Here is a 112,129-nt window from a genome sequence, read left to right on the forward strand (position 1 = left end):
ACTTCCCCCCCCGGTTATTCAACCCCCCCACGCGTGCCCCCCCCCCCCCGGGGGCGCCCCCCCCGGCGCCCCCCGGGGGGGGCGCGGCGGGGCACGACTCGGGGTATGGGAGGGGCACGGGGGCTCTGCCCGTCGCCGGATGTGATGAAGTGGTTCGGTGAACGATCCCGACCTGACCCCGGCCCTCGACGGAACCGTCTCGGCGTTCACGGTCGGCTCCGCGACCCTGATCGCGGAACGGGCCGGATCCGGGTCCGAGGTGTTCCTGCTCCTGCACGGGCTGGGCATGGGGCGCAGCGTCTTCGTCGAGCTGGCCCGGCGACTGGACGGCACCGTCCTGGCCGTGGACCTGCCGGGCTTCGGCGCCGCACCGGAGCCCGACCTCCCGCTCACCATGCCCGAGCACGCCGACCTCGTCGCAGCGCACCTGACCGCCGAGGGGCTGCCCGCGGTCACGGTCGTCGGGCACTCGATGGGGAGCCAGGTCGCAGCGGAACTCGCCGTCCGTCACCCCGACAAGGTCCGCGCCGTCGTGCTCGCCGCGCCCACCGTCGACGCCGGCGCCCGGCGCGTGGCGCGGCAGGCCCTGCGATTCCTGCACGACACCGCCTCGATCGACCCGCGCGTCGTGGTCCGCGGCGTGCGCGAGTACCTCCGCGCCGGCCCGCAGCTCGTCCGCAAGATCCGAGCCACGGTCGCGCACCGCCCCGAGGACCTCTATCCGCGGATCGCCGTGCCGACGCTCGTGCTGCGCGGCTCGCGGGATCCGGTGTGCCCGTCGGTCTGGACCCGCGCGGTCACGGAGGCGATCCCGCGCGCGGAGCTCGCGGAGATCCCCGGATGCGGCCACGAGACGATGATCCGGGACGCCGCCCCTGCCGCATCCCGCATCGCGGACTTCCTCTCGCGCACCTGACGCCCTCGCACGCCAGACGCCGGATCCCGCGCATCGGCAGCAGCCCGACGAGCAGCAATCTCCCCTGTCACACGGGATCCGAGTCCGGATTCTCCGCCCTGTATGCCGCCGCAAGGATCACCGGCAGCCGCCACGCCGCCCCGCGCACGATCCGCCGGCGCTCCTGTCGAGCATCGGACGGCACCTCGTCTTCCGCGATCTCGGAAGCGCCACTTTCAGGAACAGGATCCGGCGTCGGGCGGTCGCTGCTCATGTTCGACACCACGGTCTCCTTCCTAGGAGGACTCCCCGCTAAGGGACCGGGCGCGGGGAGCCCTCCCGGCTATCGTGCGGAGAACATCCGGCCACAGCGAACTCGCCGGGAATATCGGAATTCGGTCGCCAAATCTCTTTACTTTCCGGTTCGTACGGACTTGCCTCCGAGCCGGACTGCCACATCCCGTCGGGCTTTCGGACCTGCCCAAAGCGCCGTGACATAGTGAAATGCAGACGTGCCTCGCACCGAGAGGAAGGGGAGCGGTCCGCCGTCCAACACCATGCGCATCGACTACGCACTGGACACACAGGGCGCAGCCGCACGCGCCGTCCTGGCCAGCATCAACTGGACTGTCGACGACCCTGCCGCCCCGCTGAGGCTCGGAGGCGACATCCTCGTGACCGACAGCTTCGTCCTATCTCGCCTGTGGCATACGCCGACGCGTTCCCATCGCAATGCCCCGAACGAACAGGATGAAACCGGCCGCTTCGTCGCGACGCTCATCGTCGAGGGCACCGGCGTCTACACGATCGCCGGCGAAGGACACGCTTTCGAGCCCGGGATCCTCCTGATCTACGATCCGACGCTACCGGCCGCGTTCGAGTCCGCCGTGCCGGTCGCCGCGATCCACGTGTCGCACCGATGGACGGACATCCTGCCCGCCGGCCTGCGGCGCGAGGACGTCCCCGTCGTCAGCACTCCTCCCGAAGAGCTCGCGGGGCTCTTCACCACAATGGTGAACGCCACGTTCGAACAGCGCCTCGACGAGTGCGACCTCGGTTTCGCCGCCTGGCTCGCTTCGATCGACTCGGCCGTGTCCTCTCTGCTGCACAACACACTGCGCGCCTGCTACGGCCTCGCACACCCCACGACGCTCTACGAGCGCGCTCTCCACATCATCGACGAACAGCACACGGACCCGACGTTCACCGTCGCCGGGCTCGCGGGACACCTCGGCGTGTCCAAGGCGTGGCTGCACCGAGCGTTCGCGGAACGCGGCACGTCACCACGCCACGCGCTCCAGGACGCCCGAATCGCCCACGCCCGCACCCAGCTGCCTCGGCTGCCGACGCCTCAGGAGATCGCCGCCGCCGCCGCCGCCGAAGCATCCGGATTCGCCACCAGCCGCGCACTGCGCCGAGCCTTGCGATCTGACGAAAGCCGCCCGCCGTCGGCCGACGTCAGCTGAGTCCGCCGCGACGCTGTCTGGACAACGCCGCCTGCATCGCTGCCGCCGAGGAGAAGCCGCAGGCGCGGGCCACCGCCACGAGATCGACCTGAGGCCCGCCCAGCTCGATCCGCTCACGCGATGCTGCGACGCGCAGACGACTCAGCTCGGCCCGCGGCGTCGTCCCGGCGGCGCCGAACGCACGGAACAGACTGGATGCCGACGCGAAGGCCCCTTCACTGATCTGAGCGATCGACAGATCCGCACGATGGTAGTTCCGCCCCATGAACCGCAGAGCGTTCCGATAGAGCTCGGCATTCGCCGGCGACAATCCGGATGGAACCCAGCTCCCCCCTGATTGAGCGAGGTACGCCACGGCATGCTCGACTGTGCGCCAATACGTGTCGAAGGCCGAGTCGTCTGGGCCGAGCTCCGCCGCGATCCCCTGGCCGAGCACCGAGCTGAACATCGACATCGCCGCCGGCGACGGCCTGAGCACGCGCGCAGGCGAGCCGGCAGGGCCGAAGCCCGCGGCGACGCGCTCATGCCAGGGCCCCGAGGCGGAAAGGAGCGCGGTGGAACCGCTGCTGCGGAACTCGAGCTCATCGAGGGCATCGATCAGCACCTCCCCCTCGCGCAGGTGGGTGCGGTGGTCGCCGTAACGGAACTCGGCTTCTCCCCCGGCCACCAGAATCGCCCGCCAGCGCGGCTCTTCGCGGCGCGGATGGGACCATCGTGCCGTCAGCGAGGCCGTGCGGATCCTGGTCGCAAACGCCATCGGTCCGCCAACCGTCTCGACATGGATCCGCGGCGGCGGCGCCACCTGGAGGATGTCCCACCCGACCTCGCTCGCCGTCGCGCGGAGGCTCGCGACATCCCGCCATTCCCCGACGACGACATGCCCGCCGTCGTCGGCTGTCTCCCTACACACGGTGAACACAGCCCTTTCCCTCTCGCCCTCCCCAGGGCAGACACGGTTGCCGCGCCGAATCTCGAAACGCCGTCACGCATCGGGGTGCCGCCGGCCTTTACACTCAAGCGCATTCTCAGGAGGATCGGGTTAACGCACGGTAAATCCCGCCTCGCGCGTCATCCCGAGCGCCTGCGCCGGTCCCCGGGCGTGGCTATGGAGGTGAGTGTCGGAGATGCTGCCGGAACCAGGACAGAGCAGCTGCCGATGCGGCGTCGAACTCCGCCTCATACGGTGCGAAGTGACCACCGCGCACCAACGTGAGACCTTTGGGCGGACGGCTGGACTCATAGGCGTCGAGGCCTAGGTCGGTCAGCGTGACGGTGTCATGGGTTGCCACGATGAAGTGCAGAGGCGTGGGCGAAACGCGCGGCGCCCAGATACCGGGTTCGTAGAGTCGTGCGGCGCGATTCGACCTCACGGTCACGGCGTTGTTCCAGACGCCCGCAGCCGACGGCATCCCATAGAAATCGGCGGCTTCCCGAGTCCGGTAGGCGGCAGGGGATCCGTCCGAAGCAGCGACGGTGACCGTATCGGGCTGATGACCGTGCACGAGTCGCCGATCCTCCTCGACGAAGTCGCGCTCGAGTTCGAGCGTGGCATCGGGGGTGACCCGTCGCAGCCCCTGTTCGAAGCCGCTGATCGTCGGAACCTGCGACACCACGCACCGCACTCGAGGATCGGTGGCTCCCAGAACCAGCGCATGCCCGCCTGCGTAGCTCGTCCCCCAGATGCCGATTCGGTCTTCCTGTACGCGATCGTGCTGCTCCAGAAAGGTGATCGCGTCGCGCCAGTCGGCGATCTGCTGCCAGGGGTCGATATGGTCGCGCGGCAACCCGTCGCTGCTGCCGAATCCGCGATGGTCGTGGACGAGCACGACGAAACCCGACTCGCAGAACAACGATGCGAACCGATCCAGCCCGTGCTCCTTGACCGCCGCGAAACCATGCGCCATGGATATCGCGGGGGCTGCAGCATTTCCGACCGGCAGATACAGCCACCCCCGCACGGTGATGCCGTCGCTCGTCCCGAAACAGACGTCCTGACGCTGCATGGCTCAGTGCACCTGCCCCAGAGTGCTGAGAGCCGTCGCGATGATCTCATTGCGCCAGAATGAGGCGTTATCGGATCTGCGCGCCTCCAAGGCGAGGATTCCAAGGGCGACGAGGGCTCCGGTGACGCGGATGTGACGAGCATCCGCCGGCGCGACGTCATCGAAGGCTTCCAGAAGCAGGCCTCCGAGGAGATCGATGTGGTCGGTGTCGTCGTTTCCCGTGGGGACGATCGCGCTCAGCAGCATGCTGACGAGACCTGGCCGCGACAGTGCCAGATCGACGAGCAGCTCGACAGCCCGACGATCCCTTTCCGGGCCCACAGGAAGATCAGCGACGCGGTCCTTGACACGGACTGTCTCGGTGTGGGACTCCTCGAGGACCGCTGCATAGACAGCCAGCTTTGTGGGGAAATGATGAAGTAGACCCGCTTTTGAATATCCGGTGGCGTCGGCGATCGCCTGGATCGAGGTGCGCTCGAATCCGAAGCGTGCGAAGAGCGTCGCCGCGGCATCGACGATGACGGTCCTGCTGGTCGACATGGTCCTCTTCCCCTAGTGGGCGATTGATTCGCGGTTCGGGTCCTTCTCGACGGCCCCGCGGCGAAACAACAGTATCGAGACGAGCGCTGCCAGGCTCTGGAGCACGACAGCGGCCCAGAGCGCGGTCCGATAGCTCTCGACGGTGACGGCGGCACCCAGAGTCGCGCCGTGCGACGCAGCCGCGACGACGGAGGCCGCCGCAGCAGCAGCCAACGAGCTGACCAGCGCCGTCCCGGCCGCGCCGCCGACCTCCTGGCTGGTATTGATCATCGCCGACGCCACCCCGACATCGCGAGATTCTGCGTAGGCCGTGGCAGCCTCCTGCAGCCGACCGAACACGAGACCGAGACCGAGGCCGTAGACGATGAGCCCCGGCAGGAGATCGCGGAAGAACTCGCTGTCCGTGCCCGCGCCCGTCAGCAGCGCCAGGCCCAGACCGGCCACGACGCACCCCGCGGTGATGATCGACTTGGGACCGAACCGCGAGGCGAACCCCGATCCGGCCAGAGCCGAGGTGACGATGATCCCCAGCACGACAGGCACGAAACTCATCCCGGTCCGCATCGGCGAATAGCCCAGCGCTTCGGAGAGGAAGTACGTGCTGAAGAGGAAGACGGCGAAGAGCGCGCCGTTCACCAGGAGAGCGACGATGTTCGCCGCCCCGCGATTGCGGTCGGTGATCACTCTCAGCGGCAGAAGCGGAGCCGGCGCCTGACGCTCGATCAGGACGAACGCCGCGAGCAGCAAGATCCCCAGCGCCAACGGGCCGAACGTCACGGGGCTACCCCACCCGTTGCGCTCGGCCATCGCCAGCCCGAAGACCAATGCCACCATTCCGGCGACCGATGTGAGGGAACCCGGAATATCGAGCGTGGCGCGCTGCGGCGCCGTCTGCTTCGCAATGAGTCCCATGCCGGCCAGCGCGATGAGCGCGATCGGAAGGTTGACGAACATGCACCACCTCCAGGTGAGGTACTCCGTCAACACTCCCCCGAGAAGGAGGCCGATCGCGCCGCCCGCGGAGGACACCGCGCCGAAGACGGCGAAGGCGCGCAACCGACTCCCCCGGTCCTCGAACGTCGTCGAGACCAGCGAAAGCGCGGCCGGTGCCAGCAGGGCCCCGAAGACCCCTTGCAGAACACGAGCGGCCAGAAGGGTGCCGAAGGCGTCGGCGAAACCGCCGAGAGCTGACGCGAGCGCGAAACCCGCCAGTCCGATGGCGAGCATGCGCCGCCTGCCGAAATAGTCGCTCAGCCGTCCACCGATGAGCAAGAGGCTTCCGAAGGCAAGGGCATAGCCGGTGACAAGCCAATGCCGCCCTTCGTCGGGGAACTCCAGCTCCGACTGTGCCGAGGGGAGGGCGATGTTCACGATCGTGACGTCGAGGACCACCATCAACTGGGACAGGGTGAGAACGCCGAGCGCCCACCAGCGTCGCCGTTGGGTCGGGGTGTCAGCCGTTGTCATGTCGCGCCTCCTCCTCTGGCACCTGCCGGGAATGCAGGCGGCACGACGAGTGTACACAAGATACCGACCATTCTGGTTGGTAGCCCGACCAGCATGGTCTGGCTACCCGACTCGACATCTGACGCATGCGGCTCACAGCGCCGCCACGATCGCGCACATCGGCGCCGCACCTGCGGCGATGATCGCCCGACCGAGCGCACGCTACTGAGCTTCACCTGCGTGACAACCGCTGATCGCACCGGCGCCGACCGTCGCGGACCGCACCCGCGGTCCGGCCCCGCTCTACGCTGGGGTCGTGGAGCGGACGGCGGTCGAGGGCGTGCGGATCGCGTGGGCGCGCACCGCGCCGCACGATCGACGCGAGACCGGTCGCGCCCTCATCCGGGCGCTGGCCTCCGAGCTCGCCCCGGGTGCGAATCTGCGGATCCAGCAGCGCTGCCCGGTCTGCGGCGGGCCGCACGGACGACCACTGCTGCCGTACGCACCGCTGCTCGCGAGCGCCGCGTACGCGCACCCCTGGGTCGTCGTCGCCGTCGCCCGTGAGCAGGAGGCGGACGCGATCGGCATCGACGTCGAGCTCGAAGGATCGGCGCCCGACCTCGCTCTCCTGTTCGCACCGGCGGATCCCCCGGACCTCCGCGGCTGGACCGCGATCGAGGCGGCGCTCAAGGCCGACGGACGCGGGCTGATGGTGCCTCCGGACCAAGTGCGCCTCTCCCCCGCCGGACACGCGACGGTCCCGGACGGCGGCGCATTCCGAATCCTCCCGGTCGCCGCCGCGCCCGGGACGATCGTCACGCTCGCGCTGAGGCGTCCTGGCCCAGAGCCGACGCCCACGCGTCGACCGTGACCACGTCGGCCTGACGCGGGAACACCTTCTCGAGCAGCACCCTGTGCACTCCGGGATCCTGATCCGCGCACGCGTCCGCGAGAACCGTGAGCCCGAAGTCGTAGTCGGCGGCGTGACGGATCGTGCTCAGCACGACGCCGCTCGTGGAGACGCCGGCGAGCACGAGGTCGGTCGTACCGAGTCCGCGCAGCACCGCGTCGAGGTCGGAAGCGAACGCGCCGATCCGCCGCTTGACGACCACGGGCTCCCCCGGAAGCGGGGCGAGGTCGGCGACGATCTGGGTGCCCTCCGACTCCTCCCCCATGTGCGGCGCCAGGGGCGACTGCGCGATCGCGCCGAAGGACTTGTTGCGCGCGGCCGCCTCGGGGAAGCCCTCGCGGAACGCGACGCGGACGAAGACGACGGGGACCCCCGCGGCGCGGGCGGCGGCGAGGGCGCGCTGGGCGTTCACGATCACATCGGAGCCCCCTTCGGCGTAGCGCCCGGCGATGCCGTTCTGGAAGTCCATGAGCAGGAGTGCGGTGGTCATGCGACGCATCCTCGCACACATTAGACAGTTTTACCTGTGCAGTTTAGACTGTCGATATGATCGAGACCCCGCCTGAGACGCCCCTCGCCCCGAGCCCCGCGCAGACGGCGCTCGATCTGCGGACCGTCGTGGCCCGCCTACTGCGGCGCTTCCGCGAGGCGGGCGCCGATGATGCGCTGACCCCGTCGCAGGCCTCGGCCCTCGCCCGGCTGGGCAAAGGCGGCGTCTCCACTGTGAGTGCGCTGGCCTCCGCCGAGCGCGTGCGGCCGCAGTCGATGGCCACGACCGTCGAGGCGCTGGAGGGAGCGGGCTTCGTGACCCGCAGTCAGGATCCGAGCGACGGCCGGCGCCAGATCATCGATCTCACCGATGCCGGCCGGGCACGCATCGAAGGTCAGAAGGACGCCGCGGCGGCCTGGCTCGAGCACGCTCTCACCGACCTCGACCCCGCGGACCTCCGCACGGTCTCCGCCGCGATGGCCGTGCTGGAGAGGATGCTGCCCTGATGCGCCTCCTCTCGCCGATCGGAGGACCCGCCCCCGCCGGACGCTTCGACAGGCGGCTCCTCGCGCCGATGATGATCGGGGCGATCCTCAATCCGATCAACACCGCGATCATCGCCGTGGCGCTCACGCCGATCGGACTCGCCCTCGGCGCCCCTGCGAGCGAGACCGTGTGGCTGGTGTCGAGCCTCTACCTGGCGACCGCGATCGGACAGCCGCTCGTGGGCCGGCTCGTCGACGTGTTCGGCGTGCGGACGCTGTTCCTGCTGGGCGCGGTGCTCGTGGCCGTCGCGGGCGCGATCGGCCTGCTCGCCCCCGAGAACCGCGACAGCATCTGGTGGCTCGTCGCGGCCCGGGTGATCCTGGGCCTGGGAACCTGCGCCGGCTACCCCGCCGCGATGCATCTGATCAGGGCGGAGGGCGTGCGCACCGGCCTCGCGTCCCCCGCGGGTATCCTGACGCTGCTCTCGGTGACCACGCAGACCATCGCGGTCATCGCGCCCGCGCTCGGCGGTCTGCTCATCGGCGCCTGGGGCTGGCGTGCCACGTTCGCGGTGAACCTGCCTCTGGGGCTCGCCACGCTGCTCCTCGGCGCCCTCTTCCTCCCCCGTCGGACGGGACTCGAACCCGCCGTGCAGGATCGGCCGCGGATCGACGGGATCGGGATCCTGCTGTTCGCCGTCGCGATGCTCGCCCTGCTCGTCTTCCTGCAGAACATCGCGCCTGCGCTGATCTGGCTGCTCGTGATCGCGCTCGTCACGGGAGCCGCGTTCGTGTGGTGGGAGCGACGGTTCCCGGACCCCTTCATCGACGTGCGCGTGCTCTCCGGCAACGCTCCTCTGCTGCTCAGCTACGTCCGCTCCCTGCTGACCGCGACCATCTCGTACACCTTCGTCTACGGCTTCACGCAGTGGCTCGAGGACGGCCGCGGCCTCACCCCGACCGTCGCCGGACTCGTGCTGCTGCCGGTGTTCGCGGCCGGCATCGCCGTCGCCGTCGCCTTCGGGCGCCGCCCCGAGGTCGTCCAGAAGCTGCTGGTCGGATCCGCCGCGCAGCTGGTCGCCGGGATCCTCGTGCTCCTCATGACGGGATCCTCGCCGATCTGGTTCCTCGTGCTCGCGATGCTGGTGCTCGGCATCCCGCAGGGCCTCAACAACCTCGCGATCCAGAACGCCCTGTACTACCAGGCCGAGCCGGACCGCATCGCCTCCTCCGCGGGGCTGCTGCGCACGTTCTTCTATCTCGGTGCGATCGTGTCATCCGTGATCTACGGCAACGTCTACGGCGCACGGGCCACGACGGAGGGGCTGCACGTCCTGGGCTGGGTCGTGGTCGGGATCTCGACGGTGTTCCTGCTCCTCACGGTGTTCGACCGGTCGCTCGCACGGATCGGCCGGGAGGACCCGCCGGCCGACGACTGACGCTCGGCGCGACCCGGCCCGACGCCAAACGACCCCGGCGGCCCCCCAGGGGCGGTCAGGGCAGGCGGGCGATGCCGCTCCGGCGGAGCCGTGCGGTCGCGGCGCTGTCGATGCTCACCCTGACCTGGCCGATCCCATCGATCGCCGCCCAGAACAGGAACGGCAGGAAGACGGTGCGGATCAGCATCGCCCACCCCGCCTTCGCGAGTCCGACCGGGCTCCCGTCCTTCATCCGCACCACCTGGGTGCCGGTCAGCAGTCCGCCCAGGGCGCGGCCGTTGCGGAAGGCCCAGCCGTAGACGAAGGGCAGCACGACGATCAGCGCAAGGCCGATGATGACGGCGCCGACCGCACGGTCGGGGTCGTCGGATGTCGTGCCGTAGCCGATCGCCACGGCGACCGCGACCGCATACAGGAGGACGCTGTCGACCAGCCAGGCCAGGAGCGCCCCCGACATGGTCGAGTCGACGTAGAGCGTGCCGTCCTCGAAGGCGCGGACTCGCTTCGCCTCCGCGGTGCCGAGTTCGGAAGCGAGCCGGGCACGGACGTCGGCCAGCGCGGCTCTGCGCTCAGCGGGCGCGACCGCCCCGGGCCCCGGCGTGTCCTCGGTCATCGGATCCCCTCCACGACGCGCGGGACGACGTTCAGGGCCTGGGTCACCGGTGCCGGCTCCACCGCGGCGCCCGCCGCCGCTTCGGGCAGCGGCGGCAGTGCCTCGGCATCGAGCCAGGCGTCGAAGAACGCCTCCAGCCGGCGGCCCGCGACGGAGGCGGCGAGCGTGCGGAAATCCTCTGTCGTCGCGGTGGCGCCCGCGTGGCGTGAGGTCCACGTCCGAAGGATCCGGAAGAACGCATCGTCGCCCACCGTCAGCCGCAGCGCGTGCAGGACGAGCGCGCCGCGCTTGTAGACCCGGTCATCGAACATGACCTCGGGCCCTGGATCCGACAGCACGAGATCCTGCGGCTCGGCCGCGAGCGCCGTCCAGTGACCGAGCGCCTTCGCGTGCGCGCTGTGCCCGCCGCTGCGCTCGGACCAGATCCACTCCGCATAGCAGGCGAACCCCTCGTTCAGCCAGATGTCCCGCCACCGCGCAAGGCCCACGCTGTTTCCGAACCACTGGTGCGCGAGCTCGTGCGCGATGAGGCGCTCGAGGCTGCCCCGGCCGTCGATGTGGTTCGCACCGAAGACGCCCATGCCCTGCGCCTCGAGCGGGATCTCCAGATCGTCCGCCGTCACCACGAGCCGGTAGGAGGGCAGCGGGTACGGACCGAACGCCTCGGCGAAAACGGCCATCATCTGCGGCAGCGGGGCCAGATCCGCCTCGACGCGGGCCCGCAGTCCCACCGGATGCAGCACCTGTCCCTCGACGCCCGAGAGATCCATGCCTCGGGAGACATATTTTCCGATCTGCACGGTCGCGAGGTAGCTGGGCGTCGGCATGGTGCGCTCGAAGACCCAGGTCGTGCGCCCGCCCTTGGTCGTCGTGGACACCGGCTCGGCGGCCGCGACCGCGTATCCGGGATCCGTCGTGATCGAGAGCCGGTAGGTCGCCTTGTCGGAGGGGTGGTCGTTGCAGGGGAACCACGTCGGTGCGCCGACGGGCTGCGAGGCGACGATCGCACCGTCCTCCAGTTCCTCCCAGCCGAGCGTGCCCCAGCGGGTCCGCCGCGGACGGGGAGCCCCGCCGTAGGAGATCGTGAGCTCGAACGGATCCCCCGCCGCGAGTTCGCGGCCGAGTGCGACCTTGACCTTGCGGTCGGTCTGCGTGAAGCCGATGCGTCCGCCGAGGTCGCTGCGCACCTTGGTCGCGCGGAGCCCCGAGAGGTCCAGTGAGATCGCCTTGGTCGCCTCGACCGCACGCCCGCGCACGACGGCGACGCCGTCCAGCCGGTTGCTGCCGAGCCGGTAGTCGATCGTCAGGTCGTAGTGCTCGACGCGGTAGCGGCGATCTCCGGAATGCGGGGTGTAGTCGTCGGGGCTCACAGTTCCATGCTCACAGATCCGGGGGTTCGATGCGCAACGCCTATTCCACCGCCTGGTAGCTGCGCACCTTCACCACGCGCCAGGGGCCGATCGGGTTACCGCTCCAGCGGCTGCCGACCGGCACGCTCTCGCCCCGCATGACGAGCGAGGCCGGGCCGACCGTCGCATCGGATCCGATCGTCGCGGCGGGCAGGATCACGCTGTGCGGGCCGAGGGTCGCGCCGGCTTCGAGCGTGACGGTGTCGATGCTCATCACGCGGTCGTGGAAGAGGTGCGTCTGCACGACGCACCCGCGGTTGACCGTGGCGCCGTCGCCGAGCGTGACCAGATCCGGCTCCGGCAGCCAGTAGCTGTCGGTCCAGACGCCCTTCCCGATCGTCGCGCCAAGCGAGCGCAGCCACACGGCGAGTGCGGGTGTGCCCGCCGCCGCGTTGGCGAACCAGGGCGCGGCCATCATCTCGGTGAACGTGTCGGCGACCTCGGTGCGCCACACGAAGCTCGACCAGAGCGGGTGCTCGCCGGGACGGATCGGCCCGACGAACGCCCACTTCGCGGCGGTCGCGAACGCGGCGGCGACCGCGCCGGCGGCCAGCAGGACGAAGCCGGAGAGCACGACGGTCCATGCCAGCCCGATACCCGTGGCCAGCGCGGCGAGCGTCAGCAGGACGGCCAGCCCGAGCGCGCAGGAGAGGATGACCGGCACGATGCGGCACAGCTCCCACAAGCCGCGGGCGACCCGCAGCGCCGTGCGAGGTCGGTAGGTGCGCTCAAGATCCGACTCGTTCACGACTCGGCGCAGACGCACCGGCGGGGATCCGAGCCAGGAGGATCCGGCCTTCGCCTTGTCCGGCGCGGCCGAGAGCACGGCGACCAGGCCGTCCTTGGGAACCTTGTGCCCGGCCCCGGCCATCCCGGAGTTGCCGAGGAACGCACGCTTGCCGATGCGCGCCGCGGCCAGACGCATCCACCCGCCGCCGAGCTCGTAGGACGCGACCATGGTGTCGTCGGCGAGGAAGGCGCCGTCGTCGATCGTCGCCATCGAGGGGATCAGCAGCACGGTGGAGATCTCCACCTCCTTGCCGACCTTCGCCCCGAGAAGCCGCAGCCAGGTGGGGGTGAACAGGCTCGCGTAGAGGGGGAAGAGCAGCGTGCGCGCGGAGTCGAGCAGGCGCTCGGTGGTCCACGCCTGCCAGGCGATCCGGCCGCGGACGGGATGGATCCCCTCGCGCAGTCCGATCGACAGCAGCCGGGTCGCCGCCACGACGAGCACGGCGAACACGAATCCGGTCACCAGCACGGACGGCACGAGCCAGATCGCCAGCCCCGGGATCGCGGCGGCGAGCGAGGCGGCGCCGCGCCCCCCCTGCACGAGCACGAGCGCACCGAGGGCGAAAGCGAGCACGGGCAGGAGCCCCAGACCCATGCTCGATGCGGCATATGCCCACAACCAGCGCCGCGGAGCCGGCGGACGCTCCGGCGCGAGCGGAGCGGACTTGCCGCCGACGCGCACTGCGGGGGAACCCGCCCAGCGCTGCCCGGCACGCACACGGCCGAACACGGCGGATCCGGGGGCCACCTCGGCGGCGCGGCCGATCCTGGTGCCGGGAGCGAGCGTGCTGCGCGCGCCGACCACCGCGCCCGCGCCGATGCGTATTCCGCCGATGCGCACGGTGTCGCCGTCGATCCAGTGGCCGGAGAGGTCGACCTCGGGCTCGATCGCGGCGCCGGCCCCGATGTCGAGCATGCCGGTCACAGGCGGGAGCGTGTGCAGGTCGACGCCGGGCCCGATCCTCGCGCCGAGCGCCCTGGCGTAGTAGCTCACCCACGGGGCGCCCGCGAAGCCGACGGGGTCGATCTGGTGGCTGACCTGCTCCGCGAGCCAGAGCCGCAGGTGCACGCCGCCGCCGCGGGGGTAGTCGCCCGCGCGCACCCCGGCGAGCAGGACGCGTGCGGCGGCCGCGGCGATCGCCATCCGACCGAACGGCGTCGCGAACACCACGAGCCCGGCGATCAGCAGCCACAGCGGCGCCGTCGGCAGCCAGTCGAACCCCGGGACGAGGTGCAGGATCGCGCTGCCGGTGAGCAGCCACAGCACCCACCTGATGCCGCCGAGGACGAACAGCGGCACCCCCAGGATCGTCTGGATCCACTGCATGCGCCGCGGCGTGGGCCGGGACTCGTGGAAGTCTGCAGACTCCGACTCCTCGTCGCCCGCCTCCGCTTCGACGGCGTCGGCCATCCGCCGCAGGCGCGGCAGGTCGTACACGTCGGCCATCGTGAACTCGGGGGCGCGGGACCGGATCCTGCTCACCAGCTGCGCGGCGGCGAGGGATCCGCCGCCGAGCTGGAAGAAGTCGGCGTCCTCGTCGAGCGGCCGCGTGCCGAGCACGGCGAACCACTGCTCTGCGAGCCAGGCCGCGGTGCCGGTGAGGGTGGAGTCGTCGGCGTCCGGATCCGTCAGCGGCCATGGCAGCGCCGCCTTGTCGACCTTGCCCGAGGTGCGCACGGGCAGGTCGTCCATGATCGCGAGCAGCGGGATGAGCGGGGCGGGGAGCGTCTCGGCGAGCTCCGCGCGCGCCGTCTGCCGGTCGAAGCCCTCGGTCGGCACCACGTAGCCGACGAGCAGCGGGATCCCGCCCTCGCTGCGCTGCACCACGACGGTCGCCGCCGTGACCGCGGTGAGGTTCTGCAGCGCGGTCTCGACCTCGCCGAGCTCGATGCGCCGGCCGCCGATCTTGACCTGGTCGTCGGCGCGGCCCTGGAATACGAGGCCCGCCTCCTCGTAGCGCACGAGATCGCCGGAGCGGTAAGCGCGATCCCAACCCAGGGACGGCATCGGCGCGTACTTCTCCGCATCCTTGGCCGCATCGAGGTACCGCGCGAGGCCGACGCCGCCGATCACGAGCTCGCCGACCTCGCGCTCGGCGACGCGATGACCCTCGGCATCGACGACCGCGAGCTCCCAGCCGTCCAGCGGCAGGCCGATCCGTACCGGCTCCCCTGCGCGCAGCGCCTCGCCGTCCATCAGGGCCGCGCACGCGACGACCGTGGCCTCGGTGGGGCCGTACGTGTTCCAGACCTCGCGGTCCTCCCCCACCAGCCGCGCCGCGAGCTCGGGCGGCAGCGCCTCGCCGCCGAAGATGAGCAGGCGCAGGTTCTCGATCGCGTCCTGAGGCCAGAGCGCGGCGAGCGTCGGCACGGTCGACACCGCGGTGATCCCGTGCCCGAGCAGCCAGGGGCCGAGGTCCTCGCCGGAGCGGACGAGCGCGCGCGGCGCCGGCACGAGGCAGGCGCCGTAACGCCAGGCCAGCCACATCTCCTCGCACGAGGCATCGAACGCGACGGAGAGCCCCGCCAGCACGCGGTCACCCGGCCCGAGCGGCGCATCCTGGAGGAAGAGATGCGCCTCGGCGTCGACGAATGCCGCCGCCGAGCGATGCGTCACGGCGACGCCCTTGGGCACCCCGGTCGAGCCGGAGGTGAAGATGATCCAGGCGTCGTCCAGAGGCATCGGATGCGGCACGGTCGTGATCGAGACCGAGCTCGGGTGCGGATCCTCGCCGTCGAACAGTCCGGATCCGGTCTGTTCCCCCTGGGCCGTCCCGGCGGTCCCGGGCCCCGACGGGGAAGCTGTCCCCCGGAACACCCCTCCGGCGCCGATCACGCCGCGCACCTTCGCCTCGCCGAAGACCAGGTCGGCCCGTTCCTGCGGGTCGTCCGCGTCGACCGGGACGTATGCCGCCCCCGCCGCCAGCGTGCCGAGGATCGCGATGTAGAGCTCGCGCCCGCCCGAGGGCATCCTGATGCCGACCCTGTCGCCGCGCATGACCCCGTGCTCGCGGAGCCGGGCGGCCGTGCGCCAGACCTGGGCCAGCAGCTCGCCGTAGCTGAGCGCGCCCGCCGCGTCCTCGATCGCGGAGGCATCGGGGTGCCGGCGCGCGGTGTCGACGAGGATGTCGATCAGCGTGCGCGGTGTCGCGGCGAGCGCGGCGCGGTCGAGGATGTCTTGCATCGGGTTCCGTTCGAGCTGCTGTCACGCCGGGGCGCGTGCGCGCTCAGGGTACCGCGGCCGGGGAAACAGCAGGTGAAGCGGATCCGGGCGACCCGCCGAGATGGAAAACGTCGCTCGCAGGTCCTTCCCCACGACGAAATCCATCTCGCGGCCGCGCATCCGCCCTCGGCGAGATGGAAAACGCCGCTGGCAACGTCCCGCGAGCCACAAAAAGCATCTCGCAGCGGCGCCGGCGGGCGACGCCCGGCCCGGGCGACGCAGGCTACGGCGGCGCGGGGCGCGCTGAACGCTGCAGCCTCCGTGCATGCCGCTGGCCGGCTCGCCGGGCGCCGTCGAGGCTCAGCCCGCGCCGGGCGGAGTGCGCTTCGAGTCGGCGAGCTCGTCGACCACGAGGGAGCGCTCGTCGATCGTGCCGTTGCGGTAGGCCTGACGGCCGACCATATGCGCGGACAGCGGGGCGGTCGCGAACTGCATGAGCACGACGGGGGTGACCAGCAGCAGTCCCAGCACCACGCCGATCACGGAGCGCTGCGAGAGCGCGATCGCCAGGCAGATCAGCAGCAGTCCGAGGACCTGCGGCTTGGTGGCGGCGTGCAGCCGGTTCGGCACATCGCGCAGGCGCAGCAGGCCGATCGCGGCGATGAGGCACAGCAGCGCGCCGATCAGCACGAGCACCCAGACGGCCGTGTCCACGACGACATCGGGGATGCGCAGCTCGAAGACGTTCATCGCCCTCCCCCGTCCCTGCAAGTCGGGTGGGCGAAGGCCTGGTGCATGGTGGCGGCGTTCATGACGGCGTGTTGTCCCTCCGCGCGACGTAGCGGGCGACCGAGATGGATCCGAACACGCCCACCGCGGCGACGACGATCAGCACCGGCAGCGTGCGGGTGTGGTGATTGATCGCCATATCGGCGCCGAGCACGCACATGACCTCGGTGAGGAGCACATCGGCGGCCACCGCCCGGTCCAGGATCGAGGGTCCGATGACGATGCGGATCACCGCGAGCACGGCGGCGACCGCGAACACGATCATGATGACGAGCAGCAGCGGATTCATCGACGACCCTCCTCGGATCCCTGCGCCGGGCCGGATCCGGTCGCCGGGCCGGATCCCTTCGGCCGGTGCGGCTTCGGCGAACTCCCGGCCACCGTACCCCCGAGACGGTCCTCCTCGGCGCGCTCGTCGGCACGCAGCCGCGCCGCCTGCGCGGGCGAGCCGAGTGCGCGGACGATGCGGCGCTCCCAGCGCAGCACGCCGGCGCGCTGGCGCTCGACGTCCTCCAGCGAGCGCACGCCGATCACGTGCAGGTACAGGGTGCGGGTGTCGCGCTCGGCCTCGACCACGAGGGATCCGGGGATGAGCGAGGACGTCACCGCGACGTGCGTCATGACGAGGTCGTCGGCGTAGCGCAGCGGCACCGCGATGATCGCGGCGCCTGGCGCGCGCCGGGGGTTCAGCACCTGCGCGGCGACGCTGAGCGAGCCGTGCACGACGGCCGCCAGGAACTGCACCACGAGCAGCGCGGCCCACCACAGGTTGATCCGCCCGGAGAGCTCGATCGTGGGCAGCCGGAACACGCGCGTCACGAACAGCGCGACCGCGACGCCGGTCACGGCCGACAGCACCGTGAACTGGCCCCAGAGCAGCACCCACAGCACGACGAGCCAGAGCAGGAACGGCAGCTGCAGGCCGATCTCGCGCCAGAGTCCGCGCTTCACGTCGGGGCTCATGAGGAAGCCTCGTCCCCGTCGAGCGTGTCGAGGTGCACGGGCTGCAGCAGGTTCGCGCCGATCCGCTCGCAGAGCCCGTAGATCGGCCCGGCGAACACGGTCAGAGCGAGGGTGATCGCCACCATGCCACCGGTCGCGAACGTCATGATCGTCGGGATCCGGCGGCGCTCCTGCTGCTCGTCCGCCGCCGGAGCGCTGCCGAGATGGGCGATGCGCTCGTTGTCCTGCTCCTCCGGCGTCTCATCCTTGCTCCGCCAGAACGCGAGGTTCCACGCGCGCATGAGCGCGTAGAGCGTGAGCAGAGAGGTGAGCACACCGCCCACGATCAGCACCCAGATCAGCGGCGTGGCGACCTGGGCCGCCGCCTGGAACAGCGCGAACTTGCCGATGAATCCCGAGAACGGCGGCAGGCCGCCGAGGTTGATCGCCGGCACGAAGTAGAGCACGGCGATGAGCGGCGCCGCCTTCATGAGCCCGCGCACCTTGAGGATCGACGTGCTGCCCGCCCGGCGTTCGACGAGCCCCACCGCGAGGAACAGGGTGGTCTGCACGATGATGTGGTGCACGATGTAGTACACGGTGGCACCGATCGCGGTGGGCGTGGCGATCGCGAGTCCGAACACCATGTAGCCGACGTGGCTCACCAGTGTGAAGGACAGGATCCTCTTCAGCTCCGCCTGCGCGACCGCGCCGAGTATTCCGATCACCATCGTCGCGAGCGCCACGATCATGAGCAGCGTGTTGATGCTCGACACGTTGAACAGCTGCGTCTCGGTGCGGATCAGCGCGTACACGCCGACCTTCGTCAGCAGGCCGGCGAACACCGCCGTGACCGGTGCAGGTGCCGTCGGGTACGAGTCCGGCAGCCAGAACGACATCGGGAACACGGCCGCCTTGATGCCGAACGCGACCACGAGCATGAGGTGCAGCATGAGCTGCGTACTGGGCGGGATCTCGCCGATCCGTTCTGCGATCTGCGCCATGTTCACGGTGCCGAGCGCCGCGTAGATGAGCGCGATCGCGACGAGGAACAGCACCGAGGACACGAGCGACACGACGATGTAGACCGCGCCGGTGCGGATGCGCGACTCGGTGCTCCCCAGCGTGATGAGCACGTAGGACGCGACCAGCAGGATCTCGAAGCCGACGTAGAGGTTGAACAGGTCGCCCGCGATGAACGCGTTGAAGATTCCGGCGGCCAGGATCAGGTACGACGGGTTGAAGATCGAGATCGGGGTCTCCTCGGCCCCGTCCGCCGCCCCCTGGCCCACCGAGAACAGCAGGACCGCGACCAGCACGATGCTCGACACGAGCACGAGCAGGGCGGCGAGCCGGTCGACGTACAGCACGATCCCGAACGGGGCGGGCCAGCCGCCCACCATGACGGCGATGGGCTTGGTCTGATCCACCACCACGAGCAGGGTCGCCGCGATCACCGAGACCGCGGCGAGGGTGGCGACCGTGACGATGACCTGCACGCGGGTGTTGCGGCCGAAGACGAGCGTGATCGCGGCGCCCAGCAGCGGCAGGGCGACGAGCAGCGGGACGAGGGCGTTCATCGCGGCTCCTCCCCCGGGGTGCGGTCGTCATCGTTCTCGGCCGGGTGCGCTCCCCCGGGGTCGTTGAGCGAGGACGCCGAAGGCGACCGAGACGAAACGCCGTCCACCGAGGCGGGCCGTGGATCCGGCCGGTCGACCGGCGCGTCGTCCACAAGGCCGTCCAGGTCCTTGGCGTGCAGCACGCGGATCGGGGAGGTCGCGACGCCCACGAAGTCCGTCGTGGCGTCCTCGTCCTCGAGATCGACCTCGTCGTCCATGAGGTCTTCCTCGATCTCCGTGCGCTCGCGCAGGGCGATGTCGGTCTCGTCGTCCTCGACCGTGTCCGCCTTGCCCAGCTGCCAGGAGCGGTAGATGAGCGCGAGCAGGAAGGCGGAGACGGCGAACGTGATCACGATCGCGGTCAGCGTGAGCGCCTGCGGCAGCGGATCGCTCACGTCGCCGTCGACGCCGTAGAACGGCGCGCGTCCCGGCCTGCCCATCACGATGAGTAGCAGCAGGTTCACAGCGTTGCCGAGCAGCAGGAAGCCGATCAGCACGCGGGTCAGGCTGCGCTCGAGCATCGCGTACACGCCGCAGCCGAAGAGCACCGCCATGACGATGATCAGCACGAGAGAGACGTCCATCAGATGTCCACCCCCCGCGCGCGCATCTCGAGCGTCTGCCGGTCGACCTCGGCGCCGAGGCTGCGCAGCACGTCGAGCACGAGCCCGATCACGACGAGGTAGACGCCGATGTCGAAGAAGGTCGAGCTGACGAACTCGATGTGTCCGACCACGGGGATCTCGGCCTCCCACACGGCGCTGGAGAGCGGCGCGAGGCCGAAGAACAACGGCACCACGGCCGATCCGACCGCGAGGATGAGCCCCGCCCCGAGCAGTCGGCCGGCATCGGTGGGCGCGGCGGCGCCGAGTTCCCAGCGTCCGCCCGCGATGTAGCGCATGACCAGGGCCATGCCTGCGACGAGCCCGCCCGCGAAGCCGCCGCCCGGGGCGTTGTGGCCCGCGAAGAGCAGGTAGATCGACACCACGATGATCGTGTGGAACAGGATCCGCACGATCACCTCGAGCAGGATCGAGCGGTTCTCCGGCTTGACGTTGCCGCCGGCGACGAGCCACGCCCGCGGCGCCGTGTCGCCGGCCGTCTGCACCCGCACTCCCTCGGTCGTCTCCACGAGCGGTCGGCGGCGCGACTGCCTCGGGCCTTCCGGAAGAGCCCTCGTGGCGGAGAGCCGATCGGCGCGATGCGTGACGAACACGAGGGACGCGACGCCGGTGGCCGCGAGCACGAGCACCGAGAGCTCCCCCATCGTGTCCCAGCCGCGCAGGTCGACCAGGGCCACGTTCACGACGTTCTTGCCGTGGCCCAGCTCGTACGCGAGCTTCGGGAACGCCTCGGAGATGGGATCGGCGACCCGGGATCCGGTCGCGACGATCGCCAGGAGCGCCATCATCACGCCCGCGGCGATGCCGAGGATCGCGCGCGGCACCCGCCCGACCGACGCGTTGTGCTCCCCCATCCGCGCCGGCAGGCGCCGCAGCACCAGGGCGAACGTGACGAGCGTCACGGTCTCGACGAGGATCTGCGTGAGCGCGAGGTCAGGAGCGCCGCTCGTGCCGAACAGCACGACCATGCCGAGTCCCGTGACGGAGACCAGCACGACGCCGGTGTAGCGCTTCCGCGCCCGGATCGCGAGCAGGCCCGCGAAGATCATGATCGGCGCGACCACGAGCTGCACCGGCGTGTGCCAAGCGCTCAGCTGCGCGTTCGCAGGGCCGCCCGCGATGAGCGCGGTGGCCTCCGCTGCGATCACCACGACGAAGATCGTGCCGACGTAGACCGGCAGCGAACCGCGCTGCGTGAGAGACGTCGTGAACACCGAGAGCCGGTCGACGCTGCGCATCGCGAGGTAGTACGCGTCCTGCGCGGTGAACGGCAGCAGGCGCGGGCGGCGGTCCCAGCCCAGACGGCGCGTGAGCGGGAACAGGACGAGGCCGAGCAGCACCGCCCCGAGCGACAGGAACAGCGCCGGCGCCAGACCGTGCCAGAGCGCGAGGTACCCGGGTTCCAGGGGCGAGCCGTCGTACCCGGGCGCCGTCGCGTCGTCCGCGTAGCCGTAGAGCACCACGGTGACGGCCGAGGCGAGCGGGCCGAGCACGAGCGTGCCGAAGGCGAGGATCACCGGCGAAACCAGGAAGCCGAAGGGAGGCGAGGGCCATTCCGTGTCAGGCATGAAGGCGCCCGCGGCATCCTTCTTCCGCCAGAAAGCCCCCCAGAGGAACCGCGCACCGTATGCCGCAGTGAGAATGGATCCGAGGATCACGCCCACGAGCGCGACGATCCCCCAGGGGGATCCGCGCTGGGACTCGTCGAAGAGCGCCGCGAGCGTGGACTCCTTGGCGGCGAAGCCGATCGTCGGGGGGATCCCCATCATGGATCCGACCGCGATGAATCCTGAGATCGCGAGCAGCGGAGCCCGACGACCGACGCCGCTGATCTCGGTGACGTCGCGGGTGGAGAGCTGGCGGTCGATGACCCCGACGATGAGGAACAGCGACGACTTGAACAGGGCGTGGCTGATCACGAGCGCGAGCCCTGCGAGCATCGCATCCGGCGTTCCGTAGCCCAGCACGACGGTGAAGAAGCCCAGCTGGCTCACGGTGCCGAACGCGAGGATGCGCTTGAGGTCGGTCTCGCGCAGCGCCTGCACGCCGCCGAGCAGCATCGTGAACACACCCAGCGCGATCGTGATCGGACGCCACGGTCCGGAGAGGGCGAACACCGGGGCGAACCGTGCGATGAGGTAGATGCCCGCCTTCACCATCGCCGCGGCGTGCAGGTAGGCGCTCACCGGGGTGGGCGCGGCCATGGCGCCCGGCAGCCAGAAGTGGAACGGGAAGATCGCGGACTTGCTGAGCGCCCCGACCAGAAGCAGCACGATCGCGGCGTCGACGAGCGGACCGGTCGGCGCGCTCGCCAGGATCCGCGACATGCTCGAGGTGCCGGCGTCCACGGCCAGGAACACCACGCCGATGAACATCGCGAGGCCCCCGAGCGTGGTCACCAGCAGCGCCTGCAGGGCGGCACGACGGCTCGCACCGCGGCGGTGGTAATGCCCGATCAGCAGGTAGGAGAGGATGCTGGTCAGCTCCCAGAACATGACCAGCAGCACGAGGTCGTCGGTGGTCACCAAGCCGTACATGGCGCCGGCGAAGGCCAGCAGCACCGCGGCGAACTGCCCGATGCCCTCTTTCGACCCGCGGAAGTACCACCGGCAGTAGAGCAGCACGAGTGCGCCGACGCCGGTGACGATGAGGGCGAGCAGCCAGCTCAGCTCGTCGAGCCGGAAGGAGAGCGACAGTCCGAGCTGCGGGATCCAGTCGATCGACTCGCGCGGGACGAAGGCGGGATCCGCGGATCCGGCCAGCACCTGCGGCGTGAGCACCACCAGGTGCACGAAGGCAGCAGCGGGGACGAGCGCCGCGACGGCGAACGCGCGCGCTCCGATCCAGGAGACCAGCAGCGGGAGAAGCAGAGACGCCACGGCGAACACGGCGAGGAGTGTCAGCACGGCGGTCTCCTCTGGCTCGTCGGTCTCTGCGGGCTCAACGCGTGAGCGTGCAGGTCGACACAGGCGGGCGGGTTCGGATCCAGTTTACGTGCCGGACCCGGCATCCACCGCCGCGATCGTCACGGAAGGGGCTGCGCGACGGGGGCCGGCCCCGTCGTCGTGCCCTCGCGGAACGTGCAGGTGAACCGGATCGATGCGGCCTGCTCCCCCGCCAGCATCCGCGCGACAGCATCTCCCGCGGCGCGCCCCTTCTCGACCGCGGGCTGCACGGCGGTGGTGAGCACATGCTCACCCAGGCCGTCCACCGCGATGCCGTCGAAGCCCGCCACGCTGACGTCCTCCGGCACGCGCAGGCCCGCCTCCTCCGCCGCGCGGATCACCCCCGCGGCGAGGAGGTCGCTCTGCGCGATGACGGCGGTGGGCCGGGTCACGGGGTCCGCGAACAGCGTGCGCCCCGCGATGAGCCCCTCGTCGATGAGGCTGCCTGCGGCGGACACCACGCGCGCGTCGGGGAACACCGACAGCGTGCCGTCCAGGCGGGCGCTCGTGACGGGCGTCGTGATGGACGCGATGCGCTCGGGCGTCGCATCGCCGCGCACCTTCGCGCCGTCGAAGGGCAGCGTCACCACGGCGATGTTCCTGTGGCCGAGCGCGCGCACGTGGTGCGCGATCTGCGCCGCGGCCTCGCCGTTGTCGAGCTCCATCCGGGGCACGTCGTCGCCGGCGTCCCCCTCGATCACGACGACGGGCAGGCCCCGATTGCGCACGGCCTGCAGCGTCTCGCGCATGCGTCCGCTGCAGCCGATCAGCACCGCCGCGTCGATGGGCGCCGTGGCGAGGGTGGGCGCGTCGGACCCGGCCTCGGGATCGTCCCGCAGCAGGAGCACCCCGGCGCCGAGCTGGGCGAGCCCGTCGGTGAGACCGTCCATGGTCGCGGTCTTGATCGGATCCAGGAACGCCGTGCGCAGATGCTCCTCGAGCGCGACCGCGACGATGCCGCTGCGCCCCCGCCGCAGCGACGCCGCGCGCGGATCAGGACCGGTGTAGCCGAGCTCCGCCGCGACCGCGAGCACCCGCTCCCTGGTCGCGTCGGCGACGGGCGCCTTCCCGCTGAACACGACCGACGCCGTGGACGGGCTCACCCCCGCCGCGCGCGCCACATCCGCGATCGTCGCACGGCGGCGTACCGCCGAAGGATCCGGGTCCGAGCTCATGTCTCGACAATAACATCGCGGGGATCACTGAGATCGAATCGATTCGATACACTGTCCCGATGGACACCGCCCTCACTCGCTCCCAGTTCGTCCGCTGGCGCGCCGCGATCTTCGCGATCTTCCTCGCCAGCGGTCTGTCCATCGCCACCTGGGCCTCGCGCGTGCCCGATATCAAGGCCGCGCTGCACATCGAGAACGGCCAGATGGGCCTCCTGCTGCTGGGCATGGGGATCTCGTCGATCATCGGCATCTCGACCAGCCCGGCGGTCATGGCGCGCACCGGCGCGCGCCTCGGCATGCTCGTCACGATGCTGAGCTTCGCGGTCGGCGTCGGCCTCGTCGGGCTCGGCACGGACGTGCTCGGATCCCTCCCCGTGGTGGTCGCAGGGCTCGTGCTGTTCGGCTTCGGCAACGGATCGCTCGACGTGATGATGAACGTCGAGGCGACCGCGATCGAGCAGCAGATGGGCAAGACGATCCTGCCCGTGTTCCACGCCTTCTTCAGCTTCGGCACCGTGATCGGCGCGGGGATCGGCGCCCTTCTGGTGCACCTCGGCCTGAACGTCGCCGCGCACACCCTGCTCATCGCCGCGGTGATCGCCGTGCTCGCGGTCGTCTGCTGGGCAGGCGTGCCGAACCGCGAGGCGACACTCGATCCGCAGCCCGAGGAGAAGCCGCACTGGCGCGAGCGCATGCATGTCGCGCTCGAGGCCTGGCGGGAGCCCCGCACGTACTTCCTCGGCATCGTGATGCTGGGCATGTCGTTCGCCGAGGGCGGTGCGAACGACTGGCTCGCCCTCGGGGTCTCGGAGGACCACCAGGCGGGTCCCGCCCTGGGTGCCGCGGCTCTGGCGACGTTCTCCGTCGCGATGACCGTCGTGCGGCTGTTCGGCGGGCCGCTCGTCGACCGCTTCGGCCGGGTCATCGTGCTGCGCGTCCTCGCGATCACCGCCGCCGCCGGCATCCTGCTGTTCATCCTCGCGCCGAGCACGCCGCTGGTGTTCGCCGGTGCCGCGCTGTGGGGGATCGGGGCCTCGCTCGGCTTCCCCCTGGGGATGTCCGCCGCCGCCGACGACCCGGCCAAGGCCGCCGCCCGGGTGAGCGCGGCCGCCACGATCGGCTACATCGCCTTCCTCGGCGGCCCGCCCGTCCTCGGCTTCATCAGCGACCACATCGGCCTGCTCAACACGCTCTACGTCCTGGTCGTGCTGGCGGCGCTCTCCGGCCTCTTCTCGGGGGCGGCCCGGCCGCTCCGCGAGGAGGAGAAGGTCAGCGCCGGCTGAGCGCCGCACGGCGCAGCGGGCTAGGCTCTTCGGGTGCGTCTCGTCATCGCCCGCTGCGCCGTGGACTACTCCGGCCGGCTCAACGCCCACCTGCCCCTCGCCACGCGTCTGCTCGTGCACAAGGGGGACGGCAGCCTGCTCGTGCACTCCGACGGCGGCAGCTACAAGCCGCTGAACTGGATGAGCCCGCCGTGCCGCCTCGAGCCTGAGGAGCCGGGGGAGGAGGAGGCGTCCGCGGGCGTCACCGAGGTGTGGCGGGTCACCCATCAGAAGACGGGCGATGCGCTGCGCGTGCAGATCTACGAGATCCTGCACGACTCGGCCCACGAACTGGGCGTCGATCCCGGTCTGCAGAAGGACGGCGTCGAGGCGGATCTGCAGCGCCTGCTCGCCGAGCAGGTGGATCGGATCGCCGAGGGCGCGACCCTGGTGCGCCGCGAGTATCCGACCGCGATCGGACCGGTGGATCTCATGGTGCGCGACGCGGACGGCGCCGCGATCGCCGTCGAGATCAAGCGCCGCGGCGACATCGATGGCGTGGAGCAGCTCACCCGCTACCTCGAACTGCTCGGGCGGGATCCGCACCTCGCCCCGGTGCAGGGCGTCTTCGCCGCCCAGGAGATCAAGCCCCAGGCGCGCGTGCTCGCCGAGGACAGGGGGATCCGCTGCCTCGTCCTCGACTACGAGGACATGAAGGGCATCGAGTCCGGCATCCCGCGGTTGTTCTGATCCGTATACCTCGAGAGGCATGAACATGGCCGGATCCCCCTACACCTGCGTCCTCTGGGACGTCGACGGCACGATCGCCGACGCGTCGGCGGGAATCCTGCCGCGCCTCGTCGAGGTGTACGCCGCGTTCGGCCTGCCGGAGCCCGCGCAGAGCGAGCTGTCCCGCTGGATCGGGCCGCCGATGTTCGAGTCGTTCCGGGACCTGGCCGGTCTGTCCGAGGAGGACGCGCACCTCGCGGTGCGGAAGTACCGGGAACTGGCCATGCGCGACGGCTACGCCGCGAGCGTGCGGATCTATCCCGGCGTGCCCGAGGCGCTGCAGGCGGTCAAGGCGGCAGGCATCCCGCAGGCCACCGCGAGCTCGAAGCCGGAGAACCAGGTGCTCGCGATCCTCGAGCACTACGGTCTGATCGACGACTTCGTCATCGTCGCCGGAGCGCTGCCCGATGCCTCCGGTCTGCACGACGGCAAGGAGGCGGTCCTGCGCCGCGCCCTGCACCGGCTCACCGCAGCAGGTGTCGACGTCAGCCGCCCCGTCCTGATCGGCGACCGCCTGCACGACATCGAGGGCGCGGCGCCTCTGGGCGTGCCCGTGATCTTCGTCACCTGGGGCTTCGGCGAGCCGGGGGAGTCCGCCGGCGCCATCGCCGAGGTCGCGACCCCCGACGAGCTGCTGCAGCTCCTGCTCCCGCAGGCCTGACCTCTGCGGACACGCGGCCTCGCGCCCGTGAGAAACCACTTCTGACACGAGACACCACGTCTGACGTGGTGTCTCGTGCTGGATCTGGTTTCTCGCGCCGAGCTCACGAGCCACCCGGCCAAAAGGAGACTCCCCCGGTGCCGAGGCACCGGGGGAGTCAGAAGTCCGTGTCGCTCAGAGCGGACGGATGTTCTCGGCCTGCAGGCCCTTGGGGCCCTGCGCCACATCGAACTCGACGCGCTGGTTCTCGTCGAGCGAGCGGTAGCCGGAGGATGCAATGGCGGAGTAGTGCGCGAACACGTCAGCTCCACCGTCGTCGGGGGAGATGAAGCCGAAGCCCTTCTCCGAGTTGAACCACTTAACCGTGCCCTGAGTCATGTACTGCCTTCTTGCTTGGGCTTACGCCGGCGCAGACGCGTCGACGATGCTAACGCTATCCGAGTCGACCCGCATAGCAACACCCCGGATCACAAGGTGACGAAAATGTTGCAACAGGCGTCACGAGCGGGATCCGCTTCGGGAGCGGCCGGAGCACCTGAGGCTGCGGCATGTACGTCCGGGAAATGGAGCGGGTCCCCACCGCGGGGGGAGCGATGGGGACCCAGGACGACCGGAGGGTGCGTCTGAAAACAGCATAACCCATGTTCGCGACTTCTGTCCCCCAAAAGGGGGACAAAACTCGACGGCAGAGCTATCATCTCAATACATCGGAATACTGGGGACGAAGCGGCCCCCTCGGGGGATCCATTGGGGACTGGATGCGCCGAGGGGGCCATTGCACGCACTGGCCGCCGGTCTCTGGGGAAGACCTTCCGCCCTCGCTGGGGACGTCGGGCGGGAGCTGCCGTCTTCACGTGCGCGCGGTCCACACTAAGCGAGGGCGCGCACCCCTGTCCATACGCACGGGCGTGCCGATCGGAAAACGCTCTCAATCGGTCAGAGAGCGCCATTCCTCGGCAAGAAGCCCGTAGTTCATGCCGTCCATCCACTCTCCGCTGCGATGCAGCGCCGTGCGGCGGCTGTGCTCCTCGCGCCGCATGCCCAGGCGCTCCATCATCCGCCACGACGGCTCGTTCGCGGCGAAGCAGCCGGCGCTGACGCGACGAAGCCCGAGCTCGGCGAAGCAGGCGGCCATCACCGCGCGCACCGCCTCGGTCGCATACCCGCGGCCCTGCTGCGCGGGATCCATGGCCCAGCCCAGCTCCGCCTGCACGCCCTCGGCCTGCGGGCGCACCTCGGTCTGCGCCCACGCGTCCTCGACGCGCAGCATGATGTCTCCGATCACGCCGACACCGGGAAGCTCCACGAGCAGGGTGACGGCGAGCCGCTCCGGATCCGTGAAGTGCGCGCGGAAGGCCTCGGCGTCGGCGGGCGCCGTGCTCAACCAGCGGCCCACCTCATCGAGGCGCCGGTAGTTCCACACCGCGTCGGAGTCGGCCGCCGTGCTCGCACGCACGATGAGCCGCTCTGTACGCAGGGGGAGGGCGATCCGGTCGAACGCGGGGGAGGTCATGCCTCCAGGCTAGAGTCCGGATCCGACATCCGGGCACCGCGCACCTGGACGAGTCCGTCCAGGGCCTGCAGCAGGCGTGCAGCGCCTGGGCGGTCCGGCGTGGTGCGGGTGTGCACCAGCACGTTCATCGCGGCGAGCACGAGGGACACCGCACGCACGGCCTCGTCGTGATCGGCGGCACGGCGCTCGGCGAGTTCGATGAGCTGCTCCCGCACGGACCCCATCCACTGCGAGAACGCGGGCAGCAGCTCGGGCCGGCGCATGAGCAGCTGCTTGATGCGATGGCGATCCATGCCCTCGTCCATCGAGGAGCCGACCACGTCGCAGAGCGCGGGCACGAGCTCGCCCCTGGCGCGCAGGAAGCGCGCCACCACCTCGCCACCGGCGCCCGACTCCGGCAGCTTCAGAGCCGCGGCGGCCTTGGAGGGGAAGTAGTTGAAGAACGTGCGCGGAGAGACGTCGACGGCCTCGCAGATCTGCTCGATCGTGGTGCCGTCCAGCCCCTGCTCCTCGACCAGGCGCAACGCGGCCTCGTGCAGGGCCTGCCGGGTCTGCTGCTTCTTGCGCTCTCGCCGGCCCTCGCCGGCGGTGTTCGCGATGCTCATCTTCTTCTCCTCGTACGCGAAGCCGGGACGGGGCGTGCCCGCCCCGGCTGCATCGCTCAGGCGCTCTGGACCCTGATCGTACCGGTCTCGCTGACGCCGGCCTCATCGGCCTGCTCCTGCAGGGCCGAGCGGGTGCGCAGCGGCGGTGCCTTGAAGAACCAGCTCAGCACGAACGCGAGCATGAGCACCCCGAAGCCGACCCAGTAGATGATGTCGATCGCCTGGGTGAAGCCGACCATGAAGGGCTTGGTGAGCACGGGGTCGGCGCCGTTCAGGAAGGACGTGTCGCTGACCGAGCTGCTGGATCCGTTCGACGCCTTCGAGGTGCCCTTGTCGATCTCCTTGACGATGCTCGGCACCAGCTGGCCGACCCAGTACGTGCGCTGATCCTTGTTCGACCAGTCCACGACGACCTTGCCGTCCTGCACCGTCGCATGCGCCTTGTCGGCGACCGCCTGCAGTGCCGCGGCCTCGGCGGCCGGAGTCGCCTCCGCCACCTTCTGGTCGATCACGGTCTGCGCGGCGGCGGCCGGGACCTGACCGGCGGCGACGGCCTGGTTCACGCCGTCGGTGACCTTCTGCGTCACGGCCTGGCCCGCCGCGGCCTTCGCCGCGGTCGACCCCTCGTCGAGCTGCGTCTGGATGTTCTGCTCGAGCGGACCCGTGATCGGCGTCCACAGCTGCTTCATGACGCCCTTGTTCTGCTCCTTGCCCGCCACGGCGGGGTCCAGAGCCGCGTTCAGCGCGGCGGTCAGAGTGGGCTTGTCGGCCATGCTGTGCGTGATGTTCAGGGGAAGCAGCGTGAACAGGATCGAGAGCATGATCGCCGTACCCAGCGTTCCGCCGATCTGGCGGAAGAAGGTCGCGGCGCTCGTGGCGACACCCATGTCGGGCGCGGCCACCGCGTTCTGGCTCGCCATCGTGAGCGACTGCATGAGCTGGCCGAGCCCGAGACCCACCACGAACATGCCGATCATCATGAACCACACCGGGGTGCTGGAGGAGACGAACGTGAGCAGCAGGAAGCCGAGCGCGGTGCACAGCGTGCCCGTGCGCGGGAAGATGCCGTACTTCCCGGTCCGCGCCGTGATCTGGCCGGCGGCCATCGACGACGCCATGAGGCCGACGACCATCGGCAGCATCGCGAAGCCCGACTCGGTGGGGGTGAGGCCCGCGACGATCTGCATGTAGAGCGGGATGGTCATCATCGCGCCGAACATGCCGAAGCCCACGAGCACGCCGATGACGGTCGCCATCGAGAAGGTGTTGGAGTGGAACAGGCGGATCGGGATGATCGCGTCATCCTTCATCGCGATCTCGATCAGCACGAAGGCGATCGCGCCGAGGCCGCCGATCACGTAGCAGGCGATCGCGGCGAACGAGGACCAGCCCCACTCTCGGCCCTGCTCGGCGACGAGCAGCAGCGGCACGAGCGCCACGATCACGGCCGTCGCGCCCCACCAGTCGATGCGCGGGTTGGTGTGCTTCCCGACCTTCGGAAGGTGCAGGAACGCGATCACCATCGCGAGCGCGATGAGGCCGATCGGCAGGTTGATGAGGAACACCCAGCGCCATCCGGAGATCCAGAGGATCTCGTTCGCGCCGGCGAACAGCCCGCCGACCAGCGGGCCGATCAGCGAGGAGATGCCGAACACGGCGAAGAAGTAGCCCTGGTACTTGGCGCGTTCCCGCGGAGCGAGGATGTCGGCCATGATCGCGAGCGGGAGCGACATCAGCGCGCCGGCCCCGATGCCCTGGAACGCGCGGAAGCCGGCCAGCATCAGCATCGACGTCGAGAAGGTCGACAGCACGGATCCGAGGATGAAGACCGTGATGCCGAAGATGAACAGCGGCCGGCGACCGAAGATGTCGCTGAGCTTGCCGTAGATCGGCACCGAGATCGTCGAGGTGATCAGGTAGGCGGTGGTGACCCACGCCTGCTGATCGAGGCCGTGCAGGTCGTCGCCGATCGTGCGGATCGCGGTTCCCACGATCGTCTGGTCGAGCGACGAGAGGAACATGCCTGCCATGAGGCCGTAGATGACGAGCAGGATCTGCCTGTGCGTCATGATCGGGGCGTTCTGCTTGCGCTCCGTGCGCGTCGCCCCCGTGGTTGCTGTCGCGGTGGACATGGAGTCCCTTTCGAATGGATCAAGGACGCCGTCGCCCGTCGTCGACACCCGTCGCTTCGAGCGCCGACGTTGGCGGCAAGAATGTTGCAGCCATGCAAGATTACACGAAAGGAAAGGTTGCGCAAACGCAGATTCACTATGAGGTTGCTGGATCCCAGGATGGCTCCGAGCATTCATCAGGGGAGACAGGCGAGTCAGCGCGGGAGATGAGAGTGGAGATCCTTTGCTGGAGCCGACGCCCTTGCGCGCGCCGCGAAGCGTGAGGTCGGCGACTCGCGAGCGAGCCTAGGAGGTGACGATGCAGAGGATCCCAACGCCGACCATCACCGCGGTGAAGATCAGCATGGCCCACACCGGAGCTCCGGCTACCTCTCTCAGAATCCACGGAACGTCGTAGCCGGAATATCGGCGATGTCGGCGCACCACCCTGCTCATATGGTCCTCCCACTTTCCGCGATCCGGCATCGCTGCGCTAGCAGGTCCATGAGAGCGTGATCTGCCCAGGGACTCTGGTGCCGTAAGTGGTTCCGGGACGGTTCGAGACGACTGACGAAACCAGGGTGACGGCCGGGTCGACGTAGCTGGCACCGCCACCACCGCCTCCCGCCGCGAGCACCCGGGCCTGCACGGTGTTGCCAGCGGCGATGACGCCCCCGCTGCCGCCCCCCGCGTATCCGCCGCCCCCGCCGCCCGAGGTGCCGCCGGCCGAGTTCACACCGACGTCCGTGGAAGTGGGAGCCAAGTATGGATAGTTCTCCGCAACGCCATTCGCTCCTCCGCCCCCCGCGAGATGAGCGGCTCCCGCGAGGCCAGGCTTGCTGTCGAGCACCGTCGCACCGGTGATCGTTCCCGCCGCACCGCCGGCCCCAGGGCCACTGGTGGTACCCGCGCCACCGGCAGTGACCCGAACAGTGACGGAGGGGTTGGTGCGAGACCTCGTCGATACGAGGCCGCCGGCATCGCCGGCGGAGCCCGGCACCGAAGGCGTCGACCAGTTAGCGGCTTCCGAAGCGGAGATGGCTGTCCTGCCGCCGCCGCCTCCACCTCCGGCGACGATGAGCGGGACGGTGCCGCGCAAGATCGCGGATCCGCCTCCGCCGGAACCACCGGACTGCGCGAATCGCGTGGAAGTGTCGGTGCCGTAGTTCGTATTGACGGCCTGGGTGCTCCCGCCGGGTCCGTAGCCGCCGCCTCCCTGGCGCAGCGTGAATCGATCCGGGCTGTCGATCGCTTGGGTGTTGGCGTTGATCCCGCCCTGGCCGGTGATCAGGGTGAGCTTCTCGCCAGGGGTGACGGGCACGATCGCCGTCACCTCTCGGCCGGCCCCGCCTTGCGCGCTCGCTGCACCGCCGACAGCTCCCGTTCCCCCCGTCACGACGACGGTCAGCGACGTGACGCCAGCCGGAACGGTGAAGAACTCACTCGCACGATCGCTCAGCGACGGATTCGGAGCGGCCGCCATATAGTTCCCGGACACGCAACCTGATGCCGCCCGCGCCGGAACCGCAATGGCCGCCGCGATCACCGGTATGCTCCACGCCGCGCCTTTCACGATCGTGCGGCGTCGAACTCCGGGCCCCTTCCCGCGCGGGAGCGTCTCTCTTTCGGGACCACCGATTGTGTATTTCACGCGAATCTCCCCAAGTCAGTGCGCCTTTCCCGGCGCGGAACTGTGATCGATTTTCGCCCGTGCCAGGCCTCCGCGCCGCCTTCCGCTCATTACTTGGCCGGAGTTGGTGCGAGAGTGGCCTGGAATGGTCGCTCATTCCCATCAACGGACACCGGCTTCCCACGCTTCAAAGGGCGCAGACGAGACATGGTGACGTTGTGAGCGGGAAAGCGGCGGAGGGAAGAGGCAGTATGCACCGGGAGCCGAGCCCGCAAAAGGCGCAATACGACATTGGGAGCAACGAATAGGGCCTCGGTCCCGACGCGCATTGCCGCGACATTGATCGCGGCCTGGATGATGCCGCACATGCGTCATGGGCGAACAAGACGTCGCGGGCTGATGATTCGCTGACGCACAACGCGTCCCGATCGAAGAATTGGTCAGCATGCACGAAGCTCCCGCCGATCGTTCCTTCTCCGATCGGCGGGAGCTTTCGAGCGTGAGCTCAGCAGGTCCAGGTCAGGGTGACGTAGCCGGGTGAGCGCACGCTCGACTTGGGAGCGGCGCCGCCCGAGTTGTTCACTGTGCCCGCGACCCCGGGCGCGAGGTAGCTGGATCCGCCGGCGCCGGCGCCCGCGACGTTCTCATGAGCAAGTGGGGAGGCGATGTTCCGGTAGGCGATCGCTCCTGAGCCTCCCCCTGTGTAGCCACCGCCGCCCGCTCCGCTTCCGACGTACTCCATCGAGACTCCGTCCGCACCGAGGCGCCCCGCCACGACGCCGTTGGCGCCATTCCGGCCGGAGGCGGCCAGTCCCGGTGTCGTCTGCTGATAGGAGCCGGATGCCACGCCGCCGGCGCCGCTGGCCTGACCGCCACCCGCGACGACGGGGCCCGCGGTGAGAGCGCCGCCGTTCGCGCCGGCGTTGCCGCCCACCCCGCCCGACCTCGTGCTGTAGGCCCACCCCATGGAGCCGCCGCCGCCACCACCGCCTGCCACGACGAGAGGCGTGCCGTTCAACACGATGGCGGAGCCGCCGCCGCCACCTCCGCCGAGGTCCCAGTACACAGGCGACGACGAGAGCGTCGTTGACCCTCCGGAGCCGTAGCCGCCGCCTCCCGTGTCCTGAAGCGCGCCGCCTCGCCCGCCCTGGCCGACGTAGATGGTGAGGACGTCACCAGGGGTCACAGCAAGGGTGCCCGTGGTGAGAGCGCCCTTTCCGCCCGGCGTAGCGTCGAATCCCCCACCTGCGCCGCCTGCGACAGCGAAACTGACACTCGCGACGCCCGTCGGCACTGTCCAGTTCTGCACGCCGCCGGACGCCTGCGTGGGACTCGGCACGGAGAACGACGCCGACCCCGGGGCGCATCCCGACGCCGCGAACGCGGGCGCTGCGACCGTGGACGCGATCACCGGGACGGACCACGCTGCGGCCTTGACCACAGTGCGCCGCGGCACGCCAGAGGTTGACCGCTCTGGACTGTTGGATTTCAAATCGTGATTCATGATGTTTAGCAATCCCCTTTTGCTGACATGGATCGGTCAAGTACCCGTCGTGCGCACGTCTCACAACTTTCGGGTTCAGAGCGCGCGTTTCCAGCCTCGGGCTGACCTGTCGATTCAGTTTCCTTTGCGAACGACGCATACTCGCGCTCTCGTGCACAAACAGGCGCAAGATGCAGGGTGTGTGGCGCAACTTGGCCAGACGATGTTGGCGCCTAGGCACAGCGAACGCTCGGTGCGCGACTCAGAGGTCATGGCGCACGGTTCGCGAGTGTGCGGGGACGAGGTCGCGCCGCCGATAAAGGCACCATCGCCGACCTTCTGGTTCGCCATCTGCGTCCATCAACGAACGCGGATGCCTTTCCGGGCAGCGAAGATTGGCGATAAGCAGTGGGCTGACGGGCCCGCCGGCGTCACGAGGCGCTGAATTCCTCGGTTCCCTGATCTTCCTGATCTGGATCTGACCTGGATCCCTCTGGTGCGCCGAATCGCCGCTGCTTCGCTCGGAGGTCGCTAGGTGATGTTCCGTAGGCCTTCTTGAATGCGCGTGCCATCGTGGAAAGAGAGTTGAAACCGCTTGCTGCTGCCACCGTCTCGACCCCGATGGCGTGGTTCTCTGAGATCAACGCCATCGCGTTCTGCGTTCGCGTTCGCAAGATCTCCGCTGCCGCGTGGAGGTCATGCTTGGCGTAGATGCGATTGAGCGTGCGTCGGGAAACCCCGCATTGCGTGGCGAGCTGGTCGACGTCAAAGTCCGGATCGACTGCCTGTTCGTGGATGACACGCTGGGCATGCTGGAACACACCGTCGGAGCCCCAGTCACCCATCGCCGCGATCGCAACCGTCCGGGCGACGTCTTGAGTCAGCGCCCTGAGGATGCGGCTGTCCTTCTCATCCTCTTTGATCCGAGGCTGTTCGGTGACCGCTTGCAGATAGGCGTAGATCGCGCGGAAGGCCGTCGAGCGAGTCTTGGCTTCATCCATGTTGGTCGGACTAAGCACATAGGGGTCGATCTCGGCCTGGTCGAACGAGAAGACGACGAACTCGCTGGCCTCATCGATGTGCACGTCTACAGGGGTCCGTCCTGGGAAGATAAGACAGAGTCCGCCGCTCAGATTCGTCCAGACTCTTGAGTCGCCGTCAAAGCTGATCGCTCCTCGATTGACGAACATGAAGAGGTAGCGACGATGTGAATGAGGTCGGGTTCTCGTCCACTCGATCGCCATCGCCCCGGACTGCACCTGCGCAATCATGAACGCATTGAAGCGCAGGGCCCGGACCCGCATGAGCTGCGGGTCACCATTCAGCACGCGGAGCCCCGCACCGCGGAGAAACAGTGCCATCTGCCGGGGGTCTGCCCCGCTCTTCGGCGCATTCTCGAAGCGGGTGTGCCCCACCAAGTCCTTCCAACCGCGTCCCTCATCCGAGGGGAGCAGGGTCTCCCACCGTCCAGACATCAGGTCCTTTCACCATCGCGCCTGCGGCGGTGCCCCACCCGCGCAGTTCTCCCCACCCCGACCCGCGCCCCCGCCAGAAGATCACGTGGCAGGAGCTCGGCCGCACTCCCCATATGGACCGTCGGCGGGAATTATGTGCCATAGCTTCCCCGCAGTCGGTTGCGTGGTCGATGTTCGGGCATCGGCCCACACCTCGACATTATGTGTGGACGTGAGCCTGACCCCCGATCGAGTGTCGCGAAATGCCTCCTCTCTGACCGTCCATGATCACGGATGCCAATGTGCACTCGGGCTCGACCGGCATCGCCGTCGCCACGAGAAGCGCAGATGTAGTTTCTCGACCGAGTTCGATAAAAGATCCGAAGTCCGAGATCCAGTCAGGAATAGAGGAATGCAAAGGTGGCGCGCAGCCAAACCCGCGTGAGGCGTACCCAATCTACGGAACTACTGATTTCGGCGGATATCCGCACGCTGGCCCTCGTCGCGGCATGGCTCATCGGCACCCTGCTCGGATCCACCGGCGTCGTGTGACGGGCCAGGACAATTGCCGGCGCCGAGGTGGACCTGGGGCGCCTCAGGCGGCGTCGCGCAGCAGTGTGCCGCGAGCCGCCACCAGCTGTTCGACGGCCTCCAGCAGCCGCGCGGCGCCCGGTCGCTCGCCGCCGGCGGTGCCGTCGTGCACGAGCATGCTGAGCGCCGCCATGGTGAGGGCGACCGCGGCCATGGCCTCCGCGTCCTCCGCGCGTTCGCGCACCAGCGCGAAGTACTGCTCGCGGATGCCGCCCATCCACTGCGCGAAGGCGGGCATGAGTTCGGGACGGCGCACGACCAGCGCCTTCATGCGCTTGCGCTGCTGCGCGTCGTCCATCGAGGCGCCGATGAGCTCGCAGAGCGCCGGCACCAGTTCGCCCTCGGCGGCCCGGAACGCGTCCGCGCCCTCGGCGGAGATGCCGGAGTCCGGCAGGTCCAGGGCGGCCGCGGCCTTGGACGGGAAGTAGTTGAAGAAGGTGCGCGGCGAGACGTCCACGGCCTCGCAGATCTGCTCGACCGTCGTGCCGTCGAGGCCCTGCTCATCGACCAGGCTCAGCGCGGCCTCGTGCAGGGCCTGCCGGGTCTGCTGCTTCTTGCGCTCGCGCCGACCGCAGTTCTCCGCGTGCGGATCCGTCGCGGTCAGCGCCTCTGTGTTCGTCATCTCGCTCTCCTCGAGAGCCGGGGCGGGTCTCCCGCCCCGGCTCCGCTCAGGCCTTGTGGGTCCTGATGCTTCCGGTCTCGGTCATTCCTGCCTTGTCCGCCTGCTCCTGCAGCGCGGATCGGGCGCGCAGCGGCGGCACCTTGAAGAACCAGGTCAGCACGAAGGCGAGCAGGATCACGCCGAAGCCGACCCAGTACAGCGTCACGATCGAGTCGATGAAACCGACCATGAAGGGCTTCGACAGCTTGGGATCCGACCCCGTGAGGAAGGAGGTGTCGCTGATCGCGCTGCTGGAGGATCCGGACGCCGCCGAGTCCTTCTTCTTCATCTCGTCCTGCAGGGTCGGGACGAGCTGGTCGACCCAGTAGGTGCGCTGGTCGTGATCGGCCCAGTTCACCGCGACCCCATCGCCCTGAACGCCGGCGTGCGCCTTCTCGGCGACCGCCTTCAGCACCTGCTCGTGCGCGGCGGACTCGGCGGCGGGCATCGCCTCCGCGACCTTCTGCGCGATCACGGCGGGCGCGGCGTCGGCGGGCAGCTGGCCTGCGGCGACGGCCTGGTTCACGCCCTCGGTGACCTTCTGCGTCACGGCCTGGTCGGCCGCCGCCTTCGCCTGGGCGTCGCCCTCGGCCACGCCCTTGTCGAGCTGCTCCTGGATGTTCTTGCCGATCGGATCCACGATCGGCGTCCAGAGCTGCTTCATGATCGCCGCGTTCTCGGCCTTGCCGGCCTGCGCCGGGTCGAGCGCCGTGTCCAGGGCCGAGGTGAGAGTGGCCTTGTCCTCTGTGGCGTGCACGATGTTGGCCGGCAGCATGCCGAACAGCACCGAGATCATGATCGCCGTGCCCAGGGTTCCGCCGATCTGACGGAAGAAGGTGGCCGCACTCGAGGCGACGCCCATCTCATGGGGGTCGACCGCGTTCTGGCTCGCGAGCGTGAGCGGCTGCATGAGCTGGCCGAGCCCGAGGCCCAGCACGAACATGCCGAGGAAGATCTGCCACAGCGGCGTCTCGTAGCGGATGAGCGTGAGGGAGAAGAACCCGATGGCGGTGAACAGCGAGCCCAGCACGGGGAAGATGCGGTACCTGCCGGTGCGCGCGGTGATCTGACCCGAGGCCAGCGACGCGATCATGAGGCCGACGATGAGCGGCAGCATGGACAGGCCGGACTCGGTCGGGTTCATGCCGACGACGATCTGCATGTAGAGCGGGATGGTCATCATCGCGCCGAACATCGCGAAGCCGACGAGCACGCCGATGATCATGGCCATCGTGAAGGTGCCGGAGCGGAACAGCTTGAGCGGGATGATGGCGTCTTCCTTCATGACCGCCTCGATCACGATGAACGCGATCAGACCCACCGCACCGGTCACGTAGCAGGCGATCGACGCCGCAGAGGTCCAGCCCCAGGTGCGGCCCTGCTCGGCGACGAGCAGCAGCGGCACGAGCGTGACGACGACGGCCGCCGCGCCCCACCAGTCGATGCGCGGACCCTTGTGCCTGCCGACCTTGGGCAGGTGCAGGAATGTGATCACCATGAACAGGGCGAACAGGCCGAGCGGGATGTTGATGAGGAACACCCAGCGCCAGCCGTCGATCCACAGGATCTCGTTCGCGCCGGCGAACAGTCCGCCGACCAGCGGGCCGATGACGGTCGCGATGCCGAACACCGCGAAGAAGTAGCCCTGGTACTTGGCGCGCTCGCGCGGGGCGAGGATGTCGCCCATGATCGCGAGGGGCAGCGCCATGAGAGCGCCGGCGCCGATGCCCTGGAACGCGCGGAACGCGGCGAGCATCATCATCGAGGTCGAGAACGCGGAGAGCGTGGACCCCAGGATGAAGATCACGATGCCGAGGATGAACAGCGGCCGGCGACCGAAGATGTCGCTGAGCTTGCCGTAGATCGGCACGGCGATGGTCGACGTGATGAGGAACGCGGTGGTGACCCAGGCCTGCTGATCGAGGCCGTGCAGGTCGTCGCCGATCGTGCGGATCGCGGTGCCGAAGACGGTCTGTGCGAGCGACGACAGGAACATGCCGCTCATCAGGCCGTAGATCACCAGCATGATCTGCTTGTGCGTCATGATCGGCTTCGCAGCGAGCGGGGCGGACGCCTCGACCGTTGCGACGGTGTCGGTGGCGGTTGCCATAGAGGTCCTTCCAGGAGAACGGGGGATGGAGCGGTGGCGGACCCGCCCGCGGACTTCATCGATCGACGCGAGCGCCGACGCCGGCGCAAAACTTGCAACCCTGCAATGTTACACCCTTGCAAGCTTTCTCACACGCACGGATTTTCGATCCGCCTCGTGACAGCGTCGGAAGCATCCGTGACGATGGAGGCATGACGGACGGCTACGACCCCGGATTCCTCTCCCTCCCTGTCCCGCTGCCGCGCCCGGAGCGCGACATGCGCGAGCTCGCGTATCCGCGCTTCACCGTGCTGCTCGATCCCCGCCGCAGACTGGCCGCGGCGACGGGCGTGAACATCGACGGCACGACGCTGCGCGACCTGCCCCGCACCGGGGAATGGCGGCTCGACCCCCGGGTCGGAGAGGACGAGCAGAGCGGCCCCGCCGTGTACGCGCGCAACGACCTCGACCGCGGACACCTGGTGCGGCGGCGCGATCCGGGGTGGGGAGACGTCTCCGCGGCGCGCGCCGCGATGGAGGCCACCTTCGTCTACCCGAACGCCGCCCCTCAGGCGGCGCGCTTCAATCACGGCCCCGAGCTCTGGCTCGGGCTCGAGGACCATGTGCTGACCTATGCCGAGGCGACGGCGCAGCGCATCTCCGTGTTCACGGCGCCGGTGCTCGCCGACGACGACCCGCCCTACCGCGGCATCCTGATTCCTCTGCGTTTCTGGAAGGTCGCTGCTTGGGAGGCGGCCGGCTCACTCGCGGCCGCCGGATTCATCCTCGATCAGAGCGATCTCGTCGACACCGGGGATGGGCTGCTCGCCGCCGCGCCACTCGGCGGTTTCCGCACGTTCCAGGTGCCGATCGGCGAGATCGCGGCACTCTCCGGCGTCGACGTCGGGCCTCTCGCGGCGGCGGATGCGCTGACGACACGGGGGATCCGCCCGGTCGAATGGCGACCGCTCCGCAGCGCCGACGACATCGTGCTCTGAGCTGCGGCGGGATCCTCGGCCCGATCCTCCGCGGCTCAGCCGGCGGGGAGGCGGTCGCAGTCCGGGGTCGGGGCCTTGCCGTCCCAGCGGTCCAGGGTCCACTGCTCGAGCTGCGGGGGAGCGGGGAGTCCGGCCCGACGAGCTCGACGTGCCCGAGCCCGGGGTAGGTGCGGTAGTCGACGGGGATCCCGGCATCACAGCGGGCCTTCACCCACTCGTCCTGGATCGCGGGTTTCACGAGCGGATCCGCCAGTCCCTGCGCGACCAGCACGGGCGCGGGGAACGGCCCGGTGGGCTCCTGCTCCTTGAGCTTGTCGCCGAACGGGCCGTCGAGCAGCGCGTTCGGGAAGATCTGGTTCGGCACCTGACTGCCGCGCAGGATCGCGGCGAGGCCGTCGTGCCCGTTGAAGCAGAGTCCGCCGATGCGCTCGACCGGCCCGGCGGGGAGGCGCCGCTCGATCGCCTCCAGGCTAGACTCGCGCTGTGAAGATCGGGATGGTGCCGGACGCGATGCGCGGCACGAAGTGGAAGGGCTGCCCGACCGCCCCGTGATCCGCCTGTTCTCCTTCGCCCGATTTGGGAAAGGAGGTGGATGCATGGACGATCAGCTTCCCCGAGTCGGTGACACGATCACCGCGACGGTCACGAAGGCGCTGCCGTTCGGCGTGCTCGTGGAGTGCGCCGACGTTCCGGGCCTGGTGCGTGGCACGCACGAGGCGCCGGACGCACGGCTGACCCTGCGCGTGGTCGAGGTCGACGACGCCCAGGGTCGCTTCGCGGCCGAGCTCGCCTGAGCCGCCACGCCAGGCGGCTTCCACACAGAAACGAAGAAGGCCCGGATCTCTCGATCCGGGCCTTCTTCTCACTGTGCGCGAGGGGGGACTTGAACCCCCACGCCCTTGCAGGCACTGGCACCTGAAGCCAGCGCGTCTACCTATTCCGCCACTCGCGCATGTCGGTCCTCACGAACCAACCTCCCGAGAATATCACGCCTCGGCGCGCACTCCGAACCCGCGCTGCACCCGGCCGTGTCGAGTGCACGGTTCCCCGCCGAGTGCACGGCTTGTCCGCGCGAGCGCCCCGTGCACTCGACAGGATCCCGTCCACTCGGCGGCGAAGCCGTGAGCGCGCGCGGGCAGGCGCCGGATCACGCCGTCCGGGGGATCATTCAGGCCGTGTCGCTAACATGGCCCTACCGATCGGTGAGCCATGGGAGCCCAGTGGGACTACTAGACAGCTTTGAGAAGGGTCTCGAGCGCGCTGTGAACAGCGCGTTCGCGAAGACCTTCCGCAGCGGCATCCAGCCCGTGGAGATCGCTTCGGCACTGCGTCGCGAGATGGACACGAAGGCTGCTGTCGTCAGCCGCGACCGCATCATCGTGCCCAGCACCTTCCTCGTGCACCTGAGCGGCGAGGACGCGACGGCCATGCACGGACTCGGGTCCGCCCTCATCGACGAGCTGCACGTCCTGGTCAAGGAGCACGCCCGCGCGCAGGGATACAGCTTCTCCGGCCCCGTGGACATCGCCCTCGAAGCCGACGACAAGCTCGCCACGGGCACCGTGCGCGTCGAATCCGCCTCCACGCGCAGCAGCGGTCGCGTCACCTGGCAGGCCGTCGTCACCACGGGCGGCGCCCGCTACCCCGTCACCAAGGCGCGCACGGTCATCGGCCGCGGCAGCGACGCCGACATCACCATCAGCGATGCCGGATCCAGCCGCAAGCACGCCGAGGTGCTGTGGGACGGCGATCACGCCATGCTCCGCGACCTCGGCTCCACCAACGGCACCAAGCTCAACGGTCAGCGCGTGCGCGAGGCCCAGCTGGAGAGCGGCATGGTCATCACGATCGGCCGCACGGACCTGACGTTCGAGGTCGTGCCCGTCTCAGAGCCGGTCCGCGGCGGCCGCGGCGGCGACGCCACGCGCGCGTTCGGGGTCAATCCGTGAGCGCGGCCCGCGAAAGCGCGACGAGCGCCCCATCCGCGAGGAGCAGCCGCCATGAGTGAACTGACGCTCCTCCTCCTGCGCATCGGCTTCCTCGTGCTGATGTGGTTCTTCGTCTTCGCGGTCGTCTATTCGCTCCGCGCGGATCTGTTCGGCGTGCGCGTGCGCAAGCTGCCCCAGGCCGAGGCCGCAGCGAGCGCCCCCGCGGCGAAGCCGGCCCCTGCACCCGCGAAAGCCCCGGCCGCGCCGAGGAGCAGACCCGGCGGACCCGCCACCACGTCCACCGTCGCCAAGCTCGTCATCACGTCGGGCCCCAAGGCCGGCCTCGAGGTGCCGCTGGGATCCGAGCCGATGTCGATCGGCCGCTCGAGCGAATCCGGGCTGGTCATCCGCGACGACTACACGTCCAGCCATCACGCACGTCTGCTGCTGTGGGGCGACCAGTGGATGCTGCAGGATCTCGACTCCACGAACGGCACGTTCCTGAGCGGCGAGCGCGTCGGCGCCCCCGTCGCCGTGTCGATCGGCGCCCCCATCAAGGTGGGCGCCACGACCTTCGAGCTGCGGGCGTAACCGGCGGCCATGGTCTTCGAAGGCTCGAGCGCCGCGATCTCCCACACCGGGAAGGTCCGCTCCAACAATCAGGACTCCGGCTACGCCGGGGCGAACCTGTTCGTCGTCGCCGACGGCATGGGCGGCCACGCGGGCGGCGACGTCGCCAGCAGTCTCGCGATCCACCGGCTGCAGAACCTCGACCACGCCTACCCCTCGACCATGGACGCGGAGGCCTCGCTGCAGGCCGCCGCCACGACCGCCGCGGGCGACATGATCCGCGCCGTCAAGGACCGTCCGGAGCTCGCCGGCCTCGGCACCACGCTCGACGCGATCATCATGGTCGACGACTACGCCGTCATCGGCCACATCGGCGACTCCCGCATCTATCTCTACCGCGACGAGACGCTCACCCAGATCACCACCGACCACACGTTCGTGCAGCGCCTGGTCGACTCGGGCCGGATCACGCCGGAGGAGGCGCGGTACCACCCGCGCCGCTCCGTGCTCATGCGGGTGCTCAGCGACATGGACGCGGATCCCGAGCTCGACATGTTCGTCATGCCGACCCTGCCCGGCGATCGCTGGCTGCTGTGCTCCGACGGCCTCTCCGGCGTCGTCGACGAAGTGCACATGGAGAAGACGCTGCGGCTGGGCATGGCCCCCGGGCGCACCGCGGACGGCCTGCTGAAGTATGCGCTCGACGGCGGCGCCCCCGACAACGTCACGATCGTGATCGTCGACGTCGGCGGCCAGCACCCGGTGCTCTCCGGATCCGCGACCGTCGTCGGCGCCGCGGCGAACCCGCAGGGCATCATCGTGCCCGCCGCGCGCCCGGCACGCCCGAGCTGGCTGCACCCCGTGCGCCAGGCGGCGAACGAGCCGACGCACTTCGAGCCCGCCGCCGACTACCTCGAGGAGCTCATCGAGGAGGACCACCGCCGCTCGGTGCGCCGCAGGGTCGGATGGATCACCGGCCTCCTCGTGGTGATCGCGCTCATGGCTGCCGCGCTCTTCGGCGCCTACGCGTGGACGCAGACCCGCTACTTCGTGGGGGTCGACTCCGAGTCCGACACGGTCGCGGTGTTCCAGGGGATCCAGCAGGACCTCGGACCGATCTCGCTCTCCCACGTGTACGAGGACACCGGCATCAAGATGTCCGACCTGCCCAGCTTCAACCAGTCGCTCGTGCAGCAGACCATCACCGCACGCTCCCTCGACGACGCGACGGCCATCGTCGGGCGCCTCCGCGCCTCGGCCGGGACGGGGAAGACGCCATGACCGCCACCGCACCCGCCCCCCACGCCGGCGACGTCGCGGCCGACACGGCCGTGCTGCGCGCGCTGCGGAGGATCCGCGGCCCGCAGACGCAGCGCAACCGCGAGTTCTGGCTCCTGCTGTTCGCCGTGGTCGTCGCGGGCACGGCTCTCACCCTCGTGCAGCTCGGCGCCCTCGGCCGCATCGATCCGATGATCCTTCTCATCGGCGGCGGGCTCGCCGTGCTCGTATTCGCCCTGCACGTCGTGCTGCGCTTCGTCGCGAGCGATGCGGATCCGTTCGTGCTCCCGATCGCCACGCTCCTCACCGGCGTCGGAATCGCGGAGATCTACCGCATCGACATCGCCAACCACGCCACGGGCTGGAACGCGTCGTCCAACAAGCAGCTCATGTGGATGGCGATCTCCGTGGCCGGCGCGATCGCCCTCGTGATCTTCCTGCGCAACTACCGCGTGCTGTACAAGTACACGTACCTCTCCGGGCTGGCGGGCCTCGTGCTGCTGATCCTGCCCTTCATCCCCGGCCTCAAGGCCGACGCGAACGCCGACGTCTGGATCTCGATCGGCGGGCTCGGCTTCCAGCCGGGCGAGCTCTCGAAGATCTTCCTGGCGATCTTCTTCGCGGGCTACCTCGTGCGCACGAGGGAGAGCCTGTCGTCCGTGGGCAAGCGCTTCGCCGGCATCACCTGGCCGCGTATGCGCGAACTGGGGCCCGTGATCGTGGTCTGGCTGATCTCGCTCGCCATCATCGTCGCGCAGCACGACCTCGGCACCGGAGTGCTCATCTTCGGCATGTTCATCGTCATGCTCTACGTCGCGACCGGGAAGACGAGCTGGGTGCTCATCGGCGTCGTGGGCGTGGTGATCGGCGTCGCCGTGGTGTCGCAGTTCCTGACCTACGTGCAGAACCGCTTCAACACCTGGATCAACGCCTTCGACCCCGACCTCATGGAGGACCAGAGCTACCAGCTCACGCAGGGCATCTTCGGCCTCGCGCACGGCGGACTGATCGGCACGGGCCTCGGCCAGGGGCGCCCGCAGATCACGCCGGTCGCGGAGAGCGACTTCATCATCACCAGCCTGGGCGAGGAGATCGGCCTGATCGGCCTGTTCGCCGTCCTGTGCCTGTACATGGTGTTCGTCAGCCGGGGCCTGCGGATCGGCGTCGCAGGTCAGGACGACTTCGGCAAGCTGCTCGCGGTGGGCGTCTCGTTCACGATCGGCCTGCAGGTCTTCATCATGGTCGGCGGCGTCACCCGGGTGATCCCGCTGACCGGCCTCACCACGCCGTTCCTCGCGGCGGGAGGCTCGTCCCTCATCGCCAACTGGCTCATCGTCGGTCTGCTGCTGCGGATCTCCGACGGCGTGCGCCGCCAACCCAGGGTGGTGATCGGATGACGACCCTTCGTCTCGCTCCGCTCGCTCAGGGACCGATGAGCACGACACCCCAGGGGGTGCCGCATGACTAAAGAACTCCGGAGGATCAGCATCCTCGTGCTGGTCATGTTCCTCGCGCTGTTCGGCTCGGTGAGCTGGATCCAGGTCGTGCAGGCGGATGCGCTCGCGCAGAACGACGCCAACCGGCGCACCCGGCTGGACAGCTACGAGATCCAGCGCGGATCCATCCTCGCCGGCGACACGCCGATCGCGACCTCGACGCCGTCGGGTGACATGTACTCCTTCCAGCGGGTGTACACGGATCCGCAGATGTGGTCCGCCGTCACCGGCTACTACAACCCGGCGCTGGGCAGCGCGACCGGCATCGAGAAGGCCATGAACAGCGAGCTCAGCGGCACCGGGGGCTCGAACTTCCTCTCGTCGATCGAACGCATCGTCTCGGGCCAGCCGCAGAAGGGCGCCAACGTGCGCCTCAGCCTCGACCCAGTGGCCCAGAAGGCCGCCTACGACGCGCTGCAGGGCTACCAGGGCGCCGTCGTCGCGATCGAGCCGAAGACGGGCCGGATCCTCGCGATGGTCTCCACCCCCGGCTACGACACGAACAGCCTCGCCGTGCACGACTCGCAGGCCGCCAACGCCACCTACGACGGCCTCGTCGCCGACCCGAACAAGCCGCTGTCGAACCGCGCCATCGGCGGGAACATGAACCCGCCCGGCTCCACGTTCAAGCTCGTCGTGGCCGCCGCAGCGCTCGACTCCGGCAAGTTCACGATGCAGTCGACCTTCCCGAACCCCGCCTCTTTCACGCTGCCGGGCACCAGCACCGCGGTGCACAACTCATGGGGCGGGCCCTGCCCCGCCGGCGACGGGCAGACCGTGAGTCTCGCCGATGCCATCCGGTTCAGCTGCAACGTCCCGATGGCCGAGCTCGCCGTGCAGCTCGGAGACAAGGCGATCCGCACTTCCGCGGAGAAGTTCGGCTTCGACAAGGCGTTCTCGCTCCCGCTGGAGTCGACCGCGTCCACGTACCCGAAGAGCCTCTCGGCCGACAAGACCGGCCTCACGGGCTTCGGGCAGGGCGACGTGCGGGCGACCCCGCTGCAGATGGCAATGGTCTCGGCCGGCATCGCGAACAACGGCCTCGTGATGAACCCGCGCATGGTGGATCAGGTCCTCGGCGACGACCTGTCGGTGCTGAAGCAGATCGGGAACACCGAGTTCGGGCAGGCGATGAGCTCGGACCAGGCCGCGGCGATCACCGCCGCCATGCAGGCGTCGGTCTCAAGCGGCGCGGCGCAGGGTGCAAGAATAGACGGAGTCGACGTGGCCGGTAAGACGGGCACAGCGGAGAACGGTGACACGGACCCCTACACGCTGTGGTTCACCGGCTTCGCGCCCGCTTCGAACCCGGAGATCGCCGTTGCGGTCGTCGTCGAAGACGGCGGTGGGCAGGGACAATCCGGATCCGGTGATGCGATCGCATCACCGATTGCCAAGAAGGTCATGGAGGCGGTGCTGAAGAAATGAGGCCGACGCAGGGTGTGCATTTCGGCGGTCGCTACGAGCTGCAGTCTCGGATCGCCATCGGTGGCATGGGCGAGGTGTGGGAGGCGACCGACCACGTCATCGGCCGGACCGTCGCCATCAAGATCCTCAAGGACGAGTACATGGGGGATCCTGGCTTCCTCGAGCGCTTCCGCGCCGAGGCCCGCCACGCCGCCCTCGTGAACCACGAGGGCATCGCGAGCGTGTTCGACTACGGCGAGGAGAACGGCTCGGCCTACCTCGTCATGGAGCTCGTCCCCGGCGAGGCCCTCTCCACGATCATCGAGCGCGAGGGATCCCTCAGCGCCGACAAGACGCTCGACATCGTCGCGCAGACCGCCTCCGCGCTGCAGGCCGCGCACGCCGCGGGCCTCGTGCACCGCGACATCAAGCCGGGCAACCTGCTGATCACCCCGGACGGCCGGGTCAAGATCACCGACTTCGGCATCGCGCGCATCGCCGACCAGGTGCCGCTCACGGCCACCGGTCAGGTCATGGGCACCGTGCAGTACCTCTCGCCCGAGCAGGCCTCCGGTCACGCCGCATCGCCGGCCACCGACATCTACTCGCTCGGCATCGTCGCGTACGAGTGCCTGGCCGGGAAGCGCCCGTTCACGGGCGAGTCGCAGGTCGCGATCGCGATGGCGCAGATCAACGACACCCCGCCGCCGCTGCCGGCGACCGTGCCGCAGCCCGTGCAGAACCTCGTCATGGCCATGATCGCGAAGAAGCCGGCCGACCGGCCGAGCTCCGCGGCCACGGTCGCCCGCGCCGCCCAGGCGCTGCGCCGCGGCGACCTGAACTCGGCCGCGATCGCGGTGCCGGCGGTCATCGCCGGCGTCGTGGGCGCCGGTGCTGTCGCGGGAGCCGCCGGCGACGACGCCATGACGCAGCTCCTCGGCGCGACGCAGGGCGCGACGACGATCATGCCGACGACCGCGCAGATCCCGACCGAGGCCGACGAGGCCCCGGAGAAGAAGAAGAAGCGCAGCCCCTGGACCTGGCCGCTCATCGCACTCATCGCGCTGCTGATCATCGTGCTCGGCGGCACGGTGTGGGCGCTGCTGTCGAATCAGAAGGCGCCGGAGCCCGCTCCGTCGACGACGAGCTCGCAGACCACGCCCTCCAAGACGCCGAGCAAGACGCCGACGCCCACGCCCACTGCCGACACCGTCTCGCTCGGCACACTCGGCCTGATCGGGCAGACGTGCGACGCCGCCGTGCAGACCCTCAAGGGCGCGGGCCTCGACGGCACCTGTTCCACGGGCGACCACGCCCCGGCGCAGGACAAGGTGGGCACGGTCTACAGCACGGATCCCAGCGGCGGCAACGTCAAGAAGGGCACCGTCGTTCAGCTGGCGGTGTACGGGGACCTCGTGCCGATCGGCGCACCCGACTCGGCTCCGAAGCTCGCCGGCCCCGCCACCGCGGGTGGAACCGTGGGGCTGAGCTGGGCCGGCTTCGTATGCCCGAGCGGCACCGGCAACGTGTCCGGCTACGTGGTGACCCTCACCAACGCGACGTTCGTCGGCGACGGATCTTCCCAGAAGACCTTCGACGCCGGCACGCTCAACGCCGAGATCTCGATCGCCAATCAGCCGGGAGCACAGGTCACCGCGACCTACCTGGCTCTGTGCGGCGACAGCAAGCGCGAGAGCGGTCCGTCGCCGCAGATGGCGGATCCGATCGTGCCGGGCACCGGCCCTGTCTCACCATCGCCAACGCCCTGAGCGGCCCGAAAGCAAGAAGAAACAAGAGAACCAGGGGGGTCCTCTGTGGCGACGATCACGCGCGTCATGGCCGGTCGCTACCGCGTCGATGACCTCATCGGCCGCGGTGGCATGGCACATGTGCACCGGGGCTACGACCTGACCCTCGGCCGCGAGGTCGCGATCAAGATCCTCGACCGCGAGCTGGCTCGCGACGCGGCGTTCCGTACGCGCTTCCGGATGGAGGCGCAGGCGGCGTCGCGCATGTCGCACCCCTCGATCGTGCGCGTCTTCGACGCGGGCGAGGACAGCACTCCGGAGGCCGGCGGCACTCCCGCCGAGCCGGTGCCCTTCATCGTCATGGAGCTCGTGCCCGGCGATCTGCTGAAGGACATCATCGCGCGCGGCCCCGTGCCGACCGTCGACGCCGTGCGCTATGCGGACGGGATCCTCGAGGCGCTGGAGTACTCCCACCGCGCCGGCGTCGTGCACCGCGACATCAAGCCGGGCAACGTCAAGGTGACCCCGGACGGCACGGTCAAGGTGATGGACTTCGGGATCGCCCGGGCCGTCTCCGACTCCTCCTCCACGGTCGCCGAGACCACGCAGATCATCGGCACGGCCGCGTACTTCTCGCCGGAGCAGGCCAAGGGCGAGCAGGTCGACGCCCGCACCGACCTGTACTCCGCGGGCATCGTGCTGTACGAGATGCTCACCGGACGCCAGCCCTTCCGCGGGGAATCCCCGGTGGCCGTCGCCTATCAGCACGTCAGCGAGACGCCGCTGCCGCCGAGCGAGGTGCATGACGAGGAGCACCCCGCCGCCGAGCTCGAGCGCATCCGCGCCCTGGATCCCGTCGTGCTGCGCGCGATGGCGAAGGATCCGTTCCAGCGCTTCCCCGATGCCGTCTCGTTCCGCACGGCGCTCGACGACGCCGTGACCGGCGCCGTGCCCACGAAGAAGCAGCTGTCCTCGCTCACCAGCGAGCTGTACGGCCCGAACCCGCGGCACGCGCAGGAGACCGCGCGCACACTGCGCCAGCTCTCCACCGACACGACCATGACGCGGACGCAGTCGGGACCGCCGGTGGCGTGGATCTGGGCCGGCGTCGCGCTGCTCGTCGTGCTGATGGCCTCCGTGCTGATCTGGGTGCTCGCGATCAAGCCCACCGCCGATGTGCCGACCGCCACGCGCTCGGTGCCGAGTCTTTCGGGCCAGACCTACGAGTCCGCGGTCGCGCTGCTGGCGAAGAACGACCTGCGCGCGATCCGCATCGATCAGGCGGATGCGACCGTCGACAAGGGCAAGGTCGTCAGCACGGAGCCGGAGGCCGGCGCGCACATGGACAAGGGCCAGTCGGTCACGGTCTACGTCTCCTCCGGCGCCGCCGAGGTCGCAGTCCCGCAGCTCGTGGGCCTCGGCGCCACTGCCGCCAAGGACGCCCTCTCCAAGGCGGGCCTGCAGCTCGGATCCATCCGCCAGGAGAACGACCCCCGCACGCAGCACGACATCGTGCTGTCCTCGAGCGTGCAGGCCGATACCAAGGTCGCGCCGGGAACCGTGGTCGACCTCGTCGTGGCCAGTGGCGTGGTGACCCTGAACAACCTCACCGGCTGGACGCTGGACTCGGCGACTCAGACGCTGCAGCAGTTGGGGCTGACCGCGAACCCGGTCGAGAACCCGAGCTGCAAGGCCACGGATCCGAAGACGGTCGCCTCGATGTCGGCGTCTCCCGGGGATGTGCCCGTGCTGTCGACGATCGACCTGACCTACTGCACCGGCAAGTGAGCAGAGCCTGACTCGGCTTCGACCAAGAGTTCGACGGCCGGCCTACGCCGCGCGCTATTCCGGGGCGCAGGGCGTAGGTCGGCCTCACGTTCTTCGCCGGCCTCGATGCCTCCTCAGCCTGCGCTGGCCTCCTGGGCCTTCAACCACGTCACGATCGCGCGATTGGTCTCCTCGGGCCGCTCCTGGTGAATCCAGTGCCCGCTGTCGAGGCTGGTCTCTTCGACGTTGGGCACGAACGTCGCGAGGTGTTCGGCCCGTGCGACGGCGTCGCGTTCACCGTAGATCATGAGCGCAGGCTGCTGGACGATCGGGTCGGCATCGGCCAGCTGATGCCAGGCTCGGTTGAGATTCCGATACCAGTTGATGCCTCCGGTGAATCCCGAGCTCTCGAACGCGGCGGTGTAGACCGATAGTTCGCTCTCACTGAGCAGCGGGTCACCGGAAGGCGTCTCGGTGCGAGCGGTCTCGATCAGCACCATGCCGGGCTGGGGCGGCATGACCGGCTCGTTCCTCCGATACAGGTTGTTGAGGAAGCGTGCCGGGTCCGCATCGAACACGGCGTCGGCGACTCCCGGCTTTCGGTTGAAGTGGACGAAGTAGTAGTCGCTACCGAGCACCGCCTCCATGAAGTCCAACCAGGGCACGTCGCCCCGCACCAGGTACGGCAGGCTCAGCGCGATCACCCCGCTGACGCGCTCCGGATGCAACAGCGTCAGGCTCCACACCACGAACGCCCCCCAGTCGTGACCGATGAAGGTCGCGTCGGCGTAGCCGAAGTGGTCGAGGAGGGCGACAAGATCGCCGGTCAGGTGCGCGATGTCGTAGGCGACCACCTCCGCGGGGCGCGAGGAGTTGCCATAGCCGCGCTGGTTGGGGGCGATCACGTGGTAGCCGGCCGCGACCAGCGCGGGCACCTGGTTGCGCCAGGTGTAGGCGAGATCGGGGAAGCCGTGGCAGAGCACGATCGGTCGTCCGGCATTGTGCTGGCCGGCCTCGAACACCTCCAGCTCGACGCCGTTGACGGCGATGATCGTCGGTTCGGGAAAGGAGGTCGGATTCGTTGCTGAGTTCATGATTCCACGCTAGGCAGGTAAACAGGTCACCCCACGACCGGTTTACCTGTCAGTGTTGTGGCATGCGATCCGATCGACTGGTGGCCATCCTCCTGATGCTGCAACGGCGCGATCAGGTCACCGCAGCGGAAGTCGCCGAAGAGCTCGAGGTGTCCGAGCGCACCGCACGTCGCGACCTCGATGCCCTGGGCATGGCGGGAATCCCGATCTACTCCGTGCAAGGCCGAGGCGGCGGATGGCGCCTCCTGGGTGGCGCCCGCACCGATCTCTCGGGTCTCACGGTGGGTGAGGCCCGAGCTCTGTTCCTGGTCGCGGGGCCGGCGGCGGCGGCGACGCCCGAGGTGAAGGCCGCACTCCGCAAGCTCGTCCGCGCACTGCCGGAGACCTTTCGCGCGCAGGCCGAAGCGGCGGCGGCGTCGCTGGTCGTGGACTCACGGCGATGGAACTCGCCCGGCACCGCCGACGCTCACCCGCCTCATTTCCTCGATGTGCTGCAGGACGCCGTGATCCGGGGAGTTCAGGTGCGGTTCGGCTACATCGATGCAGCAGGCAACGAGACCGAGAGGATCGTTCATCCCCTGGGGATCGTGGCGAAAGGACCCTCCTGGTACCTGGTCGCCCACACCGATACCGGCCAGCGGACATTCCGGATCGACAGGGTCACGGCCATTGCGGCCACCGATCACCCGGTCGCGCGCCCGGATGGATTCGACCTCGCCAAAAGCTGGCGTCAGTTCACGGACGATGCCGACCGTCTGCACACGCCGGTGGAGGTCCGCGCGACCTGCGCACCCGAGGGGCTCGAGTACCTTCGCACCGCACTGGGCGACAACCTCGACATCGGCGCAGCCGGTACAGACGGCCGCATCGCAGTGGTGTTCCGCGGGCCCAGCGAGTACGGGCTCGCCGGCCACCTCGCCGGGCTCGTCGAATGGCTCGAGATCTCCAGCCCACAGGGAGTCATCGATCACCTCGCGACCATCGGTGCTGCGCTCACCGACCGTTACGGCCCACCAGAACATCCCGCAGCACGGCACTGAAAGGTCGTCCGGGAGGATGACAGGCGGAGACCGGCCTCCGAGTTCTCACCCGACCCCGGATCAGGTCGCAGTCGGCGCGGGCTCGATGCTGACGTCACCGGGCGAGATCAACGGGCTCACCCACGGGAACACCCAGAACATCAGGCCGTAGAGCACGGCCGCGAGCAGCATGAGCACGATGATCAGCCGCACCCACCACGGGCCGGGGAGGATGCGCCAGAGAGCGCCGTACATCAGCTCACCGCCTTCAACGATTCCGGGGAGCCCAGTGCGCGGGGCTGGAAGCTCTCGAACACCCCGTACGCCACGATGCGCTCGGCGAGCGAGTAGAGCGGCGAGCACGCGGTGAGGGTGATGTACCGGCCGCCGGCCGCGCCGACCGTCTCCTGCGGCACGGGGTTCAGCACGTCGACGCTATCGGGCGTGACGTACTCGAGAGTGCGGAACCGATACGTGTACCACCCCTGCTCCGTCTCGATCACGATCGCGTCGTTCAGGTGCAACCGGTCGAGCTGGTTGAAGGGCTTGCCCCAGGTGGTGCGGTGGGCAGCCATCGTGACGTTGCCGGGCTGGCCGGGCATCCCGGACGTGGGGTAGACGCCGATCCAGCCATGGTCGAGGGTTTCGGGCCTGGTCACCCCGCCCGCGATCTGCACGTTGTAGTCGGATCCCCACCGCGGCACGTGCATCTGCGCGCCCCACGGGACGCCGTTCTCGGGCGGGGTCATCACGGGCGGTTCGTACCGGGGATGGGCGCTGTCCGCGCCGTTCCCGTCGTCGATCACGGGCGGCAGAGCAGGCACGGGCTCCTTCGCCCATGCCTGGGAGATCTGCTGCCCCTTGTCGTTCGCGGCGGCGCTCATGATGATGTCGCCCACCCACATCTGCCACGCGGCGTACAGCAGCACCACGACGCCCGCCGTCAGCAGCAGCTCGCCGAGCACGCTCACGACCGTGGCGCGCCGGCGCGGTCGTCCGCCTCGGCGGGCACGGCGCGTGGCGGCTCGCGGGGCGTCGGTCATCCCGCGATCCTATCGAGCGCACCGTGCCGCGGGATGACAGCCTGATGTCTGAGCGACCCGTTGGGTAGACTGTGCGCATGGCACGATCCCGCAAGCCCGAAGAAGCCGTCGCAGAGAAGGTCGACGGCGACGCCGCGCCCAACGCCGTGTGGTTCAAGCCGGTCATGGTCGGCTTCATGCTGCTGGGCCTCGCCTGGATCCTGGTCTTCTACATCACCGGTATGCAGTACCCGATCCCGCACCTGCAGTCCTGGAACCTGCTGATCGGTCTCGGCATCGCCCTGATCGGCTTCCTGATGACCACGCGCTGGCGCTGACACCGCGCCGCCCCGTTCTCAGAAACGCCCCCGCCTGCGCGGGGGCGTTTCTGCATTCCGGATCCGGTATCCCGCAGGGTTGTCCACGGATCCGAGGGGTTATCCACATTCTGGGGATGGATATACACATCCCCTCCCCGAAGTTATCCACAGATCTATCCCCATGTGGGGAGAATTACACGCCTGTCATTCCCTCGCCCGGGAGAACGACAAACGGCCCCCGCCCGAAGGCGAGGGCCGTTCCGGTCTTTCGGTCAGTGACCGGCGGTGATGAGCAGGGGAGGAACGATCGCGACCACGGCCAGCAACACGAGCACGAGCGCGGAGACGAGGCCGATCCACCAGAACTTCGTCGTGCCGCGGCCGCTCGTGCGAACGTAGATGAGCGCGACCAACGCGCCGACGACCGCGCCGCCGACATGCGCCTGCCAGGCCACCCCTGGGACGAGGAAGCCGTACACGAAGTTGATCACGAGCACGACAAGAATGCCGATCACGTTCGCTCCGAGATGACGACCCACCACGAGCAGCGCGGCGAGGAGTCCGAAGATCGCGCCGGAGGCGCCCACGGTCGGCGTTCCGGGCGACATCAGCGCGACGGCGACGGAACCGGCGAGTCCGCTCACGAGATAGAGGGTGAGGAACTTCGCACGGCCGATGAGCGGCTCCAGGCTCTGCCCGACCATCCACAGCGCGAGCATGTTCAGCCCCAGGTGGATGAATCCTCCGTGCACGAGCAGCGCCGTGAGCAGGCGCCAGGGCTCGAACGGCGCCCCGGACAAGGCCGGATACAGATTGCCGGCCCAGAATTGCAGGCTGTTCGTGATCACCCCGCCGATGCCCGGCACGAGCTGCAGCAGGCTCACCGCCGAGGTGATCGCGAGGATCCAGTACGTCACGATCGGACGCCCGCCCACGGCGGTCATCGACCGCGCTCCCCAGCGCCGGTTCGCACGGCGCTGGGCGGGCGTCTGGTTGCGCCGCTGCTCCTGCATGCACTCCGGGCAGATCACCCCGACCGGGGCCTGCGTCTGGCATTCCGGGCAGATCGTGCGCATGCATCGCTGGCACAGCACGAAGCTCTGCCGCCCGAGATGCCGGTAGCAGAAGTTGTCGGGATTCGCGTGGAACTCCGAAGTCGTCATCCGTGCGCTCCGGAATCCGGGTGCGGGATCAGTTCGCGACGATGTCGACGGACTGCAGCACCACGTCCTCGACCGGACGGTCGCCCGCTCCGGTGCGCACGGCGGCGATCTCGTCCACGACGGCCTTGGAGGCGTCGTCCGCGACCTCGCCGAAGATCGTGTGCTTGCCCTGCAGCCACGGGGTCGGGTCGGTCGTGATGAAGAACTGCGAGCCGTTGGTGCCCTCGGCCTGGCCGGTGATGGCGTTGCGGCGCAGGCCGGCGTTGGCCATCGCGAGGATGTAGGGCTCGCTGAAGTTCAGCTCGCCGTGGATCTCGTCGTTGAACGTGTACCCGGGGCCGCCGACGCCCTGCCCGAGCGGGTCGCCGCCCTGGATCATGAAGTTCGGGATGATCCGGTGGAAGATGACGTCCTTGTACAGCGCGCCCTCGCCGGGCTTGCCGGTGGCGGGGTGCGTCCAGGATCCGGTGCCGTCGGAGAGTTCGACGAAGTTCTTCACGGTGCGGGGGGCGTGGTCACCGTAGAGGTTGATGACGATGTCTCCGTGGTTGGTGTGCAGCGTGGCGACGTGAGTGGCGTGAGGCATGGGTCCATTCTCGCATCGGATCCCCTGCAGTCTCTGATTCCTCCAGGAACTTCTCCGACGCACACCCGCTACTCAGGAGCTTGTCTGGCAAGATGGTGAGTCCGAACCCCGTTTCGATTGGGAGGGCATCGTGAGCCTGAGCCGCAAGCGTCAGAAGGAACTCCGTCAGCTGCAGAGCGAGGCCGCCAAGCTGTGGGCCGCCCAGCAGGTCGTCGTCGGCGAGGCCGCCGGCATCGCCCGTGAGGCGGGTCGCCAGCTCGACAACTTCCGCCGCGAGCAGGTCGTGCCCACGGTGCAGGACGTGTACGAGCACCGTGTGGTCCCGGTCGTGGACAAGGGCGTCAAGTTCTCCCGCGACGTCGTCGACCACAAGGTCGTCCCGGCGATCGGCGGCGTCGTCGGATCCGCCCTCACCGCATGGGACATCGCGAACGCGAAGCGCACCGGAACCGCGCACACCCCGCGCGCCGTGCTCGCCGTGCCGGCCGAGCGCAAGAGCGGCCTCGGCATCGGCGCCGTGATCGCGATCGTCCTCGGCGCCGCGGCCGCCGTGGGCGTCCTGGTCGCGGCCTGGCAGGCGCTGCGCGCCGACGACGAGCTCTGGGTCGCGGACGACCCGCTGAACGCTCCCGAGGCGTGAGCGCCTCCGCTTCACCGGTCCCTGAGCCCGCCGAAGGGCGCGCGGACCGGTCGGATCCGCACGCCCGCGTGCGCGATGCCGCGGCCGAACGCGGCCTCGACATCGAGATCCGGCAGCGCCCGGCCGCCAACAGCCTCCCTGAGGCCGCGGCCCTGCTCGGCCTGGATCCGTCCGGCATCGTGAAGACGCTCGTGGTCAAGCGAAGCGACGACACGTTCCTGTTCGCGCTGATCCCCGGCGGGCGCAAGATCTCCTGGCCGAAGCTGCGCGCCCTGGTGGGCGTCAACCGGCTGAAGCTTCCGGATCCCGCCGTCGCGCTGGCCGCGACCGGCTACGAGCGCGGAACGATCGTCCCGATCGGCAGCACCACCGCGTGGCCGGTGTTCGCGGATGAGACGATCCGCGGTCGGCGGATCGCGATGGGCGCCGGCGCGCACGGGTACAGCCTGTTCGTCGACGGCGACGCCCTCCTCTCCGCGTACGACGCGACCGTCGCCGACATCTCCGAGCCGGAGTGATCCGCACACCCGTTCGCTGAACGCCCACCGCTGCCGCGACGGCGTTCCCGGTGCACACGGTCCTCTCGCCGCGGCACGACCCGGGCACGGCGGCTCGCTGCCCCGGGCGGCTCTGGGTTCCTTCCGCTTGTGGCGTACGCCGGCGGCGGCGTGTTCCTGCTCGCGGGTCAGCCGGCGGTCTGCTGCTCGCCGCCACGGGTTCGCCGCTCGCCCTCGTCGTGGCGATCGTGAACTCGTGGATCGCCCTGGTCGAGGTATTGCGCTGAGGTCAGCCGATCCGGCCGGCCATGCCGAGGGCGATGTCGACGAGTCGCACGCGCTGCAGGCCGGCGACCTCGTCGAGCGCGTACCAGGCGGCCATGTCGGTGGATCCGTTCTTCTCGAAACGGAGCCGCCCGCTCATGATCCGCGCGCGGTACACGATCCGCAGCGTGTGCAGCGGCTCGGTCGCGCCGGGCGTGACCCTGCGGCGGGCGGGGATGACTCGGGAGTGGATCCCGAGCAGCTCGTCGACGACCACCTTGTAGCCGGTCTCCTCGCGCACCTCGCGGCGGACGGCGGCCTCGGGATCCTCGCCCGGCTCCAGACCGCCTCCCGGCATGGTCCACGACACGCGTCGTCCCTCGGTCCACCGCGCCAGCAGCACCCGTCGATCTTCGTCGACGATGACCGCGTATGCCGCGACGCGCATGTCCATGGTTCACACCCTAGGACGTCACAGCCGGTATGGCGCGGTGAGCGCAGGCGCCGCCCTCTGCCGTGCGCGTTGCCGGATGCGCGGCGAGCCCCCGGGAACCGGCGCGAGGTGTGCCGCCGATCGATCAGTTCTGAAGAAGCGCCCGTCCGCGCGCGTTCATAGGCTGACGATGTCCCCGGATCCGCGGGGCGCCGATAGGAGGATGTCATGACCGAGAACACCGCCCCCGTGCTGACCGAGTTCGAGCGCGCCGCCGTGAAGGAGGCCGCGAAGGAGAGCCGCACCCGCGTCGCGCGGAAGAAGATCTCCGCCGAGGAGGCCCGCGCCGCCGGCGAGGCCGACGTGATGGCCAAGATCGCCGAGATGGATGGCGAGGACGGCGCACTGGCCGAGGCCCTGCACCGGCTGGTCGCCGAGAACGCCCCGCATCTCGTGCCCCGTACGTACTACGGCATGCCGGCCTGGGCCAACGGCGCCGGCAAGGTCGTCTGCTTCTTCAAGCCCAAGGCCAAGTTCAAGGTGCGCTACGCCACGTTCGAGTTCGAGTGGCCCGCCCGGCTCGACGAGGGCGCCGTGTGGCCGGTCTCCTATGCCGTGACCGCGCTCTCCGCCACCGACCTCGCCTTCCTCGGCGAGCGCATCCGCAAGGCCGCGCCCGCGGAGTGAGCCGCGCGTTCGTTCAGGTCGCGATCTCTGCGCGATCGGGGGCCGATTCGCCGCAGATACTGCGACCTGAGCCGTGGGGGATGAGATCCGGATCCGTCATTCGCCGCGCAGGTGCGCGGCGGTGAGTTCGGCCATCTCCTCGTCGCTGAGCTCGTCCATGCTGCGCGATTCCCGCCGGTCGGAACGGATCCATCGCATCATCAGGATCACCAGGATCGGCACATCGACGATCTCGGCGATGAACCACAGGAAGTCACCGGAGAGCTGCTGATCGCGGAGCGGGTTCGGGAACCAGAGCGGCAGCGCCCCCGACCAGGCGCTCGCGTGGTCGAAGACGACCGTGCCCAGGCGCAGCAGCACGCCGGGGATCGCGTCGAGCACGAGCTCCACGAACGCGAACATGAACTCGGCGACGATGAACAGGCTCGTGCGCGCGACCGTGTGCGCCGCCATCGGCAGGATCATCAGCAGTCCCAGCAACGGCACGATCGCCGACGCCACGCCCTCGGTGACCGGGTTGACGCGCAGCACCGCCGACAGCGGCGTGAAGAACACCGAGAACACCAGGCAGGTGAACACCGGCGCCATGATCGCGTTGCCGAAGAACCTCGCCAGCCAGGAGCGCAGGAAGCCGTTCACCCGCGCGCGGGGCCGCGTCGAGAGCACCGCGCGGGCCAGCGACACCGGGCGTCCCAGCGTGACCAGCACGGGCACGACGAACATGAGCAGGGCGATCCGCGTCGAGAAGGCCCAGCGCAGCGCCGGGCTCCAGGTGCCCAGGAACCCGAACGACACGACGGCGTAGGAGCCGAGGCCCAGCAGCAGAAACATCAGGGTCAGCCGCAGCGGCCAGCGGTGCCCCCTCCGTCGCAGCACCACCACACCGCCGAGGTAGAGGCCGGCGGCGGCGATCAGCACCGTGAGCGCGGTGGGATCCAGGCTCCAGGTGCTGAGGAAGACGGGGATGGGAGGCGTGGCGGATTCCGATCTGCAGGACGGCCGCCACGAGGCTACGCCCGGCTGCTATGCGGACGGTGAAGGCTCCCCTCGATCGTTCTCGGCCGGAGCGCTTAACGCCCGATGAACTCTCGCCGTCGAGTGCACGACGGCGGCCGTTCCCTCGGTCGGGACGCGGGATGCTGACAGTCATGAGCGCCGAAGCGATGATCCTCATCCTGGTGGTCGTGACCGCACTCGGTTTCGACTTCACCAACGGATTCCACGACACCGGGAACGCGATGGCGACCTCGATCGCGACCGGGGCGCTGAAGCCGAAGGTCGCGGTGGCGCTCTCGGCGATCCTGAACCTCGTCGGCGCCTTCCTCTCGGTCGAGGTCGCCGCGACCATCACGAAGGACGTCCTCACGATCCAGGGCCCGAGCGGCGACCTCGTGCCGGGCCTGAGCCCCGAATCGGCCATGATCATCATCTTCGCCGGACTCGTCGGCGGCATCCTGTGGAACCTGCTCACCTGGCTCCTGGGCCTGCCGTCCAGCTCCTCGCACGCCCTGTTCGGCGGACTCATCGGCGCCGGCATCGCGGGTGCAGCGACCGTCAACTGGGCCGGCATCGTCGGGAAGATCATCGTCCCCGCCGTGCTCTCCCCGCTCATCGCCGGTGTCGTCGCCGCGGTCGGCACCTGGCTCGTCTACCGCCTCACCCGGACCGTGCACGCGAAGCACCGCGAGGCCGGCTTCCGCTGGGGCCAGATCGGGACCGCGTCGCTCGTCTCGCTCGCGCACGGCACCGGCGACGCGCAGAAGACCATGGGCGTGATCGCGCTGGCCCTCATCGCGCACGGCACTCTCACCGGCGACCAGATCCTGAACGAGGGTCTGCCGATCTGGATCATCGTGACCTGCGGCGCGGCCATCGCGCTCGGCACGTACCTCGGCGGATGGCGGATCATCCGCACCCTCGGCAAGGGCCTGGTCGAGATCGAGTCGCCGCAGGGCCTCGCGGCGGAGGCATCCTCTGCCGCGATCATCCTCACGTCCAGCTCGATGGGCATGGCGCTGTCCACCACGCACGTCGCCACCGGCTCGATCCTCGGATCCGGTGTGGGACGCCCGGGGGCGCAGGTGCGCTGGGGCATCGCGGGCCGCATGGTCACCGCCTGGCTCATCACGATGCCGGCCGCCGGAATCGTGGGCGCCCTCTGCTTCTTCCTCGCCCACGGCATCGGCGGACTCGCCGGAGCGATCACGGTCTTCGTACTGCTGCTCGCGGCCACGGCCCTCCTCTACCTGCGCAGCCGCCGGCAGAAGGTCGACCACCACAACGTCAACGCCGAGTGGGACGGCCCCGTCGTGCCCCAGGGCGCGGCGGCCTGAACCGAAGGACGGATGAGATGAACTTCGACATCGCGCAGATGGCCCTCTCCGCGGGCCGCGTGCTGCTGGTCGGCCTGTTGTTCGGCGCGGGACTGCCCGCACTGTTCGCGATCGGGATGCGGCTGCAATCGGCCGGCACCGGGGAGATCGACGGCGAGGCACCTGGAACGCGCCGTCCGCTGCTGACCGCGGCGGGCTGGATCCTGTTCGCGCTCGTGATCGCCGCGGTGCTCACCGGGGTGCTCTTCATCACGCGGCTGAGCATCTATCACTACTTCGGGATCTCGCTGTTCGGGGTGGGCAAGTGAACGGCAACGTCCTCACCCGCGTGCTCGCCTGGCTGCGCGCCGGCTACCCGGAGGGCGTGCCGCCCAAGGACTACTCGCCGCTGCTGGCGCTCCTGCAGCGGACGCTCACCGCCGAGGAGCTCGCCGAGGTGGTCGCGGCCCTGGCCCGGCAGGAGACGGATCCGGTGCGGGTGTCGCAGATCCGCGCGGCGATCGCCGACGTGACCTCGGCGCACCCCGGCGGCGACGAAGTGCGCCGCGTGGCCGTCCTGCTCGCCGACCGCGGGGTGCCGCTGAGCACCAAGGCCCAGCGGATCGCCGGCGATCGGACGATCCTCGCCGAGGCGGCGGTGCACGGCTCCGGTACGGAGTCGGCGGAGCATTCGGGCGCGGAGACCGCCGGCGCGGTTCCTGCCGCCGAGTCGTCAAACGCGAACCCGATCGCCCAGGCGCTGCGCTGGCTGGGCGCGGGCTACCCCGACGGGATCCCCGCCCAGGACCGCGTGCCGATCCTCGCCCTGCTGCGTCGTCGCCTCACCGACGACGAGGTGCAGGAAGTGTGCGAAGCGGTGGCCGCGCAGAGCGGAGCGGATCCGGAGATCTCGCTCGTCGACACGCAGGTGCTCATGATGAAGGTGCTCGGCGAGCTCCCCGGAGACGACGACGTGGAGCGCGTGCGCACCCGCCTCGAGCAATCCGGCATCGCCCTCAACTGACCCCAACCCCCCTCCTCTGACCGCGAGACTCCATCTGGGCGACGAGACTGCGCCGCAGAGCCGCAGTCTCGTCGCCGAGTTGGAGTCTCGCGGTCAGGCGAATCGTCTGGGTGGGAGGGGTGACGGACCGGTTGCGGCGGACGATTGCGCGCGAGATCCCGGGGGACGCGACGGTTCATCTCGATCTTGGAATATGTCCCGGCGCAGGCCTGGCGCACCGTGCCCGGCGAGACGTAGCGTGGAGGGGTGAGCACGCCATTCCCCGCCTCCGTGTACGCCGCCCGCCTCGCCCGCGCCCGCACCCTGACCGCGGAAGCGGGTCTCGACGCGATCGTCGTGGGACCCGGTCCCGATCTGACGTACCTCGCAGGCGTCGAAGGGGACACGATCGAGCGGCTGACCGCCCTCGTGATCCCGGCAGCCGGGGATCCGACCGTCGTCGTGCCGCGGATGGAGCTCGCGAAGGTGCGCGACACGGCCGTCGGCGCGCTCGGCCTCGCCGTCGCGGACTGGGTGGACGGTCAGGATCCGTATGCCCTCGTCACCGCCGCGATGCCCGAGGCCCCCTCGCGTCTCGGCGTCTCCGACGCCCTGCCCGCCCTGCACGTGATCCCGCTCGCCGACCGCCTCGGCCTGCGGCCCGAGCTCGCCACGCCCGTGCTGCGCGAGGGACGGATGATCAAGGACGCCGCCGAGATCGCCGAACTGCGCCGCGCCGGCGAAGCCATCGACGCAGTGCACCGCCGCGTCCCCGGCCTGCTGCGCGCCGGTCGTACCGAGCGCGAGGTCGGCGCGGACATCGCCGCGGCGATCGTGGAGGAGGGGCACCGCACGGTCGAGTTCGTGATCGTCGCCTCCGGGCCCCACGGCGCGGATCCGCACCACGAGGTCTCCGACCGGGTCATCCAGGACGGCGACGTCGTAGTCGTGGACATCGGCGGCGCGGTGCCGGCCGGATACAACTCCGACAGCACACGCACCTACGCGGTCGGCGAGCCGGACCCGGAGGTCGCACGACGGATCGCCGTGCTCGTGCGCGCGCAGCAGGCGGCCGTGGACGCCGTGCGCCCCGGCGTGACCGCGGAGCAGGTCGACGCGGCCGCCCGCGACGTGCTCGCCGCGGAGGGTCTCGCCGAGGCGTTCGTGCACCGCACCGGCCACGGGATCGGCGTCACCACGCACGAGGAGCCGTACATCGCGCCCGGCAACGCGCTGCCGCTGCGGGAGGGCATGGCGTTCAGCATCGAACCAGGGATCTACTTCCCCGGTGAGTGGGGATCCCGCATCGAGGACATCGTCGTGGTCACGGCCGACGGCTGCGTGAACCTCAACACCGCCCCGCACGAGCTGACGCCTGCGGGAGTCTGATCTCGGCGCCCTTCGTCTCGTCGCTGCGCTCCTCGCTCAGGGACCGGATATGGGGGCACCATGGGTTTCCCGGTGCGGGCGCGGGGGGCAGGCCCGCACCGGGAAGTCTGTGCGGCGCGGTCAGTGCACGCGGTCGAGCGCCTCGGGGATCTCGACGCGCCAGGACGACGGCGCCTCCGAGGCGGGGGCGGCGGGCAGCACGCCCTCGCCGTCCGGGTGCGGGATCGCGTCGAGCAGCGCCTCCGTGTACGGGTGCACCGGGTTGGCCCACACCACAGGGGTGGCGCCCGACTCCACGATCCGGCCGCGGTACATCACGGCGACGCGGTCGGCCATGAGACGGACCACGGAGAGATCGTGCGAGATGAACAGCATCGCCGCGCCCGACGCCACACACAGCTCGCGCATCATGCCCGCGACCGACGCCTGGGCGGACGCGTCGAGCGCCGAGATCGGCTCATCCGCGACGATGAGATCCGGCTTGGCCGCGAGCGCGCGGGCGATCGCGACGCGCTGCCGCTGGCCGCCGGAGAGCTGATACGGGTACCGGTTCTCGAGGGCGGGGGACAGGCCCACCGCTTTGAGCCAGTGCGACGGGGCCTCCGTGTCGACGCCGCGGGCGCGCGCCGCGCGGGATCCTTCCGCGATCTGCTGGGCGACGCGGATCCGCGGGTTCAGCGAGGAGTTCGGATCCTGGAACACCATCTGGATCGCGGTGAGCTCCGCCGGACGCGTGCGCATGCCGAGAGGCTGCACCGGGCGGTCGCGGTAGAGCACCTCGCCGGCGCGCGGCTTCTCCATCCCGATCACGGCGCGCGCCGTCGACGACTTGCCGCAGCCGCTCTCGCCGACGAGCGCGAGCACCTCACCGGCGGCGATGTCGAAGGAGACGCCGTCCACCGCGCGGAACGCGGCGCGGCCGCCGTACTCGACGACCAGGGAGTCGACGTGCAGGACCGGCTTCTGAGCGCTCATCGGGTCTCCTCGGGATCGTCGGCGTGCGCCGTCCCGCCCGCGGACGGGCCGGTCGCGGACGGCGCGGTGGACGCATCGGCACCGGTTCCGGCCCCGACAGGCGCATCCACGAGGGATTCCTGCGCGTCGGGCATCGCGTCCAGCAGCTCGCGCGTATAGGGGTGCTGCGGGCTCTGGAAGATCTGCTGCCGGGATCCGGATTCGACGATCAGACCGCCCCGCATCACGGCGACCTCGTCCGCGACCGCGCTCATCACACCGAGGTCGTGCGTGACCAGCAGCACAGCGAGGTCGCGCTCGGTCGCCAGGTCGCGCAGCAGGTGCAGGATTCCCGCCTGCACCGTCACGTCGAGCGCCGTGGTGGGCTCGTCAGCGAGCAGGACCTCGGGCTCGCAGGCCAGGGCGATCGCGATCGCGATGCGCTGCCGCTGGCCGCCGGAGAACTGGTGCGGATACTTCTGCAGCGCTTCCTCGGGGTTGGGCACGCGCACCAGCGCGAGCAGCTCCGACGCCCGCTTCCTGGCCTCGCCGCGGGACAGCTTGAGATGCGTGCGGATGCCGTCGGTGAGCTGGGATCCCACCGTGATCTGCGGATGCAGGCTGGCGGACGGATCCTGGAAGACCATGCCGATCCGCTTGCCGCGCACCGCGCGGTAGGCGCTGCCGGTCATGCCGACGAGCTGGACGTCCGTCTTGCCCGGGCCGCCGAGGACGATGGATCCCGACGCCGTGCCTCCCGCCGGCAGCAGGCCGAGGATCGCCATGGCGGTCATGCTCTTGCCGGATCCGGATTCGCCGGCGAGGCCCTGGATGCGCCCTGGCACGAGGTCGAGCGAGATGCCCTTCACGACCTCGGTGCGGTTGCGGCGGCTCTGGCCGAGCTCGACGTGCAGATCGCGGATCGCGAGCGCGGCGGTCACGCTGCCACCTCCCCGGTCGATGCGGCGGCGGAGACCGCGGTGGGCGACTCCGCCTCGCGCTCGCGGGCGGCGAGCGGGTCGAGGGCGTCGCGCAGCGAGTCGCCGATGAAGTTGAAGGCCATCACGATGCTGAGGATCGCGACACCCGGGAACAGACCCAGCCACCAGGCCGAGGGATTCTGCATGGCTGCGGCGATCATCGTGCCCCACTCCGGTGTGGGCGGCTGCGCGCCGAGACCGAGGAACGACAGTCCGGAGAGCAGCAGGATCGCGGTGCCGATGTCGAGCGAGGCGAGCACCAGCACCGGGCCGGCGATGTTCGGCAGCACGTCCCGCAGGAGCGAGCGCAACGGGGACGAGCCCAGCAGCCGGCCGGCGATCACGTAGTTCTGCGTGCGCAGGCCGAGCACGAGCGACCTCGTGATGCGGGCGTAGGGAGGCCACGCCACGATGATGCCGGCGATCACGGCGTTCATGATCGACGGGCCGAGGGATGCCGCGATGACCATGGCGAGGATCACGGTCGGGAACGCCATCACCATGTCCGTGATGCGCATGAGCACCTCGTCGAACCAGCCGCCGAGGTAGCCCGCGACGGCTCCGACGACGGTGCCGACGATCATCGCGCAGACGACCAGCATGAGGGCGAGCGGGATCGTGGCCTGGGCTCCGAGGAGCAGGCGCGAGAACATGTCGCGTCCGTTGACGTCGGTGCCCATGATGGCCTCGCTGCTGGGTGCCGCGAGGCGCGGCAGGTCCTGCGCGAGCGGGTCGTGCGGCGCGATCCACGGCGCGAGGATCGCGACCACGATCCAGATCAGGGCGATCACGGTGCCGACGATGGCCAGCGGGGTGCGCCAGGCGCGCGGCAGCCAGGGGCGACGGCGCTTCGGGGCGACCTTCTCGGGGATGACGAGGTTCACGACAGCCTCACTCGCGGATCCAGGACGCCGTAGAGCACGTCGACGACGAGATTGATGACGAGGTAGATCACGCCGACGACCAGACCGACGCCGGTCACGGCGAGCAGATCGAGGTTCTTCGACGCGTTGTAGGCGTAGGTGCCCAGGCCCGGCCAGGCGAACACGGCCTCGACGAGCACGGTCCCGGAGAGCAGGCTGCCGAAAGCGATGCCGACGAGGGTGAGGATCGGCAGCGCCGCTCCGCGCAGCACGTAGCCGACGACGACCCGGCGGCCGCTCAGGCCCTTCGCCCGCGCGGCCCTGGCGTAGTCCATGTCGAGCACCTCCAGCACCGAGGTGCGCACGAACCGGGTGAGGGTGGCGATCGTGAACAGGCTCAGCACCAGAACCGGCAGGGCCAGATGGCCGATCGCGTCGAGGAACCCGACCGAGTCGCCGTTCAGGAGGTAGTCGATCGTGTAGAAGCCGGTGATGCGCGGCGGCGGGGTGATCGTGGGGGAGATCCGGCCGGATCCGCTGACCCAGTGCAGCTGCATGAAGAACAGCTGGTAGGTGAGGATCGCCATCCAGAACGTGGGGATGCTGAGGCCGATCAGGGTGACCACGCGCACGACCTGATCGGTGACCTTGCCACGACGGTACGCGGCGAGCGTGCCGAGCACGATCGCGACGGCGAGGCTGATGATGATCGCGTAGAAGGCGATCTCGGCGGTCGCGGGCACGGCCTTGGCGAGGTCGGCGGAGACCGGCTGTCCGGACTTCAGCGAGGTGCCGAGGTCGCCGCGCAGCAGGTTGCCGACGTAGATGAAGAACCGGATCCACACCGGCTGATCGAGTCCGTACTTCTGCCGGAACGCCTCGACCGTTGCGGGGTTCGACGCGGCGCCCTCGCCGAGGGCGGCGCGCACCGGGTCGCCGGGCACGATCACGGTGAGGGAGAAGGTGACCAGCACGATCCCGAACAGCAGGATCACGCTCGTCACGGCCCGCCGGGCGAGGAAGCGCAGCAGCGTGTGCTGCGCCTTCCGCGACGTGCGGGTGGCGATGGCTTTCGTCTCGGACACAGGGGGCTTCCGGGTCTACGGGGCGGAGAGGGCGTGGTGCTGCGGGGACCGGAACTGCATGGATCCGGTCCCCGCAGGGCTCACTTCGCGGGGTGCAGCGTCCGCAGGTCGAGCGTCCACGTCACGTTGTACTCGAGACCGGCGACCTTGGTGGAGCTGGCGAGGTTGATGCCGGGGACGATCAGCGGCACGAACGGGCCGGACTCCTGCATGGCCTTCGCGTAGTCGCCGAACGCGGAGTTGCGGGCGTCAACGCTCGTCGCATTCTGCGCCTTGGTCACCAGGTCGGCGATCGAGGCGTCGGCTTCGGCGGCCCAGCCGGCGCGCAGGCCGACCTTCTGACCCGGGCCGAACGGCAGGAACGAGGAGGTGTCGGCGTAGTCCGGGCCCCAGTACCAGAGCGAGAACGCCTCCTGGGCCTTGACGTACGGCTGCACCTCGGTCGCGAACGGGGCCGGAGCCAGGGTCGCGTTGATGCCCGCTGCCTTGAGCTGCTCCTGGACGCGCTCGGCGACCGGTGTGAACTCCACACCGCCGACGGGGTTGTCGTTCGGGAACTGGAGCTTGATCTCCTGGCCCGTGTAGCCGGAGGCGGCGAGGGCGGCCTTGGCCTTCTCGAGGTCCTGCTTCACACCGGACTTGTTCGCGCCGGGGAACATCGGCGGGATGACACCGGTGGCCTGCACGGATCCGGATCCGGCCAGCTCCAGCAGCTTGTCGTAGTCGAGCGCGTAGCGCACCGCCTCGGCGAACTTCGGGCTCGCGGTGGCGCCGCCGACGTTCTTGTCCTGGTTGATCAGGAGGAACAGGGTCTCGGCGGAGGGCGCCGAGTTCACCGTGAAGCCGTCGCCGAGGTTCTTCACCTGGTCGCCGGAGAGGTCGACCGCCACGTTCGAGTCGCCGCCCTTGAGGTTGGTCAGCTGCGTGGAGGACTGCGAGATGTTGCGCACGACGATCTTGTCGTAGGCGGGCTTGTCGTCGCCGTCGTACTTGTCGTTCTTCACGAGCACGACCTGCGAGGTGAGGTCGAGCGACTGCAGCGTGTACGGACCGGATCCCGCCGAGTTGGCGTCGAGCCAGGTCTTCGCCGCGTCCTTGTCGTCGGTCGTGCCGCCGTTCTTCTGGACGACCTTCGAGTTGACGATCGCGAGCGACGGGTTGGTGACGATCGCGGGCAGCTGCAGCGACGGGGTCTTCGTCGACAGCTTCACCGTCTTGTCGTCGACCTTGGCGACCGTGATCCCCGCCATCAGGAAGTTGGCCTTGGAGTCGGTGATCCCGGCGACGCGGTCGAGCGAGAATACGACATCGTCCGCGGTGACGGGGGTGCCGTCGGAGAACTTCCGGCCGTCCTGGATCGTGAAGGTGAACTCGGTCGCATCCGCGTTCTGCTTCATGGTCGCAAGATCGGGCTTCGGCGTGGTGGAGTCGGCGCCCTGGAAGGTCAGCAGGGTGTCGTAGACCGCGTGCAGCACCATGTTGCCGGTCGGCACGTAGTTGCGGCCGGGGTCACCGGTCTCGAGCGAGAACGCGGTGTCGACCACGAGCGTGCCGCCCGAGGAGGAGTTGTTGCTGGAATTGTTCGCGGAATTGCCGCCGGAACAGCCGGCGAGCACGATGGCGGCGGCGGCGACGAGTGCTGCGGCGACGTGACGGTAGGGACGGGCCACGGCTTCCTCCTCTTCGAAGATGGACAGGTCAGACGACCAGATCGGGTTTTCCGGCACTATATCCGACTGAACGGCTCGAATTCGATCATTCGATTGTCACGCTTCCGTCACTACGGCAATATGTCCAGTATGAGCGACGATCAGCCTTCCGTCTCTGGACGATCCGCGCCCGTGATCGACGAAATCGCGTACGACATCCTCCGGGCGATGCGCCGCAACGGCCGGATCTCCATCGCCGCCCTCGCACAGGAGGTCGGGATCTCCCGCGCCAGCGCGTACTCCCGGGTGGAGTCCCTCACCCGCGCAGGGATCATCACCGGCTACACCGCGGAGGTGGACACGACGCGCCTCGGCCTCGGCGTGAGCGCGCTCGTGTTCTGCACGATCCAGCCGCAGTCGTGGAGCTCGTTCCTGCAGGCGATCGGCGACATGCCCGACGTGGAATCTGCGATGGTGATGACCGGCGAGCACGACGTCATGCTCCTCGTCCGCAGCATCGACATGGAGCGCATGCAGTCGCTCGTGATCGGCACGATCGCCGACCGCCCGGAGGTGACCAAGGTCGAGACCGCGATCGTGATGGGCGAGGTGTTCCGCAGGCCGTTCGTCCTCCCGGACGAGATCCCGGAGCGCGCGGCCATCGGCGTCGACAGCGGCCTGATGCGGTTCACCCGCACCGACGGGAGCCGCGGGACCCGGATCTGACGTCGCTCGCGCCGAAGGTCAGACCTGGAGGCAGACGCTCACGTGGTCGATGCCGTCGACCGCGAAGTCCTCGACGAGACGGATCCGCCCGTCGTCCTCCTGCTCGGCGCGGCTCACCGCGTCCCCGCGCACGACCGAGCCGTCGCTGACCAGCGCGTGCGCGAAGGAGACCCGCACCTCGGCGCCGGCGATCTCGCCGACGAAGCGGCCCTCGGTCACCGTGTCGCCGGTGTACTCGCCCCAGATCAGTCGGCCGTCCTGGTGGTAGTCGAAGGTCGTCGGAGCATCGGAATCGACCTCGCTCGCGGTCGAGGAGACCATGGCGAAGCGCATTCCGTCGAGGAAGAGCGTGGAAGGCATGACGACGAGTATGGACCCGCGACCGGCCTTCGGCGCAATCCCCGCGCCTCCCGCTGCGGCACTGGAACCCAGCCTGCGGAGGGGTTCCGGACACGATTCTGCCCTTCCGGAATGACAATCTCCGCGATACCGGAATCTATTAACAGGTTCATCCACATGTGGATTACTCGGCGAATGCGGAAATCGTCTCGCGGCGGGGGGGTCCGACCGGCTCCACCTGCGCGATACCGGCTGTTCACCGGCTGTTTTCCCGTGTTCGGCGATCCCCCGGCTCCCGCGTCCCGCGGAATGCGTCCTGCGCCGTTCCGGAGCGTCCTTCCAGGACCTGCGGAGAACACGCGACGCGCCTCCCGGATCCGCGTCAGGAAATCCGCCGGAAGAGCGCATTCCCCGCAGCGGCCAAGGAGCTCCCGACCGCGAGGATCGCCGCGCCCCCACCGGTGTAGGCGATCTGCAGATGGCTCCCGTGGTTCTCCACGGTGATGAAGATGATGACGAACGCGATGCCGGAGGCGAGCGCACTCGCTCCCGCGATCCACCACAGCGCCGGCAGCGTCCGAGCGGGCGGGTCGGCCTCCGGCACCCGCCAGAGCAGCAGCGCGATCCCGCCGAGACAGCCGCATGCCGCAACGAGCATGAACGCCGCGACCACGTCGCTCGGCCGGTGCCACTGCTGGATCACGAGCAGTATCCCGGTGAGCACGGCGAACGCGCCGCCCAGCACCGCCACAAGAGGGCGCCATCGCGGGGGGCACACGAGGAAGATCGCGAAAGCCGCAGCGGCGGCGACCGTCGCATGCCCTGATGGGAATGAATTGCCCAGCAGATCGGTCGCGCCGGTCGCCGCGCGCTCCAGGAACACGTGCTTGGCGAGTTCCGCGGAGATCACCGCGATCCCGCCCACGGCGAGGGCGACCAGCAGGTGCCGGAAGCGCCGCGTCACGAGGCCGATGACGAGCGTGAGCAGAATGCCCCCACCGATCGCGACCGTCGGCACGTTGCCGAGCACCATCCCGGTCAGGCGATAGACCAGGTCGTGCTGGGAGGACGCTCCCACAAAAGCCCGCTCATCGACGATCTGCCCGACGTAGGTGCGCACGAAGAAGACGTACGTCGCCACGAACGCGGCCGCCAGGACCACCGCGGCTATCGCGAAGGACCACACTCCCCGTCTCGCCGCCATGCACCCATCATGCAGGTTCGAACTGTGCGATCGCTCACCAGTCGCTGCGATCCCGCGCGGCCCTCAGGTCACCGATGGCGCGTGCGTCGTCGTGCGTCGCAACGCCGCCGCGCTGCAGGATCGGGCGCGGGAGAGAGGCGTCCTCCGGGATGCGCGGGCGGATCGCCGGCGCCTCCGGCGTCTCGCGGTCTCCCCGGCCGGTGCGCGCCGTGTCGAGCAGGGGCAGCGCGATGTGCACGAGCGGGCCGATTCCGAGCGCGAACACGACCGTGCCGACACCGACCGTGCCGCCGAGCAGCCACCCGATCGCGAGCACGGTGAGCTCGACAGAGAGCCGGGACGCCCAGATCGGCCAGCCGAAGCGCGTGTTCATCCCGGTCATCAGGCCATCGCGCGGCCCTGGTCCGAATCGCGCACCGATGTAGAGGCCGCTCGCGAGGGCGACCACGAGCACGCCGGCGACGAGCACGAGCGCCTGCAGGACGAGGCCGTGCACCGGCGGGATGACCGTCACGGTCGCCTGGATCGCGGTGCCGACGAGCAGCACGTTCAGGAGAGTGCCGACTCCCGGCTTCTGCCGCAGCGGGATCCACAGCAGCAGCACGAGCAGTCCGACGATGTTCGTGATCCAGCCCACGCCGATGCCGGTGCGGAGTGCGAGGCCCTCCGCGAACACGGTCCACGGGTCCACGCCCAGGCCGGCCACGATCGTGAGTCCGCACCCGAATCCGTAGAGCACGAGCCCGATGAGCAGTTGCAGCACGCGTCTTGTCATGGATCCATGATGATCCTCAACTGGCCTGTTGCGACCAGTCCAATCGGTCTAGGCTGGCCTCATGGACTCCCGCCTCTCCGCGCGCGCCCTCGTCGAACTGCTCGGCCTGTGGCGCACCAGCGAGCCCGCCTTCGACGCCCTCGCCGATGGCATCCGCCTGCTCTGCCTCGACAACCGGATCGCCCCGGAGACGGCGCTGCCCGCCGAGCGCGAGCTCGCGGCGGCCCTCGGCGTGAGCCGCACCACGGTCGCCGCCGCCTACCGGGCCCTCCGCACCACCGGACACATCGTGAGCCGGCAGGGGTCGGGCAGCGTGACGCGGCCGCTCGGGCGCACCACGTCCGCGCGCTGGTTCGACCGGGAGGGCATCGACCTGCAGCAGGCGAGCCCGCCCGCCTGGCCCGGCCTGCCCGGCGTCCTCGCCGAGACCGCGGCGTCGGCGACCGCGCTCGTCTCGCGCGCGGGGTACGACATCCTCGGGCACGCCGAGCTGCGCGCCGCGATCGCGGACCGGTACGCGCTGCTCGGGATCCCGACCTCGCCCGCGCAGATCATGGTCACCACCGGGGCGCAGCAGGCGCTCAACCTCATCGCCTCGACGCTGCTGCGCCGGGCCGACCGCGTGCTCCTGGAGACCCCCAGCTACCCGCACGCGATGGGGACGTTCCGGCGGGTGGGTGCCCGCCTCGTCGGTGTTCCCGTCGAGACCGCGCACGGATGGGATCTGGATCGCGCGGCGCAGGCCTTCGCCCGAACCCGCCCTGTGCTCGCGTACCTGATGCCGGAGTTCCAGAACCCCACGGGACGATCGATGACGATCGAGGAGCGCGAGCTCTTCGATCGCGCCGCGCACGACGCCGGGTCCTTCCTCCTCATCGACGAGACGACAGCCGACCTCGACATCGACGGCCTTCCCCGCGTACGGCCGCTGGGCGCGGCGGACACCGGGACGATCCGGGTCGGATCCCTCGGCAAGTCGGTCTGGGGAGGACTGCGGATCGGCTGGATCCGCGCGGCGGACGACATCATCCGCCGTCTGCGCGCCGCCCGCCCGACGCACGACCTGGGCACACCCGACCTCGAGCAGGCCGTGGCGACGCGCATCGTGCACCGCCTCGACGAGATCCTGCCGCAGCGCGCCGCTCTGCTCGGCGCGGGCAGGGACGCCCTCACCGGAGCGCTCCGACGTGAACTGCCCGAGTGGTCCGTGCCGCGGGTGCACGGCGGCGTCGCGATCTGGGCGGGGCTGGGCGCGCCGCTCAGCTCGGCGCTCGTGATCGATGCCGCAGAGCACGGGCTGCACCTCAGCGCGGGCCCGCGGTTCGCCGTGGAGGGCGGGCAGGAGCGTCACCTGCGCATCCCGTTCACCACCGAGCCGCGCGAGCTCGAACGGGCCGTGGAGATCCTCGCCGGCTCGTGGCAGCGCGTCACCGCCGGCACGCCGCGCACCACCACGTCCGCCACGCTCGCCGAAGCGGTCGTGTGAACGAGGAACGGACCCGGTCCTGAGACCGGGTCCGTTCTGATTCCGTGGAGCCTAGGAGATTCGAACTCCTGACATCCTGCTTGCAAAGCAGGGCTACCGCTAGGCGGCGAGGCCCGGATTCCTGCAGAATCATGCGGAGCCGGGCCTCGTTCCATGTCATCTCATCTCACTGAGTTATGGCACGTAGCGGCCCCTAGTGGCACGACTCTGGCACGAACGAGAGGCCCCACGAGCGAACTGCCGCCAGCCGGTGCGCGACGAGCACGCGACCGCTCACGGCCCGCCTACGTCAGGCTGGAACGCCCCGCTTGGCGTAGACCGTCTGACCCGTCCCGAGGGTCACGTAGGCGCGAAGAGCGGAGGGCTTCACGTCGGGGGCGTTCGTGCGGAGAGCGTCCCGGACTCCCTCCTGAGCCATGAACAGGTCGATGCTCGATCCGGGCTCCAGCACGTGCGGGAGCGGCGTGCTGATGTTGTCTCGGCGGACCTGATAGAGCGAGCCGCGCTTCCCAGGCAGTTCGAAGCCCCATCCCGTGATCGTCACGGGCGATGCGCCGACGTTCGCGGGTCGGACGTTGACCTGCCAGTCGGTCACGGAGTCGTCGGAGAGCGCCACGAGCGCGGCCTTGGCGGTGACCTTCACGTTGTGCGCTCCACGTCGGCGCGTCACGATCTGCCACCACAGGCTGGCGATGCCCGTGACCGCGGCGACGACCGCGATGATGAGGCCCACCAGCGCGATGATGAACGCGGGGAGCGCAAAGGGGTCATCCGGCATAGGTCGGATCGTATCGGTGCCAGAGTGACACCCCGACCACCCTCGGAGAGAACGTCCGTTCCCACGGCTAGCCTGATCGCATGCCCGTCACCCCGATCCGCCCCCCGTTCACCCTGCATCGAGGCAACGTGCTCCGGGCCTACGACCAGTGGGAGACGCCCGACACGATCATCAGCGACGGGGCCTACGGGGTGCGCGGCTTCCACGGGGACACCACCGGAGCCGAGGGGCTCGTGGACTGGTACCGCCCGCACGTCACCGCCTGGGACCGCGCCGCCAAGCCCGGCACGACGCTGTGGTTCTGGAACACCGAACTCGGCTGGGCTACCGTCCACCCCCTCCTCATCGAGCACGGCTGGGAGTACGTCCAGACCGTAACGTGGGACAAGGGCATCTCGCACGTGGCCGGGAACGTGAACGGGCGCACCATCCGCCGCCTCCCCGTGGTGAGCGAAGTCTCCGTGCTCTACCAGCGCCGGTTCACCATCAACACCGTGGACGGCCCGCTCGACGTGAAGCCGTGGCTCCGCTACGAGTGGCAGAGGAGCGGCCTGCCGTTCTACCGGGCAAACGAGGCGTGCGGCGTCAAGAACGCCGCGACGCGGAAGTACCTCACCGCCGACTGGCTCTGGTACTGGCCTCCGGGTGAGATGGTCGAGCGCCTCGCGGCCTACGCGAACGAGCACGGCGTCGCCCACGAGCGGCCGTTCTTCTCCCTCGACGGTGAGCGCTCCGTGAGCGCCGAGGAGTGGGACGCCCTCCGGTACAAGTGGAACCACGTGCACGGCCTCACGAACGTGTGGCAGAGGCCCCCCCTCCACGACTCGGAGCGCTTCAAGGGCACGCTGGAGAGGTCCGCTCCGCGCGTGCACAACCCGTCGTTGCAGTCCGCCTCGCACCTGAACCAGAAGCCGCTGGAGTTCATGCGCCGACAGGTCACCGCTGTGACCGATCCGGGCGACGTGGTGTGGGAGCCCTTCGGCGGGCTCGCGTCCGCCTCCGTCGCGGCGGTCGAGTTGGGCCGTCGCGCCTACGTGGCTGAACTGAACAAGACGTTCCAGGACATCGCGGAGGGGCGTCTCCAGGACGCCGCCGCGCAGGCTCTCGGGGCGGCGTCCGCATGAGCGGCTTCGAGGAGCCGACCATCGACGCGGCGGAGGCCCAGCGCACGGTGGGCGCTGTGGACCTCACCCTGACCGACGACCCCGCCGTCATCGTGTCTCCTGACGCGCCCGGCGCTCCGACCGAGCCCGTGCTCGACCCCGACGACCCCCGCACGTCACTCCAGACCCGTGTCCGCGCGGCCCTCCTCGCGCTCCCTGGAGAGTTCGAGTTCGGCAACCCCATCAGCGGCGTCGCCGCCACGGACCTGTTCAACCTCAACACCCTCCTCGGAGCCGGGATCGAGGTCGAGGTCGTGCGCACCCTCAACAAACTGCGATCCATGTGGGACCCCGATGAGGAGTGGCTCGGCTACCGCTTCGAGCGGTCCTCGCAGGCGTTCCCCGACGTGCGGCTCGTGCGGCGTGACCAGGGCACCGATGAGATAGCGCTCGGCATCGAACTGAAGGGCTGGTGGCTCCTCTCCAAGGAGGGCGAACCGTCGCTCCGCTTCCAGGTGACCCCGGAGGCTTGCGCGCCTCACGACCTCGTGTGCGTGGTGCCGTGGCATCTCTCCGATGCGGTCGCTGGCATCCCCCAGGTCATCGAGCCGTGGGTGAAGTCCGCGCGCTACGCCGCCGAGTTCCGGGACTACCACTGGCAACACGTGCGGAACGTGCGCGACGCCTCCACCGACACGACGATCGATCATCCGGAGGGGGCCGCACCGTACCCGTCCAAGGCTGACCTCGTGGTCGCGAAGCCTCGGCAGGATGGCGGCAACAACTTCGGTCGGCTTCCGCGGTCCCACCCGCTCATGGATGACTTCCTCGCACGGTCGAAGGAGCACGAGGTCCTCGGGATCGCGGTGGGCTCCTGGATCACGTTCCTGCGTCGCCACAGCGACAACGCGACCCCCGCGGAAGTGAGCGAGTACCTCCAGAGGCAGTTGAAGTCTCACGTCAAGAAGATCGCGCCTGGGACGGCGGAGGAACTCCTCGCGCTCATGGCGCGGATGGGTGAACTACTCACGCCGTAGCGACTGAGTCCGGGGCGGTCGTCTCGTGGTCCCTGGCTCTTGCAACATCGGCCCGTTTCCCCGTTGGGGTGACATCACGGGGCGATAACGCCTCTTGCATCATGGCCAGGCCACGGCGTGGCGTCGTGATCGGGTCGGTAGCGTGCCGCGCCACGGCTGGCGCGGACGCGCGCCGCCGACCTGACTACGAAGGGCGGCACCCCCGCATGGCTATGGACATCGGCACACTCGTCGGATACCTCGACCTCGACACGAGCAAGTTCGAGGAGGGCGCGAAGGGCGCTGGGGCGAAGTTGCCCGGCTGGATGGCGGCGGCGGGAGCGCTCGCGGCGACAGCGGCGGCGGCGGCGTTCGGCGCGGCGTTCGTGAACGCGGTGAACGTGGAGGCGGGCAACCAGAAGGTCGCGGCGCAACTCGGCCTCACGGAGGAGGAGTCCCGGCGTGCCGGTGACGCGGCGGCGGGCGCGTACAAGGCCGGGTTCGGTGAGTCGATGGCCGGGGTGCAGGAGACGACCGCGGGCGTCATCTCCTCGATCCGTGGGATGCGCGAGGCGTCCGTGGACGAACTCGAAGGGATCGTGTCCGGGGTGCAGATGCTCTCCGACTCGTTCGGCATCGAGGCTGACCGCATCTCGCAGGTGGTGGGGCAGATGCTCTCCACCGGCCTCGCGTCGTCGGCGGAGGAGGGCCTGGACCTCCTCACCGCATCTCTCCAGCGGGTGCCCGCGGCGGTGCGTGAGGACGTGATGGATGCCGTAGACGAGTACGGCCCGTTCTTCGCGCAGATCGGGCTCTCTGGCGAGGAGGCGATGAGCGCTCTCGTCACCGCCAGCGAGAAGGGCATGTACGGGATCGACAAGACCGGCGATGCCGTGAAGGAGTTCGGGCTCCAGATGCAGGACATGGCGAAGAACGGGCCCGTGCTGGAGGGGCTCGGGCTGAACGCCGAGGAGATGGCGGCGAAGTTCCTCGCGGGCGGTGACTCCTCCCGTGAGGCGTTCCAGCAGATCGTGGATGGGCTCCTGGGGATGCAGGACCCGGTGGCGCAGTCGGCCGCGGCGGTGTCGCTGTTCGGGACCCCGCTGGAGGACCTGAACACGGGTGAGATTCCGGCGTTCCTTCAGGGCCTCTCCGACATGGAGGGCGGGCTCGGTGACGTGTCGGGCTCGATGCAGGCCATGTCGGACACGGCGGGCGACTCGGTGGCGGCGAAGTGGGATCAGGTCACGCGCTCGTTCGAGGGCGTCGTGACGACCGTGGCCGGGCAACTCCTCCCGGCGCTCGTGCCCCTCCTCGACTGGGCGGCGGAGAATCCGGCCCTGCTCGGCGCGGTGGCGGCGGCGGTCGGTGCGATGGCGGTCGCGTGGGGCGTCTACACGGTGGCGCAGTGGGCGGCGAACGCGGCCATCCTCGCCAACCCCATCACGTGGATTGTGCTCGCCATCGGCGCGGTGATCGCGGCCCTGGTGCTCCTCGTCGCGAACTGGGATGCCGTGGTCGCGTGGATCAGCGAAGTGTGGGGCGGCTTCGTGTCGTGGCTCACGGAGGTCACGGAGGGCATCGCGGCCTGGTGGAACTCGCTGTGGGCCGGGTTCGGTGCGTGGGTGACGAGCGTGTGGGAGGGCTTCGTCGGCTTCATCTCCGACACGTGGTCGAACTTCGTGCTGGGGCTCCAGATCATCGGTGATGCTCTCGCCGCCTGGTGGAACGGGCTCTGGTCCGGGGTGGGCCAGTTCATCTCGGACGTGTGGGACGGCTTCATCGGGTTCGTGCAGGGCATCTTCCAGGGCTACGTGGCCTGGGTGATGTCGGTCGCGTCGGGCTTCGTGAACGGCTGGAACGCGGTCTGGAGCCGGGTGGGGCAGATCATCTCGGACGTGTGGACGAACGTCGTCTCGTTCTTCCAGGGCATCCCCGGTGCCATCGGTGGGCTTCTCTCCGGCGCGGGCACGTGGCTCTACAACATCGGGCGGGACATCATCCAGGGCCTGTGGAACGGTCTGAAGTCGATCTGGTCGAGCGTCTCGGCGTGGTTCGAGGACACGTTCGGCGGGATCATCGACACGGTGGCGGGCATATTCGGGATCGCCTCCCCCTCGAAGGTCATGCGGCAGATGGGTGTCTGGGTCGGTGAAGGGTTCGTGCAGGGCCTCGACTCGATGACGCCGCAGGTGGAGACGGCGATGACGGACATGGCGCACGTGCCCGACACGGCGGCGGAGTTCATCGCGCGCTACCCGGTGAGCGAGGGGGCCGGGGACACGTTCCACTACCACGCGGCGGAGAACCAGTCGCTGTCCTCCGAGGAGGCGCTGTTCGAGGCGCTGGGCTCCCCGCGGTCACCATTCGGAGGTAAGTAGGACACTCAGGACCTCCAGGACGCCGTGAGGCTCGCACAGAGCGACGAATGGGTCCGGGGTGGGGTGAGAGGGCCTGGAGGCCATGTGAGGCGCTCAGACGGGCGGAGAGCGCCTCACACAGAGTTCGAGGGGCGGGATGGAAAGTCAGGCCATCCCGCCCCTCGGCGTTCGCGATCACGCTCGGAGCCACGGCCTGCGCGCCGCTCGCCTGCTTCGTAAGCAGACAGTCCGATGCCGCCCACGGTTATCAGCGGCGCGGGCGCGTCCCCAGCCCAGGGCGGCAGGACGCCGTGCCTCGGGTCGCGCCAACGAACTGCGAACGCGGGCATTCGTGCCAGCCTCGTGCCAGTAGCACAAGCGACGGGGCGCTCGCGGGAGTCTGTCGAGGGACCGGTGAGGGGCGAGGCCGGTGGTGATCCGGTCCCGCCCCTCTGGCGTGGTGGTGGCGCGTCAGGCGTCCACGGTGGCTCGGTCCAGGCCCTCCACGAGCGACGTGACGAGGTTCCCCGGCGCACCGGCCGGAACTGCATCCCAGTCACCCTCGTCCAGGAGGTTGAGCGCGTCCGCATCGACCTCGCTGAGGAGCGCGCGCCCCTCGAACGGAATCTCCCCGGTCATGACGACGCCCTCGATGATGGAGCGCCACGCGCGGGCGGGGAGCGTGGCGTCCTCGGCGGCGGCGATGGCCTGCGCCGCGTCATCCACCTGCACGAGTCGATCCCAGATCATCCCGTGGAGCGCGTCCAGCACGGATGCCGGGTCGCGCGCCTCCAGGACCTCCGGGCTCGTCTCCGCACTGTCGAGAATCGCGGCGAGCCGGTCACGACTGGCGGACGCGATGACCTCGGGGAGGAGACGGCCCGCGGCGAGGAGCGCGCTCACCTTCGCCTGCTCGTGCTGGACACGGGCGATGTCGTCGGCGGTGGACGGTGCGAGCGCATCGAGCACCGGCTGACGATCGGGGGTGGCGGCGGGCTCGGCGGGCATAGCCGCGGTGAGGCGTGCCCGGATCGCTTCGACCTCGGCGCGCTGGCGTGCCCGCAGGCCCTCCGGCGTCAGGTGCGGATCGTGCGCCTGCGCCACCTTCAGGAGGTCGCGGCGGGCGGCGATGACGAGAGAGATGTTGCTGGCCGTGTCGATCACGACTGGCCTCCGTTCTGTTCGGTGATGGTGCCCGGTGTGGGCGTGGACCCCGCCAGGCGGCGGGACTTCTGAAGGGCGCGGTACTCGCGGTTGCGCTCGCGCTTGCATCCGACGCAGTGGCCGTAGGCGTCGGTGCCCCACGTGGCTCGGACGTGACCGCGGGGGCATCGAGCCCAGTTGCCGCCGCCGTCCTTCTGGCCGTTGTGCCGCTTGCACAGCGGGGCGTAGTCGCCCAGGTCGTGGGACCACGCCACGGCCTTGCCGCCATCCGTGCCGAACACGGTGGGGTGCCCGATGAGGCCCCAGCCGTCAGCAGGGGCGGTGCAGTCGGGGGCGGCGCAGGGCTGTCCGATGGCGGAGCCTCGGACGCGCGTCAGTCGCTTGTGCGTCGCGCTGTAGCCGCTCATCTCCGTCCCCTCTCGGCGCGGAGTGCCTCCAGCGCGGCCTCGGCGCGGACGGCGCGCGTGCGCTGAGCCGCGGCTTCGGCGGAGAGCGCACCGACGCGGGCGCTGATGACCTCCTGGACCTCCGGGGGGAGCGTGTCCATCACGCGCCGGTAGGGCGCGGAGGTCGCCTTGGACCGGGTGAGAGCGGCGGCAGTCGCCGCATCGACGCGAGGGGGTGCGTAGACCATCGGTCAGCCCTCCGATCCGAACACGAGCCGGTCGAGGAGCGTCCCCACCTGATCCAGGCCAGCCGTGTGCGCGGCGTCGAGGTTGAGGAGGCGTGCGCGGCGCTCCATGATCTTCAGGCACGTCTCCGCGGAGCGAACGTCACCATTCACGGCGGCGGCGAAGTGGCCGCGGAAGATCGCATCGAGCCGGTCCAGTTCGAGCAGGCGCAGTTCGTCGGCCTCCTCGCGTGGGATCGCGGCGATGGCATCCCTCAGCCAGGCGTAGACGGTGGAGGGGTGCACCTTCAGGTGTGCGGCGATGGCCTCCACAGCGATCCCGGCTCGGCGCATCGTGAGCGCCTTCTGCTTCCGGGTGGCCGTGGCGATCCGTCGCGGTGCGCCCTTCGGTGCGGCACGCTCACCGAGCAGGTACTCGGCGGCGAGGTCGGCGGTGTCGGTGGTGTTGGCGCTCATCGCGCCTCCTCTCGGTTGGTGCGGGTGCCGCAGATGCAGTAGCCGCGAGGGTTGAACAGGTGGGTGTGCTGGGACCATGCGCGGAGCATCCACGCGGCCCACTCGGCAGGCCAGTCGGCGGATGCCTCGGGGCCGTCGAAGTAGTAGGCGACGAACCGGGCCGTCTGGTCCTCCAGCCAGCGGGAACGGGGGTGCATCCCACGGGCGCGAGCCCAGAGGCGCATCGGGATCGTGACCTCGAAGTCGGCGGGGAACGTGATCGGGGTGCTCATGCGCTCTCCTCCTGCGTGACCTTCCAGGCTTCGGGGGCGCCGGGGACGCGCGTCGGCCACGTCGGCATTCCGGCATCTCGTGCCGCATCCCACATGTAGCCGTGTGCGAACAGCAGATCGTGGAGCCGGTCATCCTCCACGAGGTCATCCCCGGCGTCGGTGAGGGCGCGCGAACGAAGGCCGCTCCATGCGCGGATGCGTTCTCGTCGCTCCTCGGCGGGGAGGGCATCGAGGTACGCGAGTTCGACCTCCCCGAAGCCGTTCACGTCGATGGAGTCGCATCGAGCATCGACGGCCTGGAGGGCATCGAGGACGTTCCGTCGCTGAGCATCCGTGAGTCCCCAGCGCGTCGAAGCGCTGTTACACACGTCAGTGGATTCAGGTAGTGGAGTAGGTAGTGGGGTAACGGTCTGGGCGTTACCCATTCCCGTCGAAACCGTTACCCTTTCGGCCTCCAGACCGTTACCCATTCCAGGGTCGGAGAGGACCGAAAGCACGTACTCGGCATGGCGTCCACGGTGCGCCTCGGCGGTCTTGCGGATCAGCCCGCGCTCCATCAGTCGAGGGAGGATGCGACCGCTCAGGGCTTGCTTCGCCGCGGGCGTGCCGGGCTCCTTGCCGATGGCGAGCGCCAGCCGGTCGTGACCCCACGAGTAGACGAGCGATCCGTCCTCCACGGCGAGCGCCATGTCGAGGAGCACCACGCGCTCCATCGTCGGCACCTTCACGGTGAGAAGGGCTTCGCCCATGCGCTTGTGTGTCTTGTAGCCCATCACGGCTTCCCTCCTGTGATGCTCGGGACGCTCTGGCGCGCGGTCTCCTGGAACTCGGCCAGGTGAGCGTCGAAGCGATCCATGAGCGCGAGGAGAGGGGCGAAGGGCCCCGGCGTCTCTGTGGTCGCGTGTGCTTGCTGTGTGGCGGTCATCGGCTCTGCCTCTTCCCGTCACCGGCTCGCTACGGCGAGCACGTCATCCGTGGTGGAGCCGAGCGCCGAAGCGTAGGCCCCGAGGATGGACGACTCGCTCGCGTGAGCCTCGGAGAGAGGGCCGGGAGGGGTGGGCGGGTAGCCGAGCGCCTCCAGAAGCGGGGCGACGACGACGGCGACGGAACGCCCATCGCGCCACACCTGCACCTTGCCGTCGCGGACGTTGGCGTATGCCTTCGCGAGGCCGATGTCGAGGAGGAGCGCGTAGTCCGGGACCGAGATGGTGGGGACCGGGTAGGTGCGGAGCGCGTTGAGGAGTGCCGCGCGCTGGACGGTTCGAGTGAGTTCGGGCATGAGTGCCTCCGGGGTCGCAAACGGGAATCGCTTGTCCACCGGGGCCTGCCCTGCATGGTGAAGGGTGCCTGACCCTCCGTGCCATGAACAGTACCACAATGAGGCAGAATGAGATGAACTAAACCGCAGGTCAGGCAATAAAAAAGGTGATACATTGTCACCCTTAACTCACACGGTGTGACAGTCAGTCACCCCCACAGCAGAACCAAGGAGGACCCGGTGAGCGGCACAAAACAGAAGACGAATAGACAGGCGTTCGGGAGCGTCAGGAAGTTGCCGAGCGGCAGATGGCAGGCGCGGTATCCCGACCCCGCTGGGCGCGCCATGACCGCCCCAACCACCTTCGCGACGAAGCGCGAGGCACAGGACCACATCGCCGGAGTCCGCGCAGACCGGATGCGCGGCACGTATCGGGATCACCGAGCCGGGCTCACGCCCTTCGGTGACTACGCGCGCGAGTGGATCGCGAACGGTGGCACGCGGGGACAGTTCGCCCCCAAGACCAAGGCGAACAACGAGGACCTCCTGGCCGGACTCCTCCTCCCATTCCACGACCGCGCGCTCTCCGCCATCTCCCCCTCCGACGTGCGCACCTGGTACACCCGGAGCCGGAAGGAGTTGGCCGACGCCGGGCGCAAGCGTGCCGCGGCATCCCACGCCCGTGCCATCGCCGCCGCGACGAAGCGGGGCCTACCGGCTCCCCCCGCACCCGTGGCGCAGACCGGCGAATCCCGTCTCCGTCAGGGCTACACCCTCCTCCGCTCCATCCTCGCCACGGCCGTGAAGGATGGCCTGATCGGCTCGAACCCGTGCCAGATCGGCGGAGCGGGATCGGTGAAGCACCCGGAGCGGCCTCTCCTCACGCCCGACATGCTCGGCGTGATCGTGGACGAGATGCCGGAGCAGTGGGCGCTCCCTATCCGCGTGATGTTCGGCGCGCACCTGCGCCTCGGTGAACTCGTGGCGCTCCAGCGTGGCGACTACGCGGACGGTGTGCTGAAGGTGGAGCGGCAGACGACGCTCGTGAACGGCAAGCCGGTGACCACCAAGACCAAGACGGGGAACGTGCGCCGGGTGAAGTTGCCGCCGCGCATCGCCGCGGAGGTCGAGGCGCACCTGGCGGCGTCGAAGGGCTTCGCGCGTGCGCCCATGTTCCTGCGCGCCGATGGGGAGCCGATCACGAACCACGCGCTCGGGCAGGCCTGGAGGAGGGCGGCGCGGAGAGTCGGGCTGGGGCAGTTCCACCCTCACGACGTGCGTCACGCGGGCCTCACGATGGCGGCGCAGAACGGCGCGACGACGCGCGAACTCATGGCGCGCGCCGGGCACTCCACAGCGCGGGCGGCGCTCATCTATCAGCACGCGGCGGAGGAGCGCGATGCGGCACTGGCGGAGGGCCTCGACGTGCTCGGAGGGAGCCCGACTCGGAGCGTTACTGGCACGGGGATGGCACGCGCGGCCATCCTGGCAACGGAAAAGTCCCCCGATCTGATGGCTGGAAATGCCGTCTGACCAGGGGACTAATGAAGTGTGGAGCCTAGGAGATTCGAACTCCTGACATCCTGCTTGCAAAGCAGGCGCTCTACCAACTGAGCTAAGGCCCCTCATTCGACCGAATGAGCGGATCCGATTTCTCGGATCCGCTCACATGTCGGTGGGGCTACCAGGACTTGAACCTGGGACCTCTTCATTATCAGTGAAGCGCTCTAACCGCCTGAGCTATAGCCCCGTATCAACCTCCAAGACTTTACCGGACGTTGACACGATCACGAAATCGAGCAGAGCTCGAGGCCGCTCAGCTGCCTTCGCGCAGGGTGATGCTGCCCGCGGACAGCCGCGCACCGATGCGGTGGGTCGAGGACGGATCCGTCTGGATCCGGGCGTCGATGGTGCCCGCCGACGAGTCCCGCATGAGCGCATAGCGCCCCGTCGGCACCGTGACATCCATGGACCCGGCGCTCACGTCCAGGTTCATCTCGTCGGGCTGACGGCCCGAGATCGTCGCGTTCAGCTCGCCCGCCGACATCGACAGCTCCGCGGTGGTCACGTCCTCCAGGTGGAGTGTCGCCGAGCCCGCGTTCACCCGGGTGGTCACGGTCTTCGCGCCCCCGTCCAGCGAGAGCGACCCGGCGTTCACCCTCGTGGTCAGCGTGTCGAAACGGCCCTCGGCCGAGAGCGCACCGGCATCGAGCTGCAGATCGGCGGTCAGCTCGCCCTCCAGCTCCCGGGGGAGGGTGAGCGTCATCTCCGGGTCGACACCGAACCAGCCCCCGATCCACCACCCGAACGGCCCGTTGGGGCGGTCGACCCGCAGGACATCGCCGTCGCGGCGCATCGTCCAGTCGCTGCTGCCGGTGCCGCTGACGCGCATGGTCGCCTCACGCACGTCGTCGAAGCGGATGGTGGCGGCGCCGCGGCCGACCTCGACCCTCAGGCCCGTGACGCCCGTCGTGTCGACGCTGGTGCTGCGCGCCGTCGAGTCGTCGCTCGAGGCGACCTGGGCGACCGCCGCGAGTGCGGAGCCGCCGCCGACCGTGACCAGCGCCCCGCCGCCGATGATCGCCGCGGCGATCGTGATCGCAGTCAGCGTCCCCCGGCTCGGGGAGGAGGCGGGCGCGGAGGAGGAGGCAGGAGTGGGACCGACCGGATCCGAGGTGTTCGGGGCGTGTCCGCCGGCCGGGTCGTGCTCTGGTGCACTCGGAGGGATGAGGTTCGTCATCGGTTCGTTCCTGTCTGCGGGCCGTTCAGACCGGCACTGGAGATGTGGGCGATCGTGGCGAGCACCCGGCGATTGCCGGACTCGTCGGGCTCGAGCCCGAGCTTCTGGAAGATGGCGGTGATGTGCTTCTCCACGCTGGCCTCGGAGAGGAACAGCGTGGCCGCGATGGCCTGGTTCGACTTGCCCTCCGCGATCAGCGCGAGCACCGTGCGCTCCCTCTCGGTGAGGCTCTGCATGCGGTCGTCCTGGTTGCGGCGGGTGAGGAGCTGCGCGACCACCTCCGGATCCAGGACCGTAGATCCGGACGCGATGCGCGCGACCGACTCGATGAACTCGGAGACGTCGGCCACCCGATCCTTCAGCAGGTAGCCGAGCGGACCCGCCGACCCCTGCGCGATGATCAGGTCGCTCGCGTAGCGCTCCTCGACGTACTGGGAGAGCACGAGCAGCGGGAGCTGCGGGAGTCGCTTCCGCAGCGACAGCGCCGCGCGGATCCCCTCGTCCACGAACGTCGGCGGGAGCCGGACGTCGAGGATGCAGAGCTCGGGGTCGGTGGCGTCGACGGTCTCATCGAGATCGATCGCATCGGGGAGAGCGGCGACGACCGTGTGGCCGGCGTCCTCGAGAAGCCGCACGAGTCCTTCACGGAGCAGGACGGAGTCCTCGCAGATCAGGATCCTCATGAGATGCGCTCCTTCGTGGCGGCGTCGTGGTGCGGGAGAGGCGAGCGGGTCAGGATGCGCACGGGACGCTCACCTCCAGGCTGGTCGGACCGCCCGCGGGGCTGTCCAGACGGAACGTGCCGCCGGCCGCGAGCACGCGGTTGCCGATCCCGTCGAGGCCGCCGCCCGGCAGCACGGTCGCACCGCCGATGCCGTTGTCCTCGACCCGGGCCCAGAGCGTGCCTCCGTCGCGCACGCGCACGACGACCCGGCATTCGCTGGCCCTGGAGTGCTTGGCCGCGTTGGTGAGCGATTCCGCGATCGTGAAGTACACGGCCGCCTCGGCATCGCGCGAGCACCGCCCGTCGAGCCGCACGTCGAGCACCACCGGCACGGGGGAGCGCCCGGCCAGGGCGGAGAGCGCCGCGTCCAGCCCGCGGTCGTCGAGGACCGAGGCGTGAATTCCGCGGGCGAGCTGACGCAGTTCGGTGATCGCGGCCTTCGTCGAGGTGTGCGCCTCGGCGATGAGCGCCTTGGCGGCCTCCGGATCCGAATCGATCTTCTGCTGCGCCATCCCCAGCGTCATGCCGACGGAGACGAGCCGCGGCTGGACGCCGTCGTGCAGGTCCCGCTCGATGCGGGTGCGCTCGACGTCCGCCGCGCGCACGGCGCCCGCCCGCTGGGCGGTGGTCGTGCGCACCTGCTCGCTGAGGTCGAGGTTGCGATCGGGGGTGGCCACGATGCCCCGCGAGATCACCCGGTGCAGCAGCGCCACGCTGATGATGCCGACGATGCCGGCCGCGGCTCCCGCACCGCCGATGAGCGGAGCCCAGGCGCTCGGGTACCTCGTGCCCCAGCCGGTGTCGACCTCGCCCGACGTGAACAGCGGGGCGAAGGCCGTGACCGCCGACCAGCCGAACCACGCCATGAGCCGCAGCACCAGGGATCCGAGCGCGCACGCGATGGCGAAGTTGGCCAGCGCCCGCCACATCCGGCCATTGTAGGCCTGCCGCCACAGGGAGAGCAGCCAGCCGCCGAAGCCCGGGCGATCGACCGCACGCCAGCGGAGCGCGGGGAGGTCGAATCCATACAGCCCGTTCAGCCGGGCGATCTCGAACCAGGCGACGCCGAACACGGCGTAGACGAGACCCACGAGCACGAGCAGGCCGACGCCGATGAAGCTGAGACCGAAGCCGAGGCCCAGGCCTCCACCGAGGATGCCCATCACTCCGGATCCGACCACGCCGAGGGCGGCGAGCTCGAGGATCGTGAGGAACAGGCGCACCGGGGTGCGCGCCGCCGCGGCGGCAGGACCTGTCGCAGGGGGCGGTGAGTAGGACGGTGCTGTGCTCATGCCTCCACGCTAGAGGCGCGCTCGTGAGCGCGGAACGGAGGAATCCGGGTGATCCCGTTCGGGGTTTCCGTAAGGATCGCGGTTATGCATGCCTTGCCTTGATGGACTCCGGTGCGCACAGGTGCTTACGTGGACCCATGGGTGTCCTGACCCATGTGTCCTCAGCGAACGGAGTGAGACGACGTGACCGCACTGCATCCGCACGAACCGCACGGCACCGGCCTCGGACAGCGCCTGAACTGGCTGCGCGCCGGAGTGCTCGGCGCGAACGACGGCATCGTCTCGGTCGCCTCGCTCGTGGTGGGCGTGGCCGGCGCGACGACCGACAGCGCCGCGCTGCTCGTCGCGGGGCTCGCCGGCCTGATCGGCGGCGCGATCTCGATGGCGCTCGGCGAGTACGTGTCGGTGAGCAGCCAGCGCGACAGCGAGCACGCCCTCATCGCGAAGGAGCGCGAGGAACTGCGCACCATGCCCGAGGCGGAACTCGCCGAACTCGCCGAACTGTACCGTCAGCGCGGTCTCAGCGACGACACCGCCCATCGGGTCGCCGTCGAGCTCACCGCGCACGACGCCCTGGCCGCGCACCTCGAGGTCGAACTCGGCATCGACCAGGACGACCTCGTCAACCCGTGGCACGCGGCGATCTCCTCGGCGATCGCATTCACGGCGGGCGCCATCCTGCCGCTGCTCGCGATCCTGCTGCCGCCGGCGGGCTGGCGCGTCCCGGTCACGTTCGCCGCCGTGCTGGTCGCTCTCGCGGCGACGGGGTTCCTGTCGGCACGGATCGGCGGTTCGAACCCCGCGCGCGCCTCGATCCGACTGGTCATCGGCGGGGCGCTGGCCCTGGTCGCGACATGGCTCATCGGCACGCTGCTGGGGGCCACCGGAGTCGTCTGACGGTAGCCCGCGGCGGGGACGCAGAAGGCCCGGATCCGAGGATCCGGGCCTTCGCTCTGAATGCGTCAGTTCGAGGTGAAGCCGACCAGCAATCCGCCGGTGACCTTGACCGCGAGGTTGTAGATGCCCGCGACGATCGCACCGAGCACCGTGAACACGATGAGGTTGAGGATCGCCACGACGGAGCCGAACGCGAGCACCTGCGGCAGCCCGATGATGGAGCTGAGCTTGGCGCCGTCGGCGATGCCGGCGACGAACTCATCCGCCTTGGCGATCAGCTGCGTGGCGTCCAGCACCAGGTAGATGAGCAGGAAGGAGACCAGCGTCACGATCGCGATGGCGACCGCACCGAGGAACGACAGCTTCACGGCCGACCAGAAGTCGATGTACACCAGGCGCAGGCGCACCTGCTTGCTGGAGGTCTTGCGGGAAGACTTCTTCGCGAGCTTGTCGGCTACTGTGCTCATGCGTCAGTTCCTTCGGGGGCTTCGGGGGATTCTGTCTCGGGGGCCGCGCCGGAGTCCTCGGACTCGTCGTTGTCGGCCAGGCCGCGCTCGGTGTTCCGTGCGATCGCGAGGATCCGATCGTCCTCGGCGGCCCTCGCGAAGACGACGCCCATGGTGTTGCGGCCCTTCGCCGGGACCTCGGCCACGGCAGAGCGTACCACCTTGCCGCTGGCAAGAACCACAAGGACCTCATCGTCCTCCTGGACGATCAGACCCCCCGCCAGAATGCCCCGGTCATCGTTCAGTTTCGCGACCTTGATGCCCTGGCCGCCTCGACCCTGCACCCGGTATTCGTCGACCGAGGTGCGCTTCGCGTAGCCGCCGTCGGTGACCACGAAGACGAAGCCGTCCCCGGTCACGAGCGAGGCGGAGAGCAGGCTGTCGTCCCCGTTGAACCGCATGCCCTTGACGCCCTCGGTCGCGCGCCCCATCGGACGCAGCGCCTCGTCGGTCGCCTGGAAGCGCACCGACATGCCGTGCCGGCTGATCAGCAGGACATCGTCGGTGGCATCGGCGAGGAAGGCGCTCACGAGCTCGTCGTCCTCGCGCAGGCGGATCGCGATGACCCCGCCCTGGCGGTTGGTGTCGTAGTCGCCGAGGCGGCTCTTCTTCACCAGGCCGCCGCGCGTGGCGAGCACCAGGTACTGCGCCGCGTCGTAGTCGCGGATGTCGAGGATCTGCGCGATCTTCTCGTCCGGCTGCAGTGCGAGCAGGTTGGCGACGTGCTGACCCTTCGCGTCGCGACCGGCCTCCGGCACCTCGTAGGTCTTGGTGCGGTAGACCCGGCCCTTGTCCGTGAAGAACAGCAGCCAATGGTGCGTCGTGGTCACGAAGAAGTGCTCGACGAGGTCGTCGGCCCGCAGCTGCGCGCCCTTGACGCCCTTGCCGCCCCGGTGCTGCGAGCGGTAGTTGTCGCTGCGGGTGCGCTTGATGTAGCCCTCACGGGTGACCGTGACGACCATCTCCTCCTCCGCGATGAGGTCTTCCATCGAGACGTCGCCGTCGAATCCGTGCAGGATGTGCGTGCGGCGGTCGTCGCCGAAGCGCTCGACGATCGCGGTGAGCTCCTCGCGGATGATCTCGCGCTGGCGGCCCTCGTCGGCGATGATCTCCTTGTAATCGGCGATCCGCACCTCGAGCTCGTTCGCCTCGTCGATGATCTTCTGACGCTCCATCGCCGCGAGGCGACGCAGCTGCATGTCGAGGATCGCCTGCGCCTGCTCCTCGTCGATGTCGAGGAGGCGCTGCAGGCCCTCGTTCGCCTCCGCCGCGGTGGGCGAGCGGCGGATCAGGGCGATGACCTCATCCAGCGCGTCGAGCGCCTTGAGGTAGCCCTGCAGGATGTGCATGCGCGCCTCGGCCTTGGCCAGGCGGAACTTCGTGCGGCGCACGATGACGTCGATCTGGTGGTCGAGCCAGTGCGTGATGAAGCCGTCGAGCGCGAGCGTGCGCGGCACGCCGTCGACGATCGCGAGCATGTTGGCGCCGAAGTTGTCCTGCAGCTGCGTGTGCTTGTACAGGTTGTTCAGCACGACCTTCGCGACCGCGTCGCGCTTGAGCACGATCACGAGACGCTGGCCGGTGCGGTCGCTGGACTCGTCGCGGATGTCGGCGATGCCCGTGATCTTGCCGTCCCGGGCCAGGTCGCCGATCTTCACCGCGAGGTTGTCGGGGTTCACCTGATACGGCAGCTCGGTGATCACGAGGCACGTGCGGCCCTGGATCTCCTCGACGCCGACGACCGCGCGCATCGTGATGGATCCGCGTCCGGTGCGGTACGCCTCCTGGATTCCCTTGGTGCCCAGGATCTGCGCGCCGGTCGGGAAGTCGGGTCCCGGGATGCGCTGGATCAGGCCCTCGAGCAGCTCCTCGCGCGGAAGCCCGGGGTTCTGCAGCGCCCAGAGCGCGGCGTCCGAGACCTCGCGCAGGTTGTGCGGCGGGATGTTCGTGGCCATGCCGACCGCGATGCCGATCGAGCCGTTCACAAGCAGATTCGGGAACCGCGCCGGCAGGACGTCGGGCTCCTCGGTCTGGCCGTCGTAGTTCGGCGAGAAGTCGACCGTGGCCTCTTCGATGTCGCGCACCATCTCGAGCGCGAGCGGAGCCATCTTGGTCTCGGTGTATCGCGGGGCGGCGGCGCCCATGTTGCCGGGGGAGCCGAAGTTGCCCTGTCCGAGCGCGAGCGGGTAGCGCAGCGACCAGGGCTGCACCAGGCGCACGAGGGTGTCGTAGATCGCCGAGTCGCCGTGCGGGTGGTACTGACCCATGACCTCGCCGACCACGCGGGCACACTTGGAGAACGACTTGTCGGGACGGAATCCACCGTCGTACATGCCATAGATCACGCGGCGGTGCACGGGCTTGAGGCCGTCGCGCACATCGGGCAGCGCGCGGCCGACGATGACCGCCATCGCGTAGTCGAGGTAGGACCGCTGCATCTCCGACTGCAGGTCGACCTGGTCGATCTTGCCGTGGTTGTGCCCTGCGTTCTCTTCGGGGCGCTGTTCGTCAGTCATGAATCAATCTCTCGTGTGGATCGTCGTCGCTCGTGGAGAGGACGGATCAGATGTCGAGGAAGCGGACGTCCTTGGCGTTGCGCTGGATGAAGCTGCGGCGGGACTCGACGTCCTCGCCCATCAGCACGCTGAAGATCTCGTCGGCGGCCGCGGCGTCGTCGATCGTGATCTGACGGAGCGTGCGCGTGGTGTGATCCATCGTGGTCTCCCACAGCTCCTTGGCGTTCATCTCGCCGAGGCCCTTGTAGCGCTGGATGCCCGCTTCCTTCGGGATCCGCTTGCCGTTCGCGAGCCCGTCGTTGAGCAGGGCGTCGCGCTCGGCGTCCGAGTACACGTACTCGTGCGGCGAGTTCGTCCACTTGAGGCGGTACAGCGGCGGCATCGCGAGGAACACGAAACCGGCCTCGATCAGCCCGCGCATGTAGCGGAACAGCAGCGTCAGCAGCAGCGTGGTGATGTGCTGGCCGTCGACATCGGCATCCGCCATGAGCACGATCTTGTGATAGCGCGCCTTCCCGAGGTCGAAGTCCTCGCCGATGCCCGTGCCGAAGGCCTGGATCATCGCCTGGACCTCTTTGTTGGCGAGGGCCTTGTCCAGGCGTGCGCGCTCGACGTTGAGGATCTTGCCGCGCAGCGCCAGGATCGCCTGAGTGTGCGGGTCGCGGCCCTGCACGGCGGAACCGCCGGCCGAGTCGCCCTCCACCAGGAAGATCTCGCTGATGGAGGGATCCTTGCTCGTGCAGTCCTTGAGCTTGTCGGGCATCGCAGCGGACTCGAAGACGCTCTTGCGTCGTGCGGTCTCGCGGGCCTTGCGGGCGGCCATGCGCGCGGTCGCGGCCTCGACGGCCTTCGTCACGACGTTCTTGGCCTGCTTCGGATTGCGCTCGAACCAGTCGCCGAGCTGGTCGCCGACCACCTTCTGGGTGAAGGCCTTCGCCTCGGTGTTGCCGAGCTTGGTCTTGGTCTGGCCCTCGAACTGCGGCTCGCCGAGCTTGATCGAGATGACCGCGGTGAGTCCCTCGCGCACGTCGTCGCCGGTCAGGTTGTCGTCCTTCTCCTTGAGGATGTTGTTGGCGCGCGCGTAGCGGTTGACGAGCGTCGTCAGCGCCGCGCGGAAGCCCTCCTCGTGGGTGCCGCCCTCATGCGTGTTGATCGTGTTCGCGTAGGTGAACACGTTCTCGGTGTATCCGGTCGTCCACTGCATCGCGACCTCGAGCGAGATCTTGCGCGCCGTGTCCTCCGACTCGAAGGCGATGATCTCGTCGTTGACGACCTCGGCCTTGCGCACGTGGTTGAGGTACTCGACGTAGTCCACGAGACCTCGCTCGTAGAAGAAGACGTCGGCGCGCTGGCGGGTGACGACGGTGCCATCGATCTCCTCGTCGACCGTCGCGCCCTCGCGCTCGTCGAGCAGCTCGATGCGCAGGCCCTTGTTCAGGAACGCCATCTGCTGGAAGCGGGTGCGCAGGATGTCGTACTCGAACTCGATGGTCTCGGTGAAGATCTCCGCGTCCGGCCAGAAGGTGATGGCGGTTCCGGTCTCGTCGGTCGGCTCGCCCTTCTCGAGCTGCTGCTGCGGGGCGCCGCCGTTCGCGAAGCGGTGCCGCCAGACGAAGCCCTTCTGCTTGACCTCGACATCGAAACGGGTCGACAGGGCGTTGACCACGGAGGATCCGACGCCGTGCAGACCGCCCGAGACGGCGTAGGCGCCGCCGCCGAACTTGCCTCCGGCGTGCAGGATCGTCAGCACGACCTCGACCGTCGACTTGGTCGGATCGGAGGAGTGCGGATCGACCGGGATGCCGCGCCCGTTGTCGACGACGCGGACGCCGCCGTCGGCGAGCAGCGTGACGAGGATCTTGTCCGCGTAGCCGGCGAGAGCCTCATCGACGGAGTTGTCGACGATCTCGTACACCAGGTGGTGCAGACCCCGGGGCCCGGTCGAGCCGATGTACATGCCGGGGCGCTTGCGCACCGCCTCGAGGCCCTCGAGGATCTGGATCGAGTCGGCGCCGTACTCCACTTCCGGGGCGGGCGCGCTCGACTTCGTCACGGATCCGGGTGCTTCTGCCCCCGTCTGGGTCGATTCGTTCGCGGTCGATTCGTTCGCGTCAGAGGGGGTTTCAGGCGTCATCTGAGAGGAGGCTCCACATCGAAGATCTAGACGCCCAGTCTATCGGAAAGACCCCTTCCTGTCTCGTTGTACGCGCTTCTGCGCGCCTGAAGTCCCCCAGGACGGGATGGATCATGTCCTAACCGTAGGTATCGCGCGGACCGCGCCCTGGAGCGACTCTGGGGCCCCATTTCCACGACGGGACGTCCGGCCCCACGAAGCGGATGTTCTGCACGCCGGCCTCCGGATACCGACGACCGATCTCGGTGATGATGACCGCGCGCATGTACTGCAGGTTCTTCGCCCACGCCGTCGAATCGCACTTGACCGTGAGCATGCCGCCGTCGAGGGACACCGGCTCGGAGTGCTTCGCGGTGTCGGGGCCGGCGAGCTCCGCCCACTGCAGCACCAGATCCTCACGGCTCAGCGCCGCCTCCCAGCCCGCGTCCTTGGTCAGCTTGGCGAGCACATCGCCGAGCGTTCCCGGATCCCGGCCCGCCGTGAACGGAGCGTTCTCGTCGTCGACGAGACGCTTCTTGCGCTTCCAGTTCTTCGAGCTCGGCTTCAGTCCGCGCAGGCGCAGGTAGGTCGCAATGGTCTCCGGCACGTCGATCTCGGCACGCTCAGGGTCGGTCATCGGTCACCTCCTGTCCGGATTCCGGGGAGTCCTGCGTCCCCGACACTGATTCTGCGCCCTCCACCTCGCGTTCGTCCGTGATCGTGCCGGCCGAGACCCGGACCACGTGGCGGTGCAGCACCTCGGGGATGTCCTCCTCGACCGCAGCGGTCACGAGCACCTGCTCGTATCCGGCCGTGATCCCGGCGAGACGGCGGCGGCGCTCGGCGTCGAGCTCGGCGAACACGTCGTCCAGGATGAGAACCGGATCCCCCGCGGGGGACTCGGCGCGCAGGAGCTCGGCCGAGGCCAGACGCAGCGCGAGCGCGATCGACCACGACTCCCCGTGCGAGGCGTAGCCCTTCACCGGGAGGTCACGCACCCGCAGGACGAGGTCGTCGCGGTGCGGCCCGACCAGCGTCAGGCCGCGCTCGAGCTCGGCGGGGCGCTTGGCGACGAGGGCGGTGCGGAACAGCTCGGCCGTGGATCCGGCTCCGGCGTCCTGATCCGGTCCCTGAGCCGGTCGATCCGATCCCTGAGCGGGACGAAGGGCGTCACCCTCCTCCGGGTCTCCGCCGCGGATCGATTGCGCCCAGTGCAGTCGGGGATCGTGGTCCTCACCCGCGATCGCCGAGTAGGCATCGGCGAGACCGGGCTGCAGGTCGGCGGCGAGGCGGGACCGCGCGTCGATGATCTCGGATCCGAGCGCGATGAGCTTGTCGTCCCAGACGTCGAGCGTCGTCAATGCCTCGGCCTTCATGCCGCGGGCACGCGCGGACTTCAACAGCGCGGTGCGCTGGCGTAGCACCCGGTCGTAGTCGCCGAGCACGGCCGACATGCGCGGAGTGCGCTGGATCAGCAGCTGATCGGCGAAGCGGCGCCGGGCCGACGGATCCCCGCGCACGATCTGCAGATCCTCCGGCGCGAACAGCACGACGTGCGCGTACCGGGGCAGGTCCGCGGTACGTCCTGGTGCGCCGTTGACGCGCGCCTTGTTCGATCCCTGACGGTTGATCTGAACCTCGATCAGGACTTTTCTCTGCCCGTGTGCGAGCCGAGCCCGGACGATGGCGGCATCGTGGCCGTCGCGCACCATGGGCGCATCCGACGACACCCGGTGCGAGCCGAGCGTGGCGAGGAAGACGATCGCCTCGGCGAGATTCGTCTTGCCCTGGCCATTGCGGCCGACGAGCACGTTCGGCCCGCGGTGCAGCGTGAGTTCGGCGGTCGCGTAATTGCGGAAATCCACGAGGCTGAGATGCTCCACAATCACCCGAGCAACCTTACCCGCGGGCCCCGACACCCGGATCTGCCGGAGGTTCCGGGCCGGAGATGCCTCGCCCGCATCAGGACGGCGGGCGAGGCGAGGCTCAGCGGAGCAGGAGGTTCGGCTGCAGCAGGTACTTGAACGAGTCGAGACCCGCCTGGTCGACCGAGGTCTGGCTCGTGATCAGCACGGGGCTGAGCTTGTTCGCGTTGTCGGACGAGGTGAACGTGACGCGCACGAACTCGCTCTTGAGCGCACCGAGCGCCTCGAGCAGGTACTGCGGGTTCAGGCCGAGGGTGACCTCTTCGCCGTTGAGGTGCGCGTCGACCGACTCGGAGGCGCGGGCCTGCTCTCCGCCGGAGGCGTCCATCGTCACATCCGAGGTCTCGAAGGTGAACCGCAGCGGGGCGGACCGGTCCAGCACGAGCGCGACACGGCGCACGGCCTCGGTGAGGTCAGCGGTGCTGACGACCGCGTGGTGATCCGTCTGCTCCGGGAAAAGCCTTCTGACCGGGGGGAAGTTGCCCTTGATGAGCAGTGACGTCACGGTTTTGTTGCCCGCGGTGAACGCGATGATCTCGCGGTCGCCGGCGCCGGAGAACGAGATCTGGATCGTGCCGGCGTGACCGAAGGTCTTGCCGACCTCCTGCAGGGTGCGGGCCGGGACGAGCGCCGTCTGCTCCGCGGCTTCGCCGTCCCAGGGCACGTCGCGCAGCGACACCCGGTAGCGGTCGGTGGCCACGAGGCTCAGCGTGTTCTCGCTGACCTCGAGTTGCACGCCGGTGAGCACGGGGGTGACGTCATCGCGCGAAGCGGCGAAGGCGACCTGCGCGATCGCGGTGCCGAAGTCCTCGGCGGGAACGACACCGCTCGTACCGGTGACCTCGGGGATCGAGGGATATTCCTCGACCGGCATGGCCGCGAGGGTGAAGCGCGCCGATCCGCAGCGCACGGCGATGCCGCCGTCCTCTTCGACGGAGATCTCGATCGGGGCGTTCGGCAGACGGCTGGCGATGTCGGAGAGAAGACGGCCGTGCACGAGGATCGTGCCCGGCTCGTCGACGGTGGCCTCGATCGTGGTCCGTGCAGACGCCTCGTAGTCGAAGGCCGAGAGGGTGAGCCCCTCGTCACCGGCTTCGATCAGCACTCCGGCCAGGATCGGCTGCGGGTTGCGCTGAGGCAGCAGCTTGACGACGAAGGACACAGCTTCGCTGAAGACATCGCGATTGACCTGGAACCTCACCGGCGCCCCTCCGTCTACTGAATGCGGAGGATGACACGTTTCTCCGCCCCCTGGAACACACCAGGGGATCCCATGCTAATGCCCCGCGGCGTCAGGTCCAGGTCGAAGTGCTCCGGATCCGGATCCATCCCCAGCCGGGCACCGGGTGGTGATCGATGGACGGAGATTCGAAAGGAGTTCTTAACGGTGTTAACGCCTGTGGATACTGTGGATAACTCTGGGGATGCTTTGCGGCTCTAGGGAACTACAAACATGTGAGTTGTGGAGACCCTGCGGAAACAGTGGGGTCTCGAGGGGTCGTGCCCGGATCGGATTCCCCGAGTTATCCACAGATCGTGGTTCCGGATGGGGATCCCACGCCGTCCTGATCCCGAGATATCCCCAAGTTATCCACATGTGGACTTCCGGGCGAGGCGGATGCCGGAATTCGCGGCGGGGACGCCGAACGGACCTCTCCGGCCGTCCTGGGGCCGGAGGGAGAGGGCTGGGCGAAGAGGGAGTCTCAGCGACGGCTGAGCTGGGCGGTGATCTCGGTCACCTGGTTGAAGATGGCGCGACGCTCCTTCATGAGCTCGCTGATCTTCTTGTACGCGTACATCACGGTGGTGTGGTCGCGATTGCCGAAGAGCTGGCCGATCTTCGGGAGGGAGAGGTTGGTCCTCTCGCGGCAGAGGTACATGGCGATCTGCCGCGCGGTCGCGATCTGCTGCGACCGGCTGGATCCGTACAGGTCGTCCTCGGAGAGCTTGAAGTAGTTCGCCGTCGTCGTAATGATGTCGGTCGGCGAGACGATGCTGTCCTCGTCCTGGTCGACGATGTCGCGCAGCGCGGTCTGCGCGGTGGCGATGTCGAGGGCGGAGCGGTTGAGGTTCGCGAACGCCGTGGCGCGGATCAGCGCGCCCTCGAGCTCGCGGATGTTGGACGAGACCTTCGTCGCGATGTACTCGAGCACGTCGTCCGGCACATGCAGCTGCTCGCTCTGCGCCTTCTTGCGGAGGATCGCGATCCGCGTCTCGAGGTCGGGCGCCTGCACATCGGTGATGAGGCCCCACTCGAACCGGCTGCGCATCCGCTCCTCGAAGCCGGTGAGGTGCTTCGGCGGCAGGTCGCTCGTGATCACGACCTGCTTGTTGTGGTCGTGCAGCTGGTTGAAGGTGTGGAAGAACGCCTCCTGGGTCTCCGCACGGCCCTGCAGGAACTGGATGTCGTCGATCATCAGGATGTCGACCTCGCGGTAGCGCGCCTGGAAGGCGGATCCGCGGTTGTTCGCGATCGAGTTGATGAAGTCGTTCGTGAACTCCTCGCTGGACACGTACCGCACCTTGACCCCGGCGTACAGGGACTGCGCGTAGTCGCCGATCGCGTGCAGCAGGTGGGTCTTGCCGAGCCCCGGTCCTCCGTAGATGAACAGCGGGTTGTAGGCCTTGGCGGGTGCTTCGGCCACGGCGACCGCCGCGGCATGTGCGAAGCGGTTGGACTGTCCGATGACGAAGTTGTCGAAGACGTACTTCGGGTTCAACCGCGACTCATGGCGGGTCGGTGTCGGCTGCTGCTCGATGGGGGAGTCGACGCGGGCCGGCTCTTGCCTGCCGGACACGAAGTCGGCGACCGGGATCGGGAGGGTCTGCTGCTCGACCATGTCGTGGTTGACGGTGACGCGGAAGGAGGTGACCTCGTCGCCGATCCGGGCGAGTGCTTCCATGATCGGCAGGCGAAGGCGCTTGTTGATCTGCCCCGCGGTGAGATCGTTCGGCACCTCGAGGTAGAGAGTGGCCGTCATCACGCCCGCGGGTACGGCCAGATTGAGGAACCCCTGCAGAGGTGCGGTGACGCGTTCGTCACGGGCGAGCTCCACGAGAATTTCGTCCCAGATGGGGACCTCGGACTCTGCGGCTGCGGACATGGTTCCCCCGGCGACTCGGCACAGCGGGCGGACCTGGACACGCTGCCTGTGGATAACTGCTCGTGCAACGGTAGTCAGCCGGGGCCGCGAGGGCAACCTGCGACTGGGGACGACGGACGGCGTGTCCCTGTTGAAGGATCCCTCCACAGGTGTGGATAATGATCCTTTCTCCCCCTCGGTTTGCGATGTCGGGGTCTACGTCGTAGCCTTAATCGGTTGACTTATGCCATTTCGGCAGTCTTTGTCCACCGTCTCCGGCCGCATCGATCCCGGTGACAGCTTCCCTTCTCCGGAGAAATCATGAGCAAGCGCACTTTCCAGCCCAACAACCGTCGTCGCGCCAAGAAGCACGGTTTCCGTGCCCGCATGCGCACCCGCGCCGGCCGCGCCATCCTCTCGGCCCGTCGCACGAAGGGCCGTGTCGAGCTCTCGGCGTAACCCGTGCTCGCCCGCCCGCATCGCCTCGTCCGCGGGTCCGACTACCGCACGGTGGTTCGGCGCGGGCGGCGATACGGCGGGCCGCGGTTGGTCGTCTCGGTGCTCGACACCGGTGAGCAGCGCCCCGTGCGCTTCGGCTTCATTGTGAGCAAGCAGGTGGGAAACGCAGTGACCCGGAACACCGTCCGGCGACGCCTGAAGGACGCGTGCGCCCGTCAGCTCCCACTGCCCGACGGCGTCGACATCGTCATCCGCGCCCTGCCCTCTGCGGCAGAGGCGCCTTTCGTCGATTTACTCTCGGATCTCGGACGGGCCGTCGAACGAGGTGTGCGATGAGTGCTCTTCCTGCGTACTCACGGGGAACGGCGCATCTGCACGCCGCCGACGCGCTGCGGGCGGTTCCGCTGGTGCCCCGCAACCTCGCGCTGGGGTTCCTCACCGCCTATCGCGCGGTGGTGTCGCCGCTCTATGGCGATGTCTGTGCGTACTACCCATCGTGTTCCGCCTACGCTGTAGGTGCGGTGCAGCAGCACGGCGCGGTGAAGGGCGCAGGTCTCTCGGCGTGGCGGATCCTGCGCTGCAATCCCTGGAGCCACGGCGGCGTGGACGACGTGCCACCGCATTCCGACTTCCGACACGCCCTCACGCCACGAGGATTCGTCGTACCCTCCCGAAAGGACTGATCAGTGGGTTCCGACCTCCTGTTTGCCGCGTCAACGACGCCCGCTGCCTCGAGCGGCGGCTTCGATCTGCTCGGCATCGTCATGTGGCCGTTCAAGGCGCTGGTCGAGGCGATCCTCGTCGCCTGGCACTGGCTGTTCACCACGATCGGCATGCCGGGCGCCGCCGGCCTCACCTGGGTGCTGTCCATCGTCGGTCTCGTGCTGGTGATCCGCGCCGCGGTCTTCCCGCTCTTCGTGCGGCAGATCAAGAGCCAGCGCAAGATGATGGAAATCGCTCCTGAACTGAAGAAAGTTCAGGAGAAGTACAAGGGCAAGCGCGATCAGCTGAGCCGTGAGGCGATGAGTCGCGAGACCATGGCGCTGTACAAGAAGCACGGCACGACGCCGATGTCGAGCTGTCTTCCGCTTCTGGTGCAGATGCCCTTCCTGCTCGGCATGTTCTACACGCTGAGCGATGTGAAGAAGCACGCCCTGGCGGGTGAAGGCGGCGTCTGGCTGCTGACGAAGCAGCTGACCAAGCAGTTCTACGACGCGACTCTCTTCGGTGTCGCTCCGCTGCACACGAGCCTCACCGACGCCGTGCAGCAGCGGCCGGCGGGCTGGGAGACCACCGTCGCGATCCTCGTCGTGCTGGTCATCCTCATGATCGGATCCCAGTTCTTCACGCAGCTGCAGATCATCTCGAAGAACCTGTCGCCCGAGGCCAAGACCGGCCAGGCGTATCAGATGCAGAAGATCATGCTCTACATCCTTCCCCTGGGCTTCATCTTCTCCGGTCTGTTCTTCCCCCTCGGCGTGGTCATCTACTGGTTCATCAGCAACCTGTGGACCATGGGACAGCAGTTCCTCGTGCTGCGGGAGATGCCGACACCCGGATCCGATGCCGCCAAGGCGCGGGAGGAGCGGCTCGCCCGCAAGGGCAAGGCGATCAACTCCGAGGGCAAGGTCGTGCCCATGGCGACCTATGAGGCCGAGCAGCAGAAGATGCTCGAGGACGCAGAGCGTCTGCGGGCGCAGCAGCCCAAGCGACAGCAGCCGAAGAGCGCCAAGCGCGCGAAGCGTGACCAGGACAAGACCCCGAACGGAGACAAGGCATGACCGAGCAGGATGTCGCCGAGCCGACCGTGTCCGATCTCGAGAATGAGGGCGATGTCGCCGCGGACTTCATCGAGGGTCTGCTGGACATCGCTGACATCGACGGTGATCTGACCCTGGACGTCAAGCAGGGGCGGGCATACGTCTCAGTCGAGGCAGAGGGCGACGGTCTCCGCCTGCTGTCCGCTCCCGAGACGGTGCAGGCACTGCAGGAGCTCACCCGCCTCGCGGTGCAGAGCAGCACGGGATCCTTCTCCCGCGTGATCCTGGATGTGGCCGGATCCCGTGACGCCCGTCGCTCGCAGCTCGAGCGCCTGGTCGATTCGGCTGTCGCGAAGCTCGACGAGGGTGCGTCGCAGGCGTCCCTGCCCTCGATGTCCAGCTACGAGCGGAAGCTCGTCCATGACATCGTGGCGGAGCGCGGTCTCATCTCCGAGTCCTACGGTGACGGCCTGACTCGGCACACGGTCATCCGCCGGCACTGACGTTCCACGTGAAACATGTCTGAATCGATGTCGTCCGAGCTCGAGCAGGAGCCGGCTGTCGCGTCGACGCTGTTCGGCGATCGGATCGAGCTCGCGCGTGCCTTCACTGCCGCGCTGGCCGAGCAGGGGGAGGAGCGGGGCCTGATCGGCCCGCTCGAGGTGCCACGACTGTGGACACGACATGTCCTCAACAGTGCGATCGCGGCACCGCTGTTCCATGGCACTGTTGCGGATGTCGGATCCGGTGCGGGGCTGCCCGGTATCGTGCTCGCGATCGCACGACCCGATGTGCAGTTCACGCTCATCGAGCCGATGGAGCGCCGTGTCACCTGGCTCGACGAGCAGGTCACGGCACTGGGTCTCTCGAACGTGTCCGTCGTGCGCGGACGCGCGGAAGAAGTGGGCCTCACCGGGACTTTTGATATGGTCACCGCCCGAGCTGTGAGCGCGCTGCGCACACTTCTCCCGTGGACCGCACCCCTCGCCCGCAACGGGGGAGAGCTCGCGCTGCTCAAGGGCATCAACGCTGTGAATGAGATCACCGCGGCGCAGAAGCAGATCCGCAAGTTCCTGTTGAGCGACGTGCGGGTCGAAGTCCTCGGTGAGGGCGTGCTCGCGGAGACGACGCGGGTGCTGCGCGCTACCGTCCGCGGCTGAGTCCCGGCCGCCAACTGTCCCCTTCATCGTTCGGGCTTCGTGGCGGCAGGATCGACAGGTCACGCCCGGGCTGCGGGATGTGACGTCGACGAATGGGCGGGTTCCCTCCCGCTGCGCGGGCCCCTCCCGATATTCGTCGACGTCACATCCCTCCGCCCTTCCTCACAGACGGATGGCTGTCCGCGTTGCGCGCGGGGGTACCCAACGCCACCGCGTTTCACGTGAAACGTCCGTGTGAGCCAGAAGCGCACGCATTCGGGCCGTGTTCGCTTCGGTAGGGGTGCGCCTTCAGAGGTACACATGACTTACGTGCCCCATCGGTGGCGGCCGTTTCACGTGAAACATGTCTTCTCTCTGCCGACTCCCCATCCATGTACTGTGGCCCCCTCCTACAAGGCAACTGTCCCCGGCAGGGGAGGGCGCAGGGGTGTGCGGGTGGCGAATATCGGGAGGGGCCCGCGCAGCGGGAAGGAACCCGATCATTCGTCACCCGCACACCCCTGCGCCCGGGTACTCAACGAGCCGCGAAACAAGGACGACGGACTCATGGGGTCGAAGCCCTTCCCTCACCCATGTTTCACGTGAAACATCACCCCGATTCGTGGACACGGGAGGGGATTGTCGGCCGCACAAGTTAGAGTGGAGACTCCGTCGTTTCCGCGTCGGAGATCGTCGAAAGGAGTGGATGTTTCACGTGAAACAGTCCTCAAGCACCTCGACTGCTGGATACGGCGTGGACACCCCCCTGGCGCGAGAACTCGCGGATCTGACCGCTCGCCGCAGGGCACTGGATTCCGTCACGGTTCGTTTCGATGGACCGACGCGCGTCTTCACGATCTCGAATCAGAAGGGCGGCGTCGGCAAGACGACGACCGCGGTGAACATCGCTGCGGCGATGGCCGATCTCGGCGCGAAGGTCCTCGTGATCGACCTGGATCCGCAGGGGAACGCCTCGACAGCACTAGGGGTGCCGCACACGGCGGACCTGCAGAGCATCTACGACGTCCTGATCAGCGATGTCCCCCTTGCGGATGTCGTGCAGGAGAGCCCGGAATCGCCGAATCTGCTGTGCGCCCCGAGCACGATCCATCTTGCTGGCGCGGAGATCGAGCTTGTGTCCCAGGTCGCGAGAGAGCATCGTCTGCGTACTGCACTCAACGACTACCTGGCTGCGCACCCCGCCGACGTCGTGATCATCGACTGCCCGCCTTCGCTGGGCTTGCTCACGATCAACGCGTTCACGGCGGCGACCGAGGTCATGATCCCGATTCAGTGCGAGTACTACGCATTGGAGGGCCTGAGCCAGCTGCTCGGCAACATCCGGATGATCCAGAAGCATCTGAATCCGGAGCTCACCATGTCGACGATTCTTCTGACGATGTTCGATGGACGCACGCGTCTCGCCCAGCAGGTCGCGGAGGAGGTGCGCGGTCATTTCCCTGACGAGGTCCTGGACACCGTGATCCCGCGCTCGGTGCGCGTCTCCGAGGCCCCGAGTTTCGGTCAGACGGTGATCGCCTACGACGGACAGTCGGTGGGTGCGGTCGCCTACCGGGAAGCAGCAGTGGAGATCGCCCGTCGGGCGACCGAAAACGAGAAGGGGCACTGATGGCCAAACGCACAGGACTCGGCCGGGGGATCGGCGCACTCATCCCCACCTCGGATGCCACGGAGCGTCCTGTCGACGTGTTCTTCCCGGGCGCACGCATCGAGGCGGCGCCGGATTCCGCCGCGGCAGTCACGGTGTCGGAGCCGGAAGAGGACCTCATCGCGGTGCCCGGTGCTCGTTTGATCCGCGTGGATCCGCACGATATCGTGCCGAACCCGCGCCAGCCGCGTACGCACTTCCATGAGGGAGACCTCGCGGAGCTCGTGCACAGCGTGCGGGAGTTCGGTGTGCTGCAGCCCGTCGTGGTGCGTCAGAACGAAGACGGCAAGTACGAGCTCATCATGGGGGAGCGGCGCACCCGTGCGGCGCGCGAGGCCGGGCTGGAGTCCATTCCCGCGATCCTGCGCGAGACGGCGGACGAGGATCTACTGCGCGACGCGCTGCTCGAGAACCTGCACCGTTCGCAGCTGAACCCCTTGGAGGAGGCATCCGCCTACCAGCAGCTGCTCGAGGACTTCGGCATCACGCAGGAGGCCCTTGCGCAGCGCATCGGCCGTTCGCGACCGCAGGTGAGCAACACGATCCGCCTGCTGCGCCTGCCGGTTCCCGTGCAGCAGCGCGTCGCCGCCGGCGTGCTGTCGGCCGGGCACGCGAGGGCGATCCTGTCCCTGGATGATGCCGACCTCATGCAGCGGCTGGCGGACAAGGTCGTGAATGAGGATCTCTCGGTGCGCGCCACCGAGGAGGCCGCGAAGACGATCGCTGCCGCGGGCACTGTCGCGAGGTCGGTCAAGCCGCAGGCCGGCGCACGCCGTGCCTATCTGGATGACGTCGCAGGGAAGCTCGGCGATCGCCTGAACACTCGTGTCCAGATCGCTCTGGGAGCAAGGAAAGGCCAGGTCAAGATCGAGTTCGCATCGATCCAGGACCTGAATCGCATCCTTTCCGAGATCGGCGAAGAAGGATTCGGTTCCTAAGGGACCGCCCTGCATCCCTCGCCCGCTTCGGAGGCCCGGTGATGATCTGCGCGAGCGGATCCTCCGGGCCTTCGTTCATCCCGATCCGCGTAGGCTTGGGGGGTGACTGAATCTCCGACCCGTCGTGCCAGCCTCGAAGTGCTGCGCGCCGAAGCGGCGGATGAGTTGGCTGTCCTCGTCCAGGAGCGGCTGCTCGGGGGAGAGGACCCGTGGGCCTTCATGGAGGAGCTGCCCAGCGTCGATGAGCTGGTCGTCTTCCTGTTGCGCGCCGATGAGATCGTCGAGAGCGGTGGTGTCCGCCCGGACGAGGCCGGCAACTTCGACGTGCTCCGTCGGATCGCCCTCGACTACCCGGAACTCACCCCGATCGTCTGGGGCCTGCTCGGCGACGGGCCGAAGTACCGTCGGTGGGATCTGCTCGCAGACGACGCCCGTCCCTGACGGACTCGGTTCAGCGACGTTTCACGTGAAACATCGCAGAATCCCCGGTGGCGCCCTGACGTGAACGCCGGGGAAGTCCGGTCCGACGCCGAGCGATTCCGTACCCAGATCCGGCCTGAGCCGCTCGATCAGCTCGGCGAGCCTTCTCTTCGAACCGAACATCCTGCCCCTCCCTCGCGCCTGAGGCGGAGTCTCAGCGTGGCGCGAGGGGGTGACCGCGATCATAGGGAGATGTCCGCCGTCGGATGGGCTGGTCCCCGTCGCTCGCGCGAGGCAGGCTGCCATGGTGTTCGCCACACCGGCCGTTTCACGTGAAACCATCAGGCCCTGGTCTGGAGACATGTCAGGGCTAACGGCAGGGGAGTGGCGTGTTTCACGTGAAACATCACGCGAACGACGAAGCCCGCCCTCCGGAGGAGAGCGGGCTTCGAAGCGATCGGGCGGGATCAGCCGAGGAACGCGGCCAGATCCTGCTCGAGGGCGAACTTCGGCTTGGCGCCGATGATCGTGGTCTTGACCTCGCCGCCCTGGAAGACCTTCATCGCCGGGATCGACGTGATCTGGTACTTCATGGCGAGATCGGGGTTCTCGTCCACGTTGAGCTTGAGGATGGTGATCTTGTCGCCGTTCTCGGACTGGATCTGGTCCAGGACGGGCGCGACCATGCGACAGGGACCGCACCACTCGGCCCAGAAGTCGACCAGAATGGGGCCATCGGCCTGAAGCACGTCCTGCTCCCAGGTCGCCTGGCTGGTTGCCTTGGCAGTCATGATTCTCCTTTGTGAAAGCGTGAGACGCTCAGAGGCGTCAACAGCGAGAGGGGCTGAAGTGTTCCCGTGGCCTAGACGAGAACCGTCTCGGCGGACCTTCCGTCCGAGAGAGCGGCGAGGAAGTGCTCCACGTCGAGGGCTGCGACGGTGCCGGATCCGGCTGCGGTGATCGCCTGGCGGTAGGTCGGGTCGATCACGTCACCGGCCGCGAATACGCCGGGGACGGAAGTGCGCGAGGTGCGCCCATCGACCCAGATCGTTCCCTCGGCGGTCAGGTCGAGCTTGCCGTGCACGAGGTGGGTGCGCGGGTCGTTGCCGATCGCGATGAACAGTCCGTCGACCGGGAGGTCGGTGATGGTGCCGTCGACCGTGTTGCGCAGACGCACGCCGGTGGTCGCGTCGTCGCCGAGGACCTCCTCGACCGCACTGTTCCAGATGAACTCGATCTTGTCGTTCGCGAAGGCACGCTCCTGCATGATCTTCGAGGCGCGGAGCGAGTCCTTGCGGTGGATGATGTAGACCTTCGAGGCGAACTTGGTGAGGAAGGTCGCCTCCTCCATGGCCGAGTCCCCGCCGCCGACGACGGCGATCGTGCGCTCGCGGAAGAAGAAGCCGTCGCAGGTCGCGCACCACGAGACGCCGTGGCCGGAGAGGCGCTCCTCGCCCGGGATGCCCAGCGTGCGGTAGGCGGATCCGGTCGCGTAGATCACGGATGCCGCCTCGAGGACGGTGCCGCTGCCGAGCGTGACCTTCTTGATCTCGCCGTCGAGCTCGAGCTCGGTGACGTCGTCGTAGAGGACCTCGGTGCCGAACTTCTCGGCCTGCTCCTGCATCTTGGCCATCAGGTCGGGGCCCTGAATACCCTCGGGGAAGCCGGGGAAGTTCTCGACCTCGGTGGTCTTCATCAGCTCGCCTCCGACCTCGACCGAGCTCGCCACGAGAACCGGATTCAGGTTCGCGCGAGCCGCGTAGATCGCCGCGGTGAATCCCGCAGGTCCCGAACCGATGATGATGACCTGTCGCATTGCCTCTCCTTGCTGTCGCACGCTTCAACACATGGTACCGGCGCGGCATTCCGCGGAGCTGGGCACGGTGCTTGCAGGAATCAGGCGGTGACGTCGACGACGCGGGTTTCGCCGAAGACGGGGGAGAGGGATCCCGCCGACCAGGCGGCGAGGTCGTCGACGAGCAGGGTGCGGTCGGAAGGCGGGACCCAGAGTGTGAACGACGCCGAGGATCCGTACACGACCTCGCCGAACGAGGCTCCATGTGCATGGGCCCAGTCCCGGAGACCGTTGTCGATCCGCCCGGCGTCCGCGTGCGGCACGTCGACGCGCGCCTCGAGGAGCTCACGACGATGCAGCAGCGCAGCATCGTCCAGAGCGTCGGAGACTGCTGTCGAGTAGGCCCGGATCAACCCGCCTGCACCGAGCTTCACGCCGCCGAAGTACCGGGTGACGACGGCGACCACGTCGGTGAGGCCGCGGCGTCGCAGCACCTCGAGCATCGGGATCCCTGCCGTGCCGGAGGGTTCGCCGTCATCGGAGGAGCGCGCCTGGTCGCCTGTCACGCCGGTCACCATCGCGGTGCAGTTGTGGCGCGCGTCCCAGTACTGCCGGCGGACGGAGGCGATGACCTCGTCCGCCTCGGCCACAGAACGGACAGGGACCAGGTGGGCGATGAAGCGAGACTTCTTCACGACCAGCTCGCGCGTGACGGGCGCGGCGATCGTGTCGGGGTAGGAGCGCGTCATGACGGCGTGCGGACAGTGGCGCTCATCGGGACGGCGCGAAGCGCCGCCCGAGGCCCTTCAGGGCGTCGAGCTCCGGAGCGCGCAGCAGGGCGAGCAGGGCGATGTAGACGACGAGGACGACTGCGGCGATGATCAGGCAGCCCACGGCACCAGCGAACAAGTTGGCCGTGGTCCAGCCATCGGTTCCGCCGAGCAGCAGGAACACGCCCCAGCCCGCCGCCGCGGCGGGCGCGGCGGCGAGGATGAAGCGTCCGAGCGCAAGGAGCCAGCTCGCGGTTCCGAGACCGCCCAGGCGCCGGTGCAGCAGGGTCGTGGCGACGATCGTCTGCGCGATGCTGGACAGCGACTGGCCCAGCGCGATGGTCGCAGCCAGCCCGGACAGCGGCACCACGCCACCGTCGTGCAGCAACTTCGCTCCGAACGCGGTCGCGACGATGAGGACGCATTGGAAGATCGTGAAGAAGAAGGGCGTGCGGGTGTCGCCGTAGGCGTAGAACGTGCGCTGGATGATGAACAGCACTGCGAGAGGGAGGAGCGCCACCAGGTAGGCGACGAGCACGAGTGCCGCCGCACGTGCCTCCGTGGCGTTGTCGGTGAAGATCCGGGAGGCGGGGATCGCCGCCGCGAGCACCGCCGCCAGGGCGCCCGTCAGGAAGAATCCCACGGTGCGGATGCTGCGGCCGATGTCCGTGCGGACTTCCGCGTCCTGACCTGCATGCGCATGCTCGCTGAGCTGGGTGAAGTAGGGGGTGCCGATCGACATGACGATCACCGAGTACGGGAGCATGAAGATCAGCCAGGCGTTGTTCATGACCGTGATCGACGGATCGTGACCCGAAGCGTCGATCGCGATGCGGTGCTGGTAGAAGCCGGCAGCCAGGCTGGACAGCGCCATGAGCATGGTCCACCCGGCGAGCTTGACGACATTGCCCAGCCCCACGCCGCGCCAACGGAAATCCGGCCGCAGTGAGAGTCCGGTCTTCGGCCAGAACACGAGCAGGATGATCGCCTGCACCGCGATACCGAGCGTGGCGATTCCGCCAAGCCACGCGATCCGATCCGGCGTCCAGTCATCGACGTTGCGCAGCGGGGCGCCGAACATCAGTCCGATCACCACGAAGCCGGCGATCGAAACGATGTTGTTCAGCACAGGGGCCCAGGTGAACGGGCCGAAGATCCTTCGCGCGTTCAAGGTCTCGCCGATGAGCGCATACAGCCCGTAGAAGAAGATCTGCGGCAGACACCAATACGCGAACGCGATCGCGAGCTCTACCTGCGCCGCGGGCCTCCCGCTCGCGATGAGGCCGACCAGCCACGGCGCAGCCAGCATCGCCAGCGCGGTGGTCACGAGGAGAACCACGGTTCCCGCCGTGAAGATCTTGGAGATGAAGGCGCTGCCGCCGTCGCGATGAGTGGTCGCCTGGACGATCTGCGGAACGAGGACGGCCGTGAGCACGCCGACGGAGATCAGAGAGAAGACGTCGTTGGGCAGCTGGTTCGCGAGGCTGAAAGCATCCGACGCCGTGCCGACGGCACCGATCACCTGGACCAGCACGATCGTGCGCAGCAGCCCCGTGATGCGGGACACCATCGTGCCCGCTGCGAGCAGTGCGCTCGCCCGGCCGAGGCTACTCATCGGTCTCCCTGTCCGCCGGACTGGATCCGGCATTTCCCTCTGCGAGGGTCTGGGTCTGCGTCTCATCCACGGGATCCGAGGCCTCGTCCCGGGAGCTCCCCGGCTCCTCCTCAGCCTCGGCGGATCCCTCCATGCCTTCTGCGGCATGCTTGGCGGCAGCGGCCTTGCGGCGGCGGATCGTGCGGACGATCCCGGCGCCGATGAGGAGGACGCCGAGGCTGCCGAAGACGATCAGGCCGATGGTCTCCCACTCCGCACGGATCGTGAGCCGTGCCGACTGCGCCGGCCCGATCGCGACGCCGGTCGGGCTCGTCAGGGTCATGGTGAGCGTGAGCTCGGTGTTCGCCACATGCGATTCGAGGGGGAGTCGTACCCGCGAGGTGCTGGAGGGCTGAGCCTCGACCTTGGTGGTGGCGGGCACATCGATGCGGCTGTCGCTGGAGGACACGTTGAGCGTGACGCGGACCGGATACGGCAGGTCGTTGCGCACCCATACCGGCACGTCCACTTTCGGGCTGATCAGGATCGGGTTCGATGGCTGGATCCCGACCGCGGCCATGGTGGTCCGCGTCGCCTTGCGATGGGTGTCGAGAGCAGCGGCGAAGTCGTCGGGCGTCGTGTGCACGCCGACGCCGAGCAGGCGCATGATCGAGATGCGCTCGCGCACGGTGAGGTCGGCGGGGCGATCCAGGATCGTGGCGAACTGGGCCAGGTGGTCGGCGTCCTCGTTCAGTGCGGACACGGCGGCGGCCCGGTCTTCGGCCGATTCCGTTGATACGGTCAGGTCCGCGGGGGCGGTGGAAAGCACGCGGTCGAGCCGGCCGTCCTGTCCGCCGCTGAACGCGGTGGCGGCGCTGGACAGCCCCTCCTCCGACCGTGCGTCGGCACGGGAGAGCCCCGCGAGCACCGTCGAACCCGGGGCGTCGAACCACAGCATCGCGTTCGCCTCGGTCAGCGCCCCGCCGCGCGCCGTCGCGTCCGACTGCTCTGCGGCGGAACTCAGTGCCTCCGAAACGGCCTCGTCGCTGACGAGTACCGGTGTCCCGCCCACGGTGCCGCGGGAGGCCACGGGCGCATCCTTCGCTCCCGCGGTGAAGGATGTCGACGGGAGGATCGGCACGGTGCCGGCCCCCAATGCACCGTAGTGCGACATCGTCGCGACCTGAGCCGCAGTCACCTGACCGCGTGGCCACAGGATGTCGGTGCGGGCGCCGGCGATCGCACCGGACGACACCGGGCCCTGCCCCGGCGCCGCGGTCGACGTCGGTGTCGGGGTCGGGGTCGGGGCGGGCGTCGTCGGAGTCTTGCCCGTCGGGTTGAGGAAGGGGTCGAAGTCGTCGACCGTGAGCGGGACCGTCATTCCGGCCGCCGCCTGGGCCGTGGTATCCGCATCGCCGAACTGCAGCGCGAAACGCTCGTTGGGCAGGGCCTCGAGCCGCGCCAGCCATGCTGTCGCCGTTGCCGGTGCGCCCGCGCCGAGCACCCGGATCGCTGCCGGGATGGAAGGGTCGACGGCGAGCACAGCCGGAGTGCCGGCCACGCCGTTCAGCTGCGCGGTGAGTGCGCCGGCGGGCGCGGTGAGGGCGGTGAGCTCGGCGGCGCTCAGCAGGCTCCCGGACGGGGCCGCGGTGATGGGGACGACCGTGATGACCGTCGCCGTCGCCCCCTGAGCGACCACGAGGGCGCTGCGCGCGGGAGCCGGCGCGGGAACATCCGCCGACGCCGGAGTGGCCTCGAACCGTGCCTGCAACGGGTAGACGCCGGGGGCGAGCGCACCGACGTCCGTCGCCGGGACCACGACCTGGGTGCGGGAGTTTCCTTCCGCGTCCAGCACGGTGGTGTTCACGTCGCCGATCGGGCTCAAAGCGGGGGCGGCGCCGGATCCGTCCAGCCAGGCGCCCACGGCCCCCCGATCGCCGAGCGGAGAACGTCCGAGCTCGAGGTGCACGATGCCTGCTCCGAGGCCGGTCGTGGCGTCGTTGCGGAGGGTGAGCGTCGCTGTCAGTGGCGCCCCGGATGCATAGCTTCCGTTCCCGTCCGGCTGTAGGGAGAGCTGCACGCCCGCGTGCTGCGGTGTCTGCGTCGGACTCGGCGTGGGCGTCTCCTCACCCGCCGCGGGCGATGCCGCGGCCAGGGGGAGCCCCAGACTCAGCGCGACGAGGAGGGCCCCGGCGGCACGGCGCAGGCGCTGTCGCAGGGGGGCAGGTTCGTTCTGAGTGGAAGTCATCGGGGATCCGTCGGGCGCGCGGGGCGCGGGGAGTGCTGACCCTGAGATTCTAGGCGGCGCGCCGCGCCGATCCCTGGAGGCGGGCAGGGTATCCGGCACCCCCGTCCCGTCAGCGGGTACGCGCGCGGCGTCGCGCGTAGGCTGACGCCGTGGTCCGACATCTGCTGCCCCGTCCCGATTCCGTGCTGTGCGCGGCGCTCGCCGCCGACCTCGACGCCGCCGACCTGCGCTCGGAGCCGTTGCGGGCCGCGTGGGGCGCGGAGGCCGACGACGCCCTCGCCCGCGGCATCCGCTCGCCGCTGCTGCGCGCGATCGAGGGCCGCACCGATGCGCTGGCCGCGCTCGGGCGCCTGTTCGTGCTGGGCATGCCGCAGCCCGAGGCCGACGTCGCGGCGGCGCTCGCACGTACGGGCCTCGATGGGCTCGAGACCCTGGGACTCGGCTATCGCGAGGACGGGCGCGTGGTGCCGGCCGCCCTGATCCGGCCGCAGTCGTTCGTCGACGCCGACGGCGTTGGGGAGTGGTGGATCGCGAGCGACCTCGACGAGCTCGCCCTGCACCACATGGACGGGGGCGGCGCTCTGCCGCCCGACCACGTGCTCGGCGTCGGCGGCGCCTCCCGCACCCTCGCGTCGCTCGTGATGCCGGTCGAGGTCGAACGGGCGCTGGATCTCGGCACGGGCTGCGGAATACAGGCGCTGCTCGTCTCGCGGCATGCCGGAACCGTCATCGCCACGGACATCTCCGCGCGCGCCCTCGCTTACGCCGAGCTCAACGCGATGCTCGCAGGCGTCCACAACATCGAGTTCCGTCAGGGCAGCATGTTCGAGCCGGTCGCCGGGGAGAGCTTCGGGCTCATCGTGTCGAACCCGCCGTTCGTGATCACGCCGCGCGGCGCCGGCGTGCCCGAATACGAGTACCGCGATGGCGGGCTCGTGGGTGATGCGCTCGTCGAGGCGTTCGTCACGCAGGCTCCGGCGCATCTCATGCCGGGGGGATCCGCGCAGCTCCTCGGCAACTGGGAGTCCATCGGCCCTTCGACAGGCTCAGGGACCGGGACGCTGGGGATCCGGCGCCTGGAATCGTGGATCGCGCCAGAACTGGACGCCTGGGTCGTGCAGCGCGAGACGATGTCGCCGCTCGGATACGCGGAGCTGTGGATCCGCGACGGCGGGACGACGCCCCGGGACGCCGCCTTCGAGTCGCTCCTGGACGCGTGGCTGGCCGACTTCGCCGACCGCGGCGTGACCGAGATCGGGTTCGGGTACGTACTGATCCGCAGGCCTGCGGCCGAGGCCGCCGGCAGCCCGCTCCGTCGCTTCGAGTCGCTTCCGCAGCCCGTGACGAGCGTGGGCCGGGCATTCCGTGACGGACTCGCCGGGTACGACGCGCTCGCCGACGGGATCCCGAATGTGCTGCTCGTCGCCTCCGATGTGACCGAGGCCCGCCACCACATGCCCGGTCAGGAGGCGCCGAGCGTGATCGAGCTGCGCCAGGGCGGGGGCTTCGGGCGCACGATCTCCGTCGACCCCGCGCTCGCCGGTTTCGTGGGAGCGTGCGACGGCGACCTCAGCGTCACGCAGATCGCCGCCGCGCTCGCGGACCTCTTCGAGGTGCCGCTCGTCGACCTCTGGACCGATCTCGAGCCGCGCCTGCGCGTGCTCGTGACGGATGGCTTCCTGATCCCGACCGACCGATGAAGGACACTGCGAGACTCCAACTGGGCGACGAAACTGCACCACAGAACCGCAGTCTCGTCGCCCAGATGGAGTCTCGCGGATCGGTGAATAGGGAATGCAGGGGTGGATTTATGCGTTTGAATGAATTATGAAGGCTTTCGGATTCCTCTCCTTCGGGCACTATGCGAACGTGCCCGGATCCGTCACCCGCACGGCCGGGGAGATGCTGCACCAGACCATCGAGATCGCGCAAGGCGCCGACGAGCTCGGCGTGAACGGCGCCTACGTGCGCGTGCACCACTTCGCGCGACAGGCCGCCTCGCCCATGCCGCTGCTGTCGGCGATGGCCGCGACCACGAAGCGCATCGAGGTCGGCACGGGCGTGATCGATATGCGCTACGAGAACCCCCTGTACTTCGCCGAGGAGGCCGCCGCGCTCGACTTCATCGCCGACGGACGGATCGCCCTCGGCGTGAGCCGTGGCTCACCCGAGACCGCGCTGCGCGGCTATGAGGCGTTCGGCTACGTCGACGAGGAGGATCGCGAGCGCGG

At 69.1% G+C, this 112,129-nt stretch carries 109 protein-coding genes and 4 tRNA genes (1 of these 113 cut by a window edge); 45 read left to right on the top strand and 68 right to left on the bottom strand.

The genetic code is table 11. The features are described 5' to 3' along the window. The first annotated feature begins 157 nt into the window (after window positions 1-157). On the top strand, window positions 158-916 hold the full coding sequence (locus ACFC1J_RS09235) for an alpha/beta fold hydrolase (protein WP_375904613.1): 759 nt from the start codon (window positions 158-160) through the stop codon (window positions 914-916). A gap of 67 nt (window positions 917-983) precedes the next feature. On the opposite strand, the gene ACFC1J_RS09240 is transcribed toward ACFC1J_RS09235, so the two are convergent. Continuing rightward, a complete protein-coding gene (locus tag ACFC1J_RS09240; RefSeq protein WP_375904615.1) occupies window positions 984-1,178 on the bottom strand; it encodes a hypothetical protein in 195 nt (64 codons plus the stop codon). 229 nt (window positions 1,179-1,407) lie between these two features. Between ACFC1J_RS09240 and ACFC1J_RS09245 the strand changes: the two genes are divergently transcribed. Beyond that, window positions 1,408-2,361: a helix-turn-helix domain-containing protein gene (locus ACFC1J_RS09245; RefSeq protein WP_375904617.1), complete on the top strand. Its 954-nt coding sequence runs from the start codon at window positions 1,408-1,410 to the stop codon at window positions 2,359-2,361. Here the strand turns inward: ACFC1J_RS09245 and ACFC1J_RS09250 are convergent. From ACFC1J_RS09250 to ACFC1J_RS09265, 4 genes are all read right to left on the bottom strand, one after another. Then, window positions 2,354-3,163 carry a hypothetical protein gene (locus ACFC1J_RS09250; RefSeq protein WP_375904619.1) on the bottom strand — a complete coding sequence of 270 codons (810 nt, stop codon included), beginning with the start codon at window positions 3,161-3,163 and terminating at the stop codon, window positions 2,354-2,356. The genes ACFC1J_RS09245 and ACFC1J_RS09250 overlap by 8 nt on opposite strands. 301 nt (window positions 3,164-3,464) lie before the next feature. Further along, the gene (locus ACFC1J_RS09255; protein ID WP_375904621.1) at window positions 3,465-4,364 is read right to left on the bottom strand and encodes an alpha/beta hydrolase; all 900 of its coding nucleotides are present in this window, start codon (window positions 4,362-4,364) and stop codon (window positions 3,465-3,467) included. Between the two features lie 3 nt (window positions 4,365-4,367). Beyond that, window positions 4,368-4,904, bottom strand: a complete 537-nt coding sequence (locus ACFC1J_RS09260) for a TetR/AcrR family transcriptional regulator (RefSeq protein ID WP_375904623.1) — start codon at window positions 4,902-4,904, stop codon at window positions 4,368-4,370. 12 nt (window positions 4,905-4,916) lie between these two features. After that, window positions 4,917-6,371, bottom strand: coding sequence for an MFS transporter (locus ACFC1J_RS09265; RefSeq protein WP_375904625.1), 1,455 nt, complete (start codon window positions 6,369-6,371; stop codon window positions 4,917-4,919). A gap of 295 nt (window positions 6,372-6,666) precedes the next feature. Between ACFC1J_RS09265 and ACFC1J_RS09270 the strand changes: the two genes are divergently transcribed. Next, on the top strand, window positions 6,667-7,221 hold the full coding sequence (locus ACFC1J_RS09270) for a 4'-phosphopantetheinyl transferase family protein (RefSeq protein ID WP_375904627.1): 555 nt from the start codon (window positions 6,667-6,669) through the stop codon (window positions 7,219-7,221). Here the strand turns inward: ACFC1J_RS09270 and ACFC1J_RS09275 are convergent. Further along, window positions 7,166-7,750, bottom strand: a complete 585-nt coding sequence (locus tag ACFC1J_RS09275) for a cysteine hydrolase family protein (RefSeq protein ID WP_375904629.1) — start codon at window positions 7,748-7,750, stop codon at window positions 7,166-7,168. The genes ACFC1J_RS09270 and ACFC1J_RS09275 overlap by 56 nt on opposite strands. A 56-nt stretch (window positions 7,751-7,806) precedes the next feature. Here ACFC1J_RS09275 and ACFC1J_RS09280 point away from each other — a divergent pair, with 56 nt between their 5' ends. Both ACFC1J_RS09280 and ACFC1J_RS09285 read left to right on the top strand, forming a co-directional pair. Further along, window positions 7,807-8,256: a MarR family winged helix-turn-helix transcriptional regulator gene (locus tag ACFC1J_RS09280; protein ID WP_375904630.1), complete on the top strand. Its 450-nt coding sequence runs from the start codon at window positions 7,807-7,809 to the stop codon at window positions 8,254-8,256. Continuing rightward, window positions 8,256-9,674, top strand: coding sequence for an MFS transporter (locus ACFC1J_RS09285; RefSeq protein WP_375904632.1), 1,419 nt, complete (start codon window positions 8,256-8,258; stop codon window positions 9,672-9,674). Before ACFC1J_RS09280 ends, ACFC1J_RS09285 begins: the two co-directional genes overlap by 1 nt. A 55-nt stretch (window positions 9,675-9,729) precedes the next feature. On the opposite strand, the gene ACFC1J_RS09290 is transcribed toward ACFC1J_RS09285, so the two are convergent. From ACFC1J_RS09290 to ACFC1J_RS09335, 10 genes are all read right to left on the bottom strand, one after another. Further along, on the bottom strand, window positions 9,730-10,287 hold the full coding sequence (locus ACFC1J_RS09290) for an RDD family protein (protein ID WP_375904634.1): 558 nt from the start codon (window positions 10,285-10,287) through the stop codon (window positions 9,730-9,732). Next, a complete protein-coding gene (locus tag ACFC1J_RS09295; RefSeq protein WP_375904636.1) occupies window positions 10,284-11,657 on the bottom strand; it encodes a M1 family metallopeptidase in 1,374 nt (457 codons plus the stop codon). Before ACFC1J_RS09295 ends, ACFC1J_RS09290 begins: the two co-directional genes overlap by 4 nt. 40 nt (window positions 11,658-11,697) lie before the next feature. Next, a complete protein-coding gene (locus ACFC1J_RS09300) occupies window positions 11,698-15,669 on the bottom strand; it encodes a Pls/PosA family non-ribosomal peptide synthetase (protein WP_375904638.1) in 3,972 nt (1,323 codons plus the stop codon). Between the two features lie 339 nt (window positions 15,670-16,008). After that, entirely contained in the window at window positions 16,009-16,398 is a 390-nt protein-coding gene (gene mnhG, locus ACFC1J_RS09305; protein ID WP_375904639.1) for a monovalent cation/H(+) antiporter subunit G, read from the bottom strand. A gap of 58 nt (window positions 16,399-16,456) precedes the next feature. Next, window positions 16,457-16,726, bottom strand: coding sequence for a monovalent cation/H+ antiporter complex subunit F (locus ACFC1J_RS09310; protein WP_045271280.1), 270 nt, complete (start codon window positions 16,724-16,726; stop codon window positions 16,457-16,459). Continuing rightward, complete coding sequence (locus tag ACFC1J_RS09315; protein WP_375904641.1) at window positions 16,723-17,400, bottom strand: Na+/H+ antiporter subunit E; 678 nt, start codon at window positions 17,398-17,400, stop codon at window positions 16,723-16,725. The genes ACFC1J_RS09310 and ACFC1J_RS09315 overlap by 4 nt, the downstream gene beginning before the upstream one ends. Continuing rightward, window positions 17,397-18,959, bottom strand: a complete 1,563-nt coding sequence (locus ACFC1J_RS09320; RefSeq protein WP_375904643.1) for a Na+/H+ antiporter subunit D — start codon at window positions 18,957-18,959, stop codon at window positions 17,397-17,399. Before ACFC1J_RS09320 ends, ACFC1J_RS09315 begins: the two co-directional genes overlap by 4 nt. Next, entirely contained in the window at window positions 18,956-19,582 is a 627-nt protein-coding gene (locus tag ACFC1J_RS09325; protein ID WP_375904645.1) for a Na(+)/H(+) antiporter subunit C, read from the bottom strand. The genes ACFC1J_RS09320 and ACFC1J_RS09325 overlap by 4 nt, the downstream gene beginning before the upstream one ends. Next, a complete protein-coding gene (locus tag ACFC1J_RS09330) occupies window positions 19,582-22,527 on the bottom strand; it encodes a Na+/H+ antiporter subunit A (RefSeq protein WP_375904647.1) in 2,946 nt (981 codons plus the stop codon). Before ACFC1J_RS09330 ends, ACFC1J_RS09325 begins: the two co-directional genes overlap by 1 nt. Window positions 22,528-22,646: 119 nt before the next feature. Continuing rightward, window positions 22,647-23,741, bottom strand: a complete 1,095-nt coding sequence (locus tag ACFC1J_RS09335; RefSeq protein WP_375904648.1) for a LacI family DNA-binding transcriptional regulator — start codon at window positions 23,739-23,741, stop codon at window positions 22,647-22,649. A gap of 59 nt (window positions 23,742-23,800) precedes the next feature. Here ACFC1J_RS09335 and ACFC1J_RS09340 point away from each other — a divergent pair, with 59 nt between their 5' ends. From ACFC1J_RS09340 to ACFC1J_RS09350, 3 genes are read left to right on the top strand one after another with little or no spacing between them, the layout of a single operon-like run. Then, window positions 23,801-25,024, top strand: a complete 1,224-nt coding sequence (locus tag ACFC1J_RS09340; RefSeq protein ID WP_375904650.1) for an MFS transporter — start codon at window positions 23,801-23,803, stop codon at window positions 25,022-25,024. Window positions 25,025-25,057: 33 nt separating this feature from the next. Beyond that, a complete protein-coding gene (gene nucS / locus ACFC1J_RS09345; RefSeq protein WP_375904652.1) occupies window positions 25,058-25,753 on the top strand; it encodes an endonuclease NucS in 696 nt (231 codons plus the stop codon). A gap of 25 nt (window positions 25,754-25,778) precedes the next feature. Beyond that, window positions 25,779-26,453: an HAD hydrolase-like protein gene (locus tag ACFC1J_RS09350; RefSeq protein WP_375904654.1), complete on the top strand. Its 675-nt coding sequence runs from the start codon at window positions 25,779-25,781 to the stop codon at window positions 26,451-26,453. A gap of 174 nt (window positions 26,454-26,627) precedes the next feature. Here the strand turns inward: ACFC1J_RS09350 and ACFC1J_RS09355 are convergent, their stop codons facing one another. The 9 genes from ACFC1J_RS09355 to ACFC1J_RS09395 form a co-directional block, all read right to left on the bottom strand. Further along, the gene (locus ACFC1J_RS09355; protein WP_045250254.1) at window positions 26,628-26,831 is read right to left on the bottom strand and encodes a cold-shock protein; all 204 of its coding nucleotides are present in this window, start codon (window positions 26,829-26,831) and stop codon (window positions 26,628-26,630) included. Window positions 26,832-27,381: 550 nt separating this feature from the next. Continuing rightward, a complete protein-coding gene (locus ACFC1J_RS09360) occupies window positions 27,382-27,966 on the bottom strand; it encodes a GNAT family N-acetyltransferase (RefSeq protein WP_375904657.1) in 585 nt (194 codons plus the stop codon). Next, a complete protein-coding gene (locus tag ACFC1J_RS09365; protein WP_375904659.1) occupies window positions 27,963-28,571 on the bottom strand; it encodes a TetR/AcrR family transcriptional regulator in 609 nt (202 codons plus the stop codon). The genes ACFC1J_RS09360 and ACFC1J_RS09365 overlap by 4 nt, the downstream gene beginning before the upstream one ends. Before the next feature lie 56 nt (window positions 28,572-28,627). Beyond that, window positions 28,628-30,703 (bottom strand): MDR family MFS transporter, encoded by a 2,076-nt coding sequence (locus ACFC1J_RS09370; RefSeq protein ID WP_375904661.1) that lies wholly within the window; start codon window positions 30,701-30,703, stop codon window positions 28,628-28,630. A gap of 472 nt (window positions 30,704-31,175) precedes the next feature. Further along, complete coding sequence (locus ACFC1J_RS09375) at window positions 31,176-32,180, bottom strand: hypothetical protein (protein ID WP_375904663.1); 1,005 nt, start codon at window positions 32,178-32,180, stop codon at window positions 31,176-31,178. Window positions 32,181-32,817: 637 nt separating this feature from the next. Further along, the gene (locus ACFC1J_RS09380; protein ID WP_375904665.1) at window positions 32,818-33,768 is read right to left on the bottom strand and encodes a glycine-rich protein; all 951 of its coding nucleotides are present in this window, start codon (window positions 33,766-33,768) and stop codon (window positions 32,818-32,820) included. 458 nt (window positions 33,769-34,226) lie between these two features. Beyond that, window positions 34,227-35,156, bottom strand: coding sequence for a helix-turn-helix domain-containing protein (locus ACFC1J_RS09385; protein ID WP_375904667.1), 930 nt, complete (start codon window positions 35,154-35,156; stop codon window positions 34,227-34,229). Window positions 35,157-35,844: 688 nt separating this feature from the next. Then, window positions 35,845-36,462: a TetR/AcrR family transcriptional regulator gene (locus tag ACFC1J_RS09390; protein ID WP_375904669.1), complete on the bottom strand. Its 618-nt coding sequence runs from the start codon at window positions 36,460-36,462 to the stop codon at window positions 35,845-35,847. 46 nt (window positions 36,463-36,508) lie between these two features. Further along, complete coding sequence (locus ACFC1J_RS09395; protein ID WP_375904671.1) at window positions 36,509-38,611, bottom strand: MDR family MFS transporter; 2,103 nt, start codon at window positions 38,609-38,611, stop codon at window positions 36,509-36,511. Between the two features lie 191 nt (window positions 38,612-38,802). Between ACFC1J_RS09395 and ACFC1J_RS09400 the strand changes: the two genes are divergently transcribed. From ACFC1J_RS09400 to ACFC1J_RS09410, 3 genes are all read left to right on the top strand, one after another. After that, on the top strand, window positions 38,803-39,588 hold the full coding sequence (locus tag ACFC1J_RS09400) for a DNA/RNA non-specific endonuclease (protein ID WP_375904673.1): 786 nt from the start codon (window positions 38,803-38,805) through the stop codon (window positions 39,586-39,588). A 148-nt stretch (window positions 39,589-39,736) separates the two neighbouring features. After that, window positions 39,737-40,075: a hypothetical protein gene (locus ACFC1J_RS09405; RefSeq protein WP_375904675.1), complete on the top strand. Its 339-nt coding sequence runs from the start codon at window positions 39,737-39,739 to the stop codon at window positions 40,073-40,075. A 109-nt stretch (window positions 40,076-40,184) separates the two neighbouring features. Beyond that, complete coding sequence (locus ACFC1J_RS09410; protein ID WP_375904676.1) at window positions 40,185-40,382, top strand: hypothetical protein; 198 nt, start codon at window positions 40,185-40,187, stop codon at window positions 40,380-40,382. A gap of 74 nt (window positions 40,383-40,456) precedes the next feature. Here the strand turns inward: ACFC1J_RS09410 and ACFC1J_RS09415 are convergent. Beyond that, window positions 40,457-40,540 (bottom strand) — tRNA-Leu (locus ACFC1J_RS09415). Between the two features lie 268 nt (window positions 40,541-40,808). Between ACFC1J_RS09415 and ACFC1J_RS09420 the strand changes: the two genes are divergently transcribed. The 7 genes from ACFC1J_RS09420 (at window position 40,809) to pknB (ending at window position 49,803) form a co-directional block, all read left to right on the top strand. Then, window positions 40,809-41,537, top strand: a complete 729-nt coding sequence (locus tag ACFC1J_RS09420) for an FhaA domain-containing protein (protein WP_375904678.1) — start codon at window positions 40,809-40,811, stop codon at window positions 41,535-41,537. A 51-nt stretch (window positions 41,538-41,588) separates the two neighbouring features. Further along, window positions 41,589-42,107, top strand: a complete 519-nt coding sequence (locus tag ACFC1J_RS09425; RefSeq protein WP_375904680.1) for an FHA domain-containing protein — start codon at window positions 41,589-41,591, stop codon at window positions 42,105-42,107. A gap of 9 nt (window positions 42,108-42,116) precedes the next feature. Then, a complete protein-coding gene (locus ACFC1J_RS09430) occupies window positions 42,117-43,367 on the top strand; it encodes a PP2C family protein-serine/threonine phosphatase (RefSeq protein ID WP_375904682.1) in 1,251 nt (416 codons plus the stop codon). After that, a complete protein-coding gene (locus ACFC1J_RS09435; protein WP_375904684.1) occupies window positions 43,364-44,761 on the top strand; it encodes an FtsW/RodA/SpoVE family cell cycle protein in 1,398 nt (465 codons plus the stop codon). Before ACFC1J_RS09430 ends, ACFC1J_RS09435 begins: the two co-directional genes overlap by 4 nt. Window positions 44,762-44,824: 63 nt before the next feature. Next, complete coding sequence (locus ACFC1J_RS09440) at window positions 44,825-46,288, top strand: peptidoglycan D,D-transpeptidase FtsI family protein (protein WP_375904686.1); 1,464 nt, start codon at window positions 44,825-44,827, stop codon at window positions 46,286-46,288. Beyond that, window positions 46,285-48,036 (top strand): serine/threonine protein kinase, encoded by a 1,752-nt coding sequence (locus ACFC1J_RS09445; RefSeq protein ID WP_375904688.1) that lies wholly within the window; start codon window positions 46,285-46,287, stop codon window positions 48,034-48,036. The genes ACFC1J_RS09440 and ACFC1J_RS09445 overlap by 4 nt, the downstream gene beginning before the upstream one ends. Before the next feature lie 66 nt (window positions 48,037-48,102). After that, a complete protein-coding gene (pknB, locus tag ACFC1J_RS09450; RefSeq protein WP_375905286.1) occupies window positions 48,103-49,803 on the top strand; it encodes a Stk1 family PASTA domain-containing Ser/Thr kinase in 1,701 nt (566 codons plus the stop codon). Between the two features lie 113 nt (window positions 49,804-49,916). Here pknB and ACFC1J_RS09455 read toward each other — a convergent pair whose 3' ends face one another. Then, the gene (locus ACFC1J_RS09455) at window positions 49,917-50,876 is read right to left on the bottom strand and encodes an alpha/beta fold hydrolase (RefSeq protein WP_375904690.1); all 960 of its coding nucleotides are present in this window, start codon (window positions 50,874-50,876) and stop codon (window positions 49,917-49,919) included. An 80-nt stretch (window positions 50,877-50,956) separates the two neighbouring features. Between ACFC1J_RS09455 and ACFC1J_RS09460 the strand changes: the two genes are divergently transcribed. Next, a complete protein-coding gene (locus ACFC1J_RS09460) occupies window positions 50,957-51,916 on the top strand; it encodes a helix-turn-helix transcriptional regulator (RefSeq protein WP_375904692.1) in 960 nt (319 codons plus the stop codon). A gap of 60 nt (window positions 51,917-51,976) precedes the next feature. On the opposite strand, the gene ACFC1J_RS09465 is transcribed toward ACFC1J_RS09460, so the two are convergent. Both ACFC1J_RS09465 and ACFC1J_RS09470 read right to left on the bottom strand, forming a co-directional pair. Beyond that, entirely contained in the window at window positions 51,977-52,150 is a 174-nt protein-coding gene (locus ACFC1J_RS09465) for a hypothetical protein (protein ID WP_375904694.1), read from the bottom strand. Then, complete coding sequence (locus ACFC1J_RS09470; RefSeq protein WP_375904696.1) at window positions 52,150-52,938, bottom strand: class E sortase; 789 nt, start codon at window positions 52,936-52,938, stop codon at window positions 52,150-52,152. The genes ACFC1J_RS09465 and ACFC1J_RS09470 overlap by 1 nt, the downstream gene beginning before the upstream one ends. Window positions 52,939-53,015: 77 nt before the next feature. Between ACFC1J_RS09470 and ACFC1J_RS09475 the strand changes: the two genes are divergently transcribed. After that, complete coding sequence (locus ACFC1J_RS09475) at window positions 53,016-53,255, top strand: cell division protein CrgA (protein ID WP_375904698.1); 240 nt, start codon at window positions 53,016-53,018, stop codon at window positions 53,253-53,255. Window positions 53,256-53,509: 254 nt separating this feature from the next. Here ACFC1J_RS09475 and ACFC1J_RS09480 read toward each other — a convergent pair whose 3' ends face one another. Together ACFC1J_RS09480 and ACFC1J_RS09485 are read right to left on the bottom strand one after the other, a co-directional pair. Beyond that, the gene (locus tag ACFC1J_RS09480) at window positions 53,510-54,400 is read right to left on the bottom strand and encodes a rhomboid family intramembrane serine protease (RefSeq protein ID WP_375904700.1); all 891 of its coding nucleotides are present in this window, start codon (window positions 54,398-54,400) and stop codon (window positions 53,510-53,512) included. A 28-nt stretch (window positions 54,401-54,428) separates the two neighbouring features. After that, window positions 54,429-54,986 carry a peptidylprolyl isomerase gene (locus ACFC1J_RS09485; RefSeq protein ID WP_375904701.1) on the bottom strand — a complete coding sequence of 186 codons (558 nt, stop codon included), beginning with the start codon at window positions 54,984-54,986 and terminating at the stop codon, window positions 54,429-54,431. Window positions 54,987-55,116: 130 nt separating this feature from the next. On the opposite strand from ACFC1J_RS09485, the gene ACFC1J_RS09490 reads away from it, so the two are divergent. Next, on the top strand, window positions 55,117-55,626 hold the full coding sequence (locus ACFC1J_RS09490) for a DNA helicase (protein ID WP_375904703.1): 510 nt from the start codon (window positions 55,117-55,119) through the stop codon (window positions 55,624-55,626). Between the two features lie 68 nt (window positions 55,627-55,694). Next, window positions 55,695-56,144 (top strand): aminoacyl-tRNA deacylase, encoded by a 450-nt coding sequence (locus tag ACFC1J_RS09495; protein WP_375905289.1) that lies wholly within the window; start codon window positions 55,695-55,697, stop codon window positions 56,142-56,144. Between the two features lie 268 nt (window positions 56,145-56,412). Here the strand turns inward: ACFC1J_RS09495 and ACFC1J_RS09500 are convergent, their stop codons facing one another. Then, window positions 56,413-56,841 carry an NUDIX hydrolase gene (locus ACFC1J_RS09500; protein ID WP_375904705.1) on the bottom strand — a complete coding sequence of 143 codons (429 nt, stop codon included), beginning with the start codon at window positions 56,839-56,841 and terminating at the stop codon, window positions 56,413-56,415. Window positions 56,842-57,048: 207 nt separating this feature from the next. On the opposite strand from ACFC1J_RS09500, the gene ACFC1J_RS09505 reads away from it, so the two are divergent. Then, window positions 57,049-57,507 (top strand): hypothetical protein, encoded by a 459-nt coding sequence (locus tag ACFC1J_RS09505; protein ID WP_375904707.1) that lies wholly within the window; start codon window positions 57,049-57,051, stop codon window positions 57,505-57,507. A 96-nt stretch (window positions 57,508-57,603) separates the two neighbouring features. Here ACFC1J_RS09505 and ACFC1J_RS09510 read toward each other — a convergent pair whose 3' ends face one another. Further along, the gene (locus ACFC1J_RS09510) at window positions 57,604-58,425 is read right to left on the bottom strand and encodes a cytochrome c oxidase assembly protein (protein ID WP_375904709.1); all 822 of its coding nucleotides are present in this window, start codon (window positions 58,423-58,425) and stop codon (window positions 57,604-57,606) included. A gap of 230 nt (window positions 58,426-58,655) precedes the next feature. Between ACFC1J_RS09510 and ACFC1J_RS09515 the strand changes: the two genes are divergently transcribed. The 4 genes from ACFC1J_RS09515 to ACFC1J_RS09530 all read left to right on the top strand — a co-directional run bounded on the left by ACFC1J_RS09515 (window position 58,656) and on the right by ACFC1J_RS09530 (window position 62,211). After that, entirely contained in the window at window positions 58,656-59,840 is a 1,185-nt protein-coding gene (locus ACFC1J_RS09515) for an anion permease (RefSeq protein ID WP_375904711.1), read from the top strand. Window positions 59,841-59,857: 17 nt separating this feature from the next. Further along, the gene (locus tag ACFC1J_RS09520) at window positions 59,858-60,148 is read left to right on the top strand and encodes a hypothetical protein (protein WP_375904713.1); all 291 of its coding nucleotides are present in this window, start codon (window positions 59,858-59,860) and stop codon (window positions 60,146-60,148) included. After that, entirely contained in the window at window positions 60,145-60,843 is a 699-nt protein-coding gene (locus ACFC1J_RS09525) for a DUF3349 domain-containing protein (protein ID WP_375904715.1), read from the top strand. The genes ACFC1J_RS09520 and ACFC1J_RS09525 overlap by 4 nt, the downstream gene beginning before the upstream one ends. 246 nt (window positions 60,844-61,089) lie before the next feature. Beyond that, the gene (locus ACFC1J_RS09530) at window positions 61,090-62,211 is read left to right on the top strand and encodes a M24 family metallopeptidase (RefSeq protein ID WP_375904717.1); all 1,122 of its coding nucleotides are present in this window, start codon (window positions 61,090-61,092) and stop codon (window positions 62,209-62,211) included. A 120-nt stretch (window positions 62,212-62,331) separates the two neighbouring features. Here ACFC1J_RS09530 and ACFC1J_RS09535 read toward each other — a convergent pair whose 3' ends face one another. The 5 genes from ACFC1J_RS09535 to ACFC1J_RS09555 all read right to left on the bottom strand — a co-directional run bounded on the left by ACFC1J_RS09535 (window position 62,332) and on the right by ACFC1J_RS09555 (window position 67,763). Then, entirely contained in the window at window positions 62,332-63,186 is an 855-nt protein-coding gene (locus tag ACFC1J_RS09535) for an ABC transporter ATP-binding protein (protein ID WP_375904719.1), read from the bottom strand. Next, complete coding sequence (locus ACFC1J_RS09540; protein WP_375904721.1) at window positions 63,183-64,106, bottom strand: ABC transporter ATP-binding protein; 924 nt, start codon at window positions 64,104-64,106, stop codon at window positions 63,183-63,185. Before ACFC1J_RS09540 ends, ACFC1J_RS09535 begins: the two co-directional genes overlap by 4 nt. Continuing rightward, window positions 64,103-65,029: an ABC transporter permease gene (locus ACFC1J_RS09545; protein WP_375904722.1), complete on the bottom strand. Its 927-nt coding sequence runs from the start codon at window positions 65,027-65,029 to the stop codon at window positions 64,103-64,105. The genes ACFC1J_RS09540 and ACFC1J_RS09545 overlap by 4 nt, the downstream gene beginning before the upstream one ends. Next, window positions 65,026-66,093 (bottom strand): ABC transporter permease, encoded by a 1,068-nt coding sequence (locus ACFC1J_RS09550; protein WP_375904724.1) that lies wholly within the window; start codon window positions 66,091-66,093, stop codon window positions 65,026-65,028. Before ACFC1J_RS09550 ends, ACFC1J_RS09545 begins: the two co-directional genes overlap by 4 nt. Before the next feature lie 80 nt (window positions 66,094-66,173). Next, complete coding sequence (locus ACFC1J_RS09555) at window positions 66,174-67,763, bottom strand: ABC transporter substrate-binding protein (protein WP_375904726.1); 1,590 nt, start codon at window positions 67,761-67,763, stop codon at window positions 66,174-66,176. A 171-nt stretch (window positions 67,764-67,934) separates the two neighbouring features. Between ACFC1J_RS09555 and ACFC1J_RS09560 the strand changes: the two genes are divergently transcribed. After that, a complete protein-coding gene (locus ACFC1J_RS09560; RefSeq protein ID WP_375904728.1) occupies window positions 67,935-68,468 on the top strand; it encodes an Lrp/AsnC family transcriptional regulator in 534 nt (177 codons plus the stop codon). 18 nt (window positions 68,469-68,486) lie between these two features. Here ACFC1J_RS09560 and ACFC1J_RS09565 read toward each other — a convergent pair whose 3' ends face one another. The 3 genes from ACFC1J_RS09565 to ACFC1J_RS09575 form a co-directional block, all read right to left on the bottom strand. Further along, complete coding sequence (locus tag ACFC1J_RS09565; RefSeq protein WP_375904730.1) at window positions 68,487-68,828, bottom strand: hypothetical protein; 342 nt, start codon at window positions 68,826-68,828, stop codon at window positions 68,487-68,489. 361 nt (window positions 68,829-69,189) lie between these two features. Continuing rightward, window positions 69,190-70,011, bottom strand: a complete 822-nt coding sequence (locus ACFC1J_RS09570) for a phosphatase PAP2 family protein (RefSeq protein WP_375904732.1) — start codon at window positions 70,009-70,011, stop codon at window positions 69,190-69,192. 34 nt (window positions 70,012-70,045) lie between these two features. Then, window positions 70,046-70,786, bottom strand: coding sequence for a YitT family protein (locus ACFC1J_RS09575; protein WP_375904734.1), 741 nt, complete (start codon window positions 70,784-70,786; stop codon window positions 70,046-70,048). A 61-nt stretch (window positions 70,787-70,847) separates the two neighbouring features. Between ACFC1J_RS09575 and ACFC1J_RS09580 the strand changes: the two genes are divergently transcribed. Next, a complete protein-coding gene (locus ACFC1J_RS09580) occupies window positions 70,848-72,272 on the top strand; it encodes a PLP-dependent aminotransferase family protein (protein ID WP_375904736.1) in 1,425 nt (474 codons plus the stop codon). 45 nt (window positions 72,273-72,317) lie between these two features. On the opposite strand, the gene ACFC1J_RS09585 is transcribed toward ACFC1J_RS09580, so the two are convergent. Both ACFC1J_RS09585 and ACFC1J_RS09590 read right to left on the bottom strand, forming a co-directional pair. Further along, a tRNA-Ala gene (locus ACFC1J_RS09585) sits at window positions 72,318-72,387 on the bottom strand. Between the two features lie 174 nt (window positions 72,388-72,561). Continuing rightward, window positions 72,562-73,050, bottom strand: a complete 489-nt coding sequence (locus ACFC1J_RS09590; RefSeq protein ID WP_375904738.1) for a hypothetical protein — start codon at window positions 73,048-73,050, stop codon at window positions 72,562-72,564. Between the two features lie 80 nt (window positions 73,051-73,130). Here ACFC1J_RS09590 and ACFC1J_RS09595 point away from each other — a divergent pair, with 80 nt between their 5' ends. The 3 genes from ACFC1J_RS09595 to ACFC1J_RS09605 all read left to right on the top strand — a co-directional run bounded on the left by ACFC1J_RS09595 (window position 73,131) and on the right by ACFC1J_RS09605 (window position 77,550). Further along, entirely contained in the window at window positions 73,131-74,174 is a 1,044-nt protein-coding gene (locus ACFC1J_RS09595) for a DNA methyltransferase (RefSeq protein WP_375904740.1), read from the top strand. Continuing rightward, on the top strand, window positions 74,171-75,190 hold the full coding sequence (locus tag ACFC1J_RS09600) for a hypothetical protein (protein WP_375904742.1): 1,020 nt from the start codon (window positions 74,171-74,173) through the stop codon (window positions 75,188-75,190). Before ACFC1J_RS09595 ends, ACFC1J_RS09600 begins: the two co-directional genes overlap by 4 nt. A gap of 206 nt (window positions 75,191-75,396) precedes the next feature. After that, the gene (locus tag ACFC1J_RS09605; protein WP_375904744.1) at window positions 75,397-77,550 is read left to right on the top strand and encodes a hypothetical protein; all 2,154 of its coding nucleotides are present in this window, start codon (window positions 75,397-75,399) and stop codon (window positions 77,548-77,550) included. 450 nt (window positions 77,551-78,000) lie between these two features. Here the strand turns inward: ACFC1J_RS09605 and ACFC1J_RS09610 are convergent, their stop codons facing one another. From ACFC1J_RS09610 to ACFC1J_RS09645, 8 genes are read right to left on the bottom strand one after another with little or no spacing between them, the layout of a single operon-like run. Beyond that, the gene (locus tag ACFC1J_RS09610; RefSeq protein ID WP_375904746.1) at window positions 78,001-78,693 is read right to left on the bottom strand and encodes a hypothetical protein; all 693 of its coding nucleotides are present in this window, start codon (window positions 78,691-78,693) and stop codon (window positions 78,001-78,003) included. Then, window positions 78,690-79,100 (bottom strand): hypothetical protein, encoded by a 411-nt coding sequence (locus ACFC1J_RS09615; RefSeq protein WP_375904748.1) that lies wholly within the window; start codon window positions 79,098-79,100, stop codon window positions 78,690-78,692. Before ACFC1J_RS09615 ends, ACFC1J_RS09610 begins: the two co-directional genes overlap by 4 nt. Continuing rightward, complete coding sequence (locus ACFC1J_RS09620) at window positions 79,097-79,327, bottom strand: hypothetical protein (protein WP_375904750.1); 231 nt, start codon at window positions 79,325-79,327, stop codon at window positions 79,097-79,099. The genes ACFC1J_RS09615 and ACFC1J_RS09620 overlap by 4 nt, the downstream gene beginning before the upstream one ends. A gap of 3 nt (window positions 79,328-79,330) precedes the next feature. Then, on the bottom strand, window positions 79,331-79,780 hold the full coding sequence (locus ACFC1J_RS09625) for a helix-turn-helix domain-containing protein (protein WP_375904752.1): 450 nt from the start codon (window positions 79,778-79,780) through the stop codon (window positions 79,331-79,333). Beyond that, window positions 79,777-80,052, bottom strand: a complete 276-nt coding sequence (locus ACFC1J_RS09630; RefSeq protein WP_375904754.1) for a hypothetical protein — start codon at window positions 80,050-80,052, stop codon at window positions 79,777-79,779. Before ACFC1J_RS09630 ends, ACFC1J_RS09625 begins: the two co-directional genes overlap by 4 nt. Then, a complete protein-coding gene (locus ACFC1J_RS09635) occupies window positions 80,049-80,828 on the bottom strand; it encodes a hypothetical protein (RefSeq protein WP_375904756.1) in 780 nt (259 codons plus the stop codon). Before ACFC1J_RS09635 ends, ACFC1J_RS09630 begins: the two co-directional genes overlap by 4 nt. Next, window positions 80,825-80,977 carry a hypothetical protein gene (locus tag ACFC1J_RS09640; protein WP_375904758.1) on the bottom strand — a complete coding sequence of 51 codons (153 nt, stop codon included), beginning with the start codon at window positions 80,975-80,977 and terminating at the stop codon, window positions 80,825-80,827. The genes ACFC1J_RS09635 and ACFC1J_RS09640 overlap by 4 nt, the downstream gene beginning before the upstream one ends. A gap of 18 nt (window positions 80,978-80,995) precedes the next feature. Next, complete coding sequence (locus ACFC1J_RS09645) at window positions 80,996-81,331, bottom strand: hypothetical protein (RefSeq protein ID WP_375904760.1); 336 nt, start codon at window positions 81,329-81,331, stop codon at window positions 80,996-80,998. 324 nt (window positions 81,332-81,655) lie between these two features. On the opposite strand from ACFC1J_RS09645, the gene xerC reads away from it, so the two are divergent. Then, on the top strand, window positions 81,656-82,843 hold the full coding sequence (xerC, locus tag ACFC1J_RS09650; RefSeq protein ID WP_375904762.1) for a tyrosine recombinase XerC: 1,188 nt from the start codon (window positions 81,656-81,658) through the stop codon (window positions 82,841-82,843). 19 nt (window positions 82,844-82,862) lie between these two features. On the opposite strand, the gene ACFC1J_RS09655 is transcribed toward xerC, so the two are convergent. The 5 genes from ACFC1J_RS09655 to ACFC1J_RS09675 form a co-directional block, all read right to left on the bottom strand. After that, a tRNA-Ala gene (locus ACFC1J_RS09655) sits at window positions 82,863-82,935 on the bottom strand. Between the two features lie 51 nt (window positions 82,936-82,986). Then, window positions 82,987-83,060, bottom strand: a tRNA-Ile gene (locus ACFC1J_RS09660). Between the two features lie 66 nt (window positions 83,061-83,126). Beyond that, entirely contained in the window at window positions 83,127-84,050 is a 924-nt protein-coding gene (locus tag ACFC1J_RS09665) for a DUF4097 family beta strand repeat-containing protein (protein WP_375904764.1), read from the bottom strand. Continuing rightward, window positions 84,047-84,733: a LuxR C-terminal-related transcriptional regulator gene (locus ACFC1J_RS09670; RefSeq protein ID WP_375904765.1), complete on the bottom strand. Its 687-nt coding sequence runs from the start codon at window positions 84,731-84,733 to the stop codon at window positions 84,047-84,049. The genes ACFC1J_RS09665 and ACFC1J_RS09670 overlap by 4 nt, the downstream gene beginning before the upstream one ends. A 49-nt stretch (window positions 84,734-84,782) precedes the next feature. Further along, window positions 84,783-86,066 carry a sensor histidine kinase gene (locus ACFC1J_RS09675; RefSeq protein WP_375904767.1) on the bottom strand — a complete coding sequence of 428 codons (1,284 nt, stop codon included), beginning with the start codon at window positions 86,064-86,066 and terminating at the stop codon, window positions 84,783-84,785. Window positions 86,067-86,249: 183 nt separating this feature from the next. Between ACFC1J_RS09675 and ACFC1J_RS09680 the strand changes: the two genes are divergently transcribed. Beyond that, a complete protein-coding gene (locus tag ACFC1J_RS09680) occupies window positions 86,250-86,963 on the top strand; it encodes a VIT family protein (RefSeq protein ID WP_375904769.1) in 714 nt (237 codons plus the stop codon). A gap of 65 nt (window positions 86,964-87,028) precedes the next feature. On the opposite strand, the gene ACFC1J_RS09685 is transcribed toward ACFC1J_RS09680, so the two are convergent. The 7 genes from ACFC1J_RS09685 to dnaA form a co-directional block, all read right to left on the bottom strand. After that, on the bottom strand, window positions 87,029-87,430 hold the full coding sequence (locus tag ACFC1J_RS09685; RefSeq protein WP_375904771.1) for a DUF3566 domain-containing protein: 402 nt from the start codon (window positions 87,428-87,430) through the stop codon (window positions 87,029-87,031). Further along, window positions 87,427-89,985, bottom strand: coding sequence for a DNA gyrase subunit A (gyrA, locus tag ACFC1J_RS09690; protein WP_375904773.1), 2,559 nt, complete (start codon window positions 89,983-89,985; stop codon window positions 87,427-87,429). Before gyrA ends, ACFC1J_RS09685 begins: the two co-directional genes overlap by 4 nt. A gap of 46 nt (window positions 89,986-90,031) precedes the next feature. Further along, window positions 90,032-92,119, bottom strand: coding sequence for a DNA topoisomerase (ATP-hydrolyzing) subunit B (gene gyrB / locus ACFC1J_RS09695; RefSeq protein WP_375904775.1), 2,088 nt, complete (start codon window positions 92,117-92,119; stop codon window positions 90,032-90,034). Window positions 92,120-92,237: 118 nt separating this feature from the next. Then, window positions 92,238-92,735, bottom strand: coding sequence for a DUF721 domain-containing protein (locus ACFC1J_RS09700; protein WP_375904777.1), 498 nt, complete (start codon window positions 92,733-92,735; stop codon window positions 92,238-92,240). After that, window positions 92,722-93,987 (bottom strand): DNA replication/repair protein RecF, encoded by a 1,266-nt coding sequence (gene recF / locus ACFC1J_RS09705; RefSeq protein ID WP_375904779.1) that lies wholly within the window; start codon window positions 93,985-93,987, stop codon window positions 92,722-92,724. Before recF ends, ACFC1J_RS09700 begins: the two co-directional genes overlap by 14 nt. 97 nt (window positions 93,988-94,084) lie before the next feature. Beyond that, the gene (gene dnaN / locus ACFC1J_RS09710; RefSeq protein WP_375904780.1) at window positions 94,085-95,224 is read right to left on the bottom strand and encodes a DNA polymerase III subunit beta; all 1,140 of its coding nucleotides are present in this window, start codon (window positions 95,222-95,224) and stop codon (window positions 94,085-94,087) included. A 502-nt stretch (window positions 95,225-95,726) separates the two neighbouring features. Continuing rightward, window positions 95,727-97,127, bottom strand: a complete 1,401-nt coding sequence (gene dnaA / locus ACFC1J_RS09715) for a chromosomal replication initiator protein DnaA (RefSeq protein ID WP_375904782.1) — start codon at window positions 97,125-97,127, stop codon at window positions 95,727-95,729. A gap of 300 nt (window positions 97,128-97,427) precedes the next feature. On the opposite strand from dnaA, the gene rpmH reads away from it, so the two are divergent. The 9 genes from rpmH to ACFC1J_RS09760 all read left to right on the top strand — a co-directional run bounded on the left by rpmH (window position 97,428) and on the right by ACFC1J_RS09760 (window position 103,512). Next, complete coding sequence (gene rpmH, locus ACFC1J_RS09720) at window positions 97,428-97,565, top strand: 50S ribosomal protein L34 (RefSeq protein WP_105689046.1); 138 nt, start codon at window positions 97,428-97,430, stop codon at window positions 97,563-97,565. 3 nt (window positions 97,566-97,568) lie between these two features. After that, the gene (rnpA, locus tag ACFC1J_RS09725) at window positions 97,569-97,901 is read left to right on the top strand and encodes a ribonuclease P protein component (protein ID WP_375904785.1); all 333 of its coding nucleotides are present in this window, start codon (window positions 97,569-97,571) and stop codon (window positions 97,899-97,901) included. Then, window positions 97,898-98,248, top strand: a complete 351-nt coding sequence (gene yidD, locus ACFC1J_RS09730) for a membrane protein insertion efficiency factor YidD (protein ID WP_375904787.1) — start codon at window positions 97,898-97,900, stop codon at window positions 98,246-98,248. The genes rnpA and yidD overlap by 4 nt, the downstream gene beginning before the upstream one ends. A 3-nt stretch (window positions 98,249-98,251) precedes the next feature. Beyond that, window positions 98,252-99,346, top strand: a complete 1,095-nt coding sequence (yidC, locus tag ACFC1J_RS09735) for a membrane protein insertase YidC (RefSeq protein WP_375904789.1) — start codon at window positions 98,252-98,254, stop codon at window positions 99,344-99,346. Continuing rightward, window positions 99,343-99,828: a protein jag gene (locus ACFC1J_RS09740; protein ID WP_375904791.1), complete on the top strand. Its 486-nt coding sequence runs from the start codon at window positions 99,343-99,345 to the stop codon at window positions 99,826-99,828. The genes yidC and ACFC1J_RS09740 overlap by 4 nt, the downstream gene beginning before the upstream one ends. A 15-nt stretch (window positions 99,829-99,843) precedes the next feature. Beyond that, the gene (rsmG, locus tag ACFC1J_RS09745) at window positions 99,844-100,485 is read left to right on the top strand and encodes a 16S rRNA (guanine(527)-N(7))-methyltransferase RsmG (RefSeq protein ID WP_375904793.1); all 642 of its coding nucleotides are present in this window, start codon (window positions 99,844-99,846) and stop codon (window positions 100,483-100,485) included. 685 nt (window positions 100,486-101,170) lie between these two features. Further along, window positions 101,171-102,094 (top strand): ParA family protein, encoded by a 924-nt coding sequence (locus ACFC1J_RS09750; protein WP_375904795.1) that lies wholly within the window; start codon window positions 101,171-101,173, stop codon window positions 102,092-102,094. Next, on the top strand, window positions 102,094-103,071 hold the full coding sequence (locus ACFC1J_RS09755; RefSeq protein ID WP_375904797.1) for a ParB/RepB/Spo0J family partition protein: 978 nt from the start codon (window positions 102,094-102,096) through the stop codon (window positions 103,069-103,071). Before ACFC1J_RS09750 ends, ACFC1J_RS09755 begins: the two co-directional genes overlap by 1 nt. Window positions 103,072-103,173: 102 nt before the next feature. After that, window positions 103,174-103,512: a tryptophan synthase subunit alpha gene (locus tag ACFC1J_RS09760; protein ID WP_105689053.1), complete on the top strand. Its 339-nt coding sequence runs from the start codon at window positions 103,174-103,176 to the stop codon at window positions 103,510-103,512. Between the two features lie 446 nt (window positions 103,513-103,958). On the opposite strand, the gene trxA is transcribed toward ACFC1J_RS09760, so the two are convergent. The 5 genes from trxA to ACFC1J_RS09785 form a co-directional block, all read right to left on the bottom strand. Beyond that, entirely contained in the window at window positions 103,959-104,282 is a 324-nt protein-coding gene (gene trxA / locus ACFC1J_RS09765; RefSeq protein ID WP_292717765.1) for a thioredoxin, read from the bottom strand. 71 nt (window positions 104,283-104,353) lie between these two features. Next, the gene (gene trxB, locus ACFC1J_RS09770) at window positions 104,354-105,307 is read right to left on the bottom strand and encodes a thioredoxin-disulfide reductase (RefSeq protein ID WP_375904800.1); all 954 of its coding nucleotides are present in this window, start codon (window positions 105,305-105,307) and stop codon (window positions 104,354-104,356) included. 80 nt (window positions 105,308-105,387) lie between these two features. Then, on the bottom strand, window positions 105,388-106,035 hold the full coding sequence (locus ACFC1J_RS09775) for an IMPACT family protein (protein WP_375904802.1): 648 nt from the start codon (window positions 106,033-106,035) through the stop codon (window positions 105,388-105,390). 22 nt (window positions 106,036-106,057) lie between these two features. Then, entirely contained in the window at window positions 106,058-107,671 is a 1,614-nt protein-coding gene (gene murJ / locus ACFC1J_RS09780) for a murein biosynthesis integral membrane protein MurJ (RefSeq protein ID WP_375904804.1), read from the bottom strand. Further along, window positions 107,664-109,898, bottom strand: coding sequence for a DUF6049 family protein (locus ACFC1J_RS09785; protein WP_375904806.1), 2,235 nt, complete (start codon window positions 109,896-109,898; stop codon window positions 107,664-107,666). The genes murJ and ACFC1J_RS09785 overlap by 8 nt, the downstream gene beginning before the upstream one ends. A 149-nt stretch (window positions 109,899-110,047) precedes the next feature. Here ACFC1J_RS09785 and ACFC1J_RS09790 point away from each other — a divergent pair, with 149 nt between their 5' ends. Next, window positions 110,048-111,598 carry a methyltransferase gene (locus ACFC1J_RS09790; RefSeq protein WP_375904807.1) on the top strand — a complete coding sequence of 517 codons (1,551 nt, stop codon included), beginning with the start codon at window positions 110,048-110,050 and terminating at the stop codon, window positions 111,596-111,598. A gap of 127 nt (window positions 111,599-111,725) precedes the next feature. After that, a protein-coding gene (locus tag ACFC1J_RS09795) for an LLM class flavin-dependent oxidoreductase (RefSeq protein WP_375904809.1) crosses the window boundary here: on the top strand, window positions 111,726-112,129 show its 5' end (the start). The gene runs 652 nt beyond the window's last position; 404 of the gene's 1,056 nt are visible here — the first part of the coding sequence; its start codon is at window positions 111,726-111,728; the stop codon falls past the right edge of the window.

Origin of the sequence: Microbacterium sp. NPDC056052, from assembly GCF_042266785.1 — a bacterium.
GTDB lineage: Bacteria > Actinomycetota > Actinomycetes > Actinomycetales > Microbacteriaceae > Microbacterium.

Excerpts from the sequence above, each read along its gene's own strand:
- ACFC1J_RS09255 (WP_375904621.1), bottom strand. The coding sequence starts at position 4,364 with ATGCAGCGTCAGGACGTCTGTTTCGGGACGAGCGACGGCATCACCGTG.
- ACFC1J_RS09260 (WP_375904623.1), bottom strand. The coding sequence starts at position 4,904 with ATGTCGACCAGCAGGACCGTCATCGTCGATGCCGCGGCGACGCTCTTC.
- ACFC1J_RS09265 (WP_375904625.1), bottom strand. The coding sequence starts at position 6,371 with ATGACAACGGCTGACACCCCGACCCAACGGCGACGCTGGTGGGCGCTC.
- ACFC1J_RS09275 (WP_375904629.1), bottom strand. The coding sequence starts at position 7,750 with ATGACCACCGCACTCCTGCTCATGGACTTCCAGAACGGCATCGCCGGG.
- ACFC1J_RS09280 (WP_375904630.1), top strand. The coding sequence starts at position 7,807 with ATGATCGAGACCCCGCCTGAGACGCCCCTCGCCCCGAGCCCCGCGCAG.
- ACFC1J_RS09285 (WP_375904632.1), top strand. The coding sequence starts at position 8,256 with ATGCGCCTCCTCTCGCCGATCGGAGGACCCGCCCCCGCCGGACGCTTC.
- ACFC1J_RS09290 (WP_375904634.1), bottom strand. The coding sequence starts at position 10,287 with ATGACCGAGGACACGCCGGGGCCCGGGGCGGTCGCGCCCGCTGAGCGC.
- ACFC1J_RS09300 (WP_375904638.1), bottom strand. The coding sequence starts at position 15,669 with ATGCAAGACATCCTCGACCGCGCCGCGCTCGCCGCGACACCGCGCACG.
- mnhG (WP_375904639.1), bottom strand. The coding sequence starts at position 16,398 with ATGAACGTCTTCGAGCTGCGCATCCCCGATGTCGTCGTGGACACGGCC.
- ACFC1J_RS09310 (WP_045271280.1), bottom strand. The coding sequence starts at position 16,726 with ATGAATCCGCTGCTGCTCGTCATCATGATCGTGTTCGCGGTCGCCGCC.
- ACFC1J_RS09315 (WP_375904641.1), bottom strand. The coding sequence starts at position 17,400 with ATGAGCCCCGACGTGAAGCGCGGACTCTGGCGCGAGATCGGCCTGCAG.
- ACFC1J_RS09320 (WP_375904643.1), bottom strand. The coding sequence starts at position 18,959 with ATGAACGCCCTCGTCCCGCTGCTCGTCGCCCTGCCGCTGCTGGGCGCC.
- ACFC1J_RS09325 (WP_375904645.1), bottom strand. The coding sequence starts at position 19,582 with ATGGACGTCTCTCTCGTGCTGATCATCGTCATGGCGGTGCTCTTCGGC.
- ACFC1J_RS09335 (WP_375904648.1), bottom strand. The coding sequence starts at position 23,741 with ATGAGCTCGGACCCGGATCCTTCGGCGGTACGCCGCCGTGCGACGATC.
- ACFC1J_RS09340 (WP_375904650.1), top strand. The coding sequence starts at position 23,801 with ATGGACACCGCCCTCACTCGCTCCCAGTTCGTCCGCTGGCGCGCCGCG.
- ACFC1J_RS09350 (WP_375904654.1), top strand. The coding sequence starts at position 25,779 with ATGGCCGGATCCCCCTACACCTGCGTCCTCTGGGACGTCGACGGCACG.
- ACFC1J_RS09355 (WP_045250254.1), bottom strand. The coding sequence starts at position 26,831 with ATGACTCAGGGCACGGTTAAGTGGTTCAACTCGGAGAAGGGCTTCGGC.
- ACFC1J_RS09360 (WP_375904657.1), bottom strand. The coding sequence starts at position 27,966 with ATGACCTCCCCCGCGTTCGACCGGATCGCCCTCCCCCTGCGTACAGAG.
- ACFC1J_RS09365 (WP_375904659.1), bottom strand. The coding sequence starts at position 28,571 with ATGAGCATCGCGAACACCGCCGGCGAGGGCCGGCGAGAGCGCAAGAAG.
- ACFC1J_RS09370 (WP_375904661.1), bottom strand. The coding sequence starts at position 30,703 with ATGTCCACCGCGACAGCAACCACGGGGGCGACGCGCACGGAGCGCAAG.
- ACFC1J_RS09385 (WP_375904667.1), bottom strand. The coding sequence starts at position 35,156 with ATGGCACTGTTTCTCCGCGGTGCGGGGCTCCGCGTGCTGAATGGTGAC.
- ACFC1J_RS09390 (WP_375904669.1), bottom strand. The coding sequence starts at position 36,462 with ATGACGAACACAGAGGCGCTGACCGCGACGGATCCGCACGCGGAGAAC.
- ACFC1J_RS09395 (WP_375904671.1), bottom strand. The coding sequence starts at position 38,611 with ATGGCAACCGCCACCGACACCGTCGCAACGGTCGAGGCGTCCGCCCCG.
- ACFC1J_RS09400 (WP_375904673.1), top strand. The coding sequence starts at position 38,803 with ATGACGGACGGCTACGACCCCGGATTCCTCTCCCTCCCTGTCCCGCTG.
- ACFC1J_RS09410 (WP_375904676.1), top strand. The coding sequence starts at position 40,185 with ATGGACGATCAGCTTCCCCGAGTCGGTGACACGATCACCGCGACGGTC.
- ACFC1J_RS09425 (WP_375904680.1), top strand. The coding sequence starts at position 41,589 with ATGAGTGAACTGACGCTCCTCCTCCTGCGCATCGGCTTCCTCGTGCTG.
- ACFC1J_RS09430 (WP_375904682.1), top strand. The coding sequence starts at position 42,117 with ATGGTCTTCGAAGGCTCGAGCGCCGCGATCTCCCACACCGGGAAGGTC.
- ACFC1J_RS09435 (WP_375904684.1), top strand. The coding sequence starts at position 43,364 with ATGACCGCCACCGCACCCGCCCCCCACGCCGGCGACGTCGCGGCCGAC.
- ACFC1J_RS09440 (WP_375904686.1), top strand. The coding sequence starts at position 44,825 with ATGACTAAAGAACTCCGGAGGATCAGCATCCTCGTGCTGGTCATGTTC.
- ACFC1J_RS09445 (WP_375904688.1), top strand. The coding sequence starts at position 46,285 with ATGAGGCCGACGCAGGGTGTGCATTTCGGCGGTCGCTACGAGCTGCAG.
- pknB (WP_375905286.1), top strand. The coding sequence starts at position 48,103 with ATGGCCGGTCGCTACCGCGTCGATGACCTCATCGGCCGCGGTGGCATG.
- ACFC1J_RS09455 (WP_375904690.1), bottom strand. The coding sequence starts at position 50,876 with ATGAACTCAGCAACGAATCCGACCTCCTTTCCCGAACCGACGATCATC.
- ACFC1J_RS09465 (WP_375904694.1), bottom strand. The coding sequence starts at position 52,150 with ATGTACGGCGCTCTCTGGCGCATCCTCCCCGGCCCGTGGTGGGTGCGG.
- ACFC1J_RS09470 (WP_375904696.1), bottom strand. The coding sequence starts at position 52,938 with ATGACCGACGCCCCGCGAGCCGCCACGCGCCGTGCCCGCCGAGGCGGA.
- ACFC1J_RS09475 (WP_375904698.1), top strand. The coding sequence starts at position 53,016 with ATGGCACGATCCCGCAAGCCCGAAGAAGCCGTCGCAGAGAAGGTCGAC.
- ACFC1J_RS09480 (WP_375904700.1), bottom strand. The coding sequence starts at position 54,400 with ATGACGACTTCGGAGTTCCACGCGAATCCCGACAACTTCTGCTACCGG.
- ACFC1J_RS09485 (WP_375904701.1), bottom strand. The coding sequence starts at position 54,986 with ATGCCTCACGCCACTCACGTCGCCACGCTGCACACCAACCACGGAGAC.
- ACFC1J_RS09500 (WP_375904705.1), bottom strand. The coding sequence starts at position 56,841 with ATGGACATGCGCGTCGCGGCATACGCGGTCATCGTCGACGAAGATCGA.
- ACFC1J_RS09505 (WP_375904707.1), top strand. The coding sequence starts at position 57,049 with ATGACCGAGAACACCGCCCCCGTGCTGACCGAGTTCGAGCGCGCCGCC.
- ACFC1J_RS09515 (WP_375904711.1), top strand. The coding sequence starts at position 58,656 with ATGAGCGCCGAAGCGATGATCCTCATCCTGGTGGTCGTGACCGCACTC.
- ACFC1J_RS09520 (WP_375904713.1), top strand. The coding sequence starts at position 59,858 with ATGAACTTCGACATCGCGCAGATGGCCCTCTCCGCGGGCCGCGTGCTG.
- ACFC1J_RS09535 (WP_375904719.1), bottom strand. The coding sequence starts at position 63,186 with ATGAGCGCTCAGAAGCCGGTCCTGCACGTCGACTCCCTGGTCGTCGAG.
- ACFC1J_RS09565 (WP_375904730.1), bottom strand. The coding sequence starts at position 68,828 with ATGCCTTCCACGCTCTTCCTCGACGGAATGCGCTTCGCCATGGTCTCC.
- ACFC1J_RS09570 (WP_375904732.1), bottom strand. The coding sequence starts at position 70,011 with ATGGCGGCGAGACGGGGAGTGTGGTCCTTCGCGATAGCCGCGGTGGTC.
- ACFC1J_RS09575 (WP_375904734.1), bottom strand. The coding sequence starts at position 70,786 with ATGACAAGACGCGTGCTGCAACTGCTCATCGGGCTCGTGCTCTACGGA.
- ACFC1J_RS09580 (WP_375904736.1), top strand. The coding sequence starts at position 70,848 with ATGGACTCCCGCCTCTCCGCGCGCGCCCTCGTCGAACTGCTCGGCCTG.
- ACFC1J_RS09590 (WP_375904738.1), bottom strand. The coding sequence starts at position 73,050 with ATGCCGGATGACCCCTTTGCGCTCCCCGCGTTCATCATCGCGCTGGTG.
- ACFC1J_RS09595 (WP_375904740.1), top strand. The coding sequence starts at position 73,131 with ATGCCCGTCACCCCGATCCGCCCCCCGTTCACCCTGCATCGAGGCAAC.
- ACFC1J_RS09600 (WP_375904742.1), top strand. The coding sequence starts at position 74,171 with ATGAGCGGCTTCGAGGAGCCGACCATCGACGCGGCGGAGGCCCAGCGC.
- ACFC1J_RS09605 (WP_375904744.1), top strand. The coding sequence starts at position 75,397 with ATGGCTATGGACATCGGCACACTCGTCGGATACCTCGACCTCGACACG.
- ACFC1J_RS09615 (WP_375904748.1), bottom strand. The coding sequence starts at position 79,100 with ATGAGCGGCTACAGCGCGACGCACAAGCGACTGACGCGCGTCCGAGGC.
- ACFC1J_RS09620 (WP_375904750.1), bottom strand. The coding sequence starts at position 79,327 with ATGGTCTACGCACCCCCTCGCGTCGATGCGGCGACTGCCGCCGCTCTC.
- ACFC1J_RS09625 (WP_375904752.1), bottom strand. The coding sequence starts at position 79,780 with ATGAGCGCCAACACCACCGACACCGCCGACCTCGCCGCCGAGTACCTG.
- ACFC1J_RS09630 (WP_375904754.1), bottom strand. The coding sequence starts at position 80,052 with ATGAGCACCCCGATCACGTTCCCCGCCGACTTCGAGGTCACGATCCCG.
- ACFC1J_RS09640 (WP_375904758.1), bottom strand. The coding sequence starts at position 80,977 with ATGACCGCCACACAGCAAGCACACGCGACCACAGAGACGCCGGGGCCC.
- ACFC1J_RS09645 (WP_375904760.1), bottom strand. The coding sequence starts at position 81,331 with ATGCCCGAACTCACTCGAACCGTCCAGCGCGCGGCACTCCTCAACGCG.
- xerC (WP_375904762.1), top strand. The coding sequence starts at position 81,656 with ATGACCGCCCCAACCACCTTCGCGACGAAGCGCGAGGCACAGGACCAC.
- ACFC1J_RS09665 (WP_375904764.1), bottom strand. The coding sequence starts at position 84,050 with ATGACGAACCTCATCCCTCCGAGTGCACCAGAGCACGACCCGGCCGGC.
- ACFC1J_RS09670 (WP_375904765.1), bottom strand. The coding sequence starts at position 84,733 with ATGAGGATCCTGATCTGCGAGGACTCCGTCCTGCTCCGTGAAGGACTC.
- ACFC1J_RS09675 (WP_375904767.1), bottom strand. The coding sequence starts at position 86,066 with ATGAGCACAGCACCGTCCTACTCACCGCCCCCTGCGACAGGTCCTGCC.
- ACFC1J_RS09685 (WP_375904771.1), bottom strand. The coding sequence starts at position 87,430 with ATGAGCACAGTAGCCGACAAGCTCGCGAAGAAGTCTTCCCGCAAGACC.
- gyrA (WP_375904773.1), bottom strand. The coding sequence starts at position 89,985 with ATGACTGACGAACAGCGCCCCGAAGAGAACGCAGGGCACAACCACGGC.
- gyrB (WP_375904775.1), bottom strand. The coding sequence starts at position 92,119 with ATGACGCCTGAAACCCCCTCTGACGCGAACGAATCGACCGCGAACGAA.
- ACFC1J_RS09700 (WP_375904777.1), bottom strand. The coding sequence starts at position 92,735 with ATGACCGACCCTGAGCGTGCCGAGATCGACGTGCCGGAGACCATTGCG.
- dnaA (WP_375904782.1), bottom strand. The coding sequence starts at position 97,127 with ATGTCCGCAGCCGCAGAGTCCGAGGTCCCCATCTGGGACGAAATTCTC.
- rpmH (WP_105689046.1), top strand. The coding sequence starts at position 97,428 with ATGAGCAAGCGCACTTTCCAGCCCAACAACCGTCGTCGCGCCAAGAAG.
- yidD (WP_375904787.1), top strand. The coding sequence starts at position 97,898 with ATGAGTGCTCTTCCTGCGTACTCACGGGGAACGGCGCATCTGCACGCC.
- ACFC1J_RS09740 (WP_375904791.1), top strand. The coding sequence starts at position 99,343 with ATGACCGAGCAGGATGTCGCCGAGCCGACCGTGTCCGATCTCGAGAAT.
- rsmG (WP_375904793.1), top strand. The coding sequence starts at position 99,844 with ATGTCTGAATCGATGTCGTCCGAGCTCGAGCAGGAGCCGGCTGTCGCG.
- ACFC1J_RS09750 (WP_375904795.1), top strand. The coding sequence starts at position 101,171 with ATGTTTCACGTGAAACAGTCCTCAAGCACCTCGACTGCTGGATACGGC.
- ACFC1J_RS09755 (WP_375904797.1), top strand. The coding sequence starts at position 102,094 with ATGGCCAAACGCACAGGACTCGGCCGGGGGATCGGCGCACTCATCCCC.
- trxA (WP_292717765.1), bottom strand. The coding sequence starts at position 104,282 with ATGACTGCCAAGGCAACCAGCCAGGCGACCTGGGAGCAGGACGTGCTT.
- trxB (WP_375904800.1), bottom strand. The coding sequence starts at position 105,307 with ATGCGACAGGTCATCATCATCGGTTCGGGACCTGCGGGATTCACCGCG.
- ACFC1J_RS09775 (WP_375904802.1), bottom strand. The coding sequence starts at position 106,035 with ATGACGCGCTCCTACCCCGACACGATCGCCGCGCCCGTCACGCGCGAG.
- murJ (WP_375904804.1), bottom strand. The coding sequence starts at position 107,671 with ATGAGTAGCCTCGGCCGGGCGAGCGCACTGCTCGCAGCGGGCACGATG.
- ACFC1J_RS09785 (WP_375904806.1), bottom strand. The coding sequence starts at position 109,898 with ATGACTTCCACTCAGAACGAACCTGCCCCCCTGCGACAGCGCCTGCGC.